General features: G+C 39.8%; 102 protein-coding genes, 5 tRNA genes, 1 pseudogene and 1 riboswitch (1 of these 109 running past the window's edge). Of the genes and pseudogenes, 57 read left to right on the top strand and 51 right to left on the bottom strand.

The window, feature by feature from the left end; genetic code table 11:
• Positions 1 to 87: 87 nt before the first annotated feature.
• Complete coding sequence (gene htpG, locus SOI76_RS17060; RefSeq protein ID WP_104080670.1) at positions 88 to 2,007, top strand: molecular chaperone HtpG; 1,920 nt, start codon at positions 88 to 90, stop codon at positions 2,005 to 2,007.
• Between the two features lie 86 nt (positions 2,008 to 2,093).
• Here htpG and SOI76_RS17055 read toward each other — a convergent pair whose 3' ends face one another.
• The 3 genes from SOI76_RS17055 to dsb form a co-directional block, all read right to left on the bottom strand.
• Positions 2,094 to 2,990, bottom strand: a complete 897-nt coding sequence (locus SOI76_RS17055) for a selenocysteine synthase (protein ID WP_104080669.1) — start codon at positions 2,988 to 2,990, stop codon at positions 2,094 to 2,096.
• 125 nt (positions 2,991 to 3,115) lie between these two features.
• The gene (locus tag SOI76_RS17050; protein ID WP_104080668.1) at positions 3,116 to 4,258 is read right to left on the bottom strand and encodes a hypothetical protein; all 1,143 of its coding nucleotides are present in this window, start codon (positions 4,256 to 4,258) and stop codon (positions 3,116 to 3,118) included.
• A 359-nt stretch (positions 4,259 to 4,617) separates the two neighbouring features.
• A complete protein-coding gene (dsb, locus tag SOI76_RS17045) occupies positions 4,618 to 5,319 on the bottom strand; it encodes a DsbA family oxidoreductase (RefSeq protein WP_104080667.1) in 702 nt (233 codons plus the stop codon).
• Between the two features lie 177 nt (positions 5,320 to 5,496).
• Here dsb and SOI76_RS17040 point away from each other — a divergent pair, with 177 nt between their 5' ends.
• Positions 5,497 to 6,255: a hypothetical protein gene (locus SOI76_RS17040; protein ID WP_104080666.1), complete on the top strand. Its 759-nt coding sequence runs from the start codon at positions 5,497 to 5,499 to the stop codon at positions 6,253 to 6,255.
• A gap of 21 nt (positions 6,256 to 6,276) precedes the next feature.
• Here SOI76_RS17040 and hmrR read toward each other — a convergent pair whose 3' ends face one another.
• Entirely contained in the window at positions 6,277 to 6,642 is a 366-nt protein-coding gene (gene hmrR, locus SOI76_RS17035; protein ID WP_002114700.1) for a MerR family transcriptional regulator, read from the bottom strand.
• Positions 6,643 to 6,713: 71 nt separating this feature from the next.
• On the opposite strand from hmrR, the gene SOI76_RS17030 reads away from it, so the two are divergent.
• From SOI76_RS17030 to SOI76_RS17020, 3 genes are all read left to right on the top strand, one after another.
• Positions 6,714 to 7,361, top strand: coding sequence for an RBBP9/YdeN family alpha/beta hydrolase (locus SOI76_RS17030; protein ID WP_104080665.1), 648 nt, complete (start codon positions 6,714 to 6,716; stop codon positions 7,359 to 7,361).
• Between the two features lie 250 nt (positions 7,362 to 7,611).
• A complete protein-coding gene (locus tag SOI76_RS17025) occupies positions 7,612 to 8,103 on the top strand; it encodes a hypothetical protein (protein ID WP_205668478.1) in 492 nt (163 codons plus the stop codon).
• A gap of 115 nt (positions 8,104 to 8,218) precedes the next feature.
• Positions 8,219 to 11,224, top strand: coding sequence for an ATP-binding protein (locus SOI76_RS17020; protein ID WP_104080663.1), 3,006 nt, complete (start codon positions 8,219 to 8,221; stop codon positions 11,222 to 11,224).
• A 47-nt stretch (positions 11,225 to 11,271) separates the two neighbouring features.
• Here SOI76_RS17020 and fadA read toward each other — a convergent pair whose 3' ends face one another.
• Positions 11,272 to 12,444, bottom strand: a complete 1,173-nt coding sequence (gene fadA / locus SOI76_RS17015) for an acetyl-CoA C-acyltransferase FadA (protein ID WP_104080662.1) — start codon at positions 12,442 to 12,444, stop codon at positions 11,272 to 11,274.
• A gap of 12 nt (positions 12,445 to 12,456) precedes the next feature.
• A complete protein-coding gene (fadB, locus tag SOI76_RS17010; RefSeq protein WP_104080661.1) occupies positions 12,457 to 14,610 on the bottom strand; it encodes a fatty acid oxidation complex subunit alpha FadB in 2,154 nt (717 codons plus the stop codon).
• Positions 14,611 to 14,999: 389 nt separating this feature from the next.
• On the opposite strand from fadB, the gene SOI76_RS17005 reads away from it, so the two are divergent.
• Both SOI76_RS17005 and lpxO read left to right on the top strand, forming a co-directional pair.
• Positions 15,000 to 15,998: a hypothetical protein gene (locus tag SOI76_RS17005; RefSeq protein ID WP_250621817.1), complete on the top strand. Its 999-nt coding sequence runs from the start codon at positions 15,000 to 15,002 to the stop codon at positions 15,996 to 15,998.
• A gap of 193 nt (positions 15,999 to 16,191) precedes the next feature.
• Positions 16,192 to 17,106 carry a lipid A hydroxylase LpxO gene (gene lpxO / locus SOI76_RS17000; protein WP_024438379.1) on the top strand — a complete coding sequence of 305 codons (915 nt, stop codon included), beginning with the start codon at positions 16,192 to 16,194 and terminating at the stop codon, positions 17,104 to 17,106.
• Between the two features lie 76 nt (positions 17,107 to 17,182).
• On the opposite strand, the gene SOI76_RS16995 is transcribed toward lpxO, so the two are convergent.
• Positions 17,183 to 17,419 carry a hypothetical protein gene (locus SOI76_RS16995; protein ID WP_062849630.1) on the bottom strand — a complete coding sequence of 79 codons (237 nt, stop codon included), beginning with the start codon at positions 17,417 to 17,419 and terminating at the stop codon, positions 17,183 to 17,185.
• 33 nt (positions 17,420 to 17,452) lie between these two features.
• A complete protein-coding gene (locus SOI76_RS16990; RefSeq protein ID WP_104080659.1) occupies positions 17,453 to 17,824 on the bottom strand; it encodes a transposase in 372 nt (123 codons plus the stop codon).
• Positions 17,825 to 17,963: 139 nt separating this feature from the next.
• Here SOI76_RS16990 and SOI76_RS16985 point away from each other — a divergent pair, with 139 nt between their 5' ends.
• The 6 genes from SOI76_RS16985 (at position 17,964) to SOI76_RS16955 (ending at position 23,638) form a co-directional block, all read left to right on the top strand.
• Entirely contained in the window at positions 17,964 to 18,494 is a 531-nt protein-coding gene (locus tag SOI76_RS16985) for a CHAP domain-containing protein (protein WP_104080680.1), read from the top strand.
• 133 nt (positions 18,495 to 18,627) lie between these two features.
• Positions 18,628 to 20,427 carry an excinuclease ABC subunit UvrC gene (gene uvrC / locus SOI76_RS16980; RefSeq protein WP_104080679.1) on the top strand — a complete coding sequence of 600 codons (1,800 nt, stop codon included), beginning with the start codon at positions 18,628 to 18,630 and terminating at the stop codon, positions 20,425 to 20,427.
• Between the two features lie 121 nt (positions 20,428 to 20,548).
• Positions 20,549 to 21,343 (top strand): thioesterase family protein, encoded by a 795-nt coding sequence (locus SOI76_RS16975; RefSeq protein WP_104080658.1) that lies wholly within the window; start codon positions 20,549 to 20,551, stop codon positions 21,341 to 21,343.
• Positions 21,344 to 21,461: 118 nt separating this feature from the next.
• On the top strand, positions 21,462 to 22,049 hold the full coding sequence (gene pgsA / locus SOI76_RS16970) for a CDP-diacylglycerol--glycerol-3-phosphate 3-phosphatidyltransferase (protein ID WP_002114808.1): 588 nt from the start codon (positions 21,462 to 21,464) through the stop codon (positions 22,047 to 22,049).
• A gap of 126 nt (positions 22,050 to 22,175) precedes the next feature.
• Positions 22,176 to 23,030, top strand: coding sequence for a methylated-DNA--[protein]-cysteine S-methyltransferase (locus SOI76_RS16960; RefSeq protein ID WP_104080657.1), 855 nt, complete (start codon positions 22,176 to 22,178; stop codon positions 23,028 to 23,030).
• The gene (locus SOI76_RS16955) at positions 23,027 to 23,638 is read left to right on the top strand and encodes an alpha-ketoglutarate-dependent dioxygenase AlkB family protein (protein ID WP_104080656.1); all 612 of its coding nucleotides are present in this window, start codon (positions 23,027 to 23,029) and stop codon (positions 23,636 to 23,638) included. The genes SOI76_RS16960 and SOI76_RS16955 overlap by 4 nt, the downstream gene beginning before the upstream one ends.
• A gap of 194 nt (positions 23,639 to 23,832) precedes the next feature.
• On the opposite strand, the gene SOI76_RS16950 is transcribed toward SOI76_RS16955, so the two are convergent.
• Positions 23,833 to 24,606: an IclR family transcriptional regulator gene (locus tag SOI76_RS16950; RefSeq protein WP_016142387.1), complete on the bottom strand. Its 774-nt coding sequence runs from the start codon at positions 24,604 to 24,606 to the stop codon at positions 23,833 to 23,835.
• A gap of 366 nt (positions 24,607 to 24,972) precedes the next feature.
• Between SOI76_RS16950 and SOI76_RS16945 the strand changes: the two genes are divergently transcribed.
• Genes SOI76_RS16945 through ydhJ form a run of 4 tightly spaced genes read left to right on the top strand, consistent with a single transcriptional unit; the run spans position 24,973 to position 28,434 of the window.
• Positions 24,973 to 25,104: a hypothetical protein gene (locus tag SOI76_RS16945; protein WP_002115031.1), complete on the top strand. Its 132-nt coding sequence runs from the start codon at positions 24,973 to 24,975 to the stop codon at positions 25,102 to 25,104.
• A complete protein-coding gene (locus tag SOI76_RS16940) occupies positions 25,095 to 27,194 on the top strand; it encodes an FUSC family protein (RefSeq protein ID WP_104080655.1) in 2,100 nt (699 codons plus the stop codon). The genes SOI76_RS16945 and SOI76_RS16940 overlap by 10 nt, the downstream gene beginning before the upstream one ends.
• Entirely contained in the window at positions 27,187 to 27,393 is a 207-nt protein-coding gene (locus SOI76_RS16935; RefSeq protein WP_032054272.1) for a DUF1656 domain-containing protein, read from the top strand. Before SOI76_RS16940 ends, SOI76_RS16935 begins: the two co-directional genes overlap by 8 nt.
• A 39-nt stretch (positions 27,394 to 27,432) precedes the next feature.
• Positions 27,433 to 28,434, top strand: a complete 1,002-nt coding sequence (ydhJ, locus tag SOI76_RS16930; RefSeq protein ID WP_032005687.1) for an HlyD family secretion protein — start codon at positions 27,433 to 27,435, stop codon at positions 28,432 to 28,434.
• Between the two features lie 31 nt (positions 28,435 to 28,465).
• Here ydhJ and ruvX read toward each other — a convergent pair whose 3' ends face one another.
• The 3 genes from ruvX to recN all read right to left on the bottom strand — a co-directional run bounded on the left by ruvX (position 28,466) and on the right by recN (position 31,251).
• Positions 28,466 to 28,906: a Holliday junction resolvase RuvX gene (ruvX, locus tag SOI76_RS16925; RefSeq protein ID WP_104080654.1), complete on the bottom strand. Its 441-nt coding sequence runs from the start codon at positions 28,904 to 28,906 to the stop codon at positions 28,466 to 28,468.
• Entirely contained in the window at positions 28,906 to 29,460 is a 555-nt protein-coding gene (locus SOI76_RS16920) for a YqgE/AlgH family protein (RefSeq protein ID WP_003654562.1), read from the bottom strand. The genes ruvX and SOI76_RS16920 overlap by 1 nt, the downstream gene beginning before the upstream one ends.
• A 123-nt stretch (positions 29,461 to 29,583) precedes the next feature.
• Positions 29,584 to 31,251: a DNA repair protein RecN gene (gene recN, locus SOI76_RS16915; protein WP_057069086.1), complete on the bottom strand. Its 1,668-nt coding sequence runs from the start codon at positions 31,249 to 31,251 to the stop codon at positions 29,584 to 29,586.
• A gap of 114 nt (positions 31,252 to 31,365) precedes the next feature.
• Between recN and SOI76_RS16910 the strand changes: the two genes are divergently transcribed.
• From SOI76_RS16910 to SOI76_RS16895, 4 genes are all read left to right on the top strand, one after another.
• A complete protein-coding gene (locus SOI76_RS16910) occupies positions 31,366 to 32,676 on the top strand; it encodes a tetratricopeptide repeat protein (RefSeq protein WP_104080653.1) in 1,311 nt (436 codons plus the stop codon).
• Positions 32,677 to 32,752: 76 nt separating this feature from the next.
• On the top strand, positions 32,753 to 33,079 hold the full coding sequence (locus SOI76_RS16905; RefSeq protein ID WP_004795031.1) for a pyrimidine/purine nucleoside phosphorylase: 327 nt from the start codon (positions 32,753 to 32,755) through the stop codon (positions 33,077 to 33,079).
• 102 nt (positions 33,080 to 33,181) lie between these two features.
• A complete protein-coding gene (gene rlmB, locus SOI76_RS16900) occupies positions 33,182 to 33,931 on the top strand; it encodes a 23S rRNA (guanosine(2251)-2'-O)-methyltransferase RlmB (RefSeq protein WP_016142380.1) in 750 nt (249 codons plus the stop codon).
• Between the two features lie 35 nt (positions 33,932 to 33,966).
• Complete coding sequence (locus SOI76_RS16895; protein WP_104080652.1) at positions 33,967 to 34,881, top strand: DMT family transporter; 915 nt, start codon at positions 33,967 to 33,969, stop codon at positions 34,879 to 34,881.
• On the opposite strand, the gene coaE is transcribed toward SOI76_RS16895, so the two are convergent.
• The 4 genes from coaE to pilB are packed head-to-tail and all read right to left on the bottom strand — an operon-like array spanning position 34,878 to position 39,302.
• Complete coding sequence (gene coaE, locus SOI76_RS16890; protein ID WP_104080651.1) at positions 34,878 to 35,474, bottom strand: dephospho-CoA kinase; 597 nt, start codon at positions 35,472 to 35,474, stop codon at positions 34,878 to 34,880. The genes SOI76_RS16895 and coaE overlap by 4 nt on opposite strands.
• Before the next feature lies 1 nt (position 35,475).
• Positions 35,476 to 36,336, bottom strand: coding sequence for a prepilin peptidase (locus SOI76_RS16885; RefSeq protein ID WP_104080650.1), 861 nt, complete (start codon positions 36,334 to 36,336; stop codon positions 35,476 to 35,478).
• Positions 36,336 to 37,562 carry a type II secretion system F family protein gene (gene pilC, locus SOI76_RS16880; protein ID WP_104080649.1) on the bottom strand — a complete coding sequence of 409 codons (1,227 nt, stop codon included), beginning with the start codon at positions 37,560 to 37,562 and terminating at the stop codon, positions 36,336 to 36,338. The genes SOI76_RS16885 and pilC overlap by 1 nt, the downstream gene beginning before the upstream one ends.
• Positions 37,563 to 37,589: 27 nt before the next feature.
• A complete protein-coding gene (gene pilB / locus SOI76_RS16875) occupies positions 37,590 to 39,302 on the bottom strand; it encodes a type IV-A pilus assembly ATPase PilB (protein ID WP_104080648.1) in 1,713 nt (570 codons plus the stop codon).
• Between the two features lie 291 nt (positions 39,303 to 39,593).
• Here pilB and tpiA point away from each other — a divergent pair, with 291 nt between their 5' ends.
• From tpiA to rbfA, 9 genes are all read left to right on the top strand, one after another.
• Positions 39,594 to 40,388, top strand: a complete 795-nt coding sequence (tpiA, locus tag SOI76_RS16870) for a triose-phosphate isomerase (RefSeq protein WP_104080647.1) — start codon at positions 39,594 to 39,596, stop codon at positions 40,386 to 40,388.
• A gap of 12 nt (positions 40,389 to 40,400) precedes the next feature.
• Positions 40,401 to 40,730 (top strand): preprotein translocase subunit SecG, encoded by a 330-nt coding sequence (gene secG / locus SOI76_RS16865; protein WP_016142373.1) that lies wholly within the window; start codon positions 40,401 to 40,403, stop codon positions 40,728 to 40,730.
• 56 nt (positions 40,731 to 40,786) lie between these two features.
• A tRNA-Leu gene (locus SOI76_RS16860) sits at positions 40,787 to 40,871 on the top strand.
• 38 nt (positions 40,872 to 40,909) lie between these two features.
• Positions 40,910 to 40,986: transfer RNA gene (locus SOI76_RS16855), tRNA-Met, on the top strand.
• 89 nt (positions 40,987 to 41,075) lie between these two features.
• Positions 41,076 to 41,152: transfer RNA gene (locus tag SOI76_RS16850), tRNA-Met, on the top strand.
• Between the two features lie 215 nt (positions 41,153 to 41,367).
• Positions 41,368 to 41,892, top strand: a complete 525-nt coding sequence (gene rimP / locus SOI76_RS16845) for a ribosome maturation factor RimP (protein WP_016142372.1) — start codon at positions 41,368 to 41,370, stop codon at positions 41,890 to 41,892.
• Positions 41,893 to 41,928: 36 nt separating this feature from the next.
• Complete coding sequence (gene nusA / locus SOI76_RS16840) at positions 41,929 to 43,413, top strand: transcription termination factor NusA (RefSeq protein WP_002115134.1); 1,485 nt, start codon at positions 41,929 to 41,931, stop codon at positions 43,411 to 43,413.
• 10 nt (positions 43,414 to 43,423) lie between these two features.
• On the top strand, positions 43,424 to 46,123 hold the full coding sequence (gene infB / locus SOI76_RS16835; protein ID WP_002114697.1) for a translation initiation factor IF-2: 2,700 nt from the start codon (positions 43,424 to 43,426) through the stop codon (positions 46,121 to 46,123).
• Complete coding sequence (gene rbfA, locus SOI76_RS16830) at positions 46,123 to 46,524, top strand: ribosome-binding factor A (RefSeq protein WP_002114836.1); 402 nt, start codon at positions 46,123 to 46,125, stop codon at positions 46,522 to 46,524. The genes infB and rbfA overlap by 1 nt, the downstream gene beginning before the upstream one ends.
• Before the next feature lie 57 nt (positions 46,525 to 46,581).
• Here the strand turns inward: rbfA and phaG are convergent, their stop codons facing one another.
• The 14 genes from phaG to SOI76_RS16760 form a co-directional block, all read right to left on the bottom strand.
• Positions 46,582 to 46,986, bottom strand: a complete 405-nt coding sequence (phaG, locus tag SOI76_RS16825) for a Na+/H+ antiporter subunit G (RefSeq protein WP_005065884.1) — start codon at positions 46,984 to 46,986, stop codon at positions 46,582 to 46,584.
• A gap of 12 nt (positions 46,987 to 46,998) precedes the next feature.
• Positions 46,999 to 47,274, bottom strand: a complete 276-nt coding sequence (locus SOI76_RS16820) for a monovalent cation/H+ antiporter subunit F (protein ID WP_033849611.1) — start codon at positions 47,272 to 47,274, stop codon at positions 46,999 to 47,001.
• On the bottom strand, positions 47,271 to 47,798 hold the full coding sequence (gene phaE / locus SOI76_RS16815; RefSeq protein WP_104080646.1) for a Na+/H+ antiporter subunit E: 528 nt from the start codon (positions 47,796 to 47,798) through the stop codon (positions 47,271 to 47,273). The genes SOI76_RS16820 and phaE overlap by 4 nt, the downstream gene beginning before the upstream one ends.
• Before the next feature lie 2 nt (positions 47,799 to 47,800).
• Positions 47,801 to 49,612, bottom strand: coding sequence for a monovalent cation/H+ antiporter subunit D (gene phaD, locus SOI76_RS16810; protein WP_104080645.1), 1,812 nt, complete (start codon positions 49,610 to 49,612; stop codon positions 47,801 to 47,803).
• Positions 49,612 to 49,980 carry a Na+/H+ antiporter subunit C gene (phaC, locus tag SOI76_RS16805; protein ID WP_002115033.1) on the bottom strand — a complete coding sequence of 123 codons (369 nt, stop codon included), beginning with the start codon at positions 49,978 to 49,980 and terminating at the stop codon, positions 49,612 to 49,614. The genes phaD and phaC overlap by 1 nt, the downstream gene beginning before the upstream one ends.
• Complete coding sequence (phaAB, locus tag SOI76_RS16800) at positions 49,977 to 52,826, bottom strand: monovalent cation/H+ antiporter subunit A (RefSeq protein WP_104080644.1); 2,850 nt, start codon at positions 52,824 to 52,826, stop codon at positions 49,977 to 49,979. Before phaAB ends, phaC begins: the two co-directional genes overlap by 4 nt.
• Positions 52,827 to 53,142: 316 nt before the next feature.
• Positions 53,143 to 54,534, bottom strand: a complete 1,392-nt coding sequence (locus SOI76_RS16795; protein ID WP_104080643.1) for an AAA family ATPase — start codon at positions 54,532 to 54,534, stop codon at positions 53,143 to 53,145.
• Between the two features lie 23 nt (positions 54,535 to 54,557).
• Positions 54,558 to 56,060 (bottom strand): UvrD-helicase domain-containing protein, encoded by a 1,503-nt coding sequence (locus SOI76_RS16790; protein WP_016144176.1) that lies wholly within the window; start codon positions 56,058 to 56,060, stop codon positions 54,558 to 54,560.
• Positions 56,061 to 56,069: 9 nt separating this feature from the next.
• Positions 56,070 to 56,843 carry a bifunctional phosphoribosyl-AMP cyclohydrolase/phosphoribosyl-ATP diphosphatase HisIE gene (hisIE, locus tag SOI76_RS16785; RefSeq protein ID WP_104080642.1) on the bottom strand — a complete coding sequence of 258 codons (774 nt, stop codon included), beginning with the start codon at positions 56,841 to 56,843 and terminating at the stop codon, positions 56,070 to 56,072.
• 154 nt (positions 56,844 to 56,997) lie between these two features.
• The gene (locus SOI76_RS16780; protein ID WP_104080641.1) at positions 56,998 to 58,311 is read right to left on the bottom strand and encodes an FAD-dependent oxidoreductase; all 1,314 of its coding nucleotides are present in this window, start codon (positions 58,309 to 58,311) and stop codon (positions 56,998 to 57,000) included.
• Between the two features lie 123 nt (positions 58,312 to 58,434).
• A complete protein-coding gene (gene ubiB / locus SOI76_RS16775) occupies positions 58,435 to 60,054 on the bottom strand; it encodes an ABC1 kinase family protein (RefSeq protein WP_104080640.1) in 1,620 nt (539 codons plus the stop codon).
• Between the two features lie 12 nt (positions 60,055 to 60,066).
• A complete protein-coding gene (locus SOI76_RS16770) occupies positions 60,067 to 60,735 on the bottom strand; it encodes an SCP2 domain-containing protein (RefSeq protein ID WP_104080639.1) in 669 nt (222 codons plus the stop codon).
• An 11-nt stretch (positions 60,736 to 60,746) separates the two neighbouring features.
• On the bottom strand, positions 60,747 to 61,694 hold the full coding sequence (gene ubiE / locus SOI76_RS16765) for a bifunctional demethylmenaquinone methyltransferase/2-methoxy-6-polyprenyl-1,4-benzoquinol methylase UbiE (protein ID WP_069036494.1): 948 nt from the start codon (positions 61,692 to 61,694) through the stop codon (positions 60,747 to 60,749).
• 147 nt (positions 61,695 to 61,841) lie between these two features.
• Positions 61,842 to 62,549, bottom strand: coding sequence for an FFLEELY motif protein (locus SOI76_RS16760; RefSeq protein ID WP_104080638.1), 708 nt, complete (start codon positions 62,547 to 62,549; stop codon positions 61,842 to 61,844).
• A gap of 209 nt (positions 62,550 to 62,758) precedes the next feature.
• On the opposite strand from SOI76_RS16760, the gene SOI76_RS16755 reads away from it, so the two are divergent.
• Positions 62,759 to 64,177 (top strand): phosphate--AMP phosphotransferase, encoded by a 1,419-nt coding sequence (locus tag SOI76_RS16755; protein ID WP_104080637.1) that lies wholly within the window; start codon positions 62,759 to 62,761, stop codon positions 64,175 to 64,177.
• 22 nt (positions 64,178 to 64,199) lie between these two features.
• On the opposite strand, the gene SOI76_RS16750 is transcribed toward SOI76_RS16755, so the two are convergent.
• Positions 64,200 to 64,706, bottom strand: a complete 507-nt coding sequence (locus SOI76_RS16750; RefSeq protein WP_016142355.1) for a hypothetical protein — start codon at positions 64,704 to 64,706, stop codon at positions 64,200 to 64,202.
• A gap of 168 nt (positions 64,707 to 64,874) precedes the next feature.
• On the opposite strand from SOI76_RS16750, the gene SOI76_RS16745 reads away from it, so the two are divergent.
• The 3 genes from SOI76_RS16745 to recD all read left to right on the top strand — a co-directional run bounded on the left by SOI76_RS16745 (position 64,875) and on the right by recD (position 74,072).
• Complete coding sequence (locus tag SOI76_RS16745; RefSeq protein ID WP_104080636.1) at positions 64,875 to 68,510, top strand: exodeoxyribonuclease V subunit gamma; 3,636 nt, start codon at positions 64,875 to 64,877, stop codon at positions 68,508 to 68,510.
• A 3-nt stretch (positions 68,511 to 68,513) separates the two neighbouring features.
• Positions 68,514 to 72,212 (top strand): UvrD-helicase domain-containing protein, encoded by a 3,699-nt coding sequence (gene recB, locus SOI76_RS16740; RefSeq protein WP_205668477.1) that lies wholly within the window; start codon positions 68,514 to 68,516, stop codon positions 72,210 to 72,212.
• 108 nt (positions 72,213 to 72,320) lie between these two features.
• Entirely contained in the window at positions 72,321 to 74,072 is a 1,752-nt protein-coding gene (recD, locus tag SOI76_RS16735) for an exodeoxyribonuclease V subunit alpha (RefSeq protein WP_104080635.1), read from the top strand.
• A 701-nt stretch (positions 74,073 to 74,773) separates the two neighbouring features.
• Here recD and yfeW read toward each other — a convergent pair.
• Positions 74,774 to 76,072: a serine hydrolase domain-containing protein gene (yfeW, locus tag SOI76_RS16730; protein WP_104080634.1), complete on the bottom strand. Its 1,299-nt coding sequence runs from the start codon at positions 76,070 to 76,072 to the stop codon at positions 74,774 to 74,776.
• 210 nt (positions 76,073 to 76,282) lie between these two features.
• Here yfeW and rpsO point away from each other — a divergent pair, with 210 nt between their 5' ends.
• The 3 genes from rpsO (at position 76,283) to SOI76_RS16715 (ending at position 80,194) form a co-directional block, all read left to right on the top strand.
• Complete coding sequence (gene rpsO, locus SOI76_RS16725) at positions 76,283 to 76,552, top strand: 30S ribosomal protein S15 (protein ID WP_002114951.1); 270 nt, start codon at positions 76,283 to 76,285, stop codon at positions 76,550 to 76,552.
• A 257-nt stretch (positions 76,553 to 76,809) separates the two neighbouring features.
• Complete coding sequence (gene pnp, locus SOI76_RS16720) at positions 76,810 to 78,897, top strand: polyribonucleotide nucleotidyltransferase (RefSeq protein WP_170814194.1); 2,088 nt, start codon at positions 76,810 to 76,812, stop codon at positions 78,895 to 78,897.
• Between the two features lie 85 nt (positions 78,898 to 78,982).
• The gene (locus SOI76_RS16715; protein ID WP_104080633.1) at positions 78,983 to 80,194 is read left to right on the top strand and encodes a magnesium transporter CorA family protein; all 1,212 of its coding nucleotides are present in this window, start codon (positions 78,983 to 78,985) and stop codon (positions 80,192 to 80,194) included.
• Between the two features lie 226 nt (positions 80,195 to 80,420).
• Here the strand turns inward: SOI76_RS16715 and SOI76_RS16710 are convergent, their stop codons facing one another.
• The 6 genes from SOI76_RS16710 to priA form a co-directional block, all read right to left on the bottom strand.
• Positions 80,421 to 80,750 (bottom strand): chaperone modulator CbpM, encoded by a 330-nt coding sequence (locus SOI76_RS16710; RefSeq protein ID WP_016142348.1) that lies wholly within the window; start codon positions 80,748 to 80,750, stop codon positions 80,421 to 80,423.
• A gap of 11 nt (positions 80,751 to 80,761) precedes the next feature.
• Positions 80,762 to 81,718: a DnaJ C-terminal domain-containing protein gene (cbpA, locus tag SOI76_RS16705; RefSeq protein ID WP_033849582.1), complete on the bottom strand. Its 957-nt coding sequence runs from the start codon at positions 81,716 to 81,718 to the stop codon at positions 80,762 to 80,764.
• 146 nt (positions 81,719 to 81,864) lie between these two features.
• Entirely contained in the window at positions 81,865 to 82,476 is a 612-nt protein-coding gene (locus SOI76_RS16700; RefSeq protein WP_104080632.1) for a LysE family translocator, read from the bottom strand.
• 137 nt (positions 82,477 to 82,613) lie between these two features.
• Complete coding sequence (gene hslO / locus SOI76_RS16695; protein WP_002114728.1) at positions 82,614 to 83,489, bottom strand: Hsp33 family molecular chaperone HslO; 876 nt, start codon at positions 83,487 to 83,489, stop codon at positions 82,614 to 82,616.
• Between the two features lie 163 nt (positions 83,490 to 83,652).
• Complete coding sequence (gene kefB, locus SOI76_RS16690) at positions 83,653 to 85,497, bottom strand: monovalent cation:proton antiporter-2 (CPA2) family protein (protein WP_032070412.1); 1,845 nt, start codon at positions 85,495 to 85,497, stop codon at positions 83,653 to 83,655.
• A gap of 76 nt (positions 85,498 to 85,573) precedes the next feature.
• Positions 85,574 to 87,802 carry a primosomal protein N' gene (gene priA / locus SOI76_RS16685; protein WP_104080631.1) on the bottom strand — a complete coding sequence of 743 codons (2,229 nt, stop codon included), beginning with the start codon at positions 87,800 to 87,802 and terminating at the stop codon, positions 85,574 to 85,576.
• A 148-nt stretch (positions 87,803 to 87,950) separates the two neighbouring features.
• Here priA and gspF point away from each other — a divergent pair, with 148 nt between their 5' ends.
• The 4 genes from gspF to csaA all read left to right on the top strand — a co-directional run bounded on the left by gspF (position 87,951) and on the right by csaA (position 90,860).
• Positions 87,951 to 89,156, top strand: a complete 1,206-nt coding sequence (gspF, locus tag SOI76_RS16680) for a type II secretion system inner membrane protein GspF (RefSeq protein ID WP_032035418.1) — start codon at positions 87,951 to 87,953, stop codon at positions 89,154 to 89,156.
• Positions 89,157 to 89,179: 23 nt separating this feature from the next.
• A complete protein-coding gene (gene gspG / locus SOI76_RS16675; protein WP_005065943.1) occupies positions 89,180 to 89,764 on the top strand; it encodes a type II secretion system major pseudopilin GspG in 585 nt (194 codons plus the stop codon).
• Positions 89,765 to 90,031: 267 nt separating this feature from the next.
• Complete coding sequence (locus SOI76_RS16670) at positions 90,032 to 90,376, top strand: hypothetical protein (protein WP_005804170.1); 345 nt, start codon at positions 90,032 to 90,034, stop codon at positions 90,374 to 90,376.
• A gap of 145 nt (positions 90,377 to 90,521) precedes the next feature.
• Positions 90,522 to 90,860 carry a tRNA-binding protein gene (gene csaA / locus SOI76_RS16665; protein WP_104080630.1) on the top strand — a complete coding sequence of 113 codons (339 nt, stop codon included), beginning with the start codon at positions 90,522 to 90,524 and terminating at the stop codon, positions 90,858 to 90,860.
• A 1-nt stretch (position 90,861) separates the two neighbouring features.
• Here csaA and lnt read toward each other — a convergent pair whose 3' ends face one another.
• Entirely contained in the window at positions 90,862 to 92,421 is a 1,560-nt protein-coding gene (gene lnt / locus SOI76_RS16660) for an apolipoprotein N-acyltransferase (RefSeq protein ID WP_104080629.1), read from the bottom strand.
• Positions 92,418 to 93,257 (bottom strand): HlyC/CorC family transporter, encoded by an 840-nt coding sequence (gene corC / locus SOI76_RS16655; RefSeq protein WP_002114976.1) that lies wholly within the window; start codon positions 93,255 to 93,257, stop codon positions 92,418 to 92,420. The genes lnt and corC overlap by 4 nt, the downstream gene beginning before the upstream one ends.
• A 184-nt stretch (positions 93,258 to 93,441) precedes the next feature.
• Between corC and tusA the strand changes: the two genes are divergently transcribed.
• Together tusA and SOI76_RS16645 are read left to right on the top strand one after the other, a co-directional pair.
• Entirely contained in the window at positions 93,442 to 93,699 is a 258-nt protein-coding gene (gene tusA, locus SOI76_RS16650) for a sulfurtransferase TusA (RefSeq protein WP_002053527.1), read from the top strand.
• Between the two features lie 131 nt (positions 93,700 to 93,830).
• The gene (locus tag SOI76_RS16645) at positions 93,831 to 94,211 is read left to right on the top strand and encodes a hypothetical protein (RefSeq protein ID WP_205668476.1); all 381 of its coding nucleotides are present in this window, start codon (positions 93,831 to 93,833) and stop codon (positions 94,209 to 94,211) included.
• Between the two features lie 43 nt (positions 94,212 to 94,254).
• On the opposite strand, the gene etfD is transcribed toward SOI76_RS16645, so the two are convergent.
• On the bottom strand, positions 94,255 to 95,967 hold the full coding sequence (gene etfD / locus SOI76_RS16640; protein WP_005804177.1) for an electron transfer flavoprotein-ubiquinone oxidoreductase: 1,713 nt from the start codon (positions 95,965 to 95,967) through the stop codon (positions 94,255 to 94,257).
• Positions 95,968 to 96,154: 187 nt separating this feature from the next.
• Between etfD and SOI76_RS16635 the strand changes: the two genes are divergently transcribed.
• The 5 genes from SOI76_RS16635 to ycbL all read left to right on the top strand — a co-directional run bounded on the left by SOI76_RS16635 (position 96,155) and on the right by ycbL (position 100,559).
• Positions 96,155 to 96,766: a DUF1285 domain-containing protein gene (locus tag SOI76_RS16635; protein WP_057075865.1), complete on the top strand. Its 612-nt coding sequence runs from the start codon at positions 96,155 to 96,157 to the stop codon at positions 96,764 to 96,766.
• Positions 96,767 to 96,812: 46 nt separating this feature from the next.
• Positions 96,813 to 97,679 carry a glutamate racemase gene (gene murI, locus SOI76_RS16630; protein ID WP_104080628.1) on the top strand — a complete coding sequence of 289 codons (867 nt, stop codon included), beginning with the start codon at positions 96,813 to 96,815 and terminating at the stop codon, positions 97,677 to 97,679.
• 117 nt (positions 97,680 to 97,796) lie between these two features.
• Complete coding sequence (locus SOI76_RS16625; protein ID WP_104080627.1) at positions 97,797 to 98,801, top strand: DUF4062 domain-containing protein; 1,005 nt, start codon at positions 97,797 to 97,799, stop codon at positions 98,799 to 98,801.
• A 73-nt stretch (positions 98,802 to 98,874) separates the two neighbouring features.
• Positions 98,875 to 99,891 carry a ferrochelatase gene (gene hemH, locus SOI76_RS16620; RefSeq protein ID WP_104080626.1) on the top strand — a complete coding sequence of 339 codons (1,017 nt, stop codon included), beginning with the start codon at positions 98,875 to 98,877 and terminating at the stop codon, positions 99,889 to 99,891.
• A 23-nt stretch (positions 99,892 to 99,914) separates the two neighbouring features.
• Positions 99,915 to 100,559 (top strand): MBL fold metallo-hydrolase, encoded by a 645-nt coding sequence (gene ycbL, locus SOI76_RS16615; protein ID WP_104080625.1) that lies wholly within the window; start codon positions 99,915 to 99,917, stop codon positions 100,557 to 100,559.
• On the opposite strand, the gene SOI76_RS16610 is transcribed toward ycbL, so the two are convergent.
• Positions 100,556 to 100,750, bottom strand: coding sequence for a DNA gyrase inhibitor YacG (locus tag SOI76_RS16610; RefSeq protein WP_001138289.1), 195 nt, complete (start codon positions 100,748 to 100,750; stop codon positions 100,556 to 100,558). The genes ycbL and SOI76_RS16610 overlap by 4 nt on opposite strands.
• An 87-nt stretch (positions 100,751 to 100,837) precedes the next feature.
• On the opposite strand from SOI76_RS16610, the gene SOI76_RS16605 reads away from it, so the two are divergent.
• From SOI76_RS16605 to SOI76_RS16585, 5 genes and pseudogenes are all read left to right on the top strand, one after another.
• Positions 100,838 to 101,476: an SAM-dependent methyltransferase gene (locus SOI76_RS16605; protein WP_104080624.1), complete on the top strand. Its 639-nt coding sequence runs from the start codon at positions 100,838 to 100,840 to the stop codon at positions 101,474 to 101,476.
• The gene (locus SOI76_RS16600; protein WP_104080623.1) at positions 101,466 to 102,671 is read left to right on the top strand and encodes a TIGR03862 family flavoprotein; all 1,206 of its coding nucleotides are present in this window, start codon (positions 101,466 to 101,468) and stop codon (positions 102,669 to 102,671) included. Before SOI76_RS16605 ends, SOI76_RS16600 begins: the two co-directional genes overlap by 11 nt.
• A 77-nt stretch (positions 102,672 to 102,748) precedes the next feature.
• Positions 102,749 to 103,159 (top strand): GFA family protein, encoded by a 411-nt coding sequence (locus SOI76_RS16595; protein ID WP_104080622.1) that lies wholly within the window; start codon positions 102,749 to 102,751, stop codon positions 103,157 to 103,159.
• 45 nt (positions 103,160 to 103,204) lie between these two features.
• Positions 103,205 to 103,271: riboswitch (Fluoride riboswitch) on the top strand.
• A gap of 124 nt (positions 103,272 to 103,395) precedes the next feature.
• Positions 103,396 to 103,776 carry a fluoride efflux transporter CrcB gene (gene crcB / locus SOI76_RS16590; RefSeq protein WP_005045024.1) on the top strand — a complete coding sequence of 127 codons (381 nt, stop codon included), beginning with the start codon at positions 103,396 to 103,398 and terminating at the stop codon, positions 103,774 to 103,776.
• A gap of 166 nt (positions 103,777 to 103,942) precedes the next feature.
• A pseudogene (locus SOI76_RS16585) lies at positions 103,943 to 104,069 on the top strand (hypothetical protein).
• Positions 104,070 to 104,204: 135 nt separating this feature from the next.
• Here SOI76_RS16585 and SOI76_RS16580 read toward each other — a convergent pair.
• The 3 genes from SOI76_RS16580 to SOI76_RS16570 form a co-directional block, all read right to left on the bottom strand.
• Positions 104,205 to 104,537, bottom strand: a complete 333-nt coding sequence (locus SOI76_RS16580; RefSeq protein WP_104080621.1) for a HopJ type III effector protein — start codon at positions 104,535 to 104,537, stop codon at positions 104,205 to 104,207.
• 251 nt (positions 104,538 to 104,788) lie between these two features.
• Positions 104,789 to 105,043 (bottom strand): type B 50S ribosomal protein L31, encoded by a 255-nt coding sequence (locus SOI76_RS16575; protein ID WP_002114896.1) that lies wholly within the window; start codon positions 105,041 to 105,043, stop codon positions 104,789 to 104,791.
• Positions 105,044 to 105,144: 101 nt separating this feature from the next.
• Positions 105,145 to 106,443, bottom strand: coding sequence for an ABC1 kinase family protein (locus tag SOI76_RS16570; protein WP_104080620.1), 1,299 nt, complete (start codon positions 106,441 to 106,443; stop codon positions 105,145 to 105,147).
• Between the two features lie 257 nt (positions 106,444 to 106,700).
• Here SOI76_RS16570 and SOI76_RS16565 point away from each other — a divergent pair, with 257 nt between their 5' ends.
• The gene (locus SOI76_RS16565) at positions 106,701 to 107,948 is read left to right on the top strand and encodes an SfnB family sulfur acquisition oxidoreductase (RefSeq protein WP_104080619.1); all 1,248 of its coding nucleotides are present in this window, start codon (positions 106,701 to 106,703) and stop codon (positions 107,946 to 107,948) included.
• Positions 107,949 to 107,980: 32 nt separating this feature from the next.
• Positions 107,981 to 109,231 (top strand): acyl-CoA dehydrogenase family protein, encoded by a 1,251-nt coding sequence (locus SOI76_RS16560; RefSeq protein WP_104080618.1) that lies wholly within the window; start codon positions 107,981 to 107,983, stop codon positions 109,229 to 109,231.
• Positions 109,232 to 109,266: 35 nt separating this feature from the next.
• Here the strand turns inward: SOI76_RS16560 and abeM are convergent, their stop codons facing one another.
• Both abeM and SOI76_RS16550 read right to left on the bottom strand, forming a co-directional pair.
• Complete coding sequence (abeM, locus tag SOI76_RS16555) at positions 109,267 to 110,613, bottom strand: MATE family efflux transporter (RefSeq protein ID WP_205668475.1); 1,347 nt, start codon at positions 110,611 to 110,613, stop codon at positions 109,267 to 109,269.
• Positions 110,614 to 110,645: 32 nt separating this feature from the next.
• Entirely contained in the window at positions 110,646 to 111,107 is a 462-nt protein-coding gene (locus SOI76_RS16550; RefSeq protein WP_032054316.1) for a DMT family transporter, read from the bottom strand.
• Positions 111,108 to 111,223: 116 nt separating this feature from the next.
• Between SOI76_RS16550 and hemW the strand changes: the two genes are divergently transcribed.
• Positions 111,224 to 112,378, top strand: coding sequence for a radical SAM family heme chaperone HemW (gene hemW / locus SOI76_RS16545; RefSeq protein ID WP_104080617.1), 1,155 nt, complete (start codon positions 111,224 to 111,226; stop codon positions 112,376 to 112,378).
• Positions 112,379 to 112,423: 45 nt separating this feature from the next.
• On the opposite strand, the gene SOI76_RS16540 is transcribed toward hemW, so the two are convergent.
• Positions 112,424 to 113,179, bottom strand: a complete 756-nt coding sequence (locus tag SOI76_RS16540) for an SDR family oxidoreductase (RefSeq protein WP_104080616.1) — start codon at positions 113,177 to 113,179, stop codon at positions 112,424 to 112,426.
• A 112-nt stretch (positions 113,180 to 113,291) separates the two neighbouring features.
• On the opposite strand from SOI76_RS16540, the gene SOI76_RS16535 reads away from it, so the two are divergent.
• Complete coding sequence (locus SOI76_RS16535) at positions 113,292 to 114,188, top strand: LysR family transcriptional regulator (RefSeq protein ID WP_104080615.1); 897 nt, start codon at positions 113,292 to 113,294, stop codon at positions 114,186 to 114,188.
• Between the two features lie 63 nt (positions 114,189 to 114,251).
• Here the strand turns inward: SOI76_RS16535 and SOI76_RS16530 are convergent.
• The 3 genes from SOI76_RS16530 to SOI76_RS16520 form a co-directional block, all read right to left on the bottom strand.
• Positions 114,252 to 114,327 (bottom strand) — tRNA-Lys (locus SOI76_RS16530).
• 22 nt (positions 114,328 to 114,349) lie between these two features.
• Positions 114,350 to 114,425, bottom strand: a tRNA-Lys gene (locus SOI76_RS16525).
• A 120-nt stretch (positions 114,426 to 114,545) separates the two neighbouring features.
• Positions 114,546 to 115,343, bottom strand: partial view of a long-chain-acyl-CoA synthetase gene (locus SOI76_RS16520; RefSeq protein ID WP_104080614.1) — the 3' end only. 1,044 nt of this gene lie beyond the right edge of the window; 798 of the gene's 1,842 nt are visible here — the last part of the coding sequence; its start codon lies beyond the right edge, outside the window; its stop codon occupies positions 114,546 to 114,548.

Raw genomic sequence — 115,343 nt, 5'->3', positions numbered from 1 at the left:
TTTAATATTCAGGATTGAAAAATTCTAGAAGTACTCCATTCATAAAGCATTCGAGAACAAACAGCTTCAAAATTTAAGGAGTGATTTATGAGTGAACAAGCATCACAAAATTATAGTTTCCAAGCAGAAGTTGCACAGCTTTTACATTTAGTGACGCATTCTCTCTATTCTAACCCTGAGATTTTCTTACGTGAGCTTATCTCTAATGCATCAGATGCATGTGATAAGTTACGTTTTGAAGGAATTAATCATCCTGAATATTATGAAAATGATCCAAACTTACATGTACGAATCAGCTTAAATAAAGAAGATAAAACCTTAACGATTTCTGATAACGGTATTGGTTTATGCCAACAAGAAGCAATTGATAACTTGGGTACCATTGCAAAATCAGGTACTAAAGATTTCATGTCAAAATTGACTGGTGATCAAAAAGCCGATGCTCAATTGATTGGCCAATTTGGTGTGGGTTTTTACTCAGGTTTTATTGTTGCAGACAAGATTACTGTAGAGTCACGCCGTGCAGGTCTAGATGCATCTGAAGGGGTGCGCTGGATTAGTGGTGGCACAGGCGAGTTTGAAGTTCAGCAAATTGATAAAGCGTCACGTGGTACTGACATTATTCTTCACTTACGTGATGATGCGCTTGATTATTTAGAATCTTATAAAGTTAAGCAGATTGTTAATAAATACTCTGACCACATTAGCTTGCCAATTGAAATGCAAAAAGAAGTTTGGCAGGAAGAAGAAGTTGCTGAAGGTGAAGAACCTAAAGGCGGCCAAATGGTCAAAACTGACGAGTGGGAAGCGATCAACTCGGCAAGTGCTTTATGGACACGTAATAAAAGCGACGTAACTGAAGAGCAATATATTGAGTTTTATAAAAACTTAACTCATGACTTTGAAGCGCCGCTTGCATGGGCACATAACCGTGTGGAAGGTAGTACGGAATATACGCAATTACTTTATATCCCAAGTAAAGCGCCACATGACATTTTTACGCGCGAAGCAAAAGCAGGAATTAAGCTCTATGTAAAACGCGTCTTTATTATGGATGATGCGGATAATTTAATTCCAAACTATTTACGCTTTGTTCAAGGTGTCGTGGATAGTGCGGATTTACCGCTTAATGTTAGCCGTGAGTTGTTGCAAGAAAGCCGTGATGTCAAAACAATTCGTGAAGGTAATGCGCGTCGTGTATTAACTTTGCTTGATGGTTTGGCTAAATCGGAAGATGAAAAAGACCAAGAAAAATTCAAGACATTCTACAGTGAGTTTGGCTCAGTAATTAAAGAAGGCTTGGGTGAAGACTTTGGTAACCGTGAACGTATTTTAAAATTATTACGTTATGCGACTTCAACAAATGATGAAGTAACGACTTCTTTTGCTGACTATAAGGCACGCATGAAAGAAGGCCAAAAAGCCATCTATTATGTGACTGCTGACAGTCTAGCAGCAGCGAAAAACTCGCCGCAGCTTGAGTTGTTTAAGAAAAAAGGCATTGAAGTGTTATTAATGGCAGAGCGTGTTGACGAGTGGGCAATGAACTTTGTTCACGAGTTTGACGGTACGCCATTAAAGAATGTGTCGAAAGGCGCTGTTGATTTAGGCGATTTGCAAGATGCTGAAGAGAAGAAGGCACTTGAGCAAGCAGCTGAACAGTTTAAGCCTGTTGTTGAGAAATTAAGTGACTCATTAAAGGCTAAGACTAAAGAAGTACGTGTAACTACACGTCTAGTTGATTCTCCAGCGTGTTTAGTAACAAGTGAAGGTGAGCTATCTCCCCAACTCATTCGTATGCTGAAACAAGCTGGACAAGCAGTGCCAGAAATCAAGCCAATTTTAGAAATTAACCCTGAGCATCCTTTAGTGAAAAAACTTGAAGGTTCAGAGCAGTTTGATGATTTGGCAAATGTGATTTTTGATCAGGCTGTGATTGCTGAAGGTGGTTTACCAGAAGACCCTGCTGCTTACGTGAAACGCATTAATAGCTTATTGTTGAAATAATTTTTTGATATAAAAAAAAGCCTCTGAACTGTCAGGGGCTTTTTTGTGGATAAAGAAAGAGTTATCCACAACTTGATGATATTTGGCTAAAAATTAGCTTCTAGATTCATTTGGACACTAAGCTGATGCTTAGAGTCATCATTAAGATGGTTAAAAAAATTAAGATCATTTTGCATAAAAATCCAATCTCTCCATATCGGTTGTCGCCATGAAATGTAGGGACCCCAACTATTGAGTCGGATATCATTTTTGGTGTAGATGCCACCGCTATACACACCGTAAGTCAGACTATTATCTTTTACGAATTCAAATTGCTGGAAAGTCCAGTTACCCCAGTTGTAATCTTCATTTTCGCTCTTGTTTACATTAAATTTATTAGAAAATAATGTGTTATCTTGCATTTTTTGCGTTAGGTTTAGCGTGGTTTCAGTGTAATTTCGGCTAGTAGATCCGTAGCGAAATATCTGCTCTGTATCAAAGCTAATGTTATGTCTCAACTTCCATTTCTTTTTTGCCAGAAACTGGACATACACATCACTCTCAGAGTTTGATCCTAAATCAAGATCATTTTCAAAGGGTATCCAAGTTGAAATAGTGGCCCAGCTTGCACTCAGTGGATTAGTAGCCGAAACCTGTGCCGATGAGGTCTTCTTCTTTTTCTTACCAAAGGCTTTATAAGTTTGTTCAGGCTGAGTCGCACGTTTCCATAACGTATCATTTCCAAATACAGCCATAAGCTCTTGAATTAAACCAGCATCAGATAAAGCATTGTTTGTCTCTACTTCACAAGGAGAGTGCGAAAGTAATTGCCGTTTTACTTGAGTGAAACTTGTAGAAGAGTAGGGATAACGCCGTGACCTTTTATATTTTAGAGAGTGATAAAAAAATTGAGAATGGGGAAGTAAAGCCAATACACCCAAACTATAAATACAAATGAAGATAGCCGATCTATTTTGAAATGAAAAAGAAGAAAATTGATTCATTTTTAAAGAGAAGGAATCAAAAATAAAATTAGAACAGTACTTTAGAAGGCTAAGCTTAAAATTTTATTTAAAAGTATTTTATTATTCATCACCTTGGATGAGGTTCCAAGGTGATGTTGGCTAGCTTAAAAAAGTGCTTCTAAGCGCAAGAAGGTACTGACAAAATGATTACGGTCTTCGCGGTGGTCATTAAAGTAATTTACATCGCCTTGTACAAAGAACCATTCACGTAAAACGGGTTGGCGCCATGAAACAAACGGTCCCCAACTGTTTAAACGTAAGTCATTGTCGTTGTAATAACCACTTGTATAAATCCCATAATTAAAACGGTTATTTGCAAAGAAACTGTGCTCGCGGAAAGTTCTGTTTTCCCAAGCTAAATCATCGTCTTGATCATCAGCATAGGTCAGGCTGAACTGATTGGATAAAAAAGGTTGATTTGGTCTGGCATGTGTAAGTTCGAGATTGGTACGCAAGTAGTTTTCGCTGTCTATTCCATAACGATAAATTTGCTCAGCATAGAACTTAAAATCATTACGGAGTTGCCAATCTCTCGATGCTTTTAAACGAACATAAATATCGTCTCCAGAACGAATACCTAAGTCTGCATCAGTTTCAAAAGGTAGTTTTTTAGAGAAATTTGACCAACGTAAAGCAATTGAGCTGTTGTCATCTCGAGTTCGTTTGCCATCTAATTTTTTGTTTGGATCTTGATTCGGGTTCTGATTAATATTGGCTGGACTGTTATTAAATTCATCATCTAAAGAGTCATCACCAAATACCACACTTAGACGTTTTTCTAATGTAGGTAGCTTAATCTTACCGCGAATTCTGGGCTTAATTTCAAAGTTGTCGTATTCATTCCAATAATTGTCGACCATTACCCGAATGGTTGCTGTTGCCGGTTTTTGTGGATCAACTTCACCAAACCAATTATCAATTTTTTCAGAAGTACGATCGGCCCAATTACGAATTTTCTTTTGTTTTCGGTCAACCCAAGTTTGATCTTCGGTTTGCTCGGTAGGCGGAACAATAGGCTCATTAGACTGCTCTGGAAAAATGGTTGGGGTTGCATCCACCCAGCGCGGAATTTGATCTAAAAGGTTCTCGTCTGTGGTGACTTCAGTTTGTACTCCAGATGATGTACTTCCTATTTGTTGGTTTGCAGAAGAAGAGGCGGTCTCTGCATGAGCGATGCATACTGAACCAAATCCAATCGTTAAAAGTGCAAAAAGCTGCCGGTACGGCATTACATGAAATGTTTTCATATCTATCTTTATGTTTTGTTGTTGTTTCCACTTTTGTTGATTTTTCTAATAAAATCAAGAGGGAGACACAAAAGTTAAGTAAATTTAACTTTTTTTACATATTTGAAATAAATGAAAAAGTTTAAGCTATTAGCAATTATTTTTAGCCAAAAAAAATCCCCCAGTAAAGGGGGATGATAGATCAAGGAAACTTTAAATTCCGATCATTAAACACATAAAAAACAGAACATTACAGCGCGAATATTCTAAGCGGCAATAATAAACTGATTTTTAGCAATTAGATAGTTCTTTTTTTAGAACGCTCTATTGCTAAAATGATGATAAAACATACGATTTGATCACATTTTAATTGTGTTTATTTATTTCTTTGGAACATCACAAGTTTCATCAGTACAAACAGCCGCATCATCTTGCTCGACTTCTTCAGTATTTGCTTTGAGTTGTGCTTTTTCCAAAACTTGTAAAAAGACTTCACGTGGTTGAGCGCCAGCAAGAGCGATTCTTTGGTCGAATACAAAAAATGGCACACCAGTTACATTAAGCTGCTCTTGTGCAATTTTTTCATCATGGCGCACAAAGTCAGATAGTTCGTTGGTATCTAGTACATACTCAACTTCGGCATTATCAAGGCCAATACGAGATGCAATTTCTTCTACAACTTCACGTTCGCCAATTGCGAGACCTTCGGTCATATAAGCATGAAAAAAAGCTTCTTTTGCTTCATTGCCTAAACCTTTGCTTTGCGCAAGGTGAATAATACGGTGTGCATTAAAACTATTGCCTGAGTTGGCTTTTTGCCATTGGAAATCAATACCTTCAGAAGCAGCCATGGCCGCAATATTGCGCTCCATTTCTTCCATCTCTTCATAGGTACGGCCATATTTTTTAGCTAGACGCTCAGTATTTGAAGTGTCATGTTTTGCTGGCGCATCAGGATCTAATTCAAAACTATGCCAGTGAATTTCAAGATCAATACCTGCTTCAGCAGCTACATGCTCAAGGCGTTTTTTGCCGATATAACAAAAAGGGCAAACTACATCAGACCAAACATCTACACGCATGGGAGAATCTCATAAATTTTAATTACCCATCATAATAGGGATGATGGATAAGGATTTAAAGCTTTGAGTAGCGAATACAGTGTTGCGTATTGTGAAATAAATGGCATATAAAGAAGAATAAGCTCTATTTTATAACTATAAAGAGCAAAACTATAAAAAGGGAAATAGGAGGTGTGTATGCGCCGAGTTTTGATTGCGATTGCAAGTCTGATTGTTATCACAAGCATTATTTTTTTCACCTATCAGCATATCAAACAGCAGCAAGCTAAAGACAGTAGTCAAATGTTTGATGTCGTCATGACTGAAAAAATGAATCAGCTTTACGAACAAGCACAAGACTGGTCTAAACCCGTCCAGCTTGATATTCACGATAAGCGTTTGGCAGGACACTATAAGCAAATTTCAGAATTCCTTTTAAGTTATTGGATTCAAAATATTAATGCACGTAATGCATACTTAAGAGAACTCAAAGCAGCCAAATGGGATACTTTTTTAAATGTGGACCGTTTAGATCTTGATAAAAAACAAAAATTTGCAGAAACCGAAAAGATGCTAGCTGATGTCCGTAAAGCGTCAGATCTGTATCAGACTGAATATGAAAAGATTCATAAAACTTTCTTAGCAAAGGTTCAAGAATTATCTGTTGATGCAGAGATGAGGCAACTTCTTGAAATGAAATTGGGAACTCAGCAAAAAGCAGATCAAGACCATGCAATTTTTATGATTGAGCTACAAATTTTAGATAAAGCAGAAGAAATGTTTAAACTCTTAAAAAATTATGAATGGCAGAAGAAAGATCAGATGATTCTTTTTCATGAAAATGCTCAGGTCAAAATGTTTAATGGGCTTTATCAAGATGTTCTAAAGCTAAATGCAAAAATTGAAAAAATTAAGAAAAAGAATGTGGCTGCGCTGGAAGGAGATTTAAAAGAATAAGCGGAGCATGAGCATTAAATATTATGATTTGGTGCTCTCGACTTTTCCTTTGGTTAAAAAAGATTGTAATAAACTTTGAGAAGTTTGTAGTTTGTTTAACTGCTCAGACACATGCATGAGTTCAGTTTGCAGTTTTTCTTGAACCACTGAGCATAGTGTAAATACGCGTTCATCTAAATCAAAACAAGGCAGCAAGACCTGGATATCTTTTAGATGCATGCCTGCATCATTTAATATTTTAATTTTCTTAATATTTTCAATATCTTTTTGCGTATAACTTCGATAGTTATTACTTGCTCGAAGAGGCTGTATAAGCCCTAAGCTCTCGTAATAACGCAGCATACGAGGACTTACTTTTGTGAGCTCGGCAACTTTAGCTAAGTTCATAAAATGGGGTTGACCTTAACATTGGTGTCATAGTTTAGCATGTTTTTATCTTTCAAAATGGTACTTGTTCAATGATCAGAAAACTCATTTTATTGGTGTTATTCGGATTAATGTCATTTGTTGCAAATGCCAAAATACTTGAACTTCAGGAGAAGAACATGCGTCAAATATTTGTACTTCACGGTTACTCTGCTTCTATAAATGATCACTGGTTTCAAGATTTAAAGCATCAAATAGAAGATGAACACACTTCTGTTACCTTAATTCCATTTCCAGATTCTGAGAATCCGGATGTAGATGCATGGCAGAAGGTTTTAGATCAACAGATCCCGAGTGTGGATGAAAATACTTATTTTGTTGCGCACAGTTTAGGGGTGATTACGTTACTGCAATTTTTGCAAAGACACGATTATCAAAATATTGGAGGAATGATTTTAGTATCTGGATTCTCTGGTTTCATTTCAGATTCTTCTGTACTTAATAGTTATATAACCAAGAGTAAAGTCGATACAAATTACTTTAAGGATATAAAGAAAAAGCTGGTGTATTTATCTGATAATGATGATTTGGTTCCGCCCAAACTGACTATTGAATTGGCGAAAGAAATTGATGCACCGTACATTACTGTTCCTAATGGTGGGCATTTTTTGGGTAGAGAAGGTTATACGAAATTTCCGCAAGTCGTGAATTCTTTAAAAGAGATGTTAGAGAGCAAATAAAATTTATAAGTGAAATCGCACTCTATAATCTGAACACTTTTCTTTTGTCCAAGTTATAGAGTGTTGTATATCAATTTCATTCTTGAATAAATAAAGTCTCTTACTATTACATTAAAAATTTTAATTATATTTACCGTTTATCTGAGCATTACTGAATCAAATTCGACTTTGTTGTAGCCTATTTATAGATACTTTTAATTTAATCATCATCTTTTAATTGAAATAGGGTGACTGATTTTTGGAGCAAGTTATGAACTTTCTAAAACAATCAGCCTTCATTGCTGCATTTGCTTTTATGGGTTTACCGACTGTTCAAGCAGAGGAAGTAGCGACTTTACCAACAATTCGCGTTATGGCTGAATCTGAGCTACGTGAAGAGGTAGGATTTGTACCCTTCCAAGAAGATAAAAAAGTGCGTCAGACTCTTCAACATCATGAGTATAAAACGCATTACGATATACAGAATGCTTTAGTCCCTGAAGGCATGACTACGGTAGATTATCAGCCAGTTATGGCACAGCCTGATCTGTCTCAACTTTCTCCATTCTTACAACAATACATTTTAGCGGTAGCAGGGGGGATACAGTCTTCTGATCCAACCAATGGTATTTTTGAAATGTTAAGACCTTTGAACATTAACCGAAGTAATGTCGATGCTTATCGTGAAGGTACGATGAAAGTAAATATTAGTGACCTCATGAAATTACAGCAGCAAATACAAGATGGTTTAAAAGGCCGATAAAATAAAAATCCCCGTATTGAGCGGGGATTTTTATTTAAAAAGAATCTGTTATTTGGATTGAAAAATAAAAGTTGCGTTATTATGGGTATAACTATACTTATTTAAAAATAAAGATATGAGTACAAGATTAATTCAACACCTCAAGAATAAATGCGAGGCAGATGATAATGTTGCAATTTTATATGCTCAATGGGAGTTCGATCAAAAGTTAGTAGGAAAAGCATTAGAAAATATTGGTGGTTTTTACCCACATTTTAGTAATCATAATGCTTCACATTCACAGCAGATTTTAGTGAATATCGAGCGAATTCTAGGAAATGATATTGAACTATTAAGTGCTACTGATACTTGGCTTATTCTTGAAGCGGCTTATTGGCATGATGTTGGCATGTTGGTTGATGCTAAAAATGCAAAAGAAGTCCATACAAATCCTGATTTCAATTTCATGATTCAAACAATAGCAAATGAAAAAGGGCATGATCTTCAAAAATTTTGCCAAGCTTATGTTGAGCAAAATTGGTTATCAGCCATTGGTATTGTAGACCATCCTTTTGATGGGATTGAGCAATACCGTCAATTAGTTGCTGAGTGGTTTCGACGCGGGCATGACAAGCGAGTTGGCAAGATTGTTGAAGATCCCTTTAAAGATCTAGGTATTACATCACCCAGAACTGAACTATTACCAAACCGAATTTATCGATATTTAGGGCAAATTTGTGTCTCTCATGGTATGAATTTTGATACTTTAATGGAAACACTTCTCTATAAACAAACTGGTTTGGGGACTGAAGATTGTCATCCGCGTTTTATAGGGTGTTTACTTCGTTTAGGTGATCTATTTGATTTAGATGACAACCGCTTTTGCCCTGTTATGGCAAAGCACGTCAGCAATATGCCCTCTGTAAGTAAACATCATCATGATAAGCATTTATCATTGCGTGAATTTCAACTTGATAAACGAACAGTAAAGCTTGTCGCAGAATGTCCTGATGAAATGTCTTATGTCGAAACTCAAAATTGGTTTGGTTGGATACGTCAAGAATTCCAAAATCAAATGTCTCAATGGAACTTTATTGTACCAAGCTTAGAGTTTGGTTCTTTACCAACAATTGAGCAGCTAGACGTAAGGATGCAAGGTAATAAAATTTTATTAAGCAATAAGCCAATGAAATTTTCTATTGATGAAAACAATGCCTTAGAGATTTTAGAAGGAAGTGGATTATATAAAAATGATACTAATATCTTTAGAGAGTTAATTCAAAATGCAATCGATGCAACATTAATACAAGTATGGTGTGATTTTGAGAAAGGACGTATAAAATTACCCAAAAATCCCCATCCTTTTGATAATAAAGTACAAAATATTTTAAAGAGTTATGCTCTTGAAATATCCTTTGAACGGATCGGAATTATTGATGGTAGCGATGATGCTTGGTGGGAATTTAAAATTGAAGATAAAGGAACTGGAATTAGTTTACTTGATTTGAATTATATGCAAAAGGTTGCAGGTTCGAGTAGAAATATAGAGCGTCAAAAAATAATCAATAGAATGCCAATATGGATGAGACCATCTGGCCAGTTTGGAATAGGATTGCATAGTGCTTTTTTGCTCTTAAAAGATATCAATGAGGAAGATCAGAAAATTACGATTATTAGTACAAATTCAGTTGATTATAAGACATACAAAATTGAATTAAATTCTCCATTAAAATCTAAAAAAGGTTATTGTTTTATTGAAGAGCAAAAAGAAATAAAAAAAGATATAGGTACAACTTTAATTTTGAGATTAAAAAAGAAAAGAAGAGCTAGAAGTTATTCTTACAACAACTCAGAGCTATATAAATTTTTGTATACAAAACATGACCCTTTAAAGGAGGAAATGTTTGATGTGTTTAATATAGCCACGCAAGTTGAGAATATAAAAGATGAAGTCTTGAGAAATATATGTTTGCCTTATGAATTTAATAAAGAATGGCAGGTGAAAATTAATAGTGTTTTTCCTCAACAAAAAAACACTTTTGATAATATTATTTGGGTGGATAAATACAGTCTTTATTTAATAGTTGATGAAATTAAAATTTCCAATTTAAATGAACTTCATAGTAGACTTGATGGAGGATTTAAAGGTCAGAACGTTGGTAGAATAAGTTATTATAATCAGATATTTGGTTTTTATTTAATGTTTTTTGGCTTAGAAGCAAAAAGTACACTACAAACCAATAGAAATGAATGGAGTAAAGACTTTGAGCGTAAATTTATTGAGCATAGATTTTTGCATGAGTTATGTAGGCATATTCTAGATGAGTATAAAGATCAGCTTATAGATATATTAAAAGATAGTAAAATTATTGATTTATTTGATTTTTGTTTTAATGAGGATAAGAGTAAGATTTCTTGGAAAGAAATTCAGATGTTTAATGTTGATAAATGGCCTAATTATAAACATAAAAATAAAAAATGTAAGATTTATAATAAAAGTTTTAAAGATTTGTTAAGTCTAAAAAAATTTAATTTTTATTACATAGATGAGTTCATAAATCCTAATTTTGATATATCTAATTTATCAACTAATGATTTAGTTTATCCAGCTCCATTTAATAGTTGGTTTAAAGACTATTTTGACCAAGATTGGATTGATAAAGGTGGGTTTGTTTCTACTGAAAAAATTAAAGGAGGAGGAGAAATTGTACGATATTCGACAGAAAAAACACATGAGATCGAAAGTGGGGATTTTCGTATAGTTAATCAGATAAAATTTGCAATACAACAAGATAGGAAAAGAATTAATTTTAATCAAGAGTGGATGTCTAAAATATTTTTTAGAGAATTTAAAGCCTTATTTACTAAATCAATTCTAGTAGAGCGGTTAGTCGGATTAGAGAACTTAAATGTTAAGCATTTAATTCTACCATTCTATATTTTTTCTAAAGATTTAGAAGCGGGGCCGAATATTAGAATAGACTATTTAGAAGATAATGAATTAGTGAGATCTACGTGGGATTCAAGAGATGAAGAGTTTGAAGATTTAAAATTTGAAGATTTTCTAACACTATATAAAAAATTAGAAGAAAAAATTAGTAAGCTTATTAATACAATTTATCCAAATTGGATACAAAAATAAAATAAAAATCCCCGCATTGAGCGGGGATTTTTTTATCTTGGTGTTAATTAAACACGTTCGATTACTGTTGCAATACCTTGACCAAGGCCGATACACATGGTCGCAAGACCGATTTGAGTATCTTGTTGTTCCATTACGTTCAACAACGTAGTGGTGATACGTGCACCAGAACAGCCTAGTGGGTGACCCAAAGCAATCGCACCACCATTTAAGTTAATGATGTCTTGCTTGTCATAAATACCTAAGCCTTTCATTACTGATAAGCCTTGAGCAGCGAATGCTTCGTTTAACTCGATAGTTTGAATATCAGCCATCGTTAAACCAGCACGTTTAAGCGCTTTTTGAGTTGCTGGAACTGGACCGTAACCCATGATTGCAGCATCACAACCTGCAACAGCCATAGAGCGAATGACAGCGCGTGGTTTTAAACCTAAAGCTTGGGCGCGTTCAGCAGACATAAGCAACATTGCAGAAGCACCGTCAGATAAAGCTGAAGATGTAGCCGCAGTTACAGTACCACCTTTCGGATCGAATACAGGACGTAATGCTTTGAACGTTTCAAGGTTTGCATCTGGACGAATTACTTCGTCGATGTCGCAAAGGATTTTAAAGCCATTTGCATCGTGGCCTTCAACACCAACGATTTCGTTTTTGAAACGGCCTTCTTGAGTTGCAGCCCAAGCACGGCGGTGAGATTCAACACCAAAAGCGTCTTGCTCTTCACGGCTAATGCCATTCATGCGACCTAACATTTCAGCAGTTAAGCCCATCATGTTAGAGGCTTTCGCATAGTGCTTAGATGCTTCTGGGTTTAAGTCGATGCCGTGCATCATACCTACGTGGCCCATGTGCTCTACACCACCAATAATGAAGATATCACCTTGGTTGGTTGCAATCTGTGCAGCAGCAGTATGAAGCGCTTGCATAGAAGAACCGCAAAGACGGTTTACAGTTTGACCTGCTACAGTTTTTGGTAAGTCAGCCAATAAGCCGATGTTACGGCCAATATTCATACCTTGTTCTAGAGTCTGGTTTACACAGCCCCAGATTAGGTCTTCAACTTCGTTTACATCAAACTGGTTACGAGCAACGAGTGCACGAACCAATTCAGCAGATAAGCTGTCAGCACGTACATTACGGAACATACCGTTTTTGGTTTTACCCATTGCAGAACGTACGCCATCAACGATGACAACGTCACGTGGATTTAAAGTAGCCATTCACGTTGCTCCTTAACCGTAGAATTTTTTGTTGTTAGCAGCCATGTCGCGCAACATTTGTGGCGCTTCATAAGCCTTACCTAAGTGTGCATATTTGTCGCAAAGTGCAACATATTCAGCAACACCAGTCTGGTCGATATAACGACATGGACCACCACGGAATGGAGGGAAACCTACACCCATAATCATTGCCATGTCTGCTTCAGCAGCAGTTGCAACGATGTTGTCTTCTAAGCAACGAACTGTTTCGTTACAGAAAGCAAGCATCATGCGGTCAATGATTTCTTGGTTATCAAACTCGCGTTTTTCACCAGTGACGAAAGGAGCAATGATTTCATACGCTGTTGGATCAACAGTTTTTGCTTTCTTGCCTTTCTTATCGAGTTCGTATTTGTAGAAACCAACGTCATTCTTTTGACCAAGACGTTTAGCTTCGTACATTGCTTGGATTGAACCTTTGTAGTCTGGCTTCATACGGTCTGGGAAACCTTCAGCCATGACTTCTGCGCCATGTACACCTGTGTCGATACCTACAACGTCGATGAGGTAAGCAGGACCCATTGGCCAGCCAAACTTAGACATTACATTGTCAACTTGTTGGAAGTCTGCACCGTCTTTTACAAGAAGGTCGAACGCACCGAAGTAAGGGAACAATACACGGTTAACTAAGAACCCTGGGCAGTCGTTTACAACGATTGGTGTTTTACCCATTTTTTGAGCAAGAACAACAGTAGTCGCAATCGCTTCTTCAGAAGTCTTTTCACCACGAATTACTTCTACAAGCGGCATCATGTGAACTGGGTTGAAGAAGTGCATACCAACGAAGTTTTCAGGACGTTGTAATGCTTTTGCTAAACGCGTGATTGAAATCGTAGAAGTATTAGAAGCAATAATCGTATTTTCACGAACATTCTTTTCAGTGTCTGCAAGAACGATTTCTTTTACTTTTGGATTTTCTGTAACTGCTTCGATCACGATATCAACTTCTTTAAACTCATCGTAGCTTAAAGTAGGACGGATACGTGCAAGGGTTTCACCCATTTGCGCAGGTTTCATTTTCTTGCGTTCAACTTGTTTAGTTAACAAGCTGTTTGCTTCTTTCATACCTAGAGCAAGTTGTGGATTACCAATATCTTTCATGATAATTGGTGTACCTTTGCTTGCTGCTTGGTAAGCAATACCACCACCCATGATACCAGCACCAAGTACAGCTGCTTGGTTTACAGGGTGTGCACCTTTTTCATGTTTTTTAGCAGTTTTCTTAACAACTTGATCATTGAGGAATAAACCAATCAATGCACCAGCTTGTGGCGTAATCGCAGCTTTTGCAAAACCTTCCGCTTCAGCTTTTAATGCTTCGTCACGCGCAAGGCTTGCACCCGCTTGTAATGAATCAAGTAATAATTTTGGAGCAGGGTATTGAGCAGGATTTGCCTTCGCTAGTACTGCACCTTTTGCAGTATTGAACGCCATCATTTGTTCAAGCGGGTTCAATTTTACAGCTTCAAGTTTTTCTTGACGTTTTGCTTTCCAGTTTAAACGACCAGAAATTGCTTGCTTAACTAAGTCAGTTGCAGCTTCAAGTAATTTATCAGCAGCTACAACCGCATCTACAGCACCATCTTTTAGAGCAGCAGCCGGTTTTTTAGGAGCAGCCATCGCCATCCATTCAACCGCGTTGTCGATACCGATCAGACGGCTTAAACGTACGCTACCGCCGAAACCTGGGTAGATACCAAGTTTAATTTCCGGTAAGCCCACTTGTGCAGCTTCTGACATCACACGATAGTCACAAACTAAACACATTTCAAAACCGCCGCCTAACGCCATACCGTTAATAGCAGCAACTTTTGGAATTTCTAAATCTTCAAAGCTATTGAAGATTTCGTGAACAGGCATAAGCCAGTCAACAATCGCTTTTTCGCCTTGTGCGAAGTTTTCACCAAATTCGGTAATGTCTGCCCCAACAATAAATGTTGATTTACCCGAGGTAACAACTAAGCCTTTAATATCATTATTTGCTTTTACCGCAGCAATAGCAGCTTGGAAATCTTCAATTGTTGCACGGTTAAATTTATTGACCGACTCACCTTGTAAGTCAAAGCGGAATTCTGCAATTCCGTCCGAAAGCATTTGGACGGTAATGGCATTGCCAGCGTGGATCATGCCTGATCTCCTTAGTTTTGGAGGACTTCTAAGTTGATGTTATGAAGCGTATGTACATCTTAGGTACACATTTATGCTTCGCTAATCTTACGATAACTATATCTAAAAAAAACCTGACAAGTTGTATCAAGCCGTGACGCAAGGGTCATCAATTATTTTTGAATAATTTTTTTAATCTATATTTATGAAAAATATATTTTTAATTGTAAAAGCTTCTGGTTAAGAAGGGACCAAATAAAGTTGGAATATATAGTAGACAATTAATAAATTATTTTTGGTCTAGTAATAGAAATTAATATTTTGTGTGAATTATTAGACAGACAGTATTGTCTATTTTTTTATCTTTGGATAAACTTTGTGTTATAAAAATGTTTAATAAAGTACCTATTATGTTAAAAAATAAATTTATGATTTTGGCCATCCTGCCTTTTATGTTGAGTGCATGTGGAGGCGGTGGTTCTAGTGATAATAATTCTGCAAATAACACAACAGTAGAGTCGAATGATTCAATTAAAAATGGATCACGATACTATGAGGTAAATTATCAAGTACTTGGAGAAAATAATGATAGTTTATCAATAAGTTATTATGAGATTAATAATAAACGTATTTATGGGGTAGATAGCAATCAACCCTTGAATCGATATATTGTGACGCAAAATCATTTATATACCCCTCAAGATAGGTTTACTTCAATAATTGACGTAAAATCAATGGATGAGTGGACTTTGAATGTTATAGATAATATTAAAACTGATTGGAAACTTGAAAAAGTTAATCTAGCGGGGAAAAATATTTTTGACACAGTATTGCCGGGTTTTAGAAAATATGGATTTGATACAAGTAATCCATATTTTACAGCTAGAAAGTTTTTAAGTTCATACGGCCAAGATACTTTTCCTACAGGTAGTACTTGTTATCGTTTGTCTTCTATCAAAAATAATCAAGAGTTTATAAATTTTAATACAAACAATCCTCTAAATTATTCTTTTGATCTCATACATGAAGACAATCTTCTAACTGCGCAGAGCTTTCAAACAGTTGCTCCTGATCTAGCAATAGTGAACAAACAAGGACAGTTTATGGGAATAGATTGGACCACTTTGTATAGTACGAAAACTGGAGCAGAGTTAGATGGGTTTTCAGTGATTCAATATAATGGACAAGTTTTTGATGATGTTAGTTATAATGGAGTTCAGGAGCAGACCCGTACAGCACAGATACAATTTCTTAAAGATATAATATCTTCGAATTTATTGTCTGAAAATCCTGAAGCATTAAGAGAAATCAAATTTGATCTTGAAAATTTAGATAAAGGTTGTTTTTTATACAATCAAACTGCTGTCAAGAAGCTTGAAAGTCTTAAGTTAATCAATTGGAATCAATAGAATATTTCTTTGTTTCGAAAGTTGCTAATTTTCTAGTAAATTAGCAACTACTATTGAATCTTCTGGTGAAAGATATAGTCACTAACTAGCAGTAATGAAAGTAAAATCAGTATAATAAATATAGACAATGTGTTGAAGCCTATACTACACAACACTATTTTTTAATTTTATTACTAAATTCGAGCAAAGATACATGATTAAGTGGATCATATTAGCGATTTTTGTGATATCAGCATTGTATATCCAACATCGCGGCAAAGTGCGTCACTCGTTTTATCGTCAATTTTTTGACCATTCAACCTTGCTCGCACCGATTAACTTTTTAATGTACATCTTTTCAAAGGTGCCGAATCAACCTTATATCGACACACAGCATTTTAAAGATTTAAAAGTGCTGGATGAAAATTGGGAAATGATTCGTGATGAAGCGAAAGCTTTATATGACCAAGGTGGGATTAAAGCCTCAAGTACTTATAATGACTTAGGTTTTAACTCATTCTTTAAAACAGGTTGGAAGCGTTTTTACCTCAAATGGTATGAATCGAGTCATCCATCTGCTGCTGAGCTTTGCCCAAAAACTACAGCACTTCTTAAAACATTGCCGACAATTAAAGCAGCAATGTTTACCGAGCTTGCACCTGACAGCCGTTTGGTAAGACATCGTGATCCATATGCAGGTTCTTTGCGTTATCACTTAGGTCTAATTACACCAAATGATGACCGTTGTTTTATTGACGTCGATGGTGAAAGATATTCTTGGCGTGATGGTCAAAGTGTCGTGTTTGATGAAACTTATATTCACTATGCTGAAAATAAGACTGATCGAAACCGTATTATTTTCTTTGCAGATGTTGAACGTCCAATGAAAGTAAAATGGATGGAGCGTTTCAACCATTGGTTTGGTCGTAATGTGATGACTGCGGCAAGTTCACCGAATGAAACAGGCGACCAAACAGGTGGCTTAAATAAAGCTTTTGGTTATGTCTATCAAATTCGTATTAAAGCTAAGGCGTTAAAAGCTAAGAACCGTAAGTTGTATTACTTCTTGAAATGGTTCTTGATGCTTGGAATTTTCTTCCTGATTTTTGTACGACCATATGTATTTTAATTAAAGCGCCCGAAAGGGCGTTTTTTATTTTGAGCTAAAATAGCCTGTTATAAGGAATAGATTATTAATAAAATGATTAGTCAATAAGTTTACCATTTTTGAAAACTTGAATAAGACTTCCTTGCCAACCATAGATGACAACACGATCTATCTCTGATTCAATCATTAAATATCCTTTTTCTATATCGCCTTCAACAATAATCTCTACTTCAGAATTTGATTCAATATTATATTCTTCAGCCCAAGGTTCTAGTATTAATTTGATTTTCTCGTTTTTTGAGTTTTTATAAATAATCTTTTGTTTTAATCTCATACCTATATTTCCCTTGTTATAATTCCTTATATATCATTGTGATCTGTTTCTTTCTGTTATTTGGGTAAGGAATTCATCTTGTAGATCTCCATTTAAAATTACTGTCTTCTCATTTTCTGTATATGTCAGTGTAAAGTCACCAGAGATCTGATTTAAGCTCACAGGACCATCAATAATCCCTAAAATTGTACTTGTAGTATCAATAGTAGTCTGTTTAATGATTTTAAATAAGGTTTCCTTATCTTTTTGAGATAAAGATTGATAAAAAGTGAGAGCATCAAACCAGTAGGGATCTTTTTTAATTTTATTATCGATTAAGGTAGATGAATAAATCTGTTGATAAGTATCGATATATTCATCTGAAACAGTATTTATAAGTTTTTTGACAAATTCTTTATTATTCATAGAAATTAACCTTTATTAAATTTTGTGACCTATTTCACAGTGCTGGCAATTTGTTACAACTATTAAAAGCCAATAGGCAATTTTGATTCTACAATGGCGCGGTTTTTTCGAAGACTGGTCAGCGGAAGTAGGTTTTAAAATGGCTCATGCTCATCACGCAGCTCATGCACATGTTCATCATATCGAAGAGAGAAAAGAAGAAAGTTCTCAAGGCGATTTAAAAACAAAAGTGATGTTAAGACAAGCAGCTTCGACAACTGAAAAATCTAAACGATCTAAAACTCAAAATCATAAAACTGAAGACCAAAATATTAATTTGCATAAGTTCTCAAGTAAGCTTGAAAGTATATCTGCCAACCATAGTAAAGAGAAATGCGCCAAAAATATTCGTATTGCTTTACAAGCAGCAGGCGCCGATGTGTCTAAGCATCCGGTAGCAGCTTCAGACTGGGGGCATACACTTGAGAAGAACGGTTATAAGAAAATTAAACCTGCTTTTAACCGTCCACAAGAAGGCGATATTTATATTATTGAGCGAACAAGTGGACACACTTATGGTCATATTGCAGGTTACACAGGCAATGGTTGGTTCTCAGATTTTCGTCAAAAAACCTATGCGGTCTATAAAGAAAAAGACGTTAAATATAGCTACTATCGTCTAGATTCTTAAGTGAGTACGACACAATCTGTCGGGTCATATCTAAATCTGTTTCCAAATTTATGTTCTGGCACAGTAAAGCACTTGAAAAGTAAGGATGAAAACATCACATTAGGTATTCAGTATTAAGCCATGCATGCCAATAGTGAATCAAAACGCTCGTCCTCATATTGAAAAAATTTTAGCCAACATGACCCAGCTTCCAGGTGTTTATAAAATGCTAGGGAAGGAGGGTGAATTGTTATATGTCGGCAAAGCAAAAAATCTAAAAAATCGGGTGTCGAGTTATTTTATTAAAACGATTGAGCATCCTAAAACGCAAGCTTTAGTTGCACGAATTTATGATATTGAAACTTTGGTTACTCGTTCAGAAACTGAAGCTTTACTCCTAGAACAAAACTTAATTAAACAGCATCGCCCGCCGTATAACATTATGCTGCGGGACGATAAGTCTTATGTCTATATTTTTGTTTCGGCTGATAAACCTTATCCTCGGCTTGCCAGTGGACGTGGTAAAGGTAAGCACCAAATTGGTAAGTTTTTTGGCCCCTATCCAAGTGCCTATAGTGCACGCGATACGTTACTGGTTTTGCAAAAACTTTTTAATGTACGTCAGTGTGAAAATAGCTATTTCTCACAGCGCAAGCGTCCATGTTTGCAATATCAAATCAAGCGGTGTTCAGCTCCGTGCGTAGGTCTGATTTCGCCCGAGGATTATAAAGAAGACGTTAATAATAGTATTCGCTTTTTGCAAGGTGATACCAAAGAGCTTAATCAAGAGCTCATTGCCAAAATGGAACAAGCAGCGGCTGAGCTTGAATTTGAAAAAGCTGTTTTTTACCGTGATCGTTTATCTTTATTGCGTGAAGTACAAGCCCAACAAGCCGTATTTAAAGTCAAAGGCGAAGCAGATATTCTGGCAATTGCATATCAGGCAGGCGTTACATGCGTCCAAATTATGTATGTACGCAATGGGCGAATGCTGGGTGGAAAAAGTTATTTCCCAGACATGCTCGGTGATGATCTTGGGCAAATGCTGAGTGACTTTATGGCGAACTTTTACTTTCAAGTTGCAGATGAAGTTCCCAATGAGCTTATCGTAAATATTGCTTTACCTGACTGTAAAGAATTAGAAGATGCGTTGGCGCAGCAGTTTGGCAAAAAGGTTCAGATTAAGAGTAATGTTCGAGAAACTCGTGCCGAGTGGTTAGAGTTAGCCGAAATGAACGTTCAACATGCCATTAAAGGGCAATTGAGTAATCATTTAGAACTGAATGAACGTTTCCATCAGTTAGAGCAAGTAGTGGGAAGACCTGTCGATCGTATTGAGTGTTTTGATATTAGTCACACCATGGGTGAAGCTCCAATTGCCTCATGTGTCGTGTTTGACCAAGGTGGGGCACGTAAGCGCGACTATCGCCAATTTGCGATTCAAGACATTACAGCAGGCGATGACTATGCTGCTATGCGTCAAGCTTTAACACGACGTTATAAAAAGGCCATATTGCCTGATTTGCTGTTGATTGATGGTGGTAAAGGCCAACTCCATATGGCGATGGAGGTTATGCAAGAGCTTGGGCTAGATGCTTTTATGGTGGGTGTATCTAAAGGTGAAGGGCGTAAACCCGGACTTGAAACTCTACATTTTACTGATGGCACAAAAATCCAGTTGCCAGAAGACCATAAGGCATTGCATTTGATTCAGCAGGTGCGTGATGAGGCCCATCGTTTTGCGATTACTAAACATCGTGCTAAACGTGATAAACGCCGTAGTACCTCAGTTTTGGAAGCAATTCCAGGGTTGGGTCCAAAGCGTCGTCGTGATTTATTAACTCATTTTGGCGGGATTCAGGGCGTTTTAAAAGCATCTGAAAAAGAGCTTACTCTTGTGCCCGGTTTTGGTGAAATGATGGCAAGAACGATTTATAAAATTCTGCATGAATAAAGATACGTTTCTATGCCGAGTGACCAAATAGTTGGCATATAAGTACAAGAATGATCATTCACTTTCCCTTTAAAATGATGAAAGATGTTTCATCAAAAGTCAGAGTGCTTTAGGGAAGTGAATGTCATTACTGCAATTATTTGAAGAAATAAAACAAAAGGAATGGATTGAAATACCCGAAGGGTGGTTACAAGGGCGAACTGTTTTTGGTGGTCTTGTTGCTGGATTACTCATGCAAAAAGCCTACTGCAATATTCAAGATCCAAATAAAAGATTATTAAGTTGTAGTGTTACTTTCGTGGGTCCTGTACAACAGGGGCCCGCCCAATTGACTATTGAAATTTTAAGGGAAGGAAAGTCGGTCACTACGCTTGAAACCCGTTTATGGCAAGATGGTGCGGTACAAACGATTTTGGTCGCAAGCTTTGGTGTGCCGCGTGCGTCGAATATTGAAGTGCGACATGAGCCTATCGTTCCAGTTTATAGGCAACCTGAAGAGTTACAACCTATTCCTTTTGCTAGGCAAATGCCAGAATGCTATCAACATTTTGATGTATGCTGGGCGGAAGGTCATTATCCTGTTACAGGAAGTCAGTATGCTGACTTTGGAGGGTGGTCGAGATTTAATCCCGATAAGCATGAAAATCGTCAAATGACTTTGCCAGATTTAATTGTTTTGATGGATATTTGGCCACCTGGTGTATTGCCGATGTTTAAGCAAGTTGCTCCTGCAAGTTCTTTAACTTGGCACATTACCTATGTCCATCCGTTCCAACATCAATTGTGTGACTGGTTTAAATATAAAGTGGTAACCGAATATGCAGGTGAAGGTTATTCCACAGAATATGCCCATCTTTGGGACCAAAATGATCATTTAATTGCAATTTTACGGCAAACTGTTACGGTATTTACCTAAGCAGTCCACTTCCTCGATTCATATATTTCGTATAAAGTGGCTGTTACAGATAGATACAATATTGAAGAAAGTATTTTTGTCTGTTACAAGATGCATGAAGACTTAATTGGCGGTGTTTATGACCACAGGGCGAATCCTGAATATCCCAAATATCCTAACATTAGCGCGTATCGCGCTTATTCCTGTATTTTTGGTGATCGCGTATTGGCCCCCTGCAATGGGTATTGGTGAGCATGAAGGAAGTATGAGTCGTCATATTATCTTGACGGCTATTTTTGTGTTTGCTGCTATTACCGATTGGTTTGATGGCTATTTGGCACGAACTTTAAACCAGACTTCAGCATTTGGCCGTTTTTTAGATCCGGTTGCAGATAAGCTCATGGTGGCGGCTGCACTGATTGTTTTAGTGCAGTGGAATCCAACCATTTCAATGGCTTTTGCCGCAATTGTTATTATTTCACGGGAAATTACAGTTTCTGCTTTACGTGAATGGATGGCAGAACTTGGCGCACGAACCAGTGTGGCAGTATCAACGGTAGGTAAATATAAAACAGCCTTTCAGATGATTGCCATTAGTGTGTTCTTACTCAATTGGCAGCCGTTAGAAATGCTTGCCTATGCTTTGTTATATACAGCGGTCATTTTAACTTTATGGTCTATGTTTATTTACCTCAAAGCAGCTTGGCCTTATTTAAAGCAGCCTTAAGTGCATATTGAATGATGAAGCCTTTCTACAATGAAAGGCTTTTTTATTTTTGAAGAGTGCAAGAATCGGGTCGTCATAGGACTTTGGCTACTTTAATGTAAGATATAAGTGCTAAGGAGGTGACACATGCAAATGCTTTCTTCTCGGCAATTTGCTGTAATTGCCACTGTGATTGAATATTTATATGAACATCTAGACCAGCAACCCAGTTTAGTCGATGTTGCTAGTCATATGAATTTAAGCCCAAGCTATATTCAACGCCAGTTTCAGGAATGGGTAGGGATTAGCCCCAAAAAATTTGTGCAATATATGAGTTTGCAACAGGCCAAATATCATCTGTTGCAACAACGGAGTTTATTGGAAACTGCTTTAAATACGGGTTTATCTGGCACAGGACGTTTACACGATCTGTTTATTCAGCTTGAAGGGATGACGCCTGGTGAATATAAACAACAAGGCGAAGGCGTTATTCTTAATTATTCGGTTGAGACAAGCCCATTTGGTGAGTTGTTGGTTGTCAGTAGTGAAAAAGGCATATGTTCTATTCGATTTATCGAAACTCATGACAATATTGAACAACTCATTAAGCAGTACTTTCCGAAAGCTCAATTGAAAAATCAGTCATCGATTTGGCATCAACAAATTGCAAAGTGGTTTGAACAGGATTTTTCAGAACACTTACAGCAAAAACTTCCACTTAATTTGGCTGGAACCCCATTTCAGCTACAAGTATGGGAAGCATTGCTCGCCATTCCAGAAGGCCAATTGCGTACTTATCAAGATATTGCAGAGCAAATTGGAAAACCTAAAGCAGTCAGAGCCGTTGCTACAGCAATTGGGCAAAATCCGATTGCATATCTAATTCCTTGCCATCGAGTGATTCGTGCCACAGGTATGGTTGGAGAATATCATTGGCAAAAAGGGCGTAAATTGGCATTGTTAGCTTGGGAGATGTCAAAGCAACACGGAGAGACCGTATGACCTTGGATTTATTTTCTCCAGAACCTTGTGAGAATTTATTACCCTACGATGGTGAAGTTCAGGACTATGGTTGTATTTTAAGCCCTGAAGAAGCTGAACAATATTTTGATTATCTTTACCAACACCTCGCATGGAAACATGACGAGGCTAAGTTGTATGGCAAGCACTTTATTACAGCTCGAAAAGTTGCATGGTATGGAGATGACTACTATCAATATAAATATTCGGGTGTCGCACGTGATTCTTTGCCTTGGGACAAAGCACTCGCCAAACTAAAACAACAGGTAGAGCAGATACTTTCAGAAAAATTTAATTCTTGTTTGGCAAATCTTTATGAAGATGGAACTCAAGGTATGGCTTGGCACAGTGACTCGGATGTATCTTTGGCAAGAACGACAACAATCGCTTCTTTAAGCTTTGGTGCTACCCGTAAATTTTCTTTTAGACATATTCAAAGTAAAGAGAAAGTTGAATTGTGGCTACAGCCAGGCCAACTCATTGTGATGCGTGGTGAGACTCAACAATATTGGCAACACCGTTTAAATCGCTCAACAAAGATTTTACAACCACGTATTAATCTTACTTTTCGGCAATTTAAGTTTTTATAACTTTCATTAAAAAGCGGGCAAGAAAAAAGCCCATGATGGCAGCATGAGCTTATTCCTCTGAGGGGGATGCTTCTACTGATGAGCTGCTGATGAAAAGAATCATCAATAGGAGTTAAAATCATAATATGAGAATATTGCGATATATTCAATGTTTTAAAATGTAAGAAAACTTTAAATTATCATAAGGTAGAGTTTTAGATTTCACCTTTTTCAGATAATTCCATAAAACGTTGTTCAATAAGTGCTGCATTTTCTTGCAAAATTTCGATAAGCTTTTCAACGTTTAAAAAATCAAAACGATTTTTAGAAGCAACTAGAGTTAAAGCTAAAGGTACTTCTTTGGTTGAAAATCGAACAGGAACAGCTAGACCTGAAACATTTGGGTCAATCTCACCTTGTGAGAAATAGAACCCTTGTTTTTTAATTTTACGCATACGTTGAATAAAGCTCGGTTCATCTTCAGCAAAACCTGATTGTTTTAATTCTTGCTGGTAACGGTGGTAGTAGTCTTGCATGCGCTGCTTACTTAAATGCGAAACCATTGTTTTTGGAGATGATCCAACATAAATCGGCCTTGGGCAACCTCGGCCATATGAAAGTAGTTCAGTGTCTTTAAATATTTCATGATGTATGTCAATGCAATAATCATCATTTAAATAGGTAAGCAAACAGCACAGTTCGGTACGCTCTACAATATTTCGCATAAATGGCGTGCTGATTTGAACCAGTGGGTCGGTTGTTCTAGATATATAGTCAAGAACTGCAATTTTTGAGCCTAAGGTATAATCGCCAGAGGTTCCATTAATGCGTTTTAATAGATCAGCTGATACTAGCTCTTTGAGGTAACGGTAACTCGTTGGTTTGGACAAGCCAAGTTCTTCGCAAATAATATCGACATTAATGATTGGACGCGAAACCGAAAACAGGTCCAGTACAGTTAGAATTTTGCCAAAACTTGAAATTGCCATAGTGTCTTGTTCGTATCCTTTAACAACGAGTCATCTTTGAGTTTTTATAACAGAAAAAAAGAAGATTTGTCTCAATTCTAAAATAAATGCCTGATTTGAGTATTTTACTCTGACAAAGAGAAAACTTCTCTTGGCTTATACATCATATACGATAATTAAAAAATATATCAAATTATCAAATAGAGATATTTTAGTTGACTAAATCGCTTTATTTTGAAAAAATTGCCAAACAAAATATCTAATCGAGAAATTGGTCGGTTCCAGATTGATTTCTTGATACCTCTTCTTTCCAAAGCTTGGCCGTTTAAATGGCGCCAAACTGAAATCATTTCGGCCAATCAGGCGAGATGTGGAAAAATCATTGTATTGAAGGATGCCCCTCATATCATTTGCTTTGAGGCAAATGGCAAAGTTGTGTTGTCTTTAGAAAGACAATCAAATATTGAAGGGCATGCTCATCAGTTCAAATCTGTATTTGAGATGAGTTCATGTTATTAAAGCAAATACTGGCGTTCCGCCCGAGTAGGCTTGATCTGATCTTTGCCTTAAAAACATTTATTGCCGGAATGTTGGCACTATTTGTTTCGTTTGAATTAGATCTGATTAACCCGATGTGGTCGATTGGTACGGTCCTGATTATTGCCAATCCATATTCAGGAATGGTGTCCTCCAAATGTGTCTATCGAGTGGTAGGGACAATTGGCGGAGCTGTGATTGCCCTAACTCTAACGCCACATCTAATTAATACACCTTGGATATTTACCGTGGTGTTATCGTTGTGGGTGGGTTTTGCGCTTTATGTGTCGTTACTCGATCGTACTCCACGTAGTTATGCTTTTATGCTGGCGGGTTACTCGACAGCCATGATCGTCTTCAATGCGATTACCTATATTGATCAATACAATATATTTGATATTGCTTTAGCTCGGGTCATAGAAATCTCGATTGGTGTGATTTCAAGTGCCGTGGTTTCTGCCACGATTCTTCCAATGCATATTGGCTCGGCAATTAAACAGCGGGTGATCAAAACCCTAAAAGATACAGAAAATCTGTTTGCTAATTTATTAACTACAGATTCGCAGCAGAACAATACTCAGCTTCTGGCTGCCATCACTCGTGACACCACAGACATTCATGCCTTGGCAGTACATTTGAGCTATGAAAAGGGCGAGCTGCATGGTATGACCAAACCCTTGCAAGAAATGCTTCATCAAATCTCAATGGTGGTGGCTAATCTAGTCGCTTTATCTGAGCGTATTAAGCAGCTTCAAGAACTTCGGTTTATCGAAACTCATGCAGAAAAATTGCAGCAGCTTTCAGCTCATGTAGTTCAGTTCTTAGAGCAAAAAGATCTAATTATTGATGAAAATATTTTGCAGTTGCCTGATGAGTTTGAAAGCGATTTCGCAAGTTTGATGGAGTCGGCTTCTACACATCAACAAGTTTTGGTTGCAGCTATGAAAATGGATGTGCGCCATTTCATTAGTAATGTGTTAGCCGTTAAAGTTTTGTGGCAGCGAATTCAGCAAGGTAATAAAGAGATTCCTGACAACATTACGCCAATGACGACCAAATATCCAAGTTTACACCGTGATCATGGGGTGGCGATACGAGGCGGTATTAGTGCAGTCCTTATTACTTTTATTGTGACTGGGGTCTGGATTGTGTCGGGATGGAAAGCTGGATTTATGATGGCGCAAATGGGAGCAGTAACAGCCTGTATTTTAACGGCCTTAGATAACCCCGTGCCAGTTTTGCGTATTTTTATCTGGGGCAGTATTGCTTCAGCAGTTTTAGTCTTCGTTTATGCATTTGGTATTTTCCCGCATGTCACAACTTTCTGGGAGCTTGGACTGGTTTTATTACCGATGTTCTTATTCGCAGTGTCTATGATGGCCAACCAAATGCTGATGCCAGTAGGTATGGTGTTGGGTATTAATACCATGATGGGACTAAACTTGCACAATGCTTATAGCATGGATGCGGTGTCTTATCTTGATAGTTCATTTGCCATGATCTTAGGTGTTTTAGTGTCTTTGATTGTCATTGACGTTGTTCGCGCCATGTCACCAGACACGAGTGCAAGCCGTATTTTAGCATTGCATTATCGTGCTATGCGACAAGCGATCTATCTACCGTATGGTCTTGATTTTAAAGTTCATCTACGCAGTATGCTAGATCGGATTGGGATTCTAAATAGCAAAATGGTGCAGTCCAACGAGATTAAAACTTCAATTCATCAGGCTCTGATTGAGTCGAGTAGTATTGTCGATTTAAGCCGATTGCAAGAGTTAGCTAATCAGTTCCCTCAAACATCCGAACTCACTCAGCATATTGGTGATTTGCAACAAAATCTGGATGAACTGTTTAGAGCGAAAGAAAATGACAGAAATGATACAGCGGCTTTAGTAGAGAAAATCTACCAAGCGTTATTTGAATTAAAACAGCTTGCTTCAAATGTTGAAGATATGACTATGCGACAAAGATTACTCATTTCACTAAACAATATTGCTTATAGCATGTGTCATGTTTCATCAGATCAAATGAGTGAAAACAGCACCCTGAGAGGAGCCCCAGCAAATGGGTGAGTTTAATGTTTATGGTATTTACGTGCCTTCTTTGCTCGTTCAAGCACTCTTGGCATATATCTGTTTCCGAGGGTTAAGCCCTTTGACAAACAAGTTGATTGCAAAAGGCTGGATTGCTTTACCTAGTATTTTCAATTTGTGTTTTTACCTATTACTGCTTTTGGTAATACATCAAATTTTTGTTGGGGTCGGTGCGTAGAGATGTTTGCGAAATTAAAGATTGAGTTAGGTGAGTGAAATGAATCAGGTGGATTTGAAAAAAGTCATCCGTCCAGTAATTTTGATTGTCGCATTAATGGTGGCGGTCTATACCATTGTGCATTTGTGGAACTACTATAATGCAGCACCGTGGACACGCGACGGTCGAGTTCGTGGTGACGTTATTCAAGTATCTTCGGATGTTGCAGGGCTTGTTACAGAAGTATTGGTTCAAGATAACCAGACTGTGAAAAAAGGTCAGGTGCTCTTTAAAATTGATGTTTCTCGCCGAGCTTTAGATGTAGAACAGGCAAAATCTGATTTAGCAAAAGCAAATGCAGCCTTTGCCCAAGCGCAAGCTGGTTTAGCACAAGCAAAAGCGAACCTAATTAAATCTGAAACGAATATTAAATTAGCCGAGAAAAACGCAAGCCGCTATTCAAATCTTATGGATGGTGCCATCTCTAAACAAGAACAAGATCAAGTTTTCGCAACACGTGATCAATCTCACGCTGAACATGAGCAACTCCAAGCTGCTATTCAACAAGCGGAAGCAACTGTTAAACAACAACAGGCTCTCATTGAGGCGGCTACGAGCAATTTGCATTTGGCCGAGCTTAATATGCATCGTGCTGCGGTAATCGCCCCAGCTGATGGTACTTTATCTAACTTTGATATGCGCCCAGGTAACTATGTTCAAGTTGGGCAGGCTGTTGCAGCACTACTTGACCGTAAACAACTCTATGTTGTGGGCTATTTTGAAGAGACGAAGTTAAACCGCATTCATGTTGGTGATCAGGCCAGTGTACAGTTAATGGGTGATAGTCAGAAAATTAAAGGCCATGTACAAGGTATTGCATCGGGTATTGAAGACCGTGAACGCTCAAGCAGCTCTAAACTTCTTGCTAATGTAAATCCAACGTTTAGTTGGGTTCGTTTAGCGCAGCGTGTGCCTGTAAAAATCGTATTGGATGAAACACCAAAAAACCAGCTTGCTTTTGTCTCTGGACGTACGGCAACTGTGCATATTATCGAGAAATAAAAAAGGAAGGCTTTAGCCTTCCTTTTCAATATTACGGTGTTAAACCGACCGGATTTCGATACCAGCTCTGGATGAGTAATGCTGCTGCAAAACTATCTGCCGAGAGTTTTTTGGCTCGACCTTGCTCTTGGTAGAAGCCTAGTTCTTCTCGTGCTTCACGTGTAGTTAAACGCTCATCTACCATGAATGTTTCAATATTGGTTTGATGGCGTAAACGTCTTGCAAATTTGCGGGCACGTGTAGAGAGTTCGGACTCGCTATCATTCATATTCAAAGGCAAACCCACCAAAAATAAATCAGGTTGCCATTCTTTTACGATTTTTAAGAGCTGATCCCAATTTGGAATCCCATCTTTCATCACAAAAAGAGGGAGAGGATTGGCACTTTCAATTGAAGACTGGCCAATCGCCATGCCCATTTTTTGAGTGCCAAAGTCAAAAGCCATAATCGATTTTGATGGTGTCTCGGTCATTAAGCGTGTCCGATTTCAGAAGCTAGCCACGCACGATCTACACCAATTTTTTTATAAGCTGCATCCCAACGGTCGTCGTAAGGCAGGTTAAAAATTAGGTCCATATCGGCATCACAAATCAGCCAGTCACCACGTGTAATCTCGTCTTCTAACTGATTTTTGCTCCAGCTCGCATAGCCTAAAGCAATCTGATATCGACCGACACCTTCATTATGGGCAATCGCATCCAGAATATCTTTACTGGTGGTAATACAAACATTTTCACCTACAGCAATAGATGAATGCCATGTCGGTTGTCCAGTATGAAGAACAAATCCAGCTTCGGGACGTAATGGGCCACCTTGTAAAACCGCATGTGGGTTTACATTGTCTGCTTCAATGTCGAGATCATTGAGTAATTCTTTAATTTGGATACCGGAAGGACGATTAATAATAATGCCTTGAGCACCTTCTTCATCATGACGGGCAAGATAAATTACAGTGTTTGCAAAAAAGTCATCTGCCATTTCTGGCGGGGCAATCAGACAACGGTGAGTCAGATATTGTTTGGTCACCTAAGCGGTTCTCCCTCAAAAAATGTCACTAGAGGGTCTCTCGACCCTTTTATCTATATAGGTTCTTTTTATCAACATACAAGAGTTAATCGGATTTCGCCAATCTTTTTCTCTCATTTTTTATTAATTTGAAGAAGCCTGAAATTTAAGTTGGCGTAATTGTTTTGCGTGTTGCAAGGTTGTTTCATTAATTTCAACACCGCCTGACATGCGAGCTAACTCAAAAATGATTTGATTTTCGTCTAGTTCCACAATTGTACTGCTTGCCGGATCAGTTTGTTGCTTTTTAACTAATAAATGCTGATCTGATTGTGCAGCAACTTGTGCCTGATGGGTAATACATAAAAGTTGAACATGTTGGGCTAAATCAGCAAGTAAACGTCCCACAACTTCTGCGGTTCCACCACTAATCCCGACATCAATTTCATCAAACACCAACACTTCTGCTTCGGTTTTTTCAGCGTTCATCACTTGCATGACAAGTGCAATACGTGAAAGTTCACCACCTGAAGCGACGCGTGCTAATGGTTGTGGCGGAATACCCTTATTGGCAGTAAATAATAGTTGAATAAAACTCAAACCCTCAGCAGTAGGTTGCTCTAGTGGTTCAAACTTAAACTCGAAATGTGCCTCTGGTAACGCTAAAGGCTTCACTTGTTCAGTTAATTGTTTCGCAAGCGGAGCAGCAGCTTCACGACGAATATGATCTAAATGCTGAGCTTTCTCCAAGAACTCCTCATGCGACTTTTCAACTTGTTCTGCCAATGTTTCTGGGTCTTCAAGTTGATGCAATTGCTCAAGCTCACTTTGCCAAGCTTCATATTCTTCTTTAAGTGTTTCTGGTTGAGTGCGGTATTTACGTGCCAGACGGTGGAAAACTTCCAACTTGGAATTTAGTTCTTCCATTCGCTCTGGATCAAAACTTTGACGATCAATAAATTGACGCAAGTTTGCCGTTGCATCATCTATTTCACTTTGAGCATTGAGTAAAGAATTATAAATCTCAGAAAGTTGTTCGCTACGGCCCGCGTGAGACTCTAGACGGCGAATAATCGAAGACATTTCTTGAGTAATGTTTTGCTCAGCTTCATCTAAAACATTTAAGCTATAGCTACAGTCTTGCATGATATGTTCATGATGACTGAGGCGATCGAACTCTTGCTCAATTTCTTTATAGTCAGTTTGAATAACCTCTTCGAGCTCTTCAATTTGATGTTCTAAAGTACCAATGCGTTGTAGACGAGTCGCTTGTGCATCTAGGGCCGCTTGGTGCAAACGAATGGTACGTTGCCATGTGCTATAGGCTTCACGTACATCATTCGCTTCAGTATAAAAATTGTTATAACGGTCTAGCCAATGCTTTGGATAAGGCGGTTCAAGAAGTTGCTGTTGACTGTGCTGACTATAAAGTTGAACCAGCAAACGCCCTAATTCTTTAAGTTCAGATAAGCTGCTCGGACGTCCATTGACCCAAGCTTTACTACGTCCAGTTGCAAAAATAACACGACGTAAATGAATTTCCCCAGAATCATCATCTAGCTCGTGGTCTTGGAGCCATTTTGCTTCAGGACTATTATTTTGATAGGTAAAAACAGCGGTAATATCCGCTTTGTCCGAACCATAACGGACATAATTTGTATCTGTACGTTCCCCTAGGCAGGCAGAGAGTGCATCCAGTAATAATGATTTTCCGGCACCTGTTTCGCCTGTTAGAACATTAAATCCTTGTTCTATATCAATAGCCAAATGATCAGCTAATGCAAAATTAATTAAAGTTAAATGTGTGAGCATAAACGCATCCAACGCGCCAAATTATGGGTTAAAGATAGAGAAGTTTTGAATTTGCTACAAGTGATCTATTATTCTAACTGAAATTATAGAACAGCAAGATTGCGGATATTTACAATGAAAAAAACATTAAGCTTACCGAAACCACCAATAGGGATGATCAACCGCCATAAAAAAAACAACCCTGCGGAAATGAATAAAATTTTAAATCAGCATTTTAATGCATTTAAACAAGCCGCAGCACAAGGGAATTATGCCAAAGCTTATCAACATGTTAAACAAGCTGTTAGCTTAGTTCCTAAGCATCCAGGTGCCTTGTCAGATTTAGCTTATACTGAATTACGTTTAGGCCGATATAACGACGCCTATCAACATTATTTACAAGCGATTCAAGCAAGTGGAGCTAACGTAAATACAAACTTATATGATGGACTTACAGAAGTTTGCCACCATTTAAATAAAAAAGAAGAAACTATCAAATTTGGGCGCTTGGCAATTGCAACCAAAAAAGAATTAGCGAAGAGTGAACCTGTTTTGGCGATTCCAGATCATGCACCTCCTGAGTTTAGTGCAAATCCTAAAGAGAATATTATTGCTTTTTCATTATTTGGAGCCAACCCTCGTTATTGTGAAACCTCTATTTTAAATACTCAATTTGCCAAACAGATTTATCCAGAATGGACGTGTCGATTTTATGTCGATGAAAGTGTGCCAGTACTTGTACAACAGCGCTTAAAAGAGAAGGGCGCGCAAGTTATTCAGGTTACAGATTCTCAGAAACAACTATCTGGCCTATTTTGGCGCTTTTTTGTGATGGATGATCCGACAATTAAGCATTTTCTGATACGTGATGCCGACTCTATTGTGTCACATCGTGAAAAAGCGGCTGTAGATGAATGGCTCAAAAGTGATAAGTGGTTTCACTTAATGCGAGATAATTATTCTCATACTGAGTTAGTTTTGGCTGGAATGTGGGGTGGATGTACGGGGATTTTTCATAATATTGAAGCACATATCAGAGATTATGTTGCCACCGGACGTTATCTGGATAATCGGGTGATGGATCAGCATTATTTGCGTTACTGTATTTGGCCGACTTTAAAACAAAGTGTGCTGAAACACGACAGTCAGCAATTTGATCCAGAGGCTATCGATTTTCCAGCTTATGATCTGGCGTTAATGCAAAACGACAGTGAAAGTTTTCATGTAGGGATGAATGACGGTTCACCGGTAATTGCTACAGCAGTTGCTCATCCAACCGCGCAAAGAGTGTGTTGGGTACTCCTAGATGAAAATCAGGTCGAAGTTTGCAGATACGATGCAATTGTGTCTACTAATCGAAATATTGAGATTAACTTACCTCATGCTTTTGCCAAAAAAATTCAGGCAGAGCAGTGGAAATTACAAGTCTATCCGTATGAAAACTGATTGATTAGTTATTTAGGCACAATTAAACTACATTCATCATAATTTATATAAATACGGCATTATCTGGAGAGTGTGCATGAGTTCAACCCAATTTGATCATGTAACGGTCATCAAAAAATCAAACGTTTATTTTGGCGGAGCTTGTATTAGCCATACCGTGCAATTTGAAGATGGAACTAAAAAAACATTAGGTGTTATTTTGCCGACTGAGCAGGCTTTAACTTTTGAGACGCATGTTCCTGAGCGTATGGAAATTATTTCAGGTGAATGTCGCGTAACAATTGCGGACAGCACTGAAAGTGAGTTGTTCCGTGCAGGCCAATCATTTTATGTGCCTGGTAATAGTCTTTTTAAAATCGAAACTGATGAAGTCCTCGATTATGTGTGCCATTTAGAAGGCTAAGAAATTCCTATTCAAATCGGGTACACTATGCCCAAAGAAATCCTGTGAAGTTGGCTTTGCAGGATTTTTATTTTTTTGCTCAAACGTTGTTAGAGGTCATGCATGGCAAAACCGGAATATTATTATGGCGTTCATTCAGTGGAGTCATTGTTAGAACTTGAGCCGGAACGTGTGCTAACCCTGTTTACTTTAAAAGGAAGGGATGACCAGCGTTTGCAAAAGATTTTGCAATTGGCAGAGCCTTTTGGAATCAGTGTACAAAAAGCAAGCCGTGATAGTCTCGAAAAGCTTGCAGGTCTACCATTTCATCAAGGTGTAGTTGCCGCAGTACGTCCGCATCCGACTTTAAATGAAAAAGATCTAGATCAGATTTTGGCTGAGACCCCAGATGCATTGTTATTGGCACTAGATCAGGTGACAGACCCGCATAACTTAGGGGCCTGCATTCGTACAGCTGCTGCAATGGGCGTGCAAGCGGTGATTGTGCCTCGTGATCGTTCGGCAAGTTTAACCCCAACAGCTCGTAAAGTTGCAGCGGGTGGAGCCGAAAAAGTTAAATTCATTCAAGTCACAAACTTGGCTCGTACATTAGCCCATCTCAAAGAGACGACTCATACACGTGTGATTGGCACTATGCTGGATGAAAGTGCAATGCCAATTCAAAAATGTGATTTCGCGGGTCCAGTCGTAATTGTGATGGGAGCCGAAGATACAGGTTTACGCCCAATTACACAGGCACAGTGTGATCATAAAGTTTATATTCCGATGTCTGGAAATTTACAGAGTCTAAATGTGAGCGTGGCAACGGGTATGGCACTTTATGAGGCTTGCCGTCAGCGTTCTGAGGTATAATCTAGCTGCCTTTCTAGTTTGTAAGCAGTCTTGATATGTCTCCCCGTAAGCAAGGTTATTTTTTTGTATTGGTGACCATGTGCATTTGGGGCGGGTTTACACTTTTTGCCCGTTTAAATGCACAGTGGCACATCAGTGCTTGGGACATTGCTGCACTGCGCTTTGCTATCGCCTTCCTAATTTTGATGCCGATTTTGATCTATAAGAAAGATCTCGCTTTTTTATGGAGTAAGCACGCTGTTATTTTGGCGCTCATTGGCGGAGTCATTTATTGTCTTACCGTCTACACAGCGTTTCTCTACGCGCCTGCTGCGCACGCTGCCATTTTTTTAAATGGTTGTATTCCTATTTGTACTGCAATTGCGGCATACATTTTATTTAGACAACCATTTGATAAACATACATGGATTAGTCTGGCGATTATGATCACTGCCTTGGCTCTCATGAGTGTTTTGATGTTGCAAAGTAATGCTTCTGCTTTTGGCGTAGGGGATTTACTTCTTTTTATTAGTGCAATTTGGTGGGGCATTTTCACTGTATTACTTAAACAGTGGAAACTTTCCGCATGGCACTCTATGGCAAGTGTAGCGATTTGGTCTGCAATTATTTACTTACCCATCTATGCTTTATTCTTACCTAAACATTTTATGGAAGTTAGTCCTGTTCATCTAGCGATACAAGGCATTTTCCACGGTGTGTTTGTCGTGATTATTGCGACATTAACCTATGTTGCGGCTATCCAAAGACTTGGTGCTTTCAAAACGGGAAGTATTGTTACTTTAGCGCCGTTTATTGCTGCCATTTTAGCTGTACCTTTACTTGGCGAGTCATTAAGCCCATCGATTGTTGTGGGCTTGGTCGGAATGGGAATCGGTGCCTTACAACCTTGGCGCTGGTTTCGACAAGATAGCTTGGCACAAAAGATTCAGCAGCAAAATAAGCAAGATTAGTTGGCGCGCTTCAAATAGCTTTGATGTAACGGCTCTAATTGCTGATATAAATGTTCGAGTAGTCCGTCATTAAACACAATGTCATTGGCAAGTTCACGTTTGCGCTCGCGTGGCATTTGTGCAGCAATAATTTTCTGAATTTGTTCTTGGTTTTGCCCATCTCGCTGACTTGCACGCTGAATTTGAGTTTGTTCACTCGCATCAACTAATAGAGTGTGATTAACCAATTCATGCTGGTTGGTTTCAAAAAGTAGGGGTGAAACTAAAATCACATACGGACTTTTTGGATTTTGTAGCTGTTGAATAATAGATTGGCGAATGGCTGGATGTGTGATTTTCTCAAGGGTCTGTCTTGCTTCAGGATTTTGAAAAATATATTCACGTAGAGCACGGCGGTCTAGTTTGCCGTCGGATTGAAGCACCCAATCGCCAAAAGTTTGTTGGATTTTTTGGAGGGCAGGTTGGCCTTTTTCAACCACTTCGCGAGCAACAATGTCGGCATCGACAACTTGGATTCCTTGGGACTCAAACCATTGTGTTGCTGCAGATTTTCCACTGCCAATTCCACCTGTGATTCCCAGAATAAAAGCCATCTTAACCTCCCAAATAGATTTTCATAATCTGGTCACCCCATAAAAAGGCAACCCAACCCGCAATGGCAATATAGGGCCCAAACGCAAAGGGCTGATTATCATTGCGCAATTTTAGTAAAATGATGCCAATAATTGCACCTAGTAAAGATGACAATAGCACAATTAATGGCAGCATCAATGGTCCCATCCACGCGCCTAATGCGGCAAGCAATTTAAAGTCTCCGTAGCCCATACCTTCTTTGCCTGTAATCACTTTAAATAAGTAATACACAATCCAAAGGCATAAAAACCCGATTAAATATCCCCAAATAGCTGAGTTAGGCGAGGTGTAGATATTAAAGGTATTAATGCCTAAGCCGAGTGCAGCCAAAGGCAAGGTAAAACGGTCGGGGAGCAGCTGAGTATCAAAGTCTATAAATGTCAAAGCAATTAAGATCCAAGTGAGCACTAGTCCCCAAAGCATTTGTAGAGTTGGGCCAAAAACCATGACGACGACTAATGAACATAGCATGGTGAGTAGTTCAATCGCTGGATAACGAATGCTAATAGGATGTTGGCAACGACCGCATTTTCCTCTTAACATCAACCAGCTTATGACAGGAATATTTTGATACCAACGGATAGGTTGATGGCACTCTGGACATGATGAAGCAGGTTTACTTAATGTCAGCTTTTCATGCTCAATGATGGGTTGCTCAGGATTAAGCAACATTTGACATTCTTGCTGCCAATCTTGTTCCATCATTCTTGGTGTACGGTAAATCACTACATTAAGAAAGCTACCGATACATAGGCTCACGAGTGCAACAGCAATATAAAGTGCAGTTAAGTTTTGAATAAAATACGCAATGATGTCTTGCATTATACAACTGAGCCCATTTGGAAAATTGGAAGATACATAGCAATCACTAGACCACCTACGAGCACCCCTAAAATTGCCATAATTAAAGGTTCCATCATAGAAGTTAAACCATCAACGGCATTATCAACTTCATTTTCATAATAAGTGGCAACTTTATCGAGCATGCTGTCTAGTGCACCAGATTCTTCACCAATTGCGACCATTTGTATAGCCATAGATGGAAAACGATTTGAAACACGCATTGCAAATTGAAGTTGTTGGCCTGTAGCTACATCTTCACGAATTTTCATGACGGCTTCTTCATAAATGACATTGTTGGTTGCACCAGCCGTTGACTCAAGCGCATCAATGAGCGGAACACCAGCGGCAAACGTGGTGGCTAAAGTACGGCTATAACGGGCAATAATCGCCTTATAAACCAGATCGCCAAAGATAGGTAGTTTCAGTGTAAGTTTATCTAATCTATCACGGAATTTTTTACTGCGCTTCTTGGCTTCCAGAAAGGCAGCAATCACTGCTCCAATCACAATAATCATAATGAACCAGTATTCCTGCATCCATTTCGACATATTCACGACCATTTGGGTGAATGCAGGTAAATCTGCACCAAAAGAAGAAAACAGGTCTTGGAAAACAGGAACTACTTTAACCATCAAAATAATGGTAACAACCACAGCAACTACAATTACCGTTGCGGGATATTTCATGGCCTTCTTAATTTTCTGCTTAAGTAATTCACTTTTTTCTTTGTAAATTGCCACCCGGTCCAACATGGTTTCAAGCGCACCAGATTGTTCACCAGACTCTACAAGAGAACAAAACAAGTTATCGAAGTGTTGAGGATACTTTCTTAAAGCTGAAGCAAAGGTACTACCACCTTCAACTTCGCCTTTAATGCCGAGTACTACCTCGCGCATAGCAGGGTTTTCTAGACCTTCCGCTACAATTTCAAAGCCTTGTACCAGTGGAACCCCTGCTTTCATCATCGTTGCAAGTTGACGGGTGAAAATCGTGATATCGAGTGTGGATACTTTCTTCTTGAATAAACCTTCAAGAATATTTTTACGCTTTTCTCGAATATTACGGACAGTTACCCCTTGTTTGCGTAGGGTGACTTTGGCTAAGGCCATATTCTTAGCCGGAAGTTCTCCCTTAATTTTTACGCCTTTACGGTCAACCCCTTCATAAGCAAAAGTCGGCATCATTTGTGCCTTTTTGACAGTCATGAATTATCCTTATTTTTAAATTGTCTTTTATTCACTAGTCACGCGATTGACTTCCTGTAAAGAAGTAACACCTTGCATGACTTTCTTTAACCCTGAACGACGCAGATTATTAAACCCCAGTTTTTCAGAAGCAGCAGCGATTTCTAAAGCATTGCCATCTTCCATAATAATCTTGGAAATTTCAGGTGTAACTTTCATTACCTCGTAAATACCTACTCGACCTTTATAGCCTTCACGACACTCAGTACAACCGACAGGCTGGAAAACTTGAAAATCGGGATGAGTCAGATCTTGTTCGGTAAAGCCCATTTCTAATAGGCTCTGTTTAGGAATGTCAGTAGGTATTTTACACTGCGGGCATAGCCGACGTGCTAAACGCTGTGCAATAACCAAGTTGACTGATGTTGCGATATTAAAGGATGGAACTCCCATATTGCGTAGGCGAGTCAGTGTTTCTGGAGCACTATTGGTATGCAGTGTGGACATGACCATGTGACCGGTTTGCGCAGCTTTAATCGCAATTTCAGCCGTTTCTAAATCACGAATCTCACCGACCATAATAATGTCTGGATCTTGACGTAAAAATGATTTAAGTGCAGCAGAAAAAGTCAGACCTACTTTTGGGTTGACGTTAACCTGATTAATTCCTTCAAGGTTAATTTCAACTGGATCTTCGGCAGTGGAAATATTAGAGCTTTCAGTATTTAAAATATTTAAGCCCGTATATAAAGATACCGTTTTACCGGAACCTGTAGGGCCTGTAATTAGAAGCATACCTTGTGGTTTATCGAGTGCTTCTAAAAAAAGAGCTTTCTGATCTTCTTCATATCCTAAAGCATCAATTCCGAGCATCGCGCTAGATGGATCGAGAATACGCAGAACCAGTTTTTCACCAAATAAGGTCGGAAGAGAGTTCACACGAAAATCAATTGCTTTAGATTTCGATAGCTTGAGCTTAATACGACCATCTTGAGGGACTCGCTTTTCGGAAATATCCATTTGGGACATGACTTTTAAGCGTGAAGCTAAACGGTTAGCCAATTGCAAAGGAGGATTTGCAATCTGACGCAATACACCATCGACTCGATAACGGACCCGATATGATTTTTCATAGGGTTCAAAATGCAAGTCTGAAGCTCCCATACGAATCGCATCGATGAGTAATTTATTAATATATTTAACAATAGGTGCTTCATCGCCTTGAGGTGTTTCTTCCTCATCCTCTTGTGAGGGTGGAGCTTCAAGGTCTACATCAAGATCAAACTCTTCATCACTAAACTCGAAACTGCTTTCTTCGGTAAATTGCTGCGTCAGAATTTTCTCAAGCTTATGGTGCTCGACAATAACTGGCTCAACCATTAGCTTGCTATTAAAGCGAATAGCATCGATCGCTTCAATATTACTTGGATTGCTGGTCGCGACATATAAAATCTGCCCTCTTTGTATAAGAGGTAAGACCCGATGTTTTAAAATCAGTTTCTGATCGACCAAATCTTTGGGAATTTGGCTGGTATCGTAAACATCCAGATCAAAATATGGTTCAGCAAATTCAATAGAAATTGTTTCAGCTAATAAAGAAGGGGAGAGATGAACCTCTTCAATCAGGTACGCAACCGTATCCCGTTTAGCTCTTTTTGCTGCATCTAATGCTGTTTGCATGGTCGCTGCCGACACATGTTTTTCTTCGACTAATCGTCGAAAAAACCCCGAAAATTTTGGAGATGTATGTATGACTGACATCTGCCTACCTGTGCTCATATGTTTATAATTGGTATATAAAAAATTATACTTTTGTTATCTAAAATTACTACCTGAGAAAATGATGCTCTGGTCTTGATCCATTCGCCAAAGCTTGAACTAGTCGAAGTTTTTATTCATTAATTTTTGAAAGATGATTCTTTAGATTCAATAAACTTTTATAACTGTTTTCAATGAGTAGAAAAGATATGGGTAAAGCCGTTAAAGAAAAGTATCTGAAATTTGTATAAATGCGTGTAGAATGTGCTGCATTTTTGATGAAAGGTGAGCCGTATGTCGGGTTCGACGATTACGCCTTGGGTAGTTGGCAACTGGAAAATGAACCCAATGCGTGCCAATGCCAAACAACTTATAGAAGAATTTAAACAACTATTGCAACAAGACCAAATTGCAGATGAAAGCTGTCATGTAGGGGTTGCTCCGGTTTCTATTGCACTTGCAATGGTACAAACACAATTGCAGGATGCTGCAAGAACAGTATATACAGTTGCACAAGACGTATCACGTGTAGCAGGTACTGGCGCTTATACTGGCGAAGTCAGTGCAGAATTATTAAAAGATAGCCAAATTAACTTTGTATTAGTGGGTCATTCTGAACGCCGTGATATTTTTGGTGACAACGTTGAAATTTTGAAAGCTAAACTCCAAAATGCTTTAAATGCAGGCTTGACTGCCATTTATTGTGTTGGTGAAAGCCTCGAACAACGTGAACAAGGTTTGGCAGAGCAAGTTGTATTGCAACAAATTTGTGATATTGCTCCTGTAGTTACTGCTGAGCAGTGGCAAAAGCAAATTGTAATTGCCTATGAGCCAATCTGGGCAATTGGAACAGGTAAAACTGCTTCTCCACAAGATGCACAGGCAATGCATGCTAAGATTCGTGAAGGTTTAAGTCAGATTACCTCAGCGGGTTCAGACATTGCGATTTTATATGGCGGTAGTGTAAAAGCTGAAAATGCAGTCGAATTGGCAGCATGTCCAGATATTAATGGTGCGTTGGTAGGTGGTGCTTCACTAAATGCAGCATCTTTTTATCAAATTGTACAAGCCTTTGCACAAAGTAAATAACGAGGATAGGGTATGCACTCTTTTGTACTGATCGTACATATTATTTTAGCGGTACTGATGATTGCCTTGATTCTAGTGCAACACGGTAAAGGTGCTGATGCTGGTGCTTCTTTCGGCGGTGGCGGAGCAGCAACTGTATTCGGTGCATCGGGTTCAGGTAACTTCCTTACTCGCCTTACTGCAGTTTTAACAGCCTTGTTTTTCGTAACGAGTTTAACTCTTGCTGTTTTTGCAAAAAAACAGACTACGGATGCATATAGCTTGAAAACTGTACAAACTACAGCACCTGTTCAAACGACATCGCCTGAAACTTCACCAAATGCACCAAAATCGAGTCAATAATTCGAAATAAGGCTTTCCTTTTGCAGTTGGAAGGACTAGAATGCGTCCCACAAGCTGCGGTGGTGGTGGAATTGGTAGACACGCTACCTTGAGGTGGTAGTGCCTTCGGGCGTGGGGGTTCAAGTCCCCCCTTCCGCACCAACTTTGAACCAGAAAGTTGAGTGCAAGCAGTTTATTGATGCGGGATGGAGCAGTCTGGTAGCTCGTCGGGCTCATAACCCGAAGGTCGTTGGTTCAAATCCAGCTCCCGCTACCAATTTGATTAAGGTGCAACTTAATCAAGCGAATATTGGATAAGTTTACATTGACTTTTTTCGATATTTGTATATAATTTTTGCACGTTGATGCGGGATGGAGCAGTCTGGTAGCTCGTCGGGCTCATAACCCGAAGGTCGTTGGTTCAAATCCAGCTCCCGCTACCAAGTTTCTTAAAAGAGGCTCACAGACAGGTGGGCCTTTTTGCACAGTGGACTATTGTTTTCTGTGCTAAATAGGGGCGATTAACGCCCTTTTTTATTGGTTATCGTATCGCTATCGTGTAGTGTCGACATCAATTGGTCAAATAGTCATGCTTCACTATAGTAGGTCTGTGTCGGTTAAAACAACCGATTGAATCGCACGAGAATGACGAGAGTAAATGAAATTATCAAATAAATCCCAAGCATTGCATGACTTAATTGTTCCTGCAGTGGAAGCATGTGGTGTCGACCTTTGGGGGATCGAGTTTCTCCCACAAGGTAAACGTTCATTATTGCGTATTTATATCGATAAAGCGGTAAGTGAAGATGCTGAGCCAGTACTTAATGAAGATGGTGAAGTAGAACAAGGCCGTGGTATTGGTGTACAAGATTGTGTGCGTGTAACACAACAAGTTGGCGCAATGTTGGATGTTCATGATCCAATTTCAGGTGAGTATTCATTAGAAGTTTCTTCACCAGGCTGGGATCGTCCATTTTTCCAACTAGAACAGTTACAAGGCTACATCGGACAACAAATTGCTTTGCGTCTAATTGCAGCAGTAGAAAACCGTCGTAAATTTCAAGCAAAGCTTATCGCAGTAGACCTTGAAAATGAAGAAATTCAGGTTGAAGTTGATGGGAAGCATGTGCTTGTAATCGACAGCAACAATATCGATAAAGCAAACTTGATCTATCAAGATTAAATTTATTAAATTTTATAAGAAATCGGTAGGTGACTTATGGGCCGCGAAATTCTTACCGTTGTTGAAACGGTTAGTAATGAAAAAGGTGTTAGTCGTGAAGCGATCTTCGAGGCTTTAGAACAAGCTCTAGTTGCTGCAACGAAGAAAAGATTTTACGAAGGTACGCATGCTGAAGAAGCTCAGCTTCGTGTAGAAATTGATCGTAAAACTGGTGATTACCGTACGTTCCGTCAATGGACTGTGGTTGCAGATGAAGATCATGAAATGCCAGCTTGCCAAGATGCAATTTCTGACGTTGATCCAGCTAAATGGTCAATTGGTGACGTACGTGAACTCGAAGTAGAATCTATTGAGTTTGGTCGTATCGCTGCACAAATTGCCAAGCAAGTTATCGTACAAAAAATTCGTGAAGCTGAGCGTGCTTTAGTTGCTGATGCATACGAGTCTAAAGTTGGTGAGTTAATTTACGGCGAAGTGAAAAAACAAACCAAAGATGGCTTCATTATCGACTTAGGCGACAACGCAGAAGCTTATCTTGCACGCGAAGAGATGATTCCAAAAGAAATTCTTCGTCCAAAACAACGTGTAAACGCTATTTTATATAATGTTAACCGTGAAGGTCGTGGCGCTCAGTTGTTGTTATCACGCGCTAAGCCTGAAATGTTAATCGCTTTAATGAAAAAAGAAATTCCTGAAATTTCTGAAGAAATCATTGAAATTAAAGCAGCGGCACGTCAACCGGGCGTTCGTGCTAAAATTGCAGTGAAAACAAATGATCACCGTATTGACCCTGTAGGTGCATGTATTGGTATGCGTGGTACGCGTATTCAAGCTGTACAACAAGAGTTAAATGGTGAACGTATTGATGTAGTGGTCTGGTCTGATGATCCGGCTCAATACATTGCTAGCGCATTAGAACCAGCTGATGTTTCAGGCATCGTGCTTGATGAAGATGCAAGAAGTGCCGACATTATTTTTGCAACCAGCGATCAATTAGCTCGCGCGATTGGCTCTCAAGGTCAAAACGTTCGTTTAGCTTCTGATTTAACTGGCTACAAACTCGACATGATGCTTGAAGAAGAGTATCGTGCTCGTCAGCAAAATGAAGCTCAGCAATATCTTGATATGTTTGTATCACGTCTCGATATTGAAGAAGATTTAGCAATGGCATTGGTGGAAATGGGCTTCACTTCTTTAGAAGAGATTGCTTATGTTCCTGCTGAGACTTTTGACGAAATTGAGCTTGATGCTGAATTGGTTGAGTTATTGCAAAGTCGTGCAAAAGAAGCAGCCCTTACTGATGCTTTGAAACAGCAAGAAAATATTCAAGAACCGAGCGCAGACCTTCTCACTATGGAAGGCATGACTTCTGAGATCGCTTACTCGCTTGCCGCTCGCGGTATTATTACTGTCGACGATTTGGCAGATCAGGCTACTGACGATATCTCTGATATTGAAGGTCTTGGTCATGAAAAAGCAGGTCAATTGATCATGAAAGCTCGCGAATCATGGTTTAACTAGGAGATGAAATATGACGGACAAGTCGATTAAAGAGTTAGCTCTCAGTGTAGGACGTCCTGTTGAGAAGCTCCTAGAACAGGCTCGTGAAGCAGGTTTGCCTCAACGTACAGCAGACGACATTATTACCACTGAACAACAGGATACTTTGGTCAATCATTTGAAAAAAGTTCATGGTCAGGAAAGTGGTAACACAGGAAAAATTGCGTTGAAACGTAAAACAACCAGTACCGCTAAAGTTGCAAGTACTTCAGGTAAAGCAAAAACAATTAACGTAGAAGTACGTAAAAAACAGGTTTTTGCTAAACCAAACCCTGAACAAATTGCAGCAGAAGCTAAAGCACGTGCAGAAGCAGAAGCGAAAGCACGTGTAGAACAGCAAACGCGTGAAACTGCCGAGCAAAAAGCGCGTCTTCAAACAGAGCAAAAAGCAAAAGCAACTTTAGATGCGATGCGTGCTGCTCATCAACAAGATAGTGCTGCACAGACAGCTCCAAAAGCTGCTGTTGTAGTGAAAAAGCGTGGTGGTGGCACAGTAAAACCTGCACCAAAACCTGCTGAAACTCCAGAACAGAAAAGAGCTCGTGAAGAGCAGTCAGCTCAGTTAAAAGCAACTGAAGAAGCTGCACGTCGTAAAGCGGCTGAAGAAGCTCAGCAACGTACACTTGAACAAATGCGCAAAATGGCATCTAAGTATTCAAATGACGATGCTACTACGACAATTCGTGTGATTGATGATTCTCCACTTGCTTCAGGTCTGGTTGGCCAAGCTTATGAAGATTCATTTAAGCAAGAAGACCGTGAAATTAAACGCGGTGGCGCAACCACTAACCCACGTGCTGGGAAGAAAGGTGGTCGTCGTGGTCAAGAAGAGCAAAGCTTTGTTAACCATAACAAACGTGGTTTAAAATCAAGCCAAGCGAATAAGCATGGATTTGAAAAGCCAGTTAAAAAGCAAGTTTATGATGTAGAAATCGGCTCAAGCATTGTTGTTGCCGATCTTGCTCAAAAAATGGCGATTAAAGTACGTGAAGTTATCAAGACACTTATGAAAATGGGTGAATTGGTTAATCAAGATCAAGCTATTGATCAAGACACAGCGGCACTTGTTGTAGAAGAAATGGGCCACAACCCTGTTTTAGTTTCTGATACACAAGCGGAAGATAACTTGCTTGAAGCAGCTGAAGAAGCTCGTGGTGAGCAAACAACTCGTCCGCCAGTTGTTACCATTATGGGTCACGTTGACCATGGTAAAACATCATTACTTGACCGTATCCGTCGTTCGAAAGTGGCGGCTGGTGAAGCAGGTGGTATTACCCAGCATATTGGTGCATATCACGTTGAAACAGACAAAGGAATTATTACATTCCTTGATACACCGGGACATGCGGCATTTACTTCAATGCGTGCACGTGGTGCTAAAGCAACAGATATCGTTGTATTAGTTGTTGCTGCAGATGACGGTGTAATGCCACAAACTGCAGAAGCAATTGACCATGCTCGTGCAGCAGGTACTCCAATTATTGTTGCAATCAACAAAATGGATAAAGAATCTGCTGATCCAGACCGTGTGTTAAATGAATTAACAACGAAACAAATCGTTCCAGAAGAATGGGGTGGTGATGTTCCGATTGCTAAAGTTTCTGCACACAGCGGACAAGGTATTGATGAACTCCTTGATTTAATTCTTATTCAATCAGAATTGATGGAATTAAAAGCATCTGCTGAAGGTGCTGCGCAAGGTGTTGTTATTGAAGCACGTGTAGATAAAGGCCGTGGTGCAGTAACTTCGATTCTTGTTCAAAACGGTACATTAAACATTGGTGACCTTGTTCTTGCAGGTTCATCTTATGGTCGTGTCCGTGCAATGTCTGATGAAAACGGTAAGCCGATTAAATCAGCAGGACCATCTATTCCAGTAGAAATTCTGGGTCTTCCAGATGCTCCAATGGCAGGTGATGAAGTTCTTGTTGTAAATGACGAGAAGAAAGCGCGTGAAGTTGCCGATGCTCGTGCTGACCGTGAGCGTCAAAAACGTATTGATCGTCAAAGTGCTATGCGCCTTGAAAATATCATGTCATCAATGGGCAAAAAAGATGTTCCTACAGTGAACGTTGTTTTGAAAACAGACGTACGTGGTACTTTAGAAGCATTGAATGCTGCTCTACATGAATTATCTACTGACGAAGTAAAAGTTCGTGTAATTAGCTCAGGTGTTGGTGCGATTACTGAGTCTGATGTGATTCTTGCTGAATCTTCAGAAGCGGTATTGTTAGGCTTTAACGTTCGTGCCGATACGACTGCTCGTCAGCGAAGTGATCAAGACGGTATCGATATTCGTTACTACAGCATCATTTATGAATTAATTGATGATGTGAAAGATGCCATGAGCGGTAAACTTGCTCCTGAACATCGTGAAACAATCTTGGGTGTTGCGGAAGTACGTGAAGTATTCCACTCAAGTAAGTTTGGTGCAGCAGCAGGCTGTATGGTACTTGAAGGCACATTACATCGTAATAAACCGATTCGCGTATTACGTGATGATGTTGTAATTTTCCAAGGTGAGCTTGAATCTCTTCGTCGTTATAAAGACGTTGTTGATGAAGTTCGTGCCGGTATGGAATGTGGCCTTGCGGTGAAAGGTTATAAAGATATCAAACCACAAGATAAGATCGAAGTGTATGATGTTCAATTGATTAAACGGAGTCTTTAATGGCGGGTAGCCAACGCTTAAAGCGCATGGCGGATTCAGTACAACGTGAGTTGTCTGAGCTAATCCGTCAAGAGCTTAAAGATCCTCGCTTAGGTGGTCTAGTGACCATCTCTGCGGTGAAAGTCAGTGCAGATATGGGTTATGCTGAAGTTTATGTCACCGTTATGGGACGTGAACTAGGCGATGAGCAAAGTGAAGCAGCAAATAAAGAAACTTTAGATGTATTAAATAAAGCTTCTGGTTTCTTGCGTCATGAATTGAGCCGTCGCATTAAGACTCGTATTACGCCTCGCTTACGTTTCCATTACGATAAGACGAATGCATATGGTAACTATATGTTTGGTCTAATCGAAAAAGCGGTACAAGATTTACCAGAACGTAAGTCAGATGACCAAGAGTAATTAAAACTCAAAAATAAAAAAGCCACCTTCGGGTGGCTTTTTTATTGGCTTAATTTTTTATTCTTTAGGAGGTTCCATTGGCGGTTTGTTTTGTGAAAAGCGTTGACCAATTTTGTAACGGTCCCAAGGTAGAGGACGTTCAATGGCTTCAGGTACTTCACCACTCAGTGAGCGTAAACGTAAATGTAGCGCAGCTTGAGCAATCAAATTAGCCGAAACTGGTGCGGTAATGAAAGCTAAAAGGGTAATGAGTAGCTCGGCAAAACCGAAACGACCTTGGAAAGCAAAAAAGATCATGGAAGCAATCAGGAAGCTTCCTAAGCCGAGCGTACTCGACTTAGTTGGCGCATGTAAGCGCATGAATAAGTCGGGTAAACGGACCATACCGATTGAGCCAACTAACATGAAGAAAGCACCAAAAACCAGAAAGACCGAAACAATAATTTCCATTGTAAATTGCATTTTGACCTCTCCTTAATCGATAACATGACCAGTTGTGAAGTAACGTGCTAAGGCGGCTGTAGATACGAAACCTAGCATTGCAACCAGCAGTGCTCCTTCGAATAGAGAAGTCGTTATCCAATAAATGCCTAACACAACAATGAGGCAAGTTGCATTGAGGAAAAGTGTATCGAGCGCTAAAAGGCGGTCTACAATTGAAGGCCCCATAACCAGTCTAAAAAGGCAAAGTAGCATCGAGATTGTAATGGCAATCAAGCTAATACCTAAAGCATAGGGTAGGATTGTCATGCACTTGCCTCCGTTTTACTTTTCACATCAAAAATTTCCATAAGAGGAATTTCATAACGTTGTTTGATGTCTTGAATATCAGATTCGGTATCATCCGTGCTCAACGCATGAACCAGAATATCCCCACGTTCCTGATCAATGCCCGCAGAAACCGTACCTGGTGTTGTGGTAATGATCATTGCCAGTAAGGTGTTGACCTGCTCATGTTCTGTCTCTAAAGGTACACGATACCATTTAGGGTGTAATTTTTTAGTAGGTCCCAAAACAAGTTTTGCGACCTTAAAGTTAGAAATAATAATATCCCAAAGAACCACAAAACATAGTTTAACCGCAGGTTTCCAGTGAATATGCGGTGTGCGGGTAATAAACGGTTTGACTAAACGAGGGATGATTAAGCCCAAAAGCATTGCAGTCAAAAGATCACTCGCATCAAGACTATGCGCCAGCATCAACCAAAATAAAATGATGAGAACCGAAACAAATGGATGTGGAAACCAGCGTTCAAGCAAATGAGATAACTGCATTGTTATGGCTCCATAGGTTTCAATTGACTTTCATCAACAATGGTAGGTGTTTGGAGTTTGTCCTGTTGCTGAATTTGCCGTTGTTTATATTCAGAAATATGTTCGCCATTGAACGTATCTTTCGAAATAATATTTGGAACAAGATAAGCATTATGATCTTCAACTTCACCGCCGTACTTAGTTTCTGGTAAGTAAGCTGGGTCATATGGCTGCACACTGATCACTTCGCCGTTTTTATCCACTTTAAGAATAGAGTGTTGGTAAAGTGCATGGTCTTGGATCTGTTCTGCGGTGCTTAATGTGTAATGCTGAATGGGTGCAGCAAAGACAACATAAGCGATTAAACCAGCCAGTAATAGATAGATGACTTGATCGTTACGTGGTGGTGCGCGTTCCGGTAAAGCACGATAAAGAATATAAGCAGGGTGGATTGGGTCTTCCTCTGGAGGAGAGGCGCGCCAGAATAAGATAAAACCAACACGTGTAAGAGCAATAATACTTAATAGGCTTACAACAAGCACAACAGCAATAATCCAGCCTTGATAGCTAGCTTCAACTGTCGCTTGTAAAATGAATACTTTTCCAAGAAAACCACTAAAAGGTGGTAATCCAGCCAACATCATCGCAATCAAGAAATAAGTCAGCATAGCCGCTTTTTCTTGTTTGATTCTTGGGGCAACTTTTAAATGATCTTTAAAATCTCCACGTTGTGAAGTGATCCATCCACAGAATAGATAAAAAGCTGCTCCGATCAATGTACTATGTACTAAGTAATATAAAGCCCCAGACCATGCCTGTGTATTAGACATGGCGATTGCTGTGAGCAAGGTACCAATTGAAGAAAGGACCATAAAGCCGACAAAGCGTCGTAAACGATCTGCCCCAATTGCGGCAATCACACCATAGAGTGAAGTAATTAAGCCAATAGGCAATAACCAGCTTTTTAAGATTTCTTGACTAAGCGCATCGTCAAATACTGTTCCATTTACACGTAAAATAGAATAGATCCCGACTTTAGTCATGATGGTGAAAATTGCAGCTACAGGCGTACTTGCAACGGCATAGGTTTTTGGTAGCCAAAAACCGACAGGAAGCATTGCTGCTTTAATACCGAAAACAACAAAGAGCAGTAAGGAACCCGCGACTGCTAATTTGTGTTGATCTGCTTCAAGTGTCGGTATAAGACGTGAGACATCCGCCATATTGAGGCTACCCACGCTGCCATAAATCATACCAAGTCCAATTAAGAAGAGGGCAGAGGCTAAAAGATTGATAATGACATAGTGAACGCCAAGCTGAAAACGAGGTTTGCCTTGTCCATGTAAGAGCAACACATACGAAGCCATTAGCAGAATTTCAAAAAAGACGAAAAGGTTAAATAAGTCGCCTGTTAGAAATGCCCCACAGATCCCCATTAATAGAAAATGTACCATGGCATGGAAATAGCGACCACGCGTATCCCAGTTATCACTTGCATACCATAAAACTGGTACTGCTAATGCATAAGTCAGTGCCAGCATAAAAGCAGAAAGACGATCGAGTACAAGCACAATACCAAATGGCGCTGACCATTCGCTTAATTGGTAAACAGTAATTTGCCCCGTGCTGGCGTAACTAAGATAAACAATAGCGGTAATTAATCCGGCAATTGCTGAGATAAGGCTAATGCCACGACGCCAAGGTTGGCGCCAGTCATCTTTTAAAGCACCTGCCCCAGGGTTGCCTAACAGTAATAAAATAAAAGCAGTAAATGCTGGGATGAGAATGCTAAAAATAGGCGTGTGTTGTTGCCAAAAAGATAAAAAATCAAACATCACGGCTCATCCTCACGTGGGTCGTATGTTGGGGAAGCATCTTCTTTAGCATCAACATGATCACTACCTGATTCATAACGGCTACGTAGCGCAAGTTGTACAATAAACGCTGTAGTTGCAAAACCGATCACGATGGCGGTTAACACCAACGCTTGAGGGAGTGGATCGGTTATTTTTGTCGTTTCAGTTAAAATTGCCGGTGAGCTGATTTGTAATCGACCCATAGCAAATAAAAATAGGTTTACTGCATAACCGATTACAGCCAATCCGAGCACAACAGGGAAAGTACGAGCACGTAAAATCAGATAAATACCTGTGGCAACAAGTAAACCAATAGCAGAAGCCAGTAAGAATTCTAAACTGATCATGATGATTCCTCCCGATGTGGTACAGGACCGGACATACTCGAATGACGAGAGTCGCCTAATACAGAGATGAGCAACATTGTCGCGCCTACAACGGTGATATAAACACCCAAGTCAAAACTTGCAGCTGAAGCTAGATGTAGTTTTCCTAGAATTGGTAATTCAACATAGACATGAGCACTCGTGAGGAACGGACGTAACCAGAACCATGCTGCTATACCAGTCAGGCCTGCAATCGTTAATCCTGTGCCAATCCAGACTTCGTAAAGGCGGCCAGACTTCGCTTTTAACAGCTGTTCTGCTTGATCTTGACCTAGTGCAATATATTGAATGATTAGCGCCATTGAGGTGATTAGACCGGCAATGAAGCCACCGCCTGGATAGTTATGTCCTCGCAAAAAGATATAAACACTGACGACAAGCGCCAGAGGTAATACCCAAGAGGCCGTAATACGGAACATAAGCGGAGATGGATTAAAACGGTAGGTAAGACCTGGGGTCATGGTTGTACCGTGTACACGCATACCATCCATTAAACATAGTGCGCCAATCGCAGCGATTCCTAATACTGTAATTTCTCCAAAGGTATCAAAACCACGGAAGTCAACTAAAATGACATTTACAATATTTGAGCCACCGCCAAGTGGTAAAGACTGTTGGGCAAAGAACCAAGAAATTGAATTATGATCACGGGTTAAAATGAGCCAAGTAATCCAGCCAATTCCTAAACCTCCAATAATTGCTAAGGCAGCATCTCTCAAACGTCTAGAGCGACGAGATTCATACGGTGTGAGCTGTGGAAGTAATGATAAGCTCATTAGTAAGAGAACAGTGGTTACTACATCTACTGTAATTTGAGTCAGCGCTAAATCTGGTGCTGACATGGTGACGAAAACCATCGTTACCACTAGACCAATAGCACCACTAATAAGTACTGCCTTAATACGCTCATGGTGGAACCAGAGCATCATCCAGCAACCTGAGAACAACGTCAGCCAAAGAACTACAGCAATCCATGGGGCATGGGTGAGTTCACGTGTACCAGTGCTCAACCCTTGATTGAGTAAAGGCATGGTGACCATGATGATGCTAAAAGCAATGATCCAGAACAAATAACTTTGTAATGAACCATTTTCAGTTTTTTGTTTGATTTTTCGGCTTGTAAGCAGCAGATGTTTTAAAAATAAATCAAATAAGATGCGACCTTGTAATCTGCCTAGACGTGGGTCAAGGTCAATTTTACGAATCATGCCGTCTTTTGCTAAAGCAAAATAGAAGAGCGTACCGCCAACCAAAGCAATAATACTCATCACCAGAGGAGTGTTAAATCCGTGCCAAATTGCAAGGTGTGTACCTGCAAATTCTGGTTGCATTAAGCTTGCTCTCGTTACGCTATTGACCAGTGGTTCTACTAATAAAGAAGGTAGAACACCGACCAAAATACAGAGCACAGCAAGAAGAATAGCAGGAGCACGCATACCAATTGGTGGTTCATGTGCGTCTTTATTTGGAACTTGTTTACCAATTGGACCGTCAAAGAACACACCATGCACTAAGCGAATTGAATAACTTACTGCGAAGATACCCGCCAGAGTTGCAATAATGCTGGCAAAGATAACTGTTGAACCTGAAAGATTTGCCAATAGCTCGGTAAAGAACATCTCTTTTGAAATAAAGCCATTGGTGAGTGGTACACCTGCCATAGAGGCAGCGGTGATCATGGTGAGTGTGGCAGTGAAAGGAAGTAATTGCCAAATACCACTAAGTTTTCGAAGATCACGTGTGCCAGTTTCATGATCAATAATCCCTGCAAGCATAAACAGCGCTGCTTTAAATGTTGCATGGTTAATAATATGGAAAATAGCAGCAGCAACTGCTAAAGGAGAACCGATCCCGAGTAAACAAACAATAAGCCCTAAATGACTAATGGTTGAATAGGCTAACAGTCCTTTTAAATCTTCTTTGAAAATGGCAAAACATGCTGCCATACAGAGTGTAAATAGGCCGACAAATGTAACGATATTATGATAAAGCGCAGCGCCTATAAAAATTGGAAGTAAGCGGGCAAGTAGAAAAATCCCGGCTTTTACCATGGTCGCAGAGTGTAGGTAAGCAGACACCGGCGTCGGTGCAGCCATTGCGTTAGGTAACCAAAAATGGAATGGAAACTGAGCACTTTTCGTAAATGCACCAAGTAAAATTAGCAATAACATTGGAAGAAAAAGAGTGTGGGATTGGATCGCATCTTTCATGCCCATGATTTCACTAATTTCATAGGTTCCGGTGATTTGCCCTAATAGAACAAATCCACCTAGCATTGCTAAACCACCCATCCCTGTAATCGTGAGTGCCATGCGAGAGCCACGTTGAGCAGCCTCATAATGACTCCAATAACCCACTAACAAGAAAGATGAAATACTGGTAAGTTCCCAAAAGACTAATAAAATAATAAGATTATTAGAGAGCGAAATTCCCAGCATTGCTGCCATAAACAGCATGAGTAATGTATAAAGTTTACTTAAAGAGTTTTTAGGGCCTAAATAATAATAGGCGTATATATAAATGAGTGTACCGATACCGGTAATAAGAAGAGAAAATAATAAACCAAGAGCATCGAGTCTGAAGCTCAGATTGATCCCTAATTGAGGTAACCAATCCCAGCTTTGTTGAATGCTTGCACCACCAAGCACAGTTTTAGCTTGAGTCAGTAATAATCCGAAACTGGTTAAACTGACTCCAATTGCCCCTAAAGCCGTTACTCCACGCGAGAACCGTTGAAGCAATGAAACAAGGGTGGTGCCTAATATTAACGGTAATAAGATAATTATCGGTAGCACACTCGTATCCATATGTGATTTAGGTCGAAACCTAAAGGTGAAATTTTAATTTCAGAATAGATAGGAATTCAAAGAGAGTTCCAAAGCTTATTATTCCGAAAACCCAACCAAATTAGAAAATAAAGCGAGAAACAAGTTGTATTGCGCAACTTGAAGAATAAAAACGCAAAATGAAATTTATTGTACACTAAAAAAGCATTGAAAATCTGATGTTATTACATGTAGTAACAACATCTAGTTATTTTCGTGTCTAAAAAACCTTACTCCACCATATATTTTGTGAGAGCAGTTTTTTGATTATAAAAAGACAGTCTAGGGATTATAAAATTCAAACCGAAGAGCTTTCTTCTGGGGTATCTCCCGCATGGATCATCTTTAATAATTCATTTTTTTGTTGTTCATTTAAACCCTGAATCTGCTGAAATAAAATTTCAATCTGTGCTGGTGCTGGCGTCGGATCTATTAAGCTTAGAGACTGTGCATCTATATGTGGTGTTAATGGCTCGCTTCTTTGAAGTAGAGTGTAGATATGTTCAAGCTGTTGTTTAGTGGTGTTTAAATCAAGATGGCTAATTTTACCGTGCTCTAATTTTAGACATTGATAGGTTGAAGCATGTTCAAGTAACTCTTCACGGCTTCCTGTTGCAATAATTTGTAGGCGTGGGAATGCTTGATGAAGCCGATTTAAGATCTCGGAGCAATGTGTTGAGTCGAGCTGTGCATCAATCTGGTCAATGAGTAAAACGCCGTCTCCTTCAAAGCAAGGGTTTAAACTTAATGGATTGAGTAAACAGAGTCTGCGGGCTATATCGCCTACTAAAGCAATCCAAGTTTTGGTTGTATTTGAAAGCTGCTGAAAAGGTAAGGTTTGACCTTCATAATCAACCATAAGTTGCAACCGAGGCTGATATTGTAAATAGAGGTCTTTAAGCTCAGGTAAAATTATATTTAATGCGTTCTTGAGGGCGTAGAGATTGGGTGAAGTAAGCTGTTTAGGTTGCCCAGATAATTCTTTTTGAAGCTCATTTAATAATTCTGTGTGATCTTGCTGATCTGATTGCTTAGACCTAATCCGTTGTACGAGGTGAGCGGCTTGCGCATTTTCGATATCGCTAATTTCTCGTAACCATTCAAAAAAGCGCGCAAACGTTGTGAACGGTAGCGGGCTAATGTCATAGGCTGAAATAGCTTGGGTAATACCAGGTAAATTTTTATTCAAAAGATTGACTTCATTTACAAATCGCTCGGCTGGATAGTAAGCGATTAAGGGAAGTCCTTGTAATGGATCTTTTTTTGTAACTTGTTGATAAAGCGCCATGGTTTGATCGAGTTGCTGAGTTTCAACTTGGCTCATTCCAATACCACTTGCATTTAAGGTTTTAAAAAGTTTCCAGCTACACAGCGAAGAATCTACTTGCTGAGCAGAGGTACTTTCTGGCAGATGACCAATTTCTGAAGGAACTTGAATGGTCACTTCGATTTTTGATTGGAGGCGCGACTGGGTAATGTCTTGATCGGGAGTGACAATTCCCGGACTGCGTAAATCTTTAAGACGAGCGGGCAACCAAGTTAAAGCATGGTAAGTATGTTTGAGCAACATACTTTTACCAGTGGCTTGTTCACCTAAAATTAAGGTGATCGGCTGTTTGTCATAATGAAAGTGTATTTTAAGATCGTGAAACAGAGCAATATGTTTAAATTGGACAGATTCAAGTTTCATAGGCTCACCTAAGTATGAGCGCTTCAACCAACCGACTGACGAAGACTTAAAGGCGCCCTTAGTTTTAATTGTTGTATCAGATCATAAAGATGATGGATATTTAGACTTACTTTAGCACGAGTACAGGCAACGTACAGTAGTCTTAATTCTTCATCAGTAATCTTGTGTTCTAACCCATTAATTTTAAATTGATAGTCATCTTCAATATGAACGCGGTTCCATTCTAAGCCTTTCGCTTTATGAGCTGTAGAGATGACATAGTCAGCTTGCTCAAGTGGCGTAATCTTTGCAAGCGCTTTTTTTAGTGGGTCTGTGCCATGGTCATCGACCAGTTTTACTAATGGCTTAATGTCACTACCTTCATTGGTTTCACAGTATTCATGGACATCATGCCACGAATTAAACCATGCTAATTCAGGAACATCCGTGACCCGTTTTCCTTGCTTTAAGAGGCTGGCAGCGTCTACAAAACGGTTTAGTTTTTGATGATCAGCTTGCAAACTCACTTTATCGCCGTGAACTAAACCTGCTAATAAAAGCTCCATTGCCCGAGCATTGGTGCGACATAAAATCGCATCACGCATTTTGGTGTGTGGTTTATTTACAACACTTGATTTCTGGTTTGGATTACCAAGCAGGGGAACAGTTTCATTTAAGCCGCCCAGCAATGCATTGGCAACGTCGGCAATCGTTTCACCAAAACGAAAAGAAGTGGTGAGGCGAGACTCTGGCAGCGGCAATTGTTGCATTGCATTAATCGCACCACGCCACGCATAGATTTGCTGATGTGCATCACCTACATAGATGACCTGCGTATTTTTCTGACGAAGTAAAATACCCAACATTAAAGGGTCAGCATCTTGTGCTTCATCGAATAGCACATAATCGGCTGGAATGTTAGGTTCAGATAATGCCCAAAGTTTGAGGTAAATATCGTGACCAATTCCTGCCTGATGATTTGGGTCGATGGACTCTAACCAGCGGCGTTCAACAGCAGGGTAAAGATGGGTTTGAAGTGCAGTAATATCGTCTGGATGTAACCAGTTTGGCGCCTGAATATGTCGAGGCGCTGGATATTGAGAACTGGTCGAACAGAAATAGCTCACTGCATTGGCGACAAGGCTCGCTAGGCGACTTGGCATCAAGACGTATTTTTCATAACGTCCACCCATCATGCGCCGTAAGGTAATCGGTTCTAGTCGATATTCTTTGGCAATAAAGCTTGGACTTAAGCGAGGCAAGCGTAATTTATCGGTCACACCTCGTGGCACACTGCGAAAAGCGAGTGAGTGAAAAGTACGGCAGTCCACATTACGATGAAATTTGTTTTGCGCTTCACCAGCAATGGCTTTGTTGAATGCTAGATACATACCGCGCCGTTCAGGCATGGCATCACTAATCATTTGTAACGTAGTAGTTTTACCTGTACCCGCATAGGCAATCACTTTAAATGATTGCCCAAGACGTGCGTTATCTATGGCAATAGCTTGCTCATAGGTGGCTTTAGGTTTTTCGATATTCGACACTGAGTGATTTTAAACCTTGTTGCGGTTAGCTTTTTCAACTAAACCAGATAAACCCTGACGACGAGCTAATTCGTCAATAATAAGTTGTGGATTAAGATCGAAATAACCCAACATGACAATGCTATGGAACCACAAATCGGCAGTTTCATAAATCAAGTCATTTAAATTGCTTTCTGTATTTTGAGCAGCGTAGTCTTTGGCAGCGATAATCGTTTCTACGCTTTCTTCACCGACTTTTTCTAAGATTTTATTGATGCCTTTTTTGTAGAGGCTTGCCACATATGAAGTATCAGCTTCTGCTTGCTTACGCTCTTGCATCAATTGCCCTAAGTGAGCAAGTACATCAACTTGTTCAGTAGTGTGAGTATGGTCGTGGCTTTCAGTTTTGGCTTTGTCACCATAAATTGCATTAGGATCTTTTAATTGTGCATCGACAATTTCCCAGCCCTGTGGGGTAAGTTTGCGATAGAAACAAGACTCACGACCTGTATGGCACGCGATACCGCCATGTTGCTCAACCTGTAATACAATCACGTCGCCATCACAGTCTAAACGAATTTCATGGACGGTTTGAAAGTGACCTGATTCTTCACCCTTGTGCCAGAGTTTTTGGCGAGAGCGAGAGAAATAAACAGCCTGATTTTTTTCTGCTGTGAGCGCAAGTGATTCACGGTTCATCCACGCCACCATCAAAATACGTCCGGTTTGATGATGTTGAGCAATGGCAGGGATAAGACCTTGTTCGTTAAATTTTACTTCATCGAGCCATTGCGTGTTATTCATGAGGAATCACCAAAGAAATAGGAACTATAAATTGATTTCAATCAGATGCTAAAAAATAGCTTGTATAGTGTACGGCATCAACGTCAGTTTTAGGAAAAATTCTTTGTCCTTTTTGTCTTTGTTAGCCTAATGAGTAGCTTGAATACGATTGCTTTTAAAAGTCCGACAGAGATTCACTTTTTAAATTAAAAGCACTGTTTTCTTTAGACCATTGAGCTACTCGATCATAATCAAGTTGTTGGAATGGCCCTGTTTTTAAGCCTGAAATTGTGATCGCCATTTCTTTTCGAAAATAAGGGATTTGATACATCCAAGGGAAAACTAAATCTCTTAAACCTCCAGCCCACCAATGGTCAGATTGATAAAGTGGTGTTAGTAAGCGACTGAGAAATTGATAAAACTGGGTAGATGAACGGCGAAGCTGGTGATAATGCTGCCAGAGTAGGGACCAATCAATATTTTGGTTCTTTTGAGCTTGTTGCAATGATTGAGAAAAAGCCCAAGCATCCAATAATGCCATATTAGCCCCTTGTCCTAACTGTGGACTCATTGCATGAGCTGCATCTCCAATTACCCCAATTCGACCTTGACCAAATTGACTCATGACTACATCACGGTAATTTGCAGATAACCATTTAGGCTGGGTTTTATTGTCATATAAAATCTCTTTCAGCCATTCTGCAACTTTGGGCCAGCGTTCTGAAACTTGCTTTAACCAAGTTTGTTTAGCCTGCTCATCTTGTAAAAAGCTTTGTAATTGTGGCGTAGGTAAGCTCCAAAAAACACTTGAAAAGCGCTGTTGAGGTTCAGTTGGAATCGCTCCTGTAGGAAGAATTCCCATCATAATTTTCGAGCGATCATAAAATTGATGCAGAATTTCAGAGTCGAGTACTTGGCATTCAGGCACGATACTCCACGCCGCACCCCAAGGGTAAGCTTGGTCAACCTTTACCCATGCTTTAGGTCTTAATTGACTACGCGCACCGTTGGCAATAAGTAGGCCATCAAAGCAAGCATCAAACTTTTGGTTTTGATGAATGCCGAATAGCCGAACCTCATTGTTATGTTCCTCAAAGCTTTCAACAGAGTGGTTCATACGCCAAGTAATTTGGCTTGAATATTCACTAAGCTTTTGAGTGAGCACATGACATAAAGTGGCACGGTGTATACCTAAACCATAAAGATTTGCTGATGCTTCGTGATAGTGACTGTTCACTAAAAGACGCTTGTCTGGAAGTTGTCCTTCTAAGCCTGTGACTTTCGCACCTAAGGTTAGGGCTTTGTCGAGCACACCTAAGTGCTCAAATACGGCTAAGCCCGCAGGTTGTAGCAGTAAACCTGCACCTACTGGAGATAACTCATCAACTTGTTCAAAAATAGTAACGTGGTTGCCTTCACGGGCGAGCAAAATCGCAGTGGCTAAACCTGCCGTGCCTGCACCAATAATGGCAAAATGAGGTGTTTTCATTGTTTATTCTTTTGAAGCATTTATGGGTTCAATTTAGCAATGAATGAATAGTTGAGCTATAAATTTTTTTAAAACTAAAGTTTTTCCATAAAAAATCCCTTGCACTGGCAAGGGATTTTGAACTTATTTCAATATGCGCCAAAGTGCTAATAAACTACTCAGCACAATCAGAATAATCGAGACAAACCAAGGACTAATAATCGCAATAGTCAGTAAAATCAGCATGCTACTACCGAACATCCAACTGCGGCGTTGTTGGTGTTCCATTTGCAAACGAAGTTGCTGAATTTCACGTAACTGACGGTCTTGCCAAGCTGACTGATTTTTTAAACCATTTAGGCTGTCAATAATTAAGCTTGGGAAATCTTGAGCACCTAAAAGCAGATCAGGTAATTGCTGGCCGAGCTCTTTTACATTTTTGACTGGGTTCATGTTGGATTTGACCCATTCCGTCAAAATTGGTTTTGCCAATTTCCAGATGTCGAGCTGCGGATAAAGGTCAGTCCCTAAGCCTTCTACATGCACTAAAGTTTTGAGTAGCAGCATGAGCTGTGGTGGGATTTCTAAATGGAAGCGACGAGCAATGTCCATGACTTGAATTAAGATACCCGCAAAATCAAGTTGATCCATTGGTTTAGACACCATTGGCCCAACAGTGCGGCGCATTTCACGTGCTAACGCGTCTTGATCTGTACCCGGTGGAATCCAGCCAGCTTGATGCACAATTTGAATAAGCTGCATAAAGTTGCTGTTCATGACAGCAAGCAACATGCGGGCAACCGTCATCTGGTCGTGTTTAGATAGCTCGCCCATAATCGCACAGTCCAGCGCAATAAAGCGTGGATTGCTTGGATTAATGGTTTCTACAAAGACATTACCGGGATGCATGTCGGCATGGAAAAAGTTATCGCGGAAGACTTGCGTAAAGAAAATAGTTAATCCTTTTTCTGCAAGTTGTGCGCGATCCATGCCTAAACGGTCAAAGGTAGCTGTATCTGAAATAGGCACACCAGTAATGCGCTCAGCCACCATGACATCTTTGGTGTCCATGTAGACTTCTGGTACATACATCATGGTTGAGCCAGTAAAGTAATGGCGCATACGACGTGTGTTATCTGCCTCAATACTCAAGTCCAGTTCATTTAAAATGATCTGGCGGTAGTCTTGAATAATTTCGGTGAGATGCAATGCACGAGCAGCTTCAAGGCGGCTTTCTAAGGTATTGCCTAACCATGCCAAAATCTCAAAGTCTTGTAAAATTTGATTGCGAATGTCAGGACGAGTCACTTTAACCACAACTTCGCGACCATCATGCAAAGCAGCAGTATGTACTTGGGCAATTGATGCAGCAGCTAATGGCTGGTCATCAAATCGTGCAAACAATGTATTAACGTCAGCTTTTAACGATTCTTGAATACGTTGTTTGGCAACATTGCTATCAAAAGGTTTTACCTGATCTTGAAGTAAGACCAATTGAGCGAGTATTTCAGGTGGAATCAAATCACGTCGAGTTGACAGTAATTGTCCAAGCTTGATTGCAAGCGGCCCCATCTCTTCTAAAGCTTCTTTGAGCTTTAAAGGATTTCTACGTTCGCGACTTGACCATGCAGCTGGGTGCATTTTAATAACACTTAATGCACGTTGAGCTTTAACTGGTAGTTCATCCGCAGGGAACAACGTATCGAGTCTATAGTGCGCTGCAATACGCCAAAGTTCGAGTAAACGTGAAACGTGCGGAATCATATACAATCTTACCTAGTCTTGAGAGGGTTGTAGTTGTGCATTGAGTTGCTGCAATCTTGCTTCTAGACGGTCAATGTCTTGATTAAGCTTGCGAGTTGCTTGAGTTAAGTCATCCATTTCCCAGCGAGGGGCAAATAGACCGCTATCTTCTTTTAATGCGTCTTCAGCAAAAAATAGATGGCTTTGCACGGAGCGTTTTAAATGTTTTGGTGCAAGTTGAATCTTGCCAATTTCATGAGCGAGTTGAGGACCCACCCATCTTGATAAATGCGCAGCTAAATCAGGTTCAGCTTGCTGCATAATCTTTTGAATATCCTGTAGGAGGTGATAATCACCTTGGAGCGGGATATTCCCAATCTGGTCTGGATCGCTGACCAATAATTTAATCAGTTCAACGACATCTTTAACATGCAAAGTTGCTGTTGCTTCAGAAATTTTGAATTGCGCATCAAAAGGACGCTGTTCAAAAATAGAAGGCTTTTCACTATGAGCTGTTACGGTAGGTTCAAGACGTACTTTTTCTTGGTCAAAGAACACATCGACAGAAAGCTGCGGGCTATCAATCACAACACGCAACATTTTGCCCTGTAACTGATTAAGCTGAATGCGTGTAACCGCATCCAGATCGATCAGATGATGAATGATACGTTCGACTGCACCGAGTGCCAGAATCGACCACATATCGTTATCCTTTACAGTTTAAAGCCACGGTGAACAGCAACGATACCTGCAGTAAGGTTGTGATAGTCACAGTTCTGGAAGCCAGCATTTTCCATCATACCTTTTAAAGTACGTTGGTCTGGGTGCATACGGATTGATTCAGCCAAATACTTATAGCTTTCTGAGTCATTCGCAACCAATTTACCCATAATCGGTAAAGCGGTGAATGAATAGAGGTCATAAAGTTTTGAGAATGGCTCAAATACAGGTTTAGAAAATTCAAGAATCAGTAAACGGCCACCTGGTTTTAACACACGGAACATAGAAGCAAGTGCTGCGTCTTTATCTGTCACGTTACGTAAACCAAAGCTGATTGTTACAAGATCAAAGCTGTTGTCTGCAAAAGGTTCTAATGTTTCTGCATTGGCAAGTACAAAATCGACATTGGTACAGCCTGCATCAATTAGACGGTCACGACCAACATTGAGCATAGATTCGTTAATGTCCGAAAGTACAACATGACCTTGCGGACCAACTTCACGGCTAAATACTTTTGCTAAGTCGCCTGTACCACCCGCAATATCCAACACGTGTTGACCACGGCGAACACCAGACATGTTAATTGCAAAACGCTTCCATAAACGGTGAATACCAAATGACATCAAGTCATTCATTAAGTCATATTTGCTTGCAACCGAGTGGAAAACTTCTGCAACTTTTTGTGCTTTATCTTCAGTTCTAACTGTTGAGTAACCAAAGTGTGTGGTTTCACCAACGTTGCCGGTATTACCAGCACCACGAGGTAAATTGTATTTAGGTACAGAACCATTCACAGGTGTGTCTGTTAAGGTTTGCTGTAAAGATTGTTGTTGCCCTTGAGGTGTACCTTGAGGTAAAGGTGAGCTTAGGAATGGGCTAACTTTGTCTGAACTTTGTGCCTGCTCAGTTGGAGATGTTGGCTTTTGGTTTTCGTTAGACATATTGTCTCTCCTAGACTCAAACTCAAGTGAAACGGAATAAGTTCTGCATGATGACAGATTTTGTCTATTTTTACAGGCATCATCACGCAAATATAATGAATAAAATCTCAACTTCGCGAGGTTGAGTTTTTCTATGTGCCGACCTTATCACACTCTAAACGGATTCGGATGCCCTGAATGTACATTTTCAATAATCTGGCGTTCTTTTTCAGTAAAAGTCTTGATAAAGGTCTCGGCTGATTTTAACGGTTTCATCGCACTAAAACCATCTTGAATGAAATCATACATCAATTCGAAGTGATATTTTTGGGCAATACCTTTACACATTTTAAAAGCAGTAAACATCATAAATGAGCGCATGTATTTATCGAGCGCTGCTCCTAAATCATCAAGAAGGGCAAGCTGTTGATAACGCTCTTCTGCTTGATCGAGCTTGATTAAGGTTAAACGCATAATCTCATCATTGAGTACGGTATCTGCCGGATAGTCCTCAAGAAGTTGCATTGCTACTTGCTCATCAAGTCGAGTGGCAAGTACAGCCAAACTTACCGATTTAGTGCCTGTTTTAATTGCATTTTCAGGTAAAACTTTTTCTGCTTTATGCGCATATTTCAATAGGCGTTCAATTTGAGCTGCCAAGGCATCAAACTCTGGACCGCCATATAAACGATTTAAAAAGTACTCTGACATGAGCTTGTGCGCTGGCAAATTAAAAAAGTCGTGATGCGTATCTTTCATCCGCTCTTTTAGCCATGTTTGTACATCTTGCAAACGTTGGGCAAGCACAGGATTGTCGTGATAATTAAATGTTTTATATTGTTGTAAAAGATCATCAAAAGCAGCGAGTTTAGACATTTAAGGCTCTAATATTGGGCTATTTGCAAAAAATCATAAAAGGCATTGTAACCTTGTACTATGGCGAGTAGATGTAAAAAAAATGATTCATGCGTCAATTCTTAGGCAGATTTTTGTCGCAATGACATAATTTGTATAGCAATTCATCAATTAACCGCATAAGTTAAAGATCTTCGAAATTAAACAATAAAAGATTAGAGCTGTGGACTATGAGTGAACAACAACCAAAATTTGAGATTCGTGATGAAGAACAGCTTTCAGTCGACTTGATTGAAGCACAATATGCGTTAAAAGAAAGTCGGGGAAAACCCAACGCTAAAAGCACACTCATTTTAATGAGTGGTATTGAACTGGCAGGAAAAGGCGAGGCCGTTAAGCAACTTCGTGAATGGCTAGATCCACGATATTTACGAGTTAAAGCAGACGCGCCACGTGTGCTGACGGACAATGAGGCATTTTGGCAATCTTACTCAGCGTTTATTCCGACTGAAGGACAAATTGTGGTGATGTTCGGCAACTGGTATAGCGATTTATTGGTCACCGCGACACATGTTTCCGAACCTTTAGATGAAGCGCGCTTTGATGAATACGTTGAAAATATGCGGGCATTTGAGCAAGATATAAAAAATAACTACGTTGATGTGATTAAAGTCTGGTTTGATCTTTCATGGAAATCACTACAAAAACGTTTAGACAAAATAGACCCGTCAGAGCAACATTGGCATAAGCTTCATGGCCTAGACTGGCGTAATAAAAAACAATATGACACTTTGCAAAAGTTACGCCGTCGCTTTACCGACGATTGGTACATTATTGATGGTGAAGATGAAAAACAGCGTGATCAGTTTTTTGCTCAATACCTTTTACAACATATGCGTCAACTTCCAGAGCATGAAACCGAAGTTAAAGGAAAATGGCAGCAGGCTAAAATTCCAGAGAGTTTATTAAAACCTTCTAATGCACCACTTGAAAAAGCTGAATATAAAAAAGAGCTCGATAAACTAAGCAAAAAAATTGCTGATGCCATGCGTTTTGATAAACGCAATGTCGTGATTGCTTTTGAAGGTATGGATGCTGCCGGTAAAGGCGGGGCGATTAAGCGAATTGTTAAAAACTTAGACCCACGTGAATACGATATTCATTGTATTGGTGCACCTGAACGCTTTGAAGCTCGGCATCCTTACTTATGGCGTTTTTGGAACCGCATTAATGAAGCCGAAAAAATTACGATTTTTGACCGGACATGGTATGGGCGCGTACTCGTTGAACGTGTTGAAGGATTTGCTTCGCCTTTAGAATGGCAGCGTGCTTATGATGAAATTAACCGCTTTGAAAAAGATTTATTTGATAGTCAAACGGTTGTAGTAAAAATTTGGCTGGCGATTAGTAAAGACGAGCAAGAGCAGCGTTTTAAGGCCAGAGAAGAGACACCGCATAAACGTTTTAAAATTACCGCAGAAGATTGGCGTAATCGTGATAAGTGGGACGAGTATTTAAAAGCCGCCGCAGATATGTTTGAGCGAACCAGTACTGAATATGCACCGTGGTATATCGTCGCAACTGATGATAAATATACGGCACGTCTGGAAGTATTAAGAGCAGTTTTAAAACAGCTGAGAGCAGACTAAGCTCTCAGCTAAAATGCACATATTAATTTACAATTGTACCACGACTTTTTTGCTGAATACGTTTTGCAAGGTTATAACTGTCATTCAGATGAGTTTCTGCTATTTTTTTCATCATGAAATAGCCTAAACTTGCTGCTACAATTTGTCCGCCTAGCGGTATAAATTTAGTCACCTGTTTTGTTACGATTTTGCCCAAAAAGCCGTTAAATGTTTTTTTAACGGTAGTACGTGCGACTACAAAACCTGAAAATTCAAAACCGCGTTTACGTAACTCATCCCAATGAATAGTTTTAGTTTTTGGGTCGTAAACGCTCACGTGTTCAGGCGCTAAACCAAAACGGGAATTGATATCTGGAATCAGGTGCGACAAAATTCCCAAATCTACCGCTACGTCAAAAAAAGGAATCGGTACAATTGCCGCTCCGGCTGAGACGTAAGCTCTTTTTTTGATGAGATCATGGCACTCATCGCGAATTTGTTCCAGATTTAGGCTAGGATCAATATAGTCAGGAATCTTGTCAATTTTCATAATGTCTACCTGTATAAGTTTTTGATGGCGTCATTCAAACCAAGTGTAAGTGACACCTTAAGTTAAATTATGCTGTGTTTAAACCAACGTGACATAGTCAGATTCAGTTGTATAGTAATGAATGTTTATGATTTTGTGCATAAATTATGCAAGCAGGAAATGAAATAAATGGGGATCCATGTTATTCAAAGTCAACGTATTGATGTGTTGTTGCAAGGTGTATTGGCGTCTACATCTCAAGCTTCAACGCATCCATTACAGGTTTTGAAAACCCAACATTTTATTGTTCCAAGTCCTGCGGTCGAGCAGTGGCTGATACAAAAACTTGCAGAACAGCAAGGCATGAGTGCCAATTACCAGTTTCATCAACGGGTACGAGGTTTCCAATGGTTTGCCTATCAGCAAGTTTTAACTGCGCATAAAGAGCAGGTTCGTAAAGCGAACATCCCCCGTTTGATTTTTAAATGGCGGGTGCATCAGGCTTTGCACGAATTTATTCAACCTGACACGATGAGCATCGATACGTCGCATCCTTTACATTCTATTGTTCAGCGTATTTATGACAGCGCAGATCGTCTCGAACAAGGCATAGATAAACAATTAAAAAAACAAAAAATGCTGTATTGGGTCGCTGAGCAGGTTGCTGATTTATTTAGTAACTATATGATTTATCGTGGACAGTGCCAGCGTGGTTGTGAAAATAGTTGTACTTGTCCGGAAAACTGGTTGTCTGCTTGGGGGCAGGGCCGATCACTGGATATTGAAAAATATATTGTACAAAAAGATGAAGAAGTGACTGCTTTTGCATTGCATCAAACGCAAGAGTTAGAACGTTGGCAGCGTTGGTTATGGCAACAACATTTTCATGATGATTTTGTGCAGATGCAGCAAATCGATGAGTTGTTTTGGCAAGAATTAGATCATCCGGACCGCAGTAAGCGTGCTATTTCAAGATTACCTAATCAAGTGGTGATCTTTACGTTGTTAGATTTACCGCCAAGCCAATTACAGTTTTTGCGCCGTTTAGGGCAATACGTTGATGTGCTGATTTTGCATTATAACCCTTCACAAGAATATTGGGCCGATAGTGTCGATCCACTCTGGAAGCAACGTTATGACTTAAGGGTAAAAGAGCGTTTTATTGCGCAAAATCCGAAGGCTACAGACACTGAAATTAGTGAGTTTTTTAATAAATTCACACTCAATTTTAATGCTGAAGCGCGTGAGTCCAGACATCCGCTTTTAACCAGATTGGGTAAGCAAGCCCGCGACCACTTTTCGCTATTATCAAATTTGTCCACGGGCGAAGAAGGTAAGTGGGTGGATGCTTTTGTAGATGATTTTCCAGAAAGTTTACTCGGTAAAGTTCAGTCAGATATTTTACATTTGGTAGAACCACAAGCGAAACAATATGAGCTTGCCCCAGACGATGACTCGATTCAGATTCATGTTTGTCATTCAACTTTACGTCAGCTTGAAGTATTAAAAGAGCAATTAATCTGTTGGTTGGCTAAACCACATGAGCAGCCGCGCCGTCCAAACGATATTTTAGTTTTAGTTCCTAATTTGGCTGATATTGAGCCTTTAATTCGAAGTGTATTTCCCGCTACTGCTACTGAGCAGGGTGTACATTTGCCTGTGAAAATCGCAGGTGTTGCCTCACTTGATGCACTTAATGCTTGGCGTGCCGTGATTGGGCGTATTCAGCTGATGCAGGGCCGTTTTAGCTTTGATGATTTTGCTGACTGGTTAAGCTTGCATGCGACCCAGCAACGTTACGAACTTGAGTATGTTCAGGTTGAGCGAATTTTAAATTTACTTGCCGATGCTGGCTTTAAACGAGGGCTTGATGCAGAGCATCTCAAGCGCAGTTTGTGTGACGGTGATGATGATTATCGATATAGCTTTAAATTTGCCTTAGAGCGATTGGCCCTTGGCATTGCTGTGCCTGTGCATGCAAGGTTCAATCAAGTGTTGAGTTATGCCAAAGTCCAACCGAGCGATTTCGAGCTGATTGGTACACTCATTCAGATTTATCAAGATTTGAATGAGCGCCGTGATTGGCTAACTCTGCACGAACAAGGAAAAGTCTATACTGTTGAATATTGGCTCCAAGTGCTAGGCAAAGATATTGTTGAATTTGAGCAGGTCGGTGTTGCTGCTTTAAAAGCTGTGCGGGAAATAGTTAAAAAACAAGAACGAATGTTAACGCTCGCAAGTTATTACGCCGAGGCAGAAACAGGAACTTTGCGCAAAATTACCTTGCCTCTGCCTTATATTATTGAAGAAATTCAACGGACTTTAGAAAGCCAAAGTGCACAAGCTGAACCGACAGGACAAATTACCTTTGCCCAAATTGGGCATATTCGGCCGCTACCTTATCGCTTAAAGGTCATGTTAAATCTTGATGCAGGGCAATTTCCAAACCGTGATACCCACGTTCCATTTGATTTAATGGATGCACTACGCCAACAGTTAGGTGACCGCTCTCGACTTGAAGATGATCAAGGTGCTTTTTTAGATGCTTTATTATTAGCCCAAGAAAATTTATGGCTGTTTTATAACGGCTTTGATGTGAACGATGGCGAGGTACGCGAACCTTCCAGTATTCTTCAAGAGTTCCGTGAACATCTTGCCTTGATTGTGAAAGCTGAAGATGGTGAACCTGAAAATATAGTTGTTGAAGGGATTGAGATACCTTCACAGTTAAAACAACTCCATCACTTCCATGATTTACAGCCCTTTGACCCGAAAGGTTTTACTGTAGAGAAGCGTGTTATTCGTTATCAAGATCACTGGTTTAAGGTCGCTACACAAATTCAGCAAGTCTCAGGAAACCGTCAGCCTTGGGCGAACACGACCTATCCGCTACAAATACCTGACATACTGGTTTTAGAAAGCCAGCAGTGGATACAGGATGTAACATTCCCTGCACGATTATATTTGAAAACTTTAGGGGTAGAAAACTTAGGAAGTGTCGGAGTGCTCGACCAAAATGAACCTTTATTATTAGATGGTTTAGGGCGCTATGCGATTCGACATTTTTTACAACAATCTGAACAGCAAGCACAACCTGAAGTATTAATTGATCAGTTGCCTGTCGGTAAAGTCAAATATAGCGCATGGCAACAAGGTGTTTTTGAGCAAGAATGTTTACTTGAACGCCTTAACCATTATGCACCAGCAGTGACACAAACAACTCAGCGTATTTGGCGAATTGCTAAACAGCTTCATATGAATATTACCGTTCCGAAGTCTGAAACTCGGGACTGGGTGAGTATGGAGCCTTCAAGCGCTCGCGCAAAAAGACGCGCTAAAGTCTGGTTAGAATATCTACTCTGGTTAGCTTACTTAAATGAGGGAAGTGCAGGAACTGAAAAACGCCGTATTGTGGTTTTTAGCGATCAAACTGTGATTTGTAGTGGCATAAGTTCTGAGCAAGCTCGGCAATATTTACAGCCATGGTTTAAAATCTGGCGCCATGCACAGCAACAACCTTTGGTTCTACCAGCCGCTTTATTATTAAAGCCGTTAGAAAAAGCTAAAGCATATCAGTGGGAAACAACAAATCAGACAGAAAAAGCAAAACTGGATGAGAAGAGCTATACAGAGCTGTTAAAATACTGGAATGAGACAGGGTCATTTACCACAATGGATATGACTCAAAATGAAGCTTGCAAGTTGCATCAAGACTGGAGCTTTATTTTGCAAGAACAAGATGCGCAAGCTTTGCTTCAACATGCTTGTGATGAGTTTGCCTATGATTTGTATCATCCGGTTTTTCAATTTCAACATTCGGAGTAAGGCATGAACTCAAGAGTACAGGTGTCTTATCAACCTATTATTGATATTGAATTTAGTGGCTTACACTTAATTGAAGCTTCGGCAGGTACAGGAAAAACTTATACCTTATCAAGTTTGATGGTCCGTATCTTTCTTGAAAAATACTTGCCTAGACAAGTCATTGCGACCACGTTTACCCGTGCAGCCGCTGCCGAGTTAAAAAGCCGTATTCGTGCCCGTTTGGTCGAAACTTATCGTTATTTAGATGCCAAGCGTAGTTTTACGGAACAAGAGTTACTTACGCAGGCCGAGCAAGAATCTGACTTATTACTCCAGCATATTCTAAAGCATTTTGCGACGCGTATTGCCTATGCGTGTGAACGTTTAAAACTGGTTATAGATCAATTAGACGAGTTATTTGTCGGGACACTCGATAGCTTTAGTCAAAAACTATTACGTGAGTTTGCTTTTGAGAGCGGAAAAATTGAACGTGCTCAAATTACCGATGATGCCAAAACCTATAGCCGACAACTGATTCATGATGTTTTACGTGAATGGATACAGTCTCAACCTCAAACCGTGATTGATGCATTGTATTTGGCAGGTGAGCTTAAGAGTGTTGATAGTTTTGTTAAACTGGTTGAAGACTCACTTAATTTTAGTTCGGCTCATTTTAAGCTTCCTGAAAAACCAACCATTCAATTTGAACAACTTGCACAGCTCAAACAGTTAGCAACAGAAATTGACTTAAGCCTTTTAGAGAACTATTACCAGCTTGATGGCGAGCACTATAAACATGTGAGCGGCACAATATTTCGGAATGGGGCGTTTAACAAATTATTTAGCGAGTGTTTACCGCAGCTTTTACAAGTTCTAACGCAAAGCGACAGCATTTTGGTTTTTGATGGGTCTTTGACTGCACAACGTGAGCTTGTTTTTAAGTTTTTAGGTCAACTTGCCGATCAGAAAGTTTTCAAGAAATGTCCTGCTGAAATTTCAGATGGATTCTATCAGCATCCTTGTATTCAACAGATTCAACAGCTATTTGGTGTGCTGAAAAACTACGCCGAGCAGTTCGACCAGCTTCATATTTATTTAAAAGCCTATTTATGTGTGGAGGTTAAAAAACGCTTACCACAGGTTTTACAAAATAAAGGTGAGACTACTTTTTCTCAGCAAATTCGTACACTTTCTGAAGCTTTAAAAGGTGAGCAGGGGCAACGTTTTGCTGTATTTGTGCAGGCTCGATATCCCTTAATTTTGGTTGATGAATTTCAGGATACCAACCAAGATCAAGACGATATGCTGGCGAGCATTTGGCGCCATCCAGAGCGCTACAAAAAAGGTTGCATGATTATGGTGGGCGACCGTAAACAGGCGATTTACGGTTTCCGCGGTGGGGATATGCTCACCTTCTTAAATGCCTATAAAGATATTCAAGCCAAACATGGTCGTGAATATAAGTTAATTCATAACCATCGTTCAGTTGCTGATCTGGTTGAAGTGGTCGATGCCTTATTTCAAAGACAAATCGACTTTGGTGAAGAAGTTCAATATGACCCAATTCGAGCAGGCACTCGGTCTCATCCTGTGCTGATTGAGCAGAACAATCATAATCCTCACCCTTTGCGCTGGTTAATGCTCAAAGATAAAGAAACAGAGGCTCAGCAAGTTGCTTGGAAGATTCGAGATCTACTCAACCAGTCACATGCTGGACAACTATATTTTCAAAAAGATGCTCAGACTCAAACCTTAAACGAAGATGATATTGCAGTATTGTCTCGTAATCATGATGGGCTGGATAAAGTTCAATTTGAGCTAGAACGTTTAGGAATTCGGGTTAATAGGCCATCAAAACGAAGTGTTTTCGATTGTACGATTGCTCAAGACGTGGGGGCTTTGCTGACCGCCATACTTCATCCTTACGATGAGGCAAAAGTGAAGCGAGCTTTAATTAGCCGTCTATTTGCTATGGATTTAAAGCAACTATTGCAGCTTGAGCAGACAGCCGAAGGGTTAAGCCGATTTATGTCTGGTTTTGACACGATTAGAGAATTGTGGTCCGCTCAAGGCTTTTTAGTGGCTTGGCAACAATGCCTCATCCAGTTTGATATATGGCAAAATTTGGTTGCAGCTCAAAGTAAAGATAATGAACGGGTTGTGGTGAACTTGCGTCATTTAACTGAAATTCTGAGTCAGCACAGTGAGAAATACTCAGGTGCTCAGAACCTTTATCACTGGTATCTCAAACAGTTGCGTTCTCCTCTTGACCGTGATTGGGAGTTAGAGCGTAAATTATCGAGCGAAGCTGGTGTTCAGCTCATGACAATTCACCAGTCAAAAGGGCTGGAATTTAAGATTGTATTTTTATTAGGTGCAGATAAGCCCTTTCGAGAAAATAATAAAACACTCAATTTTTCGACCCAAGATGTAGTCCAACCGGACTCAAACCAGACTTTGACTCAACGTGTCGTTGCGATTGCTGACAAGACTTATTTGAATGAAATAGAACTTAAGCAGCACGAAGAACGAGCGCTCGCTGAACAGAATCGACTTTGGTATGTCGCTTTAACGCGAGCAAGCCACCGCGTCTATGCTGTCCTACAAGATATTGATGGTAAATCGGTATCAGGACTCGCATTTTGGAAAAATAGAGCTGAGCCTTTTCAACACCGTTGTTGTACGGATGAAATGGTTTTGGAACAGATTCCACACGCAATTCATGTAACCAAGCAAACCAGTGTTATTGAAATACAAGCAAAACGGTTTCCTGAACAACGTTTTTATTCGAGAGGGAAAACCAGTTTCAGTTACTTGGCACAGCATTTAAAACATAAGGCTGGCATAGATTTATTGGCCAGTCAGAGCAATGATGCTGTATTAGCAGAAGATGAGTTAGACTTAATTAACACTGCTGAAGCAAACAGTGCTCAGCCGATTGACTGGATAAAGAATAATTTTCCTAGAGGGACGCTTGCCGGTAATTTCTTACATGAAATATTTGAGCATATCGATTTTCAATGTTCAGATGAGTGGATCATAGAAATACGTCGTCGTTTTAAAAATGACTATAGCGGCCTTTGGCAAGATTTACTTAATAAATATAACGAGAGCTTCCCAGAGCAAGAGGACGCCGAGAGCCTGCTTTACCAGTCAGTTGCAGACTGGTTGAAAGATATTTTGCGAACACCGCTTTATCAAGGTTTCCGGCTAAATCAGCTCCAACAAGAGCAGTATTTGTCAGAGTTTCCTTTTTATTTGGCACTTTCAGATCGGGTTTTAGCGATGACACGTATTCAGCAACTCTTCGCTGAGTATGGTTTGCATATGCCAGAACTGCTTGAAGCTCGTTCAGCGCGTTACCTTAATGGTTCTATCGATTTGGTTTATTTTGATGGTCATCGTTACCACATTGCCGATTATAAAAGTAATTACTTAGGGGATGATCTTGCAGATTATCGTAGCGATAGCATTGCCCAAAGCATGTCTTTAGCAAGTTACTGGCTACAGGCAGGTTTATATCTCGTTGCATTACATCGTTATTTGCAAGTCAAAATGCAGGATTACCAAATTGAGCAACATTTAGGTGGGGCAACTTATCTTTATTTACGTGGTATGAATGGTGAAGCGGAGCAGGGGCATTATTATTGGGAACCTAGCGTCGAGTTTATTCTTCGTCTTGATGCCATTTTGGGGTATTTTGCTGAGGATAAAATAGCATGAAAAATGCTGATAAAATGCGTAATTTGAAGATTAACAAATACTTGACATGTGGATAAGCCTGTCTATAACCATGTGGACAAGCGTGTGGAAAACTAGGTGGATAAGTGTGTGGACAACCTAAATAGCCCTGAACAAGCCGATTTAAGCTGGTTAACAACATGGAGTAGCTTCTTAAATCAGGCTCCATTTACTGAACAATCGCAAGTGTCAGAAGCCACTTCTTACTTGCAGCAGCTTATTGAAGCGAGCTTACAAGGCGATAGTTGTATCGATATCTGTTCAGAGCAAATTGCAGCACTTGGTCAGCTTGCTATATCTGCCGATCAAGCAACTTCAAAAGTTGCGCCGTGCGTCTACGATGAGCAGGGGTTGGCATTATACCGATATTGGCACCTAGAGCAACGACTTGCAGAACAAATTTGTCGATTAAAGCAACAGTTAATTCAACCCGTAGCTTGTGAAGACTATCTGGACCTACTCATCGATCCTCATCAACAGGCAGCTTTGCAGATGGTTGCTCGGCAAAGCTTGAGTATTATTACGGGTGGGCCGGGTACAGGTAAGACTTATACGCTGGCACGTATTATTGCTGTGCTGAGCCAGGCAATTCCGCATATTCGTGTAGCGATGGCTGCTCCAACAGGTAAAGCAGCACAGCGCATGCAAGAGGCTTTACAGAACTCGTTTAACGACCCTAAATTGCTTGAATCTGGATTAATGAGTGAAGAGCTAAGGAATCAGGGAACACAAACGATTCACCGCTTATTAGGGATGGGACATAGCCAAACACCACGGTTTAATCAAAAACAACCTTTGCCTTATGATGTTATTGTCGTGGATGAAGCTTCTATGCTGGATTTAAATCTGGCAACGTTATTATTTGAAGCTGTGCCCGAGTCTTGTCGAATTATCTTATTAGGAGATGCAAATCAACTCGCTTCCGTTGATGTCGGGGCGGTACTTGCAGATTTGCAACAAATACAGGCATTGGCTGACAACAGGGTACAATTACAAACCAGTCGCCGTTTCGCTGAAGGGGCACTGATTGGGCAAGTTGCTAGATTTATTCAGGCGCAAACCCATCAACAAGATCATGTAGAGGTTTTACAGCGGTTTGAAATTGATATTGTTCAAGCTTCAGAATTAAAGCCTATACTTCTACAAACAGATATGCCCGATGTAGTTCAGCTTGAATATTTACCAGAAGGGAATCAATTAGACCTAGATCTTTATTATCAAAAGCTAATGCTCGGTTTCCAAGGGTATATACAAAGTCTAAAGAACTATTTGCAGGAAGAGCGCTCGATTGAACAGATCCAAAATGTAGTAAAAGCATTTGATGACTACCGTATTTTAACGGCTGTTCGTCATGGCCCGTTTGGGTTGCAGCAGTTAAACCAATATGCGCAGCGTTGGATACAGCAACAGTTATCAATCGTGACTGTCGGAGGGTGGTATGTGGGCCGTCCGGTAATGATGACCTATAACGATTATCAACTCGGTATTTCAAATGGAGACATTGGTTTGTGTTTTGAACATAGAACTCAGCCACAGCAGTTTGAAGTATATTTCCCAAGTTTGAATAAATGGGTCGCTGCAAATCGATTGCCTAAAAGCATTCAAAGTGCTTTTGCCTTAACAATTCATAAATCACAAGGGTCTGAATTTACACATACTGCTGTTGTTCTTGATCAGGCTGCAAAGAACTTATTAAGCCAAGAACTTATTTACACTGCGATTACACGAGCTAAGAAGGTAGTCAGTCTTTTAGTTGACCAAGAGGCTTTATTACAGGCATTTACAGTTCGTACGACACGAAAAAGTGGTTTAGTTCAAAAAGTTAATCGGTTAGTTCGTTAAGCCAAACTTAATATTTTTACACTTGTAAGAAAAAGCTTACATAGATTCGAGATATTTGCTGCTAGAGTACACCCCGTGTTTTTGAGATTATAAACGCACAACGAGCTTGGCAAGGAATGTCGGGCAAAATCGCACAATAATAACAACTTAAGTCGAGAGACTGCGAACTTACAATGAAGTAGGTGTATAAAGAGGAAACTTACAGCCGCTAAGCCTTGTAGTTTTGGGAGAGACTACAAGGCTTTTTTATATCCTAATTTTTATTACCTTTCAAAAAGTATGAGAAAGCTTTGCTTTTAGCGCTCTCCACACGATGTTTTCTTGTAAAGATTTAAATCAATAATATCAATATATTTATCTGTAATATGTTTTTAAAACAGGCATTTTTCCTGTGAATTGTTAAGTTAAATGTTATACAGAACTGTACGTTAAATGTTAAAAGTGGTCATTTGCCAAATATTAGACAGACCTGTACGTTTTTACTTACATGATGATAAGAAAAATACTACTTTTCTTCATAATTGGATATGTCACAATACATCACATAAGGAAATAGAAACAAAAACAACGGAAGTGAGTTAAAACAACAAGAAGGATGTGACTAGCATCTCACCAACGACAATAAAAACAGTAATAACACGATAAACAAAAACTACAGCGCCAAAAACCCAAGCAGAAATGCTTGGGTTTTTTATTTGCCTCTACACTAAGTCAGTCTCATGAGAGTCGCTACCGAATAAAGAACGGCGTTGATCTCTCGGTATACGCGGACATTGAGTTGAGATTTGATAGAGAACTTTAGCTAAAGCAGGCAGGTGGGTACCCACGACCGATTTACCTGTTGTTAATAGGGAAACACTAATATCTCTTTCAGGGTCAGCCCAGCATAAGATATTAGAAAACCCTAAATGGCCAAATGCTTGTCCTGTCATTGGACCAAAAAGGCCAACAGGGTTGCTGCCTAACATTGGACCTAAAGCATAGCGCATTGGAATTAGCAAAGTACGGTCAATGTTAACGCCTGTGGTGGGAAGAGTCGCTCTGAAAATAGTTTTTTCACTGAAGATTTGCTGACCGCCGTAGCTTCCGCCACTTAAAAGCATTTCAAAGAAACGTCCAGCTTGTTCTGCACTGGTATAGATGTTACCGGCTGGGCAAATGGTATCCATAAAACGACTATCGTTAGTTACATCAACTGCAAGTTGTAAACTACCACCTAATACATGATTCAGGTAGTGATCGGTACCAAGGCGTGGGTGCAGACCTGTTGCACAGTTTAAGGCGACTTTTGAACGGTATTCTGGTTTTAAGCCATAATTGAAATAAGGCATCCCCATTGGTTTTTCGATAGTTTGATGTACAAATTCACGTAAGTCTTGCCCAGTCACCCGTTCAATGACTTCTCCTAAAATATAACCTGCCGTAACCGCATGATAGGCGAGATGATTACCAGCAGGAGACACAGGTCGGGCAGCATATAAACGTTTTAAAATTTCGTCTTTATCAAATAATAAATCTGGTGTGACATCGCCATCAATATAGGGAATGCCGCCGCGATGTGCTAATAAATGAAAGAGCGTTGCACGGCGCTTACCATTTACGCCGTATTCCGGAATATAGTAGCTTACAGGATCAAGCAAATTGATTTCGCCCTTTTCATCTAATAGGTGAATCAACATGGCTGTGATCATCTTTGATGCTGAAAATAGGCAAACAGGTGTATCGGGTGTTGCAATCAGGGCATTTTCTTGAAGTCCTGCCGGAGAGTTCCCTTGGGCATATCCAATGCTTCGATTCAGCAAAATTTTACCTTGTCTGCGTAAACAAAAGGTAATGAGTGGATAGTTTCCGGTTTTATATAGTGCTTCTATACTTTTCCAGATTTTTTGAATCTGATGATCACTCATTCCACCCTGTTCAGCAGCAACTTCATCTTTTTGTCGAATGACTTGCTCAATATTGCCCGGTACTGGACAAGTGTTGGTTGAAAAAATTTTCACACGTCCCTCGCGCTTCTTTCTTTTTATTCGAGGCTAGTGTGCAGGGTTAAGGACCTGATGTCAGTGTCTAAAATGACAAGTTACTGAAAACTATTTTGCAATCCACCTATAGATACCTTAAAATAGGCGACTTGCTGTAGTGATGCACGGCAGTCAGTTGCCTCAACTGATTCATATCGTTTACTTTTTTAAGCATCTCGGAGAAATCGAATGGCTTTAACTAATGCAGACCGCGCAGAGATCATTGCTAAATTTGCTCGCGCTGAAAATGACACTGGTTCACCAGAAGTACAAGTAGCTTTATTGACTGCTCAAATCAATGATTTACAAGGTCACTTCAAAGCTCACAAACACGACCACCACAGCCGTCGTGGTTTGATCCGTATGGTTAACCAACGTCGTAAATTGCTCGACTACTTAAATGGTAAAGACCACGGTCGTTACACTGCTTTGATCGGTGCTTTAGGTTTACGTCGTTAATTCGATTTTTACTTTGTTTTCGCTATTTCGCATGTCGCAATGCTTTATCGCTGAAAAGAGAGTTTCACTTAATGTTAGGTTAAGTGATTTTTAGAAGGGGCGCTTGTGCGCTCCTTCTTTGCGTTTAACTTATTTTAAATAATTGATCTAGTGTGATGGCTTCTAAGCTTTGTCATTTATCTACCAATCGGTGTAGTCTGAATGCCAAACCTTAGGGGTCTCACTAGAATAAAATTAGGAAAATACAATACATGTCAATGTTTAATATCGTTCGTAAAGAATTCCAATTCGGTCAACATCAAGTCGTTTTAGAAACGGGTCGCGTTGCACGTCAAGCAAACACAGTTTTAATCACTATGGGTGGCGTAACTGTTTTAGTTGCAGTTGTTGCTCAACCTAAAGCAAAAGCAGGTCAAGACTTCTTCCCGTTAACAGTTAACTATCAAGAAAAACAATATGCAGCTGGTCGTATTCCTGGTGGTTACGGTAAGCGTGAAGGTCGTGCTTCTGAAGCTGAGACTTTAATTTCACGTCTTATTGACCGTCCAATTCGTCCGTTGTTCCCAGAAGGTTACTTCAACGAAATCCAAGTAACAGCAACAGTTGTTTCTTCTGACAAAACTATGGATGCTGACATTGCAGCAATGCTTGGTACATCAGCAGCATTGTCTATTGCTGGTACTCCTTTCCGTGGTCCAATTGGTGGCGCACGTGTTGGTTTAATCAACGGTGAATATGTTCTTAACCCGAACTTCGAACAGTTGAAAGAAAGTGACCTTGACCTTGTGGTTGCAGGTACAGAATCTGCTGTATTGATGGTTGAATCTGAAGCGAAAGAACTTTCAGAAGACCAAATGCTTGGTGCTGTGCTTTTCGGTCATGACGAAATGCAAATTGCAATTCAAGCGATTAAAGAATTTGCTGCCGCTGCTGGTGCTGTTGAGTCAACTTGGGTTGCTCCAACTAAAAACGAAGCTCTTCTTGAGCAATTAAAAGCAGCTTTTGAAGCTAAAATTTCTGAAGCATATACAATTGCGGTTAAACAAGATCGTTACGCGGCACTTGATGCACTTTATGCAGAAGCTGTAGCTCAGTTCGTTCCAGAAAATGACGAAACTGGTATTGCTGATGAAGTAAACGAATTATTCGAAGACCTTAAATACCGTACAGTACGTGACAACATCTTGTCAGGTAAGCCACGTATTGATGGCCGTGATACTAAAACTGTTCGTGCTATCGACGTTCAAGTTGGCGTATTAGATCGTGCACACGGTTCTGCATTATTTACACGTGGTGAAACTCAAGCGTTGGTAACAACAACTTTGGGTAATACTCGTGATGCGTTAATGGTTGATACCCTTGCTGGTACTAAAACTGACAACTTCATGTTGCACTACAACTTCCCTGCATACTCTGTAGGTGAAACAGGCCGTGAATCTGGTCCTAAGCGTCGTGAAATTGGTCATGGTCGTTTAGCACGTCGTGGTGTTCAAGCAGTTCTTCCTGCTGCTGACCGCTTCCCGTATGTAATTCGTATTGTATCTGACATTACTGAATCTAACGGTTCATCTTCAATGGCTTCTGTATGTGGTGCTTCATTATCACTTATGGATGCAGGTGTTCCGCTTAAAGCACCAGTTGCGGGTATCGCAATGGGCTTAGTGAAGGAAGGCGAGCGTTTCGCAGTACTTTCTGACATCTTGGGTGATGAAGATCACTTAGGTGATATGGACTTTAAAGTAGCAGGTTCTGCAAACGGTATTACTGCGCTTCAAATGGACATCAAAATTGAAGGTATTACTGAAGAAATCATGGAAGTTGCATTAAACCAAGCATTTGCTGGTCGTATGCACATCCTCAATGAAATGAACAAAGTCATTTCACGTGCTCGTGCTGAAATCAGTGCTCATGCACCGACGTTTGAAGTGATTAACATTAACCCAGACAAGATCCGTGATGTTATTGGTAAAGGCGGTGCAACTATCCGTCAAATTACTGAAGAAACTAAAGCTGCAATTGATATCGAAGACAATGGTACAGTTCGCGTATTTGGTGAAACTAAAGCTGCTGCTAAAGCTGCAATTGCTAAGATTCAAGCAATTACTGCTGAAGTTGAACCAGGTAAGATCTATGACGGTAAAGTAATCCGTATCGTAGAATTCGGTGCATTTGTAAATATCATGCCGGGTACTGATGGTCTTCTTCACATTTCGCAAATTTCAAATGAACGTATTGCGAACGTAACAGATGTTCTTAAAGAAGGTCAGGAAGTGAAAGTACAAGTTGCTGATGTTGATAATCGTGGTCGTATTAAATTGACTATGAAAGACATTGAGCAAGCATAATTGTTCTAGTGACATAAAAAAGTCCGCTTGATGCGGACTTTTTTTATGGCATGATGCAAGTAATACAAAAACAGATCATTGTGGTATGCAGGTTTATTACTTTTATCGCCATCAAGCTGATGGTTATGTCTTTTTAAGCCGTGAACAGCATAATGAACACATTCTGGAGTTTTTCTGGATTGATAGTGTCAGAGCTGATGTGGTGAACCATAACGAAGAATGGCAACAAAAGATTCAACAGCTTTCAGGCGTGATTATTAATGAATTTCATATGCGAGATATTGCGAATATTGAGCATCCTTGTGCATTTGATACGCTTGAAGAATATGATTTGCTTATTTTTAGAAAGCTCGTTACACCTGATGATGAAATTAAAAATGGGGAATCCCACGAGAGTGTATTTGGCCTAGCAACTACGCCAATTAGCTTTATTTTTACTCCTAAAGTTCTGATTAGTGTTCGTGAGCAGGGCAATAAGTCGATTGAAAACTATATTCAACGTCTCGAAAATATTTTATGTAAAACTTTGGAAGAACAAAACAAAACCCGTAAGCTGCCTAATTCACCTGTAGATTTATGTTTACGACTGCTCAATAGTATGGTGGATGGCTACCTTGATATCCGTTCACCTTTGACTAGAAGGGTCGAGCATTGGCAACAGCAATTGCTGCAAGGTAATCGCCGTTTTAAACAATGGCATCAGCTGTTTCATGAAAACATGGCCTTTCAGCAGGTTGAAAATTTATGCGAAGAGCAAATCGAAACCTTACAAGAGTTTCGAGATGAAATTGTAGAAAACTATCATCATGTGATTGGTGAGAAGACGCATAGTTCCCAAGACCTTTTATTAGTGCGTCTAAATGATTTAATGAGTCATGTCGAACGTATTCAAAAACATACTTTACGTTTACGTAGTGCCATTCAGTCGGCGATTGATTTGCATTTCTCGGCAATTGCAAACCAGACCAATGAAAATATGCGTATTCTTGCCATTATTACTGCTGTATTTGCACCGCTGACGCTTTTAACGGGTATTTACGGAATGAACTTTGAGTTTATTCCAGGTCTTAAATCACCAGTTGGTTTCTGGATAATGTTAGGGGTGATGCTACTGAGTACCATTTTGCTTTTGTACTATTTTTATCGACAACATTTGGTCGGGCGCGGTGAAAAAAGTGTGATTGATTTATTGGCTCAACAGCATCGTCAAGATCGGATGAATTTGTTTTGGTTTCTGGAATATGAACCGATTAAGCAGACTTTGAAGGAAGTGGAAAAGATTACTCGGTTAAAGTAATAAAGACTTCCAAAAATGACGAAGTTGTTTGGTTAGCATTGCCTCGACTATAGGGTTTAATTAGATATTTTTTATATAGGCTTGTCCTTACTTTTGACTGGGCAAAAGTAACAAAACCCCTTATTGGACTGACGGTACATCCATGTTACCGCAGTCCAAAAGGCGGCATCCATGCCGCCCATCACCTTAGTTCATGCCTGTTTAATGGCTATTTAGAAGAAAAAACTCAATGAAAATGCTTCAACTGTTTTCTAAGTTGTTGCACTTCATCAATCAAATCTAACATTACCGCAACTGCTGCTAAACTTGCGTCAAAGTCACGTTGTAAACGATACGCTTTACGTGCACGTGCGACATCTTCGCCCATAAACTGATGTGCTTCAGGTTTATTCTCGACTGATAAAATATCATATTCAATGAGCTGAAGAATCCAGTCAGGACTTTGGCCGCAAGCTTGGGCAAATTGTTGTAGGTCAAATGTAGATTGTTCATCAACGACCTCTGCACTAAAGGTATGGCCGTCATATACAATTTCTCGATAGTGAATGGTTGTCATGATCTTGCTCCCTAATGAGATGAACGAGGTTCGAATGAAGCAAATGCTTCTGCCAATTGCTGATACGCTTCTTTTTCTTTTTCAGAATTTGCAGGGGGGAATACAATATTTAAAATTAAATACAGATGCCCTGGCGTTTTATTTGGTATCCCTTTGTCTTTTAAACGTAGCTGTTGTCCTTGTTTTGCATTTTTAGGTAAATTGACATGTAAAGATCCTGCAGGTGTTTTCACTTCAATACCTTGGCCTAATGCTGCTTCCCATGGAGCTACATCTACAGTCAAATACACATCACTGCCTTCGACATGAACACGGTCTGTATCTTTATACTGGATTTCAATATAAAGATCGCCGTTAGCACCACCATTAATCCCACTTTGGCCTTGTCCACTTAAGCGGATTTGCTGACCTTCTTTCATGCCTTTTGGTATTTTTACCTGTAAGGTTTTGCGTTGAACTTCAGGCTCGCCATAAGCATTCATGGTTGGGATTTGCAGGGTAATCTGTTGGGTTGATCCGTGATAGGCAATATCAAGATCAACCTCTATGCTGGCATGTTGATCTTCACCGCGATAACTACGTTGTTGTCTTTGATATTGTTGTTGTCCACCGCCAAAGCCTGCACCAAAGCGACCAAATAAATCTTCAAAACCGCTAAAATCTGCTTGTTCACCGCCTGTAAAACCTTGACGATAAAACTGTGCTCCATCAAAGCCCCCTTGTGCAGCACCTTGACCAAAGTTATTAAAACCTTGAGGATGATCTAACATCTGGTCATATTCAGCTTTTTTATCCGCATTGCTTAGTGTGTCGTAGGCAACATTAATGGCCTGCATTTTTTCTTCTGCATCTTTTTCTTTGCTGATGTCGGGATGATATTTACGGGCTAATTTTCGATAAGCTTTTTTAATTTCATCAGCAGAGGCTTTGCGTGTAACCCCTAATTCTTCATAATAATTTTTTGCCATAATGTTTTATCACGATGGTGTTGTTTATTTCATTATGAAACGATTTTTAGAGTTTTCAATAAGCTAGATTGTATAAGAGTTGTTCTATTACGAAATGAAATTGATAGAAAAAGATATAGGTAAGTGAAGCCCGTATTTCTCAGGATTTAGATGAAACTTTGATATAAGCCATACAGGGCAATAAGTAGAAGTAATAAACCGCAGAGGCCTAATATTTTTGGATATAAATGACTGTTAGAAAGGCGGCGGAAAAAGATATAAACTAAAGATAATGTGAGGAAGTCTAAAACAATCCATGTCAGCGTAAGTAGGGTTAGACTTAAATTTAACTGAGGTGTAATAGAAAAAAATTGCGGAAAGAAAGCCGAGAAAAAGATAATATCTTTTGGGTTTGAAATACCGACAAGAAAACCTTTTTTAAAGCCACCATTTTGTGCTGAAACTGTTTGTATCGCTTCTGGGTGAGGTGCTTGAATCACTTCTTTGAGAATACTAAAACCCAAATAACCAATATATAGGCAGCCTAAAATACGAATGATATTGAGGTAACTATCATTGACACTCAGTACTCCTTTTAAAACCAGTACTGAAATAAAAATTAAAACAAGGGATGCTAGGTTTGTACCAAAAATGGTTTCTAGTGCTTTTTTATAGCCCCCTTTAAGTCCAGCGCTTGCAACTAAAATCATGACAGGGCCAGGGGTCGCAATCATGATAACTACACTAAAAATAAAGAGAAAATAATCAAAATAATTCATGGTATTTAGGCATCTTATTTATTAGGCTATAAAGTAGCCTTATATTATCCTATTTAAATTAACATGTTGAAAATTATCATCAAAAAATACAGGTAAATAAAAAGGCGGTATAACCGCCTTTTTATAAAGTTAAAATATTAACTTAAATGTTCACCAAATAACGCTAAAGCTTCTTCAGCGGTAAAGGTATATTGCGTATTACAGAACTGACAGTCCATACGAATCGGGTTCTGCTGTTCTAGAGTTTCATGAACAGCGTCTACACCAATTTGAATCAGGGCATTTGCACAGCGTTCTTTTGAACATGTACAGCCAAATTTTAATGCTTCAATTTCTGGTAAACGAACTTCTTCTTCGTTATATAAACGATATAAGATTTCATTTGCATCTAAATTGGTCAGCTCTTCAGCTTTTAATGTTTCGGTCAACATCGTCAAACGTGGCCATAAATCTTCATCGACCAAGTTTTGCTCTTCTTCATCATGACGTGGTAAGAGTTGAATCAGTAAACCGCCAGAACGCTTATCTGTACTTGCCAACACAATACGAGTTGGAATTTGTGCAGATAAATCATAATATTGCATTAAGCAACCCGCTAAAGTCACTTGATCAAGCGGCACGATCCCTTGATAACGTTCGCCAAATTCCGGTTCAATGTTAATAAATAAAACCGGATTAACTAAAGCACCAAGAACTGTGCTGCTGTCTGTTGCTTCAACAAAGCGAGGGTCGGTTTCATAGTCCGCTAAAGCACGAACCTCTCCTAAATGGTTACATTCAGCCATCGCCCATTTGAAGGTGCCGCTAGCCTGGATTTGCAAGCTGATACGGCCTTTGATTTTTAGTGTACTTGCAAGTAATGCAGTCGCACTCAACATTTCACCTAGCAGAATTTTAACCGCAGGCATATAGTCACGTTGAGCTAAGATAGTTTGTAGGGCTTCTTCTAGATGAACTACTTCTCCACGTACTGGAAAGTTCTCTATATAAAAGCGTTGGCGTAAATCAGACATAATATTCTCCAGGGCCCTAAGCAGAGTATAACTATTTCGTTTTAATCAAGCTCAGGAAATGCAGCTAAGCCGCAAGCCGGACAGGGGCAGCTTTGTGCCCATTGTCCAATTATTTAGGCAATGTGAATAAGTCCTTAATATAGCCATTTTCTGAAATCTCAAGTTATTCTAGATGATCTCTTGTAATGTCGATGCGATTTGGTTGTAAATGACGCTTTAAATTAACATCATGCTTTGATGTAGCCTGTTGCTGCGCATCACTTTCAAACAAATGTTCAAGCTCGGCTAAGGCATTACGATGTGTTTCAAAAATCTTCTGTTCATCAGTATAAATACTTTGCTGCTGTATGAGCAATTTCTCATCATAATCCCGAAAGATTTCGATATTGTTATAGGCTTGTTCATCAGAGATTCCAAGTTCTCGTAAAGCGCGATAAGCCATACCTAATGAAGATAAATACGTTTCACGCCAAATATATTCCACGCCTAAATCTCTTAAAAGATGGACATGGTGACGGTCGCGAGCACGGGCTAATAGCTTTAAGTTTGGATAATTTAATCTAAGATGACGAGCAACATTCATGGAGTCTTCAACATCATCAATCGCTAAAATAAATACTTTAGCTTTTTCAATACCGGCAGAACGCAGTAAATCGGGCTGGGTTACATCGCCATAATAGAGTTTACCGCCGTAGCGACGAACAAAGTCTACTTGATGAAGATTGTTGTCGATTGCAGTAAAGCCTAAATGTTGTAGGCGGGCAATACGCGCGATAATTTGTCCAAATCGGCCAAAACCAGCAATGATAATCGGGTTGTCTTGCTGAGGAATTTCGTCATACTCAGGTGGACGTTCTTTATTAAACAGAGGAATGATCTGAGTTGCCATAATCCAGTAAATTACTGGAGTAAGTACCATCGACAACGTCACAATAAGGGTCACTGGCTCTAATAGAGCTTGAGTTAAAATCTTCTCACTTTTTGCAAGGCTCAAAATTACAAAAGCAAATTCTCCACCTTGTGCCAAGCACGTACCTAAAAGCAAACTATTGTTCCAGCTGTATTTTTTATAGCGGGCAATTGCAGTTAATATCAGTGTTTTAATGAGCAATAAGCCGACTGCGCCACCAATAATAAGCAAAGGCATATCAATCAGTAGTGATAGCTGTGTGGTCATACCCACGGTCATAAAGAATAAGCCAAGCAGTAGGCCTTTAAACGGTGCAATACTCGCTTCAACTTCGTGGCGAAATTCTGAATCTGCTAATAATACGCCTGTGAGGAATGCACCTAATGTGGTGCTAATTCCCAAAGTATCCATAAGCAAGACAACAGCAAGAATAATAAATAATCCTACTGCTGTAATAAGTTCAGTCGCTCCACTTTTAGCAACAAAGCGGAAGAAGGGACGCATTACATAACGGCTAAACAGAAACAGGCCAGTAAAGGTTGCAATAATAGCTGCAAAATAAGCGACGCCGTGATGGGTTGATTCTGTTCCTGCCAAGAGTGGAATGATGGCAAGCAACGGAATAGCCGCTATATCTTGGAAAAGTAAAATGGAAAAAGACTGCTGACCATAAGTCGTATTGAGTTGCTGCTTTTCGGTCAGAAGCTGTAATACAAAAGCTGTAGAAGACAGCGCAAGGGCAAAACCAATGACAAAGCTGACAGAAAGCTGCTGTTGAAAGAGTAATAGTACGATCAGCATAAGAATAGCCCCACTAATGAGGACTTGCAGACTTCCCATTACAAAAATAGAGTCACGCATTTCCCATAAACGTTGGGGGCGTAACTCTAAGCCGATTAAGAACATCAATAAAATGACACCGAATTCGGCAAGTTCCATAATTGCTTCAGGGTCATGTGCAATATTTAAAACACTAGGACCCAGAAGTATTCCTGTAAATAAATAACCTAAAACTGTTGCTATCCCTAGGCGCTTGCCAAGAGGGACTAAAATCAGAGAAGCTCCAAGAAAAATTGTTGCTTGCAGTAAGAATGACATTCATTGCCTCGAATGTATTAGTCTCTTTTAAGTGTAAAGCCAAAAAGGCTTCTTCACACTATGATATTCAAGCCATCTAATTAAATTCTTGCGGATCAACATCAATTGAGAGTCGAAGTTGATGCTGCCTTGGTGCATGAACCAATTGTGACCACCATTGTCTTAAGTAAAAATGGAGGCGAGCACGGTCAGCAGATAAAATCACCATGTGGGCGCGGTAGCGTCCAGCTTTACGCTCCATAGGGGCTGGAATTGGTCCCCAAATATCAACAATGTCACCTGCAATTTGGCGTAATTGTTCCGCCGCTTCATTTAAGAAATGTAAGGTATAGTCACGATCTTTGGATTCTGCACGTATCAGTACGGCATAGCGATAAGGTGGCAGCAATGCGACTTTACGTTCCGCAAGAGTTTGTTTAGCAACCGCCCGATAATCTTTTTCGATGAGTGTGGTGAGTAATGGATGGTCAGGTCTTAATGTTTGTAAATAAACATGGCCTTTATGTTCACCACGGCCTGCACGTCCAGCGACTTGTACAATTAACTGCGCAGTACGTTCTGGCGCGCGAATGTCGACACTAAGTAACCCCGCATCAATATCTAAAATGGCAACCAAAGTCACGTGTGGGAAATGATGACCTTTTGCCAGCATTTGAGTGCCAAGCAAAATTGTTGGTTTGTTTTGGTGAATACGGTCATAAATTTTTTGCCAGCTACCGACACGACTGGTACTGTCACGGTCAACCCGAATCACATCATAGTCTGGAAATAGTTCTTGTAAGTGCTCTTCAACCTTGGCCGTTCCAGCACCTAAGGTTTTTAGGCTTTTTTGCTGGCATTCAGGGCAGTGATCGGGCAAGCGATGAACAGTACCGCAGTGGTGGCAGTGTAAATAAGAATAAGGCTGAGTGTGCAATGTAAAATGCGCATCACAATGTGGACAATTTGCTTGCCACCCACAGCTTTCACAAACCAGTACAGGTGCATAGCCACGACGGTTTAAAAAGATTAAAACCTGTTCTTTTCTAGCTAATGTATGTTTGATTTGTTCAATAAGGGGCTGGCTAATTCCATGCTGTTTTTTGACAATTTTAAGGTCAATCAAATGCATTTTAGGCAAAAGTGCATGTCCAGCACGTTTGTTGAGTTGCAGTGCAGTTAATTTGCCAGTTTCGACTAAATAATAACTATCTATGCTTGGAGTTGCTGAACCTAAAATAACAGGGCAGCTTTGTAAGTGACCTCGATAAAGAGCGACATCACGCGCATGGTAGCGGAAGCCTTCTTGTTGCTTATAAGACAGATCATGTTCTTCATCTAAGATGATGAGGCCCAAACGTGGCAGTGGCGTATAGATGGCAGAGCGCGTTCCTAAAATAATAGATGCTTTGCCAGTCTGGGCCTGTTGCCATGCCTGCAAGCGTTTAGAGTCATTTAAGCCCGAGTGTAATAGAGCAATATCACAGTTAAAACGTGATTTAAAACGAGAAATCGTTTGAGGGGTTAGACCAATTTCAGGGACTAACACCAGTACTTGCTTACCTTGCTTTAGCACTTCGTGCATGATGTGCAGATAAACTTCAGTTTTACCACTTCCTGTTAAACCATCTAATAAAAAGGCTTGGTATTGATGCTGTGCGTTTACGACGTGCTGGGTTGCTTTCTTTTGGTCTTCATTTAGCGTGAGCGGCATTTGTGCCAATTCAACAGGCGATGGGCTAAAGTCGTGCGGTTCAAGCGTACAGTCAACCAGTCCTTTCTTTTGAAGTGCTTTAAGCGTAGCCGTTTCTACACCACTTAAATTAAGAATATTCTCTGTAGTTCCGGCAGGGTGTAACTTTAAAATTTGATACGCGTCTTGTTGCTTAACAGAACGTTTAAGAAGTGCTTCAACATTATCACATGGTGTAATTTTCCAAAGATGGAACAAAACATCCATTGGTTTGCCCTGACGTAATAATGCGGGTAGGGCGGTTTGCATGACCTCGCCAATCGGAAATTGGTAATACTGAGCTGACCATGTCAATAAACTTAAAACTTGTTCATCTAAAATAGGCTGTTCGTCTAAAAGTTCAGAAATGGCTTTAAGCTGAAAGGTGCCTGTAAATGATTCATTTGGGTTCACTTTTTCAGTAATGATACCAATCAGGTTTTGGCGTCCAAATGAAATAGCGACGCGTGAGCCTACATGAGCCCGTTCATATTGTGCTTGGGTGAGTGTATAGTCAAAAGTGTCGTACAGATGTACAGGTACGGCTACACGCACACGATAAACAACTGAATCAGGCTTTGGCGTTATGGTCATAGAGGCTCATTTCGTCAATTTTAAAAAACGGCATAGCGTCGTGAAGAGTACTTGGGTATTCTACACAGGCTATAGAACGAATATGAATGATTGCGTAGCATAGATGCAACAGCAGCGACTATTATTTTTGGAAAATTAGAACATTACCATGCCTGCATATCAATTTACTGCCATTGATGCTTCAGGGAAGCAGCAAAAAGGAGTGCTTGAGGGAGACTCAGCACGCCAGATTCGCCAACAATTACGCGATAAAGCATGGACACCAATTAGCGTTGACCCTGTTGAACAAAAAGATAAACATCAGAGTCAGGGGTTATTCCAAAAAAAGTTCAGTGCTTACGATTTGGCGCTCATGACTAGACAACTTTCGGTCTTGGTTGCCGCTGCTATTCCACTTGAAGAAGCTTTGCGCGCCGTGAGTAGGCAAAGTGAAAAAACACATGTACAAAATCTTTTACTATCCGTGCGTTCTCGAGTCTTAGAAGGGCATTCACTTGCACAAGGTATGCAGCAGTCTGGACGGTTTCCAGACCTTTATATTGCAACGGTGGCTGCTGGCGAGCGCTCGGGACATTTAGATCTCATTTTAGATCAGCTTTCGGATTACACTGAAAACCGCTTTGCCATGCAAAAGAAAGTTCAGGGCGCCATGATTTATCCCATCATTTTAATGCTGATGTCTTTCGGTATTGTGATGGGTTTAATGACTTATGTTGTGCCAGAGATTGTAAAAACTTTTGATCAAAATAAAGATGCTTTACCGTGGATTACAGTCGCTTTAATGAAAGCCAGTGATTTTATTCGCCACGCGTGGGTGTTTATTATTCTTTTTGCAGTGGTGGGCGTTGTTGCATTCGTACGGTTTTTAAAAACCACTGCTGGACATTATGCTTTTGATCGATTAACACTCAAATTGCCATTATTCGGTAAACTGTCACGTGGTATTAATGCTGCACGCTTTGCTAGTACCTTATCTATTTTGACCCGTTCAGGTGTCCCTTTGGTGGATGCCTTAAAAATTGGTGCAGCAGTGACCAACAACTGGGTAATCCGCGATTCGATTGCTCATGCGGCTGAGCGTGTTACCGAAGGTGGTAACTTGGGTACGCAACTGGAGCGCAGTGGTTATTTCCCACCAATGATGGTACAAATGATTCGAAGTGGAGAGGCATCAGGCGAGCTTGACCGCATGTTAGAACGAGCATCGACCATGCAAGATCGTGAGGTGACGACATTTATTTCAACCTTACTGGCATTACTTGAACCGCTTATGCTGGTTTTAATGGCAAGCATTGTACTGGTTATTGTAATCGCGGTTATGCTGCCAATCGTAAATATGAACAATATGATTTAATAACTTTGATATTAGAGATAATGATGAAAGTAAAAAATATTCAAAGCGAAACAGCGATGGAACAACATAGTGAATCTGCGGTTTCAAATCAGTTTGAGCCAACGTGCCATTCCGAGCATAGCTCTCTATCAGATGTTTGCTCCTCAAGCACAGCTTTCGGACTTGCGGCACGTTCGAGCGGTGCTCGAATGAAGCGTGCCTCAGGCTTTACCCTCATTGAAGTCATGGTCGTGATTGTAATTTTAGGTGTGTTAGCAGCTTTAATCGTACCAAATGTCATGGGGCGTAGTGAAAAAGCTAAAATTGATACGACTCAAATTGCATTAAAGGGTGTGGCGGGTGCTTTAGATCAGTACAAACTTGATAATGGCCATTTCCCAACCATGCAAGAAGGTGGGCTAGATGCTTTGGTTAATCAGCCAGCTACAGCGAAAAACTGGATGCCAGGTGGCTATGTAAAAGGTGGTTATCCTAAAGACAGCTGGAAAAATGATATTCAATATGTCATTCCTGGGGCAGATGGGCGAGCTTTTGATTTGTACTCATTTGGAGCAGATGGCAAAGAAGGCGGTGAAGGTAATGATGCAGATATTTATTATCAACCTTAATTAAAATGTAATGGAGATTATCAATTCAGTTAAACAGTTAAAATGATAAATACGAATTGATAATCTCTCTCAATCAGAAAAATATAATAACTAACTGAAAAATATAAATTAAAGTTAATATAAATATTTGAGATTTATAATAAGAATTATTCCCATATTTAATAGTTACAAGAAAGTTAAAATGTAGAGAAAAATAAGCTATATATTTAAATAAAAGCTTTGCATAATAAATAAAAAGCACTTTATTCAATTAAAAGGAGAGATTAAATGAAAGCATTTCTCATATTAGATGAACTGACTCAGTTTCATTGGGTAATGCTCAAGTCTGTCCTATTGATTTTGGGTTTATTGCCGATTGCTGAGGTTTCATTAAAGTTATGGCTGAGTACAGAGGGAAGTAGCCAAATCATGATTGGTTTCTTCGCATTAAGTATTGTGAGCGCATGGTTAATGGTGAGCTTCTTTACTGCATTAAAAGCGAGCGTCTGGCAAGCTAAACAAATCTCTACTCAATATGAGCAATTCCTTTTTAAAGCTTACCGTTATGTACCCATGGTCTTTTTATCGAGTTTAGTTGCATATTTATCTCTGCAATTATCAATCGCTTTTTAATAATATTTTAAAACCAAATTTTTAGATAAAACGTAGACTCAATATCTACGTTTTATTTTTTAATTGGACTTAAAAACAGGGTGTTTCTTCATTTGTACATATTATATGCTTCAAATCAGCAATTTAAGAAAATGAGAAATATGAAATGGAACAAATCGAGTGGAATGATTTTTTTAAAGTAGAGCTGCGTGTTGGTAAAATTATTCAAGCTGAGTTTTTTGAAAAGGCGCGTAAACCTGCTTATATTTTGCATGTAGACTTCGGTGAAGAATTGGGTGTACGTAAATCAAGTGCGCAGATTACCAAGCTTTATCAGCCACAAGATTTGGTGGGTAAATTAGTCGTTGCTGTAGTAAATTTCCCTAAAAAACAAATAGGGCCTATTCAGTCAGAATGTTTGGTGACAGGATTTCATAATGCAGATGGTGATGTCGCACTTTGTATCCCAGAGTTTGAAGTGCCTCTGGGTACAAAGTTATTATGATTTAGCGTCGAGATTTAAAAGAAACGTCAACTTTACGTGGACGATAAACCCAACCTAAAATCAGCAGTAAGACCGCAAATCCTAAAATTGGATAATCACCTAAACGGTTATAAAGAGTTTGGCCTTGCATAGCAGGTAAATCGCCTCTCAAGACGAACTCTTTATCGATTGGTGCTTGTTCAGTGATATGGCCATTTTGATCAATAAATGCTGTTACACCAGTGTTGGTTGCACGAATAAACCAGCGGCCATTTTCTTTCGCGCGCATCTGCACCATTTGTAAATGTTGCCAAGGCCCAGCAGTACCCGTAAACCAAGCATCATTCGATACAGTTACCAAGAAGTCGCTGTCTTCCGCATTACGTCTTGTCAGGTTCGGGTAAGCCACTTCATAACAAATTGCAGCAGCAAGTGCATGCCCTTTAATTAAGAGGGGCTTCTGGTCACTCTCACCACGTGTAAAACCGCTCATGCTGATATCATTTTGCATGGCTGGTAACACCCAAGAGAGTAAACCTGAAAGAGGGATGTATTCACCAAATGGAACAAGACGCTGCTTTTTATAGAGTCCACTTGAATCACTGCCAGAAGCCATAATACTGTTGTAATACAGTGGGCTACCAACTTGATGCGATTTTTCGAAATCCCAATAAGGAATGCCAGTTACCCAAGCAGTATGGTTCTTTTTCGCTTGTGCATCCATTGCATCCAAAAACGGTTCAATATCGGTTTGGAAAAGCGGAATTGAAGACTCAGGCCATACAATTAAGTCACGACCCCATTCAGATTGAGTCAAACCAGCATAAATTTCTAATGTTCTAACTTGATATTCAGTCAGCCATTTTAAATCTTGTGGAATGTTACCTTGAATGAGTGAAACGCTAAGTGGTTTAGCCGCTTTAGGTTTTACAAACTGTATATATGATGCTCCCCATGCACTCAAAACCAATAGGGCAGAAGGGATAACCCAAAAAATACGTTTACGCAGAACTTCAACTAAAGCACATGCTAATACAATGACGACGAAGGAAATTGCATAAATACCAAAGAACGGCGCATAACCATCAAGTAAACGTTCAGTAAAGGCGTAACCTACAAATAACCATGGGAAACCTGTAAACACCCAAGTTTTTGCCCATTCGAAAACAATCCAGAGTGGGGCAAAAGTAAGTGGTGTTTCAGGAAAGAATCGTCGGTAAACCCATGTCTGAAATGCTGTAAATAAACCCATCACAAGGGCCATAACAGCAATCATACACACGCTTAGAAATGCATTGGTATCGCCATATACATGGATGGAAGTATAGAGCCAGAAAGCGCCTACAAACCATAAGCCGAAGCCATAGCTCCAACCAATCGCAAAGGCTTGTTTAGCTGAGCGCTTATGTAATGTTGCATAGAGTAGGGCAGGAGATAAAATTGCCAACCACCACCAATAATAAGGTGCCAGTGAAAAACTGAACACGGCACCTGAAAATAAAGCAATGAGTAAAGGAAAAATTAAAGGAATCTGTTTTTGTTGTTGCGAAGAATCTAACAGCTTTTCAAAGTATGCTCTCATTGACGTACAGCTCGAATCAGATGAATAGTGCGGGCATCTGCTTCAACGATTGTAAATAACCAATTTCCAAGCTCAACAGTTTGACCTTGTAAATCACTTACCAGACCAATCTCTTGAAGCAATAAACCGCCGACAGTTTCTACTTCATCGTCAGAAAAATCAGCATCTAAAACAGTATTGAAATGTTCGATTGGTGTAAGTGCTTGCACCATCCACGCATTTGCTACCGTATGGTCATTGTCAGGAACAATGTACTGAGCATCTTCATCGACAGTGTCGTGCTCATCTTCAATTTCGCCAACGATCTCTTCAAGAATATCTTCAAGCGTAACAAGACCTGCTGTTGAGCCATATTCATCAATCACAATCGCAATGTGAGTCTGAGTATGTTTTAACATGCGTAGTACCTGATCGGAACGTGCACTTTCAGGAACAAATAACGGTTGGCGCATAAGAACTCGAATATCGACTTTGGTATTCGGTTCAGTTAGAAACGGCAACAGATCTTTTGCGAGCAAAATCCCGACAACATTGTCCGGTTGATCGGCAGAGAAGACTGGAAAGCGTGAGTGAGCAGACTCAACCAGTACATCAAGAATATCAAGTAATTGATCATCTTCTTGTAAACTGATCATTGCTGTTCGTGGTGTCATGACTTCACGAATTTTTGTAGCTGGAAGGTCAAGAACGCCTTCAAGCATAGCAACAGTATCTGGTTCTAAAAAGCGGCGTGAATTTTGGACTAATTTTAATAATTCATCACGGGTTTCTGGCGCTGTACCTAACCATTTTCGTAAGCCTCGCATTCCCCACGACGGACTTGGTTCCTCTTGCATGATCTTTCCTAAAGACTCAATGTATCAAATGAATACACAGATCATACCGAAGAAAAGATGCTTATGCATCTATAAAACAAGCTAAAAGACAAAACGTATATTGTTATGTAAAAGCCAGTTACAGTTAACAGCTCAGTAATTTGTTTATGCTAAAATGTGAAAATTCTATTTGTTCGAGTTTGTTATGTCAGAGCAACCCATTTCACCTACTGTACAACTCAATACGCGTGGTTTACGTTGTCCGGAACCTGTCATGATGTTGCATCAAGCCATCCGCAAATCTAAGTCCGGGGATGTGGTTGAAGTCTTCGCAACTGATAATTCGACTTCGTGGGATATTCCTAAGTTTTGTATGCATTTAGGTCATGAGTTGTTGTTGCAAGAAGAACGCTTAGATGAAAATGGTCATAAAGAATTTCATTATTTAGTGAAGAAAGGTTAATAGAATAATAAGGCTTCTAATAAAGGCGGTTAGAAGCCATGAATAATTCAACTTTAATTTGAAATGATAATTTTTTACAAATAAGAATCGTTATATAATTTATAAAATTAAGCATATAAATGACGTATAAAATGAAAGATTATTTTTTGAAACGAAGCTTATTTATTTTTCTTTGGTTTTTCTCTATAGCTGGTTTATTACATCTAGAAACCCCTTGGATATCTGAAACTGTCGCTATCATTGTTATATGTATTCTTATTATTTTAGGTACTATTTTACTTGGTTATAGAAATACATATTTTGCTCCTGAACCAAAGATAAAGATGAGTTTGATCTTACATACAAGTTTTATGGGGCTCATGTTAATTCTTGATTTATTATTTGGTAAATCGGTTTGGTACTTCGATTTAGTGCGAAACTTTGGTTTTCTTAGCTTATTTTTATTAGGCACATTTATTTTCTATAAAAAGAATTTTAATTTAAACGTAGCAAAAATACCGCCTTTTCAATAAGTGGATACTAATAAAAAAGCCCCGAATAATCGGGGCTTTTTTATTACATATTAGGATAATTCGGACCACCGCCGCCTTCAGGCGTTACCCACGTAATGTTTTGAGATGGGTCTTTAATATCACAGGTCTTACAGTGAACACAGTTCGCTGCGTTAATCTGGAAGCGTTTAGAACCATCATCATTTTCCATGATTTCGTAAACACCAGCAGGGCAGTAGCGCTGAGCTGGCTCATCCCATTTTGGTAAGTTCACATTCACTGGAATTGAAGGATCAGTAAGCTTCAAGTGAGCTGGCTGGTTTTCTTCATGTACAGTGTTTGAAATAAACACTGAAGATAAACGGTCAAATGTAAGTTTGCCGTCTGGTTTTGGATAGTTTGGCTTAAAGCTTGTTGCATCAACAGTTTTCAATGCAGCAAAGTCTTGCTTCAAGTCATGTAAAGTGAATGGCACTTTAAAGACATTCTGGTCGATAAAGTTAAATGCACCACCCATCCATTGACCAAATTTATGCATCGCTGGGCCAAAGTTACGAGAGTTATAAAGCTCTTCTTTTAACCAGCTGTTGTTAAATTTGTCAGTGTATGAAGTCAATTCTTTAACGAATAAATCTTCGCCTTCAGTAACACGTGCAATGGCAAGATCACCGCCTTTTTCTACACCCGCAGCAATCGCTTCAAATACAGCTTCACCACATAACATGCCTGATTTCATGGCAGTGTGTGAGCCTTTGATTTTTGCAAAGTTTAAGAAACCTGCGTCATCACCAATCAAGCAGCCGCCTGGGAAAGTCAATTTAGGTAATGAGTTGAAACCGCCTTTCACTACCGCACGTGCGCCGTAAGAAATACGTTTACCACCTTCTAAATACTGTTTAATCAGTGGGTGAGTTTTCCAGCGCTGCATTTCCATAAATGGATACATGTGTGGATTTTCATAAGACAAGTCCACGATCATGCCCAAAGTCACTTGGTTGTTTTCAGCGTGGTATAACCACCAGCCACCTGAAGAAGCTGTTTCTGCTAAAGGCCAACCTGCACCGTGCATGACTAAGCCCGGTTTATGTTTTGCTGGGTCAATTTCCCAAAGCTCTTTAATCCCGATACCGTAGTGCTGTGGATCAGCATCTTTATCAAGGTTGTATTTCGCAATGAGGCGTTTGCCTAAGTGACCACGGCAACCTTCAGCAAAGAGAGTGTATTTAGCGTGAAGCTCATAGCCTGGAGTAAAGTTATGCGTTGGTTCGCCATCTTTACCAATACCCATGTCGCCTGTTTGAATACCTTTTACAGTACCGTCTTCATGATAAAGCACTTCAGATGCAGCAAAGCCAGGGAAGATAGAAACTTCTAACTCTTCAGCTTTTTGACCTAACCAGCGAACTACGTTACCTAATGAGATCACATAGTTACCATCGTTGTGCATGGTTTTAGGAACCATCCAGTGAGGTACTTCTTTAGAAGTAGTGTCTGAAAGTAAGAAGAATGTTTTGTCTTCAGTTACAGGGACATTAAGAGGCGCGCCTTCATCTTTCCAGTTCGGGAAAAGTTCATTGATGGCACGTGGCTCAAGCACAGCACCAGACAAGATATGCGCACCTACTTCAGAGCCTTTTTCAACTACACAAACAGAAAGATCGGGTAAGTTTTTTTCAATCGCTAATTGACGGATCTTAATCGCAGCAGATAGACCTGCAGGTCCTGCACCTACGATGACAACGTCAAACTCCATCGATTCACGTTCGATGTGTTCCATGTAGGACTCCTCAATACTTAAAGGTGGCAACCGTCATATTCAGATAATTCGGTGCTGCCGTGAGTGTTTTAATCCATAGGCGCAAATATGCTATTGTGCCTTTTATCGTTTGGGCTAGTATAGTTTTAAACCATGATCTAGCCAATTGGCTGAGTCGTAACATTTTTTCGTCAGCAAGGCATAAACTATGGTAAATCAAAATAATTCACCATCGGATATGGGAAAAATACCGTTATCTGATGATAAAAACTTAATGAACATTGCACAATACTTAAAAGGTGTACAGCAAAGTCACAAAAGGTCAATTCCACCTTTAGAGCAGTGGCATCCAAAGCATTGCGGCAAAATGGATTTGACGGTGAAATCCAATGGAGAATGGTGGCACGAAGGTCAATTAATCAAGCGCCAAGCTCTATTAGATCTGTTTACCAAAGTCCTATGGAAAGAAGAAGGCAAATTCTACCTGAAAACCCCTGTAGAACAAATTGAAATCGAAGTTGAAGATGAACCTTTATTAGTCAATCAGGCAGATCAGGTCGAAATTTCAGGTGAGCAATTTTTACAACTGACCACCACTAACCAAGATGTAATTTTGGTTGATGCAGAACATCCTATTTTTATGCGTGAATATGCAGGAGAGTTGCGTCCTTATGTGCATGTCCGTTTTGGGATTAATGCGCTGATTCAACGTCAGGCTTTCTATCATTTGGTGAACTATGGAACACTAATTGAAAACAATAAAGGTGAAACCATTTTAGAGCTAAAAAGTGGTAATTTGCTCTTGCAATTAGGCACTTGAGGTTTAAGCTTTAGGGAGTGAAATTTTCTGACACTTCAGTACAGCTATGACCGCCATACAACCTTTATTTTCCGAGCTAGAACCTATGCCTAAAGCATCAGCAGATGCCCCAATTGGTATTTTTGATTCGGGAATTGGAGGGATGTCAGTTGCAGCAGAAATTGCTAAATATTTGCCCAATGAGCGTATTGTGTATTATGCCGATACTGCCTACGTTCCTTATGGACCACGCTCGGATGAAGAAATCAGAGAACTCACGGCTCGAGCAGTCGATTGGCTATATCGTCAAGGCTGTAAAATTGCAGTCGTAGCCTGCAATACGGCTTCCGCATTTAGCCTTGATCATTTGCGTGAGCATTATGGAGAACACTTTCCGATTGTTGGATTGGTTCCAGCATTAAAACCTGCTGTATTACAGACACGTTCTAAAGTGGTTGCTGTATTGGCGACGCCTGCTACTTTTCGTGGCCAACTCATTAAAGATGTTGTCGAGAAGTTTGCTATTCCGGCAGGCGTTAAAGTGATGACTTTAACCAGCCTTGAACTTGTTCCTTGTGTCGAGGCAGGTCAGCAAATGGGTGAGACATGTTTAAAGGCATTAAAAGAAGTTTTACAGCCTGCTGCTGAGCAAGGTGCCGACTATTTAGTGCTCGGTTGCACGCATTATCCTTTCTTAAATCAAGCAATCCATCATCTTTTTGATAACCAATTCACACTGGTTGATTCTGGGTTGGCAGTTGCCCGACAAACAGCCCGTATTTTAATAAAAAATGAGTTATTATGTGACCAAATAGGTCAGAATGTTGCACGTATTGAATGTTATGTCAGCGGTAATAATGCTGAGGCACTGCAACCTGTTTTACAACATATGATTCCACAAGAGTTAACTTGGACACTTCATAATCTGAACTGATCTTTTAGCATCATTTAGAAAGTAGTGTTTTTTTAGATTTATTATTTTATTTGGGGCGGTTCATGATCTTGGCTGGTATTAAGTCACGGACAGATCATGGGGCGAAAGGGTATTATTATGCTCGATACACGCTATCAGATTTTTATTTCAACATCCGGCCGCGATATGCAGCCAGAGCGAATGATTCTGTCTCAAACCTTGGTAGGGATGGGTTTCTTTGCTTGGGGATTAGAACATCGAACACCCCTCACCACTACACTTGCACGTCGACAAATTGATGAATGTGATTATGTAATCCTACTTTTAGGCAGCCAGTATGGAGAGCAGTCGATTTCTGGTGTGAGTTATTTATCTTTAGAATATGAATATGCGTTAAGTCAGGCTAAACCCATTATTGTGTTCATGCATGAGCAGCCCGAAAGTCGTGAAATACATTTACAAGAAACACATCCACAGCTTAAAGATAAATTTCTCGCATTTAGAAAAAAGTTATTACTTGATGTAAATCATATTTTTTACTTTAAAACTCCACGTGAACTAGAGCTAGCTGTCCGTTTAAATATGCCTTTAATCATGGAGCAGCATATCGGACAGGGTTGGGTTTCTGCTCATCAAGCTCATCACTTAGAAGATGAAATTAAGTTATTAAAAAGTAAAATTTTACAGTTAGAACAGCAATTAACCGAGCCATCAACTCAAGTAAATGAAGTTGCTCCTCAAGATATTTTTGCATTTGAATATCAAATTCAAGCATTTCAGGATGGCAATTTTAAAGAGTTGAAACGACAACGACAAATGACTTGGTCTCAGCTGTTAAGCATATTGGCAAAGCAGTTTGAAAAAGCGACACCAGAAGAGAATTTTGGGACATGCTTAAATGAATATCTGAATCAGGCTGGCCTAGAAGATGTTCGTCAGGAGTTACCTCGCGCTCATGCTGTCGCCTGCGCTCAGATTAACCATAAGGCATTGTTTCGGATTAAAAAGCAAATGCAGTCACAGGGCTGGATTGTTCCAACTCAGACTGAACAATCCTATAGCTTATGGAAAGTCACAGCTAAAGCTCAAAAGTTATTACTTAGCTATAAATGGAATCATCGGGGCATTCGATTAAAAGCTTAGAGCGATTCAATTTATATATGACAATAAAAGCTGTTACATTAGTGACATAAGATGAATTGAAAGGCATTTACACATGTCGTTTGAACAAAAACCGAAAGTCACAGTCATTTTAGCGAATTTAGGTACACCGGATGAGGCCACTGTTCCTGCGGTTCGCCGTTTTCTAAAGCAGTTTTTATCTGATTCGCGTGTAATTGAAATACCGAAATTCATTTGGTGGATTATTTTAAATCTGTTTGTTTTACCTTTTCGCCCAAAAAGGGTAGCACATGCCTATGCTTCGGTATGGTCAAAAGATTCGCCGATGCGTGAAATTGTGTTTGAGCAAACTCAACGTATTCGGGCTTATTTGCAGCGAGAAAATAATCAGTTTGATTTAACCGTGATACCGGCGATGACCTATGGTAATCCCGGTATTGATGCAGTTTTAGAAAAACTGGCCGCTAACCCGCAAGAGCATGTCATTTTATTGCCTTTATTTCCTCAATATTCTGCAACGTCTACAGCGCCGTTATACGACGCATTTGCCAAGTGGATTCCAGCTCAGCGGAACTTGCCGGGTTTAACGATTATTAAAGATTATTATCAACATCCCATGTTTATTCAGGCATTGGCAGAAAGTGTTTTAGCTTACCAAGAGCAGCATGGTAAGCCTGAAAAACTGTTGATGTCATTTCACGGTATTCCACAGCCTTATGCAGACAAAGGTGATCCTTATGCAGACCGTTGTCGCATCACAGCAAAGCTGGTGGCTGAAGCCTTACATTTGAAAGATGATGAATGGGCGATTAGCTTCCAGTCACGTTTTGGGAAACAAGAGTGGGTTAAACCATATACAGACCAACTTTTGCAAGATTGGGCGAAGCAAGGCGTTAAGTCAGTACAGGTATTAAGCCCAGCTTTTTCTGCTGACTGTTTAGAGACACTTGAAGAATTAGCCATACAAAATGCTGAGTTGTTTCAACAAGCGGGCGGTGGTAGCTATGCTTATATTCCTGCTTTAAATAGCAATCAAGCTCACATTGATTTGCTTGCAGGCTTAGTTCAGGCTAATCTTGATGCCCTTACTTATACCTTAGCCCACCGTTAATTGCGTTTTAGCCAGAGGTTCTTATGCTGCAAGTCAAAATTGTTCCAGTTACTGCATTTGCCCAAAATTGTTCTCTTATTTGGGACAGTGAAACTAAAGAAGCAGTTTTGATTGATGCGGGTGGTGACGCTTCAGTTTTGAAAAAAGAAGTAGAAGCCTTAGGTTTAAAAGTGAAAGCTCTTTGGCTCACTCACGGACATTTAGACCATGCTGGAGCGGTAGGTGAACTTGCCAAAGAATGGAGCGTTCCAGTTATTGGGCCACATAAAGAAGATCAGTTTTGGCTAGATATGATTCAGGAAGTTTCAGCACGTTATGGTTTTCCAATTCCACAGCCTGTTAAAGTCGATCAATGGCTTGAGGGTGGTGAAGTGCTAAAACTGGGTGAAGATGAGTTTGAAGTGCGTTTTGCACCAGGACATACACCAGGTCACGTCATGTTCTATAATAAGAATTATGGCTTGCTTTGGACTGGTGATGTCTTGTTTAAAGGCTCGATTGGCAGAACAGACTTCCCGCGTGGAAACCATGATCAGTTGATTGAATCGATTAAACGTGAGTGTTTTAGTTTGCCAGATGATACTCAGTTTATTTCTGGGCATGGTCCAATGAGTACCATTGGCTATGAAAAACAATTTAACCCGTTTGTCGCAGGTAAAGCGGGTTAATCCTCATAATCATCTTCATGCTGACTACCCTTGTCTTGCTGAGGAGCATCTTGGGTAGGCAGTCTATATTCATCGTTTGCCCAAGCGCCTAAATCAATAAGTTTGCAACGTTCAGAACAAAACGGGCGAAATTCATTACCTTCCCAAACACTTGGTTCACCACAGCGTGGGCAGGGAAATGTACGTGGCATAAAGCGATATCCTCAAAGTGAAGAGAAATAGATTAGGCAAAAGTCAGGTGACTTGTTAGACTTGTGCCGATTTTTATTTAGTTTGATGTGATTATGCAGATTCGTCAATTTCAAGCACAACGTATGCAAGCGCCTCGCGATTTTACCCCAATTGAAAATACTCCGATTTGTGTAGAAATTGGAGCAGGCAAAGGTAAACATGCTTTGCTATTTAGTGGGCAAAATCCTCAGCACACGGTATATGCAATTGAACGAACTAGAGAAAAATTCTTGGCCATGCAAAAGCAGCATGGTTTGGAACCACGAGACAACTTGGTGCCTGTACATGCAGATGCTTTACCTTGGGTTGTACATGCTCTATATCCTGCTCAAGTAGAACATTTCTTTATTCTCTATCCGAACCCAGAACCCCATAATCCAGCACAACGCTGGTTGAACATGCCATTTTTTGAGTTCCTGTTATCACGCCTGAAAACAGGTGGAACTATTACTTTGGCAAGTAATATTCCTGAATATATTGATGAAGCTGAACAACAATTAATTAATGTCTGGAAGCTGCCTTACCAAAAAGAAAAAATTGCTCAAACATCTGCACGTACTCATTTTGAAATTAAGTATTTGGAACGTGGAGAGCTTTGCCAACAGCTTGTGATCGCTAAACCTGAAGGTTACAGCACACGTTTTGATGAGTTTGCCCCATTACAAGGTCAAGTGCATGGCGAATAAGCGGGTTGCCATTATTGGTGCGGGTCCGGCTGGTTTAATGGCAGCTGAGGTACTGAGCCAATATGCTTATGATATTGATGTATACGAGCAAAAGCCTTCAGCTGCGCGTAAGTTTCTCATGGCAGGTAAAACAGGGTTAAACATCTCGCATGCTGAACCTTTAGCGCAGTTTATTGAGCGCTATGACCATGCAGAATGGCTCAAACCGTGGGTGGAAAAATGGGATGCAGTCTGGATTCAAAGCTGGATGAAAAATCTGGGAATAGAATCCTACGTTGGCACCTCAGGTCGTATTTTTCCTGTCGAAATGAAAGCAGCCCCTCTGTTACGTGCTTGGCTAAAACGCTTAGCAGAACAGCAAGTTAAATTCTTTTATCGTCATCGTTGTATTAATTTGCAAGGCACAACGGTAACTTTGGAAAATCAAAATAATCAAAGTACTAAAACCTTTATCCAGCAATACGATGCGGTAATATTGGCCTGTGGTGCTGTATCGTGGTCACAATTAGGTAGTGATGGTGCATGGCAGCAATGGATGGATCAATCCAATATTGAACCTTTCCAGCCAAGTAATGTAGGCGTATTGCACGCTTGGTCAGCTTTTATGGAAAGCTGTTTTGGTGAACCTTTAAAACGTATCAATGCATGGGTTGAATCCAGCCAAGTTACTCATGGCGATATTGTGATTACTCATTATGGTTTAGAAAGTGGTGTTATTTATAAACTCGGACGTGCTTTACGAGAGCAGCAAAAACAAGGGCAAAGCTTAAATTTATTTTTAGATTTATTGCCTGATGTAGAGTTGTCACAGTTAGTTAAAAAATTACAAGTTAGCAAAAAACAATCACTCACCAATATCTGGCGTAAAGCAGGCTTAGACACAGCTAAAATTAATTTAATTAGAGAAGTCGTTGATAAAGCACTATGGAACCAACCAGAGGTTATGGCTCAGCAAATTAAAGCACTTCAAATTAAGTTAGATGGCTTTAGACCCATCGAAGAAGCGATTAGTTGTGCGGGAGGCATTAAGCAAGAAGCGCTATCCGAAAGTTTAAATCTCAAACAAATGTCAGGTGTATTTTGCTGCGGTGAAATGCTGGATTGGGATGCGCCTACAGGCGGTTATTTGCTTACGGCATGCTTTGCTACAGGGCGAGCAGCTGGCGAAGGTGTGCATTCATTTTTAAAGAAATAACAGCTTATTGGGTGCTATGTTTGATATGTGAAAAGTGCTATTTTTGAGCGATCAATAATAATAGGAGTCGGAACAACATGTCTCAAGCATCACCAGTCTATCAGGGAAGTTGTTTATGTCAGGAGATTCGCTATGAAATTAAAGGCGATATCGGAGATATTGTTCAATGTCACTGTCAACGCTGCCGAAAAGCCAATGGAACAGCATTTGCAACGAATGCTCCTATCAACAGTGCAGATTTTAAAATTACCCAAGGTGAAGACCTCGTCAAAAAATTTGCTGTGAACGGTGTGTATCGCTGGTTTTGTAGCGAATGTGGTTCACCTTTGATTAGTTCTCGTGATGCCCAGCCTGAATTATATCGCTTAAGAATTGGGACACTTGATACACCACTAGACAAAAAGCCGACAATGCATATTTTTGCTGCTTCAAAAGCAGAGTGGGAAAGCATTTGTGACGATTTACCGCAATATGATGAACGCCCATGATTTTAAAAAGTATGTTTTAATCAAATTTTAGATGATTTAATATACTTAAAACGGGGAGATGGCATTCCTCCCTTGAAAAACCGCCGTATTGGCTAATGATGCCTACGTTACCCTCATGTATTTATATCGCTGGGTACGTAGGTTATTGCGTACTCTGCTTATTTTTGGAGTACGCCATGTCATATTTCCCTTCATTATTTTTTGCTCTTTTAGCGTCTATCTAAAGGGGTGGTCCTATGTATTACTCTCTACTTTCAATTGCTTTAGGCTCAGTTCTAGGGGCATGGCTGCGTTGGTTTTTAGGTTTAAAACTCAACCCGATTTATCCGCAAATTCCACTTGGCACAGTGACTGTTAATTTAGTGGGCGGCTTTATTATTGGTTTTGCAATTGCCTATTTTGCTCAAAGTGATTTAAGTCCGAACTATAAGCTTTTTGTGATTACTGGTTTTTGTGGTGCTTTAACTACCTTTTCAACGTTCTCTATTGAGATCGTGACTTTATTACAAAGTGGTAAGTTGGGAATGGCTATGTTGGGGATTTCTATCCATTTAATTGGGTCTTTAATTTTTACGTGTTTGGGGTTGGCGACTTATTATTGGGTAGCGGGCAACTGATTATTCGGATGTTTGAGGAGCGAGATATGCGGTACGGCCTCCGTTTTAAGATGTTCTCCAATACCATTTGTATAGGCATACCTTACTTTTGAAAGATCAAAAGTAAGCAAAAATCTTTTGTTTCGCTGATGCTACATCCATGTAGCACAGCAAAACAGCGGCATCCATGCCGCTTGTCACGATAGTAAATGAAGAATTAAAAACAACTGATTTATTCTTGGGATTTGATACGCGTTAAAGTCATCAACAGCCTGGCTGAAATCAGCTATATATTGTTTTTGCAAGATATTTGATAAGTGTAAACAGGGAACAGGTTCTGTTGATGACAAATGCCTTTGGTTACTTTGGGCAAAACCAAAGTAACAGAATTAGCTACTTCCATTTGAGAATAAACGGTAAGACTCCGTCGTGTATTCACAAATTATTAATTACTTTTCAGTTAAAGCTTGCCCTTCAAACTTCACACCATCCCAACCATTTTGCATAAACTGACGAATATTTTGATGATCAGTTCCTTCTGGTGTAGCCAATACAGATGCGTAGTGTTCTGCAAATAAACTTAAAGTTTGTGCTTGGTCTAAACCTTGTAACTTGGCAAAAGAGAAAACTTTTGCACTGCCTTGATTTTCAGTAGCAGCGTTATGCTGTGCACCATTTTGAAAAGCCGTTGGAGTATGTTGGTAAAGTGCTTCAATATGAGCTAAAACGTCTGAAAATTTTGCTGTGCCTGCTTGTAATTGGGCAAGTAACTCTTGTGCCATAATCTTAAACTTCCTATTAAATGGGGCTTAAGCATAGCATTGAATACATGCTTTGAAAGCTTGGCAATTATAAAAATTGAGGAGTTATTGAAAAAAATCAGAAGTGTTTTTAGACAACTTGTGGATAAGTTTTCTTTTATACACAGTTTAGAAATGATGAAAAAAATACACATAAAAAAAGAAGCCTAAGTGGAGGAGATAGTCTTAGGCTTCCAATGATTTAAGTGTATTGGTCAAATCTTAACGCAAGATTAACTCTTACGATTAAAGCGAGCGAAACGTTTATTGAAGCTTGCTACACGGCCTTCGTTGCTTGCTTGACGTACTTCACCTGTGTAGAAAGGGTGGGATGCACTTGAAATATCAAGAGTCACATAAGGGTAGACTTTCCCTTGATATTCTTTAGTTTGTTTAGACTGAAGAGTACTACCAATTAAGAAGTACACGTCTGCATTGGTGTCATGAAATAACACTTGTTGATAAGCAGGATGAATATCTTTACGCATGAGAGATTGTCCTAAATTATTTTTGATTAAAGAAATGTTATAACATAACAATTAAAAAGTCAATGTAACCCATAAAAGGCTACACTGATCAGTAAATTAAGTTAGTTAGAAGGTGGAACAAGCTCTTCAAATAGATCGTTTAGATTGTCATGAACTTTTAAGTGAATCAGGTTCCAGTAATGTCCTGAAATGGTTCTGTTGACCATTAAAGTATCGGGTGATGGTTTAAAAACATCCCAATACTTCAAAGATTTTTTCACAAGTAACATGCCATCATGGTGTGATGAGTTCTCGGCGAAATCATAAGTAGTGGTAAGCGGGCGTAATAACACTTCAATCCAGAGTTTATAAAGATCACTCGGGAATTTGCCTTTTTCAGCAAGTGAATGTAGCTCAAGTAACTCAGTTTCAATCAAATCAATATTTTCATGGCGAGCTGCATTTACTAAACGTTTAAAGTGTTGCACGATTTCATTTGAAAGCGTTTTAACACTGCCATAGTCATAAATAATGACACTGCCATCTTGGCGAAAAGCAAAGTTACCCGGATGAGGGTCACAGTGAAAACGTTTTAAAAAGAACATTTCCTGACCTAAAGCACGAATCAAGCGGCGTCCAATGGTATTTCGAATTTCAATAGGCCAAGCGCTGGCAGTTTCAATGCTGTCACCTTGTTCGAGACTCAAGGTTAAAATACGTCTTGAAGAATAATCTTTATAAACGGTCGGGATGATAATTTTATCATCTAATTGGCTATGGAATGTTTTGAAAACTTCAAGGTTTTGAGCTTCGATTTCATAGTTAAGCTCTGCTGACAGACTATCTTGAATCTCTGCAAAAAGCTGATCTTGTAGCTTTTTATCAATTTTAAGTACGCCCATTAAACGAAGGGCTAAACGTACTTGTTTTAAGTCACTTTCACAGGCCTCATCAACACCTGGATATTGCACTTTCACTACAACTTGTTCGCCACTAGGTAGAGTAGCTTTGTGAACTTGGCCAATTGAAGCAGCTGCAAACGGTTTTTGATCAAAAGATTTAAAGGCAACATTCAGCGGCTTTCCAAGCTCGCGTTCAACTTGTTGCTGAATAGCAACAAACGGCATAGGGGGAGCTTGGCGCTGCAACTTAGAAATTGCTTTAGCAACTTCTGGTGGGAAGATATCTTTATATTGCGATGCAATTTGGCCAACTTTCATGACGGCACCTTTCATTTCACCTAAGGTGTCGGCAATTTGCAAACCAATATCTTGAAATAGCTTGGTTTTTGAAGCCAGCTTTTGCTCTTCATCTGCGGTCAAGTTTCGAATCGAATTAGAAACGGTTTTCGTTGCAATGCTCGCGGTCATTCCTGCAAGTTTCATAAATCGTTTGCCGGGTGAACTTGCATTCTTTGCCATATCTTCGATACCTCATTGACTACAACATAATATTGCCTAGTTTTGATCATAGGTGACAAAGCTTAAAAAGCCTATATGAAATTGTTTATCTCATGTAAGAAAATTTTCGAAAAACAAAATGTTATTTTTATAGTAAAAAATATGAAAAGCTTGTGAAAATCCATTTCATAAACAAAGCTTTAATATCTATAAAGTGTCTATTTTTTTGGTGCTAATGTGAATGGCAGGTTAAATAAGAAATAGAGACAATAAAAGTTATGACAAGTTTAAGTTCAGCCCATGGGCGGTCTCAGGCGATTCCTTTATCTGTGTTTGAGCAGTCAAAAGATGCGCATATTATTCGTTCTGATAAAGAAGCAATTGAGGTTGCCAAACAACTTGCGCAAGAGTTCGCACACGAAGCATCCGATCGAGACAAGGAGCGCCGTTTACCTCTAAATGAAATTCAACAGTTCTCACAAAGCGGCTTATGGGCCATTACGGTTCCTAAGCAATTTGGTGGTGCACAAGTCAAATATCGAACTTTGGCTGAGGTCATCAAAACAATTGCGAGTGTTGATCCATCTCTTGCACAGCTTCCCCAAAATCACTTGGCTTTTATTGAACATTTACGTCTTGATGCAGGCCCAGAACAACAACAGTTCTTCTTTAACTTAGTGTTGAGAGGGATTCGTTTTGGCAATGCATTTTCGGAAAAACATAGCAAAACAGTGGCTGACCTCACTACCACATTAAAAAAGACTGAGCACGGTTATGAAATTAATGGGAAGAAGTTTTTTGCAACTGGCGCATTGCTTGCACATTGGGTTCCAATTGTCGCTGTAAATGAACAAGGGCAGCCTTATGCGGCACTAGTTCCTCGGGAAACTTCTGGCGTTAATATTATTAATGACTGGTCTGGTTTCGGGCAAAGAACCACAGCCAGTGGGACCGTTGAACTTAATCAAGTTCCCGTACGTGAAGAGTATCTAATTCCGATTTATCAGGCTTTCGAACGTCCTACACCGGCAGGTGCAATTTCACAATTTATTCAAGCTGCTGTCGACGCAGGTATTGCACGTGGCGCAATTGAAGAAACAATTCACTATGTCAAAAATCATAGCCGTGCATGGGTCGATTCTGGTTTAGAAAAAGCGAGCGATGATCCCTATACGATTGCAAATATTGGTGATTTAAAAATAAAACTGCGTGCAGCAGAAGCGGTATTAGATTTAGCAGGAGATGCGATCGGTCAAGCAATTGCTGACACGACAGAAGAGCATGTAAACCAAGCCACATTACTGGTTGCCGAAGCAAAAGTACTCACTACAGAAGTTGCGATTTTAGCAGCGAATAAGCTTTTTGAATTGTCGGGAACACGTTCTACTTTGTCAGAGCTTAATCTGGACCGACATTGGCGTAATGCTCGCACTCACACCTTGCATGATCCCGTGCGTTGGAAATATCACATTGTTGGTAATTACTACCTCAATGGTGTTCATCCACCTCGTCATGCATGGAGCTAAAGTGAATAAAAAATAAGATTAGGAGAATAAAGATGACAATTACCCAAATTGAATTAGAAGAACTGTCTGTAGGCGCCGATTATGAAAAGGTAGCAAGTAGATTTCGTCCAGTTTTTGAAAAAATTGCCCAAGGTGCAATTCAACGAGAAAAAGAACGAATTTTGCCTTTTGAACCGATTCAGTGGTTAAAAGAACTCAAATTAGGTGCGGTACGTGTACCTGTTAAGTATGGTGGAGATGGGGTGTCATTACCGCAACTTTTCCAGCTTTTAGCAGAGTTAGCACAAGCAGACTCGAATATTGTGCAAGCTTTGCGTGGACACTTCGCTTTTGTTGAAGACCGCTTGGTTGCTCATAAAGAGCATTCGCAGGAAGTCTGGTTTCAGCGTTTTGTACAAGGTGATTTAGTTGGAAACGCATGGACCGAAGTTGGAAATGTACAGATTGGTGATGTCGTTACACGAGTAACCAAAGATGCTTCGGGTAACTTGGTGGTAAATGGAGAAAAGTACTATTCAACTGGAAGTATCTTTGCTGACTGGATCGATTTATTTGCTTACGATGAAGTAAATGACCGCCATGTGATTGCTGCTATTTATCGCCATGAAACAGGTGTGAGTGTGATTGATGATTGGGATGGCTTTGGTCAAAAGACAACGGGCAGTGGTACTTTAAAAGTGCATCAGGTTCATTTACCAGCCTCGCACCTTATTCCATTTGACCAGCGTTTTAAATATCAGACCGCTTTTTATCAGGTTGTCCACCTTGCAACCCTAACAGGGATTGCGCATGCTGCGGTCGAAACTTTTAGCCAAGAAATACGAGAGCGAAAGCGTATTTTTAGTCATGGTAATGGAGACCTTGTTCGTCACGATCCACAAGTTTTACAGGTGGTGGGTAAAGCCTCTGCTCAAGCTTATGGAAGTCTAGCAATTACGATTAAAACAGCTGAAGCATTGCAGAAGGCTTATGAAAGTCACTTTAGTGAGTTAGAGGTAAAAGAACATCAGTTTAACGTAGATGCAGAGCTTGAGTCGGCGCAAGGGCAGGTGGTGATTTCTAATTTGGTACTGGGTTTAACCAGCCAATTATTTAATGCTTTAGGCGCATCGGCAAGTAGTCAGGTCAAACAACTCGACCGTTTCTGGCGTAATGCGCGCACGGTATCTTCGCATAATCCACTTATCTATAAAGAAAAGGTGATTGGAGATTGGGAAGTAAACCGTACCGATTTACCTTTTGTCTGGCAAATTGGGGCAAGCCCGCGAGCCAAGTCTGCATAAAATAAAAAAAGCCGATGAATAATCGGCTTTTTTTATTAGGTTTTGCTTAAACGTTTGGTATTTAAATAAAGCCTTGAAAGTAATAAAACACAAGCAATGCTTAAACCAATAATTAAGCCTAACCACACACCAGCCACGCCCCAATGGGTATAACGTGCTAAATAAAGTCCGATAGGGAAAGCAATCACCCAATACGCCATGAGTGTAATCCACATCGGTGCTTGCGTATCTTGCATCCCTCTTAAACAGCCTGCCGCACTGACTTGTAATGCATCCATCAACTGATAAGCCATGGCAAACCAGAGTAAATACATCGCAACAGGAAATACGGTTAAGTCTTGAGTGTACACCGAAACAATTTGTTCACGACCTAAGGCAATAAAAGACATCGTCAATAAAGCAAAAAATATTGCTGTGCTCAGACCAATTTTTTGGACTTGGTACATCGAAGCCCAGTTCTTTTCCCCATAATAGGTTCCCACACGAATAGTTAAGGCAATCGCGAGTGAAAGCGGGATCATAAACAGCACTGAGGTGACTGAAATTGCGACTTGATGTGCTGCAATAAAGACTTCACCCAATGGACTAAGCACCAATGCGCCTGTACTGAAAATACTCACCTCAAAGAACACGGCTAAACCGATTGGTAGGCCAAGCTGTAAAATTCTTTTTACCCAAGTCAGGTTAATTTTATCGAATCTGCTAAAAATAGACGTGTTTCGGTAAGCCGAAGCTTTATACATATAGCCAGCTAATGTAATTAGCATGAGCCACTGTAAAATGGACGTTGCAAAACCACAGCCTGCGCTACCTAATGCAGGTATCGGCCCTAAGCCATGCATAAAGATCATGTTTAAAGGGATTAAAACCACTAACGCCAGTAAGCTAATGACCGTTACAGGACGTGGATGGCCTAAAGCCTCTGAATAACCGCGTAGGGCTGCGTACATGGTCACAGCAGGCATACCTAAACCAATCGCATGTAAGAATAAACTTGCTTTAGGCTGTAAGCTCTCTGGTACGCCAAACACATGCAAGAAAAACGGCATAAGCTGCAAAATGAGCATAGCCATTACGCCTAAAATAATCGCGACCCATAATGATTGACGGACAATGACAGGAATTTGTTCTGTATTTCTTGCGCCCTTTGCTTCAGCGACCAAAGGTGTAGTTGCAATCATAATGCCACTGAACAGAAGCATGACTGGAATCCATAAGCCCACACCTACCGCAATTGCTGCTAAATCGGTTGCAGACAAATGCCCAGCCATAATAGTGTCAATTAACCCAAATCCCGCTTGAGCAAACTGGGTAATTAAAATCGGTAGCATTAAGTGGAAGAGTTGTTTTAATTCAGACCGAAAAGATGTGACATTCGACACAAAAGGTACTCTTTATAAATATAAAAATGAAGCTAACGTTGCAAAGTGAGTACCACACCAACAAAGATGATGACTCCACCAAGAAACCGTTGCCATGTAACAGGTGTTTTTTCTGTACCTAACCAGCCAAAATGATCAAGTAACATAGAAATCACTAATTGCCCAAAAACAACTAGCCCTGTAAAGGTTAAAAAACCAAGCTTAGGTGCAGTATAAATGCTCATGCTAATTGCATAAACCCCAAGGAATCCTCCTGTCCAAAGAAGCCATGGAATATTTGATATTTCACTTAATGTAGGCTTCTCGGCACTTTGAAAGAAAACCATAACTGCTAAAACAATAGTACCTATGAAAAAAGATAATAATGCTGCTTGCAATGGTGAATGTAACTGCTCACGAAGCTGAGCATTAATTGCGGTTTGAAAAGCCATGGCAACACCGATTCCCAAAGCTAAGGGTAAAAATAGGAAAAGTTGGCTAGAGAATTTCATCATTTTTATCAATATTTAAGATTATTTAAATTTAGTCTAAAGCAATTAAGGTATGTTTTCATAAGCCCATTGATGCAGTCATGTTAAAATAGAAATATTGTGTAAATTGGACCTGCTCCTTGGCCGTATTAAACCCTGCTTCTATTCCTCTATCTTTATATATTCATATGCCTTGGTGCGTGCGTAAATGTCCATATTGTGACTTTAATTCGCATGCGGTGCCTGATGGAGCGCTTTCGGCAGAACTCGAGCAAACCTATTTAAAAGCGTTGGTGGCCGACTTTGAAACTCAAGTTGGCATGGCACAGGGACGTTCAATTCACAGCGTATTTATTGGTGGTGGAACGCCTTCACTTATTTCTGCTAAAGGCTATGCGTGGTTGTTTGAACAGCTTAAGTCATTGCTCAAATTTGAAGATGGCTGTGAAATCACCCTAGAGGCAAATCCTGGAACACTAGAACATGACCCGTTTGCAGGCTATTTAGACGCAGGTATTAATCGTTTATCGATTGGTGTGCAGACTTTTAATACAGAGCACTTGCAAAAGCTTGGGCGTATTCATTCAGCTAACAATGCTATGGATGCAATTGAGCAGGCACGACAAGCAGGCTTTAAGCGGGTTAATGTCGATTTAATGCATGGTCTACCTGAGCAAACACTAGAGCAAGCGCTTTATGATTTAAAGGCGGCTGTAGAGCATGGCGCGACACATATTAGTTGGTATCAACTTACTATTGAACCAAACACGGTATTCTTCCGTACCCAACCCGTTTTACCTCTAGATGAAGTGCTGGAAGACATTCAAGAGCAGGGTGAGGCTTATCTAAAAGCCAATGGTTTTATAAACTATGAAGTATCGGCTTGGCGTAAAGAACAACCGTCAGCCCATAATTTAAATTATTGGGAATTTGGTGATTACCTTGCGATTGGTGCAGGGGCACATGGCAAAGTCACACAACCTGATGGCGTGTATCGTTTTCAAAAGACTCGTTTGCCAAAAGACTATTTGGCTAAGGTTCCAGCCGAACATTTGCAAATGAAAAAGATTGAGGCAGAAGAGCTACCTTTTGAGTTTATGATGAACGCTTTACGTCTAAATGATGGTGTAGAAGCTGAGCTATATGAGCAGCGTACAGGTTTAAGCTTAGATCACTTGAATCACTTACTCACTTCACTACGAGCTAGAAAGCTATTGGTAGAGGATAGTTCTCGTTTGTCTTGTACCGAACAGGGGCATATTTTCTTAAATTCGGTACTAGAAGAGTTCTTGTAAGAAGCAAACTAAAAAGCCGCACTATGAGATGCGGCTTTTTTGATTTTAGCGAGTGGTATAGCCACCATTTGCAAAAATTGTCTGTCCTGTAATCCACCAACCATCGGTTACTAAAAAGCGAACTAGAGGTTCAATATCTTCAGTTTTGGTGAGTCCACCTAAAGCTGAAGCTGATTTGTGGTAAGCAACAGCTTCGGCAGATTCCTGTCCATAAAAGAATGGTGTATCCATTGGGCCAGGGGCAACAGCAGTCACAGAAATTTGGCGATTACCAAATTCTTTTGATGCAGCACGAGTGTAATGTTCAACAGGCGCTTTTAAACCTTCATAGGTTGAATAGAGCCCAGTGTAGGCTGCAAGAAGAGAAGTCACGATTGAACAGATCTTTCCGCTGTCATTTAAATGACGACCCGCTGATTGAATAAAGAAGTAGGCAATTTTTGAGTTGATATCGCTCATGCTATCAAACTCTTGTTCTGTGGTGTCTAAAAACGGTTTCTTTAAAACCTTTCCAACGGTATTGATCGCAATATCTATTCCGCCAAAATGCTGCTTAGTGTCTAAGAAGAGCTTTTCGATATTATCAATATCCGTTAGGTCTGCTTGAATTAAAACAGCGTCTGCACCCAATGCTTTAACTACTGCGAGCGTTTGTTCTGCGTCTGGCTGAGTTTCAGCGCTGTTGTAGTGAATCGCAAGTTTTGCACCTTGTTCTGCAAATTTACGGCTAATGAGTCCACCTAAGTTTTTTGCACCGCCTGTAATCAGTACAACTTTATCTTTTAGGGTATGAGTTGCCATGATGATTGTTCCTATGATGACTTGTTTTAATGTGTTTTTAGTCTAGATTGGCGGTAATTGTTGATCAATTATGCTAGTTTGGTTTAACTATTCAGAAAATACGAACAATTAAATGGATCGGTTGCAGCAATTTTTTGTTTTTACAGAAGTCGCTAAACGACAAAGCTTTAGTGAAGTGGCAAATCAGCTTGATTTACCTCGCTCTACAGTGACGAGTGCTATTCAACAGTTAGAAACTCACTATGGAGTACGCTTATTTCATCGTACTACGCGTAAAGTAAGCCTTACTCAAGATGGACAAAGAATATTACCCGAATGCCAAAACCTGTTATTTGATTATGAACAGCTCGAACAGCTAATACAGACACAAAAGCAGCATTATCGTGGCACGCTAAAAATTTCAATGCCCAGCCGAATCATGCATCAAGTGATTATTCCTGAACTGCCCGATTTTTATAGGTGTTATCCAGATATCCATTTACAACTTCATAGCTCTGATGACATTACTGATTTAATTGAGAAAGGAATTGATTGTGTTGTTCGAGTAGGGCAGCTAGATAATAGTAGTTTGATCGCGAAGTTCGTTGGTAACTTGATTATGGTGAACTGTGCAAGTGCTGACTATTTAGAACAGTACGGTATTCCTGAACAATTAGAAGATCTATCTCAACACAAACTTATTAACTATGCAGGAGCGGTAGGAGAGAAACAGGGCGTATTTTTATATCAAGATGGAGCTGTGATGATGGATAGTGCTTTAAGCGTAAATAATACGGAAGCCTATATTGCAGCAGCTAGTGCAGGTTTAGGAATTATCCAACTTCCATACTACGATGTTCAGGATAAAATCGAGCAGGGAACTTTAGTTGAAGTACTAAGTGCCTATACCGCTCAATCACTTCCACTTAATATTTTATATCCGAACCGGAGTTATATTCCTAAACGTTTGGAAATCTTTATGGAATGGGCTAGGGATGTTCTATATAAGAAGTGCATCGTCATCTTTTAGTCATAAAATTAAAATACATTAACAATAAAAAAAGCCTCTCGAACTGAGAGGCTTTTTAGAATTTGGTGGGTCGTCCGCGACTCGAACGCGGGACCAACGGATTAAAAGTCCGCTGCTCTACCAACTGAGCTAACGACCCAAATAGGTTCAAAACAGATAAGTGGTGGGTCGTCCGCGACTCGAACGCGGGACCAACGGATTAAAAGTCCGCTGCTCTACCAACTGAGCTAACGACCCGTATCGTTTTGATGTCGCGTATTTTAGCAAGTTATTCAACTAACACAAGAGGAAATTTAAAAACATTTGCATGATTGCCTATAAAAAGCACGATTTCCTCTTGTTTAGCTAAAAAATGAACTAAAAACGGTATTTATATGCCTGAATGTTGTCAAAAATTTCACTTGTGATGTCACAGTAACTGCTTTCACCAGGCAATAAAGCGAGTAAACGTTCAGAAGTTTTGCTTGGATTAAACGCATCTTCCTTCAATTTATTCTTTTGGTACTTAAAAGTACCTGTAGTTTCAACTTTAGCTTGTATACGTAAAAACACTGGTACCGCATAAGCAGGTAAGCATTTTTTAAATACAGTCACCATTTCTGTTAAATCAGCGTCATTTAACTCGGCACCATCAGCAAGTGTGATTGCTGCCATACCCGCACGACCATTAGTATTTGGAATTTCTACACCGTAAACCACAGCTTCAGCGATCTTGTCATATTCACACACCATGTTTTCAACTTCGGTGGTAGATACATTTTCGCCTTTCCAGCGGAAGGTATCACCTAAGCGGTCAACAAACTGAGCATGACGGAAACCAATATTACGAACAAGATCACCTGTGTTGAAATATGAGTCACCTTTTTTAAAGACATCTTGCATAATCACAGATTTATTCTTTTCTGGGTCGGTATAGCCATCAAATGGAGAGCGACTGGTAATTTTGCCTACCAATAAACCGACTTCACCTGCTTTAACTTTTTTACACCAGCCATTTTTATCGCGTACAGGCTCATTCTTTTCTTTATCAAATTGAATGACCGCATACGGCATAGGAGAGAAGCCTACCGTATTGTCAAAGTTGAAAATATTACTAAAGCCAACGTTGCCTTCACTGGAAGCATAGAGCTCTAGAACCTCTTGCACACCAAAACG

The sequence above is a fragment of the Acinetobacter pittii genome (genome assembly GCF_034064985.1).
Classification (GTDB): Bacteria; Pseudomonadota; Gammaproteobacteria; order Pseudomonadales; family Moraxellaceae; genus Acinetobacter; species Acinetobacter pittii_H.
The sequence above is the reverse complement of the archived record's forward strand: the minus strand, read 5'-3'. Positions and strand labels throughout refer to the sequence as shown.

Bases quoted from the DNA above. Each gene is read 5' to 3' on its own strand.
- SOI76_RS16995 (WP_062849630.1), bottom strand. From the start codon at position 17,419: ATGAGATTAAAACAAAAGATTATTTATAAAAACTCAAAAAACGAGAAA.
- SOI76_RS16960 (WP_104080657.1), top strand. From the start codon at position 22,176: ATGCAAATGCTTTCTTCTCGGCAATTTGCTGTAATTGCCACTGTGATT.
- SOI76_RS17005 (WP_250621817.1), top strand. From the start codon at position 15,000: ATGTTAAAAAATAAATTTATGATTTTGGCCATCCTGCCTTTTATGTTG.
- SOI76_RS17020 (WP_104080663.1), top strand. From the start codon at position 8,219: ATGAGTACAAGATTAATTCAACACCTCAAGAATAAATGCGAGGCAGAT.
- hisIE (WP_104080642.1), bottom strand. From the start codon at position 56,843: ATGAATAACACGCAATGGCTCGATGAAGTAAAATTTAACGAACAAGGT.
- SOI76_RS16610 (WP_001138289.1), bottom strand. From the start codon at position 100,750: ATGCCACGTACATTTCCCTGCCCACGCTGTGGTGAACCAAGTGTTTGG.
- SOI76_RS16670 (WP_005804170.1), top strand. From the start codon at position 90,032: ATGAAAGCATTTCTCATATTAGATGAACTGACTCAGTTTCATTGGGTA.
- SOI76_RS16755 (WP_104080637.1), top strand. From the start codon at position 62,759: ATGAGTGAACAACAACCAAAATTTGAGATTCGTGATGAAGAACAGCTT.
- lnt (WP_104080629.1), bottom strand. From the start codon at position 92,421: ATGAGAGCATACTTTGAAAAGCTGTTAGATTCTTCGCAACAACAAAAA.
- SOI76_RS16780 (WP_104080641.1), bottom strand. From the start codon at position 58,311: ATGAAAACACCTCATTTTGCCATTATTGGTGCAGGCACGGCAGGTTTA.
- rimP (WP_016142372.1), top strand. From the start codon at position 41,368: ATGAAATTATCAAATAAATCCCAAGCATTGCATGACTTAATTGTTCCT.
- rpsO (WP_002114951.1), top strand. From the start codon at position 76,283: ATGGCTTTAACTAATGCAGACCGCGCAGAGATCATTGCTAAATTTGCT.
- SOI76_RS16715 (WP_104080633.1), top strand. From the start codon at position 78,983: ATGCAGGTTTATTACTTTTATCGCCATCAAGCTGATGGTTATGTCTTT.
- recB (WP_205668477.1), top strand. From the start codon at position 68,514: ATGAACTCAAGAGTACAGGTGTCTTATCAACCTATTATTGATATTGAA.
- rbfA (WP_002114836.1), top strand. From the start codon at position 46,123: ATGGCGGGTAGCCAACGCTTAAAGCGCATGGCGGATTCAGTACAACGT.
- SOI76_RS17040 (WP_104080666.1), top strand. From the start codon at position 5,497: ATGCGCCGAGTTTTGATTGCGATTGCAAGTCTGATTGTTATCACAAGC.
- SOI76_RS16575 (WP_002114896.1), bottom strand. From the start codon at position 105,043: ATGCGTAAAGATATTCATCCTGCTTATCAACAAGTGTTATTTCATGAC.
- pnp (WP_170814194.1), top strand. From the start codon at position 76,810: ATGTTTAATATCGTTCGTAAAGAATTCCAATTCGGTCAACATCAAGTC.
- pilB (WP_104080648.1), bottom strand. From the start codon at position 39,302: ATGTCAGTCATACATACATCTCCAAAATTTTCGGGGTTTTTTCGACGA.
- nusA (WP_002115134.1), top strand. From the start codon at position 41,929: ATGGGCCGCGAAATTCTTACCGTTGTTGAAACGGTTAGTAATGAAAAA.
- SOI76_RS16540 (WP_104080616.1), bottom strand. From the start codon at position 113,179: ATGGCAACTCATACCCTAAAAGATAAAGTTGTACTGATTACAGGCGGT.
- SOI76_RS16885 (WP_104080650.1), bottom strand. From the start codon at position 36,336: ATGCAAGACATCATTGCGTATTTTATTCAAAACTTAACTGCACTTTAT.
- SOI76_RS16895 (WP_104080652.1), top strand. From the start codon at position 33,967: ATGTCTCCCCGTAAGCAAGGTTATTTTTTTGTATTGGTGACCATGTGC.
- phaC (WP_002115033.1), bottom strand. From the start codon at position 49,980: ATGATCAGTTTAGAATTCTTACTGGCTTCTGCTATTGGTTTACTTGTT.
- gspG (WP_005065943.1), top strand. From the start codon at position 89,180: ATGAAAGTAAAAAATATTCAAAGCGAAACAGCGATGGAACAACATAGT.
- ubiB (WP_104080640.1), bottom strand. From the start codon at position 60,054: ATGATTCCGCACGTTTCACGTTTACTCGAACTTTGGCGTATTGCAGCG.
- priA (WP_104080631.1), bottom strand. From the start codon at position 87,802: ATGACCATAACGCCAAAGCCTGATTCAGTTGTTTATCGTGTGCGTGTA.
- SOI76_RS16985 (WP_104080680.1), top strand. From the start codon at position 17,964: ATGGCTCATGCTCATCACGCAGCTCATGCACATGTTCATCATATCGAA.
- cbpA (WP_033849582.1), bottom strand. From the start codon at position 81,718: ATGGCAAAAAATTATTATGAAGAATTAGGGGTTACACGCAAAGCCTCT.
- SOI76_RS16820 (WP_033849611.1), bottom strand. From the start codon at position 47,274: ATGACAATCCTACCCTATGCTTTAGGTATTAGCTTGATTGCCATTACA.
- SOI76_RS16935 (WP_032054272.1), top strand. From the start codon at position 27,187: ATGGGTGAGTTTAATGTTTATGGTATTTACGTGCCTTCTTTGCTCGTT.
- SOI76_RS16570 (WP_104080620.1), bottom strand. From the start codon at position 106,443: ATGGCAAAGAATGCAAGTTCACCCGGCAAACGATTTATGAAACTTGCA.
- SOI76_RS16625 (WP_104080627.1), top strand. From the start codon at position 97,797: ATGCTCGATACACGCTATCAGATTTTTATTTCAACATCCGGCCGCGAT.
- SOI76_RS16745 (WP_104080636.1), top strand. From the start codon at position 64,875: ATGGGGATCCATGTTATTCAAAGTCAACGTATTGATGTGTTGTTGCAA.
- kefB (WP_032070412.1), bottom strand. From the start codon at position 85,497: ATGTCATTCTTACTGCAAGCAACAATTTTTCTTGGAGCTTCTCTGATT.
- coaE (WP_104080651.1), bottom strand. From the start codon at position 35,474: ATGGCTTTTATTCTGGGAATCACAGGTGGAATTGGCAGTGGAAAATCT.
- phaD (WP_104080645.1), bottom strand. From the start codon at position 49,612: ATGTTTGATTTTTTATCTTTTTGGCAACAACACACGCCTATTTTTAGC.
- SOI76_RS16940 (WP_104080655.1), top strand. From the start codon at position 25,095: ATGTTATTAAAGCAAATACTGGCGTTCCGCCCGAGTAGGCTTGATCTG.
- hemH (WP_104080626.1), top strand. From the start codon at position 98,875: ATGTCGTTTGAACAAAAACCGAAAGTCACAGTCATTTTAGCGAATTTA.
- SOI76_RS16955 (WP_104080656.1), top strand. From the start codon at position 23,027: ATGACCTTGGATTTATTTTCTCCAGAACCTTGTGAGAATTTATTACCC.
- SOI76_RS16550 (WP_032054316.1), bottom strand. From the start codon at position 111,107: ATGATGAAATTCTCTAGCCAACTTTTCCTATTTTTACCCTTAGCTTTG.
- phaAB (WP_104080644.1), bottom strand. From the start codon at position 52,826: ATGGATACGAGTGTGCTACCGATAATTATCTTATTACCGTTAATATTA.
- SOI76_RS16990 (WP_104080659.1), bottom strand. From the start codon at position 17,824: ATGAATAATAAAGAATTTGTCAAAAAACTTATAAATACTGTTTCAGAT.
- SOI76_RS17055 (WP_104080669.1), bottom strand. From the start codon at position 2,990: ATGAATCAATTTTCTTCTTTTTCATTTCAAAATAGATCGGCTATCTTC.
- gspF (WP_032035418.1), top strand. From the start codon at position 87,951: ATGCCTGCATATCAATTTACTGCCATTGATGCTTCAGGGAAGCAGCAA.
- infB (WP_002114697.1), top strand. From the start codon at position 43,424: ATGACGGACAAGTCGATTAAAGAGTTAGCTCTCAGTGTAGGACGTCCT.
- SOI76_RS16750 (WP_016142355.1), bottom strand. From the start codon at position 64,706: ATGAAAATTGACAAGATTCCTGACTATATTGATCCTAGCCTAAATCTG.
- corC (WP_002114976.1), bottom strand. From the start codon at position 93,257: ATGCAAGAGGAACCAAGTCCGTCGTGGGGAATGCGAGGCTTACGAAAA.
- SOI76_RS16580 (WP_104080621.1), bottom strand. From the start codon at position 104,537: ATGGCACAAGAGTTACTTGCCCAATTACAAGCAGGCACAGCAAAATTT.
- htpG (WP_104080670.1), top strand. From the start codon at position 88: ATGAGTGAACAAGCATCACAAAATTATAGTTTCCAAGCAGAAGTTGCA.
- SOI76_RS16560 (WP_104080618.1), top strand. From the start codon at position 107,981: ATGACAATTACCCAAATTGAATTAGAAGAACTGTCTGTAGGCGCCGAT.
- tusA (WP_002053527.1), top strand. From the start codon at position 93,442: ATGTCAGAGCAACCCATTTCACCTACTGTACAACTCAATACGCGTGGT.
- pilC (WP_104080649.1), bottom strand. From the start codon at position 37,562: ATGACTGTCAAAAAGGCACAAATGATGCCGACTTTTGCTTATGAAGGG.
- SOI76_RS16710 (WP_016142348.1), bottom strand. From the start codon at position 80,750: ATGACAACCATTCACTATCGAGAAATTGTATATGACGGCCATACCTTT.
- SOI76_RS17030 (WP_104080665.1), top strand. From the start codon at position 6,714: ATGATCAGAAAACTCATTTTATTGGTGTTATTCGGATTAATGTCATTT.
- SOI76_RS16645 (WP_205668476.1), top strand. From the start codon at position 93,831: ATGAAAGATTATTTTTTGAAACGAAGCTTATTTATTTTTCTTTGGTTT.
- SOI76_RS16950 (WP_016142387.1), bottom strand. From the start codon at position 24,606: ATGGCAATTTCAAGTTTTGGCAAAATTCTAACTGTACTGGACCTGTTT.
- SOI76_RS16795 (WP_104080643.1), bottom strand. From the start codon at position 54,534: ATGAAACTTGAATCTGTCCAATTTAAACATATTGCTCTGTTTCACGAT.
- SOI76_RS16565 (WP_104080619.1), top strand. From the start codon at position 106,701: ATGACAAGTTTAAGTTCAGCCCATGGGCGGTCTCAGGCGATTCCTTTA.
- SOI76_RS16975 (WP_104080658.1), top strand. From the start codon at position 20,549: ATGTCATTACTGCAATTATTTGAAGAAATAAAACAAAAGGAATGGATT.
- secG (WP_016142373.1), top strand. From the start codon at position 40,401: ATGCACTCTTTTGTACTGATCGTACATATTATTTTAGCGGTACTGATG.
- SOI76_RS16600 (WP_104080623.1), top strand. From the start codon at position 101,466: ATGGCGAATAAGCGGGTTGCCATTATTGGTGCGGGTCCGGCTGGTTTA.
- tpiA (WP_104080647.1), top strand. From the start codon at position 39,594: ATGTCGGGTTCGACGATTACGCCTTGGGTAGTTGGCAACTGGAAAATG.
- SOI76_RS16635 (WP_057075865.1), top strand. From the start codon at position 96,155: ATGGTAAATCAAAATAATTCACCATCGGATATGGGAAAAATACCGTTA.
- rlmB (WP_016142380.1), top strand. From the start codon at position 33,182: ATGGCAAAACCGGAATATTATTATGGCGTTCATTCAGTGGAGTCATTG.
- SOI76_RS17025 (WP_205668478.1), top strand. From the start codon at position 7,612: ATGAACTTTCTAAAACAATCAGCCTTCATTGCTGCATTTGCTTTTATG.
- hmrR (WP_002114700.1), bottom strand. From the start codon at position 6,642: ATGAACTTAGCTAAAGTTGCCGAGCTCACAAAAGTAAGTCCTCGTATG.
- dsb (WP_104080667.1), bottom strand. From the start codon at position 5,319: ATGCGTGTAGATGTTTGGTCTGATGTAGTTTGCCCTTTTTGTTATATC.
- SOI76_RS16905 (WP_004795031.1), top strand. From the start codon at position 32,753: ATGAGTTCAACCCAATTTGATCATGTAACGGTCATCAAAAAATCAAAC.
- etfD (WP_005804177.1), bottom strand. From the start codon at position 95,967: ATGGAACACATCGAACGTGAATCGATGGAGTTTGACGTTGTCATCGTA.
- lpxO (WP_024438379.1), top strand. From the start codon at position 16,192: ATGATTAAGTGGATCATATTAGCGATTTTTGTGATATCAGCATTGTAT.
- SOI76_RS16595 (WP_104080622.1), top strand. From the start codon at position 102,749: ATGTCTCAAGCATCACCAGTCTATCAGGGAAGTTGTTTATGTCAGGAG.
- recN (WP_057069086.1), bottom strand. From the start codon at position 31,251: ATGCTCACACATTTAACTTTAATTAATTTTGCATTAGCTGATCATTTG.
- phaG (WP_005065884.1), bottom strand. From the start codon at position 46,986: ATGCAATTTACAATGGAAATTATTGTTTCGGTCTTTCTGGTTTTTGGT.
- SOI76_RS16535 (WP_104080615.1), top strand. From the start codon at position 113,292: ATGGATCGGTTGCAGCAATTTTTTGTTTTTACAGAAGTCGCTAAACGA.
- ubiE (WP_069036494.1), bottom strand. From the start codon at position 61,694: ATGTCTAACGAAAACCAAAAGCCAACATCTCCAACTGAGCAGGCACAA.
- SOI76_RS16700 (WP_104080632.1), bottom strand. From the start codon at position 82,476: ATGAATTATTTTGATTATTTTCTCTTTATTTTTAGTGTAGTTATCATG.
- pgsA (WP_002114808.1), top strand. From the start codon at position 21,462: ATGACCACAGGGCGAATCCTGAATATCCCAAATATCCTAACATTAGCG.
- SOI76_RS16760 (WP_104080638.1), bottom strand. From the start codon at position 62,549: ATGTCTAAACTCGCTGCTTTTGATGATCTTTTACAACAATATAAAACA.
- ruvX (WP_104080654.1), bottom strand. From the start codon at position 28,906: ATGACCGAGACACCATCAAAATCGATTATGGCTTTTGACTTTGGCACT.
- SOI76_RS16910 (WP_104080653.1), top strand. From the start codon at position 31,366: ATGAAAAAAACATTAAGCTTACCGAAACCACCAATAGGGATGATCAAC.
- fadA (WP_104080662.1), bottom strand. From the start codon at position 12,444: ATGGCTACTTTAAATCCACGTGACGTTGTCATCGTTGATGGCGTACGT.
- ycbL (WP_104080625.1), top strand. From the start codon at position 99,915: ATGCTGCAAGTCAAAATTGTTCCAGTTACTGCATTTGCCCAAAATTGT.
- phaE (WP_104080646.1), bottom strand. From the start codon at position 47,798: ATGCAGTTATCTCATTTGCTTGAACGCTGGTTTCCACATCCATTTGTT.
- murI (WP_104080628.1), top strand. From the start codon at position 96,813: ATGACCGCCATACAACCTTTATTTTCCGAGCTAGAACCTATGCCTAAA.
- SOI76_RS17050 (WP_104080668.1), bottom strand. From the start codon at position 4,258: ATGAAAACATTTCATGTAATGCCGTACCGGCAGCTTTTTGCACTTTTA.
- crcB (WP_005045024.1), top strand. From the start codon at position 103,396: ATGTATTACTCTCTACTTTCAATTGCTTTAGGCTCAGTTCTAGGGGCA.
- hslO (WP_002114728.1), bottom strand. From the start codon at position 83,489: ATGTCTGATTTACGCCAACGCTTTTATATAGAGAACTTTCCAGTACGT.
- SOI76_RS16770 (WP_104080639.1), bottom strand. From the start codon at position 60,735: ATGTGGTCGATTCTGGCACTCGGTGCAGTCGAACGTATCATTCATCAT.
- fadB (WP_104080661.1), bottom strand. From the start codon at position 14,610: ATGATCCACGCTGGCAATGCCATTACCGTCCAAATGCTTTCGGACGGA.
- csaA (WP_104080630.1), top strand. From the start codon at position 90,522: ATGGAACAAATCGAGTGGAATGATTTTTTTAAAGTAGAGCTGCGTGTT.
- ydhJ (WP_032005687.1), top strand. From the start codon at position 27,433: ATGAATCAGGTGGATTTGAAAAAAGTCATCCGTCCAGTAATTTTGATT.